Raw genomic sequence first — 110993 nt, forward strand, 5'->3', positions numbered from 1 at the left:
GACCCCCACCCCGGGCGCCGGGGGTTTGTTGGTTTACTTCCCGCCCGGGGGGGGGGCACTCTGGGGCTCTTTTTTGCCCCCCCCGGGGGGGGGCGGGGGGGGGGGGGGCGCCCCCCGGCCCCCACCGCGGCGGCCACGCCGCCGCCACCGTGCGTCGCGTCGCGGGCAAGCTCGGCAGCCTTGCGCTGACGCTCTTCCTCGCGTCGCTGCTCGTGTTCTTCTCGCGGTTCCTCGTGCCGGGCGACCCGGTGAGCTTCCTGCTTCGCGGCCGCAAGCCGAGCCCCGAGGCGATCGCCCAGGTCACGGCGCAGTACGGCCTCGACCTGCCGCCGTGGCAGCAGTACCTGAACTGGCTGTTCGGCGCCCTGCAGGGCGACTGGGGGCGTTCGCTGCAGTACCGCCAGGACGTCTCCACCGTGATCGGGGAGCGCCTGCCCGTGACGCTCATGCTCGTCGTCATGGCGGGCATCCTCATCGCGATCGTGGGCCTCAGCGCCGGCATCGTCGCGTCGCTCAACAAGGGCAGGGTGCTCGACCGGGCGACGCTCATCGGCCTGACCGTGCTCAGCGCGATCCCCTCGTTCGTCGGTTCGATCGTGCTCATCGCGGTGTTCGCCGTGCAGCTCGGATGGTTCCCCACGTTCGGATCGGGCGAGGGGTTCGCCGACACCGTGTACCACCTCGTGCTGCCCTCGATCGCACTCGCGATCGTCTTCGTCGTGCTCGTCGGCAAGGTCACCCGTTCGTCGATGATCGAGCAGCTCGGCCGCGAGCACGTCGAGGTCGCCACGAGCCGCGGGCTCAAGCGCGGAACCGTCATCCGCCGGCACGTCTTCCGCAACTCGCTCGGACCGATCCTCACCGTGAGCGGCATCCTCGTCGCCGGCCTGATCGTGGCCTCGACGATCGTCGAGGCGGCGTTCGGCATCGCCGGCATCGGTTCCCTGCTCGTGGCCTCGGTCGACCGCCTCGACTTCCCGGTAGTGCAGGCGATCGTGATGCTCGTCGTGACCACCTTCGTCGTCGTGAACGCGATCATCGACATCGCCGAACCCCTCATCGACCCGCGATCCGCGGCAGGAGCCAGTGCCAGATGACCGTCTCGAACAACACCCTCGCCGTCGAGGTGATGCGGGCCCCGAAGCTGAAGCCCGCGAACGCGACCTTCGGCATCGCCATCGGCGTCATCTCGGTGATGACCCTCGCCGCGATCTTCGCGCCGTTCATCGCGCCGTACCCGCCCGACCAGCTCGACTTCGCCGCGGTCAACGCGCCGCCGAGCCCCGAGCACTGGCTCGGCACCGACGGCCTCGGCCGTGACCTCCTGAGCCGGCTCATCTTCGGCGCTCGCACCGCGCTGCTCGGCCCGCTGCTCGTCGTCATCGGGTCGACCGTCGTCGGCATGCTGCTCGGCCTCATCGCCGGATGGCGCGGCGGTTGGATCGACGCGGTGCTCGGCCGCATCTTCGACGTGCTCTTCGCCTTCCCGTCGCTGCTGCTCGCGATCATGGCGGTGGCGCTCTTCGGCAAGGGCCTCGTCGCCCCGGTCATCGCGATGAGCATCGCGTATGCACCGTTCGTCGCCCGGCTCACGCGTGCGCTCATCAAGGCCGAGCGCACCCGACCCTACGTCGCGGCCTACCGCGTGCAGGGCTTCAGCGGCCCCTGGATCGCGCTGCGCCGCGTGCTGCCGAACGTGACCCCGATCGTGGGCGCGCAGTCGACCCTGAACTTCGGGTACGTGCTCGCCGAGCTCGCCGGCCTGTCGTTCCTCGGCCTCGGCGTGCAACCGCCGACACCCGACTGGGGCGCCATGATCAACGAGGCCCAGGCGGGCATCGTCGGCGGCCACTTCCTGCCCGCGCTCGAGCCGGCCGTCTGCGTCGTGCTCGTCGTCGTGGCGTTCAACATCATCGGAGAAGAGCTCTCCGACCGCATCGGAGGCGAGATCCCCGCATGAGCCTGCTCGACATCTCCGACCTGACGCTCGACCTGCCGAACGGCACCAGGCTGCTCGACGGGATCTCGCTCGGCGTCGAAGCCGGTGAGACCGTCGGCCTCGTGGGCGAGTCGGGCTCGGGCAAGTCGCTCACGGCGCGCACCGTGCTCGGCCTGACCCCCGACGGGTCGGCCCTCGGCGGGCGCGTGCTCGTCGACGGCCGCGACCTCGTGGCCGCCGGCAGGCGCGACGTGCTCGACGTGCGCCGCCACGCGGCTGCGATGATCTTCCAGGACCCCCGCGCCGGCATCAACCCGATGCGCACCATCGGCGACCACATGACCGAGACGCTTCGCCTGTGCGAGGGCAAGTCCGAGTCGGAGGCGAGGGCGCGCGCGATCGAGCTGCTCACCGCCGTGCGACTGCCTCGCCCCGAGGACCACCTCAAGCAGTACCCGCACGAGTTCTCGGGCGGCATGCTGCAGCGCGTCATGATCGCCGGTGCGCTCACGAGCTCGCCGAAGCTGCTCGTGTGCGACGAGCCGACCACCGCCCTCGACGTGACCACGCAGGCCGAGATCATCCGCGTGCTCGTCGAGCAGCGTGCGAGCCGGGGCATGGGCATGCTCTTCATCACCCACGACCTGAACCTCGCGGCGTCGATCTGCGATCGCGTCGTCGTCATGAACAAGGGCCGCGTCGAGGAGACGGGTGACGCGCGCCGGGTGTTCAGCGCACCGCAGGCGGACTACACGAAGCGGCTCGTCGCCGCGACCCCCACGGTCACCGGGTCCGCCGGGCCGGTCATCGAGATCCGGGATGCCTCGGCGCCCGCGACCTCGCCCGTCGACGCCCCCGGGGGTGACGCGGCAGGTCCGGTTCCCGAGCCGGTCGCGGCTCCGACGCCGCTCGAGCGCCCGGACGAGGCATCCGCCATCACCGTGGCCGCGGCGCCAGCGGACGACGAGCCGATGCTCGCCGTGGCGGGGGTCTCGAAGACGTACCACCTGCGGGGCAAGCCGCCGGTGCACGCGGTCGCGTCGACCGACCTGCGACTCGCCCGCGGGCGAGCGCTCGCGGTCGTCGGCGAGTCGGGCTCGGGCAAGTCGACGCTCGCGCGCATGATCGTCGGCCTCGAAGAGCCCGACACCGGTGAGATCAGGGTCGCCGGTCGCGACCGCACGATCGTGCCGAAGTCGCGGCAGGAGCGCATCGCGCACGCGCGCAGCGTGCAGATGGTGTTCCAGGACCCGTACCTCTCGTTGGATCCGCGGATCACGGCGGGCCGCGCCATCGAAGACGCGCTGCGGCTGCACACCGAGCTGTCGACGACCGGCGCCCGTGCCCGGGTGGTCGAACTGCTGGAGCAGGTGGGCCTCGGGGCGAAGCACGCGCAGGCGCGTCCGCGCACGCTCTCGGGCGGCCAGCGCCAGCGCGTGGCGATCGCGCGCGCGCTCGCGATCGAGCCCGACGTGCTCGTCATGGACGAGGCGACGAGCGCGCTCGACGTGTCGGTGCAGGCGCAGGTGCTCGACCTCGTCGCACGCATCCGCGAGGAGCGCGGCCTCACGCTGCTCTTCATCAGCCACGACCTCGCCGTCGTACGCCGAGTCTGCGAGGAGACCGTCGTCATGCGCTACGGAGAGATCGTCGAGCGCGGCAGCACCGTCGAACTCCTCGCCGCACCGCAGCACCCCTACACGCAGCTGCTCATCGACTCGGTGCCGAAGCCCGAATGGGCGCCGGAGCCGCGACGCGCCGAGGCATCCGCCTGATCTCTTGCGGTCGGTCACCGTGGTGACCCGCCCCCGTCATGCGAAACGGCCCCGCACGAGCGGGGCCGTTTCGTCGTGCGGTGCCGGGCTCAGCCCTGGCTCGTGGGACCGCTCGGCTCGTCGTCGGCGACCCAGAGCTCGTCGTCGGCGCGGAAGGTCTGCCAGACGGCATAGGCGACGCCCGCGGCGGCCACCACGCCGGCGCCGATCGCGAGCCAGGTGCCGACGCCAGGGCCCTTCTTCTGCTCGACCACGACGGCCGCCCGCGGCGAGACGCGCTCGAGGGCGCGTCGCACGCGAGCGTCGTTGGCGATGTCGCCGATCGACAGGACCGAGCCCAGGGCGGTGCCGAGCCCGCGCTCGACCGAGTCGCCGGCCGACCTGGCGTAGCGGCCCGCCTGCTGCACTCCGGGTCGGACGTAGCTCTCGTACCCGGTGCGCACCCGCGGAACGACCTCTTCGCGGGTCAGGTGCCCGAGCTGTCGGCTGGCCTCGCGAGCGACGGCATTGGCGTGCTCGAGCACGTGCTGCTGGTTCCCCCAGAGTTCCTCCGCACTGCTGCGCAGCCGCTTGAGTTCCTTCCGGCGCTTGCGTGACAGGCTCATCTCGACCTCCATCGTCAGTACAGCGAACGTTTCCATCTTGCCACCGAACCGGCTGGAAACGGGGTGGGAGTCGCAATACGGCATGCCGCTTGACGAACCTGCGCATGACAGAATATGAGGATGCCGATTCACACCGCCGTCGCGACGATCAACACCAACCACGGCCCCATCAAGGTCGACCTCTACGGAGACCACGCCCCGAAGACCGTCAAGAACTTCGTCGGCCTCGCCACGGGTGAGATCGAGTGGACGCATCCGGCCACCGGCCAGAAGACGACCGACCCGCTCTACGACGGGGTCATCTTCCACCGCATCATCCCCGGCTTCATGATCCAGGGCGGCGACCCGCTCGGTCAGGGCGTCGGCGGCCCCGGCTACCAGTTCGACGACGAGATCAACCCCGAGCTCGACTTCACCGAGCCCTACGTGCTCGCCATGGCGAACGCCGGCCGCGACCGCATCACGGGCGGCGGCACCAACGGCTCGCAGTTCTTCATCACCGTCGGCCCGACCACCTGGCTGCAGGGCAAGCACACCATCTTCGGCAAGGTGACCGACGCGGCCAGCCAGGCCGTCGTCGACAAGCTCGCCTCGGTCGCCACCGACGGCCGCGACAAGCCCCTCGACGACGTCGTCATCGAGAACATCACCGTCGAACAGGTCTGATCCAGCGGTGAGCACCGTGCCTTCGGCCGGCTCCGGGGCGGCCGATCGGTCGAACTTCTGCTATCGGCACCCCGATCGGCAGAGCTACGTGCTGTGCCAGCGCTGCGGTCGCACCATCTGCCCCGAATGCATGACGCAGGGCGCCGTCGGCGTCATCTGCCCCGAGTGCATGCGCGAGCAGCGCGCGAGCGCGCCCCGCACCAAGCCGGCCGTGCTCACGCGCGCCCGTGCTGCGGCGGGCCGCGGAGCGCCCATCGTGACGTATGCCCTCATCGGCATCACGCTCGCCGTCTACGTGCTGCAGCTCATTCCGGGGCTCGCCGTCACTGAGCGGCTGCTCTACGCCGGCGTGTACTCGATACCCGGCAACCTCGAGCCCTGGCGCATGCTGACCTCGGTCTTCGTGCACTCGACCGGGCTCATCTTCCACGTGCTGCTGAACATGTACACGTTGTGGATCTTCGGCCAGTTGCTCGAGGGGTTGCTCGGCCGCTGGCGGTTCCTCGCCCTCTACCTGATCGCCGGGCTCGGCGGCTCGGTCGGCGTGCTCTGGCTCTCCGACCCGCGCGTCGGCGTCGTCGGCGCCTCCGGCGCCATCTTCGGGCTCATGGGCGCGTTCCTGGTCATCCAGCGCCGGCTCGGCGGGCAGACGACGCAGCTGTTCATCCTGCTCGGCATCAACCTCGTGATCGGGTTCGTGCCCGGATTCAACGTCGCCTGGCAGGCCCACCTCGGCGGACTCGTGACCGGCGCCCTCGTCGGCCTCATCTACGTGGAGACGCGCAAGCGGTCGCAGCAGACGCTGCAGGTGTGGCTGCTGATCGCGCTCGTCGTCGTGCTGCTCGTGCTCAGCCTGCGTTACGTCTTCTTCCCGGTCTTCTGACTCGACGCCGCGGTCTTCGTGCCGCGCTCGCGTTGAACCCCCTCGCGGTTATCCACAATTCTCTCCACAGCTGTTGAGAGTTACACGTGTGTAATTGTCCGCCCTTCAGTGGACGGGCGGACTTCGGAGATCTCCACATCTGTGGATAACCGTGGGAAACCTGTGGACAGTGCTGAGGATGAGCGGTGGACGGCATGTGGGAAACGGCCCACCACGCGGAGTCGCTCCTGACTGGCGCCGCAGCGCCCCGGGGCCGCACCGACATGCGGAAAGGGCGGATGCCGAAGCATCCGCCCTTTCCGGTCGAAGCGAGCCGGCGTCAGCGCCAGCGGGTGGTCATGAGGAAGCCGACGAAGGCGATGCCGAAGCCGATGAGGATGTTCCACGAGCCGAGATCGGCGATGGGGAAGCGGCCCTGGCTGACGTAGAACACGATGATCCAGGCGAGCCCGAGCAGCATGAAGCCGAACATGACGGGCTTGAACCACACCGGGTTCGGTGCCTCCTCGCCGTTCGCCGCGGCCTCGGCGCGCGCCGGCTTCGTTGATTTCGTACGTGCCATGGGCTGATTCTAGCCGAGGCGCATGCATGCTCGCAGCGAGCTCACGTCCTGGCGGAATAGAATCGCCGTTATGTCTGAGTCGCAGCCCGACGGCCGGCGTGCCGCGCGACGCGCGACGCGCGATCGGCACCGCGTCAGCGTGGTCGGCGTGCTCGGCGAGCTGCTGCTCACGGCGGGCGTGCTGATCCTGCTGTTCCTCGGCTGGCAGCTGTGGTGGAACGACGCGATCATGAACACCCAGCAGTCGCAGGCGGCCGGTGAGCAGAGCGCCGAATGGGCCGAAGCGTCGAAGGCCGAGCGCGGAGGAACGCCGCCCCCGGCGACGCCCGACCCCGGCGAGCCCGTCGTCGACACCACGGAGTACGGCAACGGCGAGGCGTTCGCGGTCATGTACGTGCCGCGCTTCGACAGCGAGGGCACGCACGACTCGGTGCGCAACATCGCGGAGGGCTACGGGCTCGACGTGCTCAACAGCTTCGACCTCGGCATCGGCCACTACCCCGGCACCCAGATGCCCGGCGAGGTCGGCAACTTCGCGATCGCGTCGCACCGCAGCGCGTACGGGGGCGGCATGCACGAGATCGAGCAGCTGCAGCTCGGCGACGCGATCTACATCCAGACGAAGGACGGCTGGTACACGTACCGGTTCCGCGACTTCGAGTACGTCACGCCGGCCACCACCGGGGTGCTGGCCGCAGTGCCGCACCATCCCGAGCTTCAGCCGACCGACCGCATCATCACGCTCACGAGCTGCAACCCGCTCTACTCGACGGCCGAGCGCATCATCGCGTACGGCGTGCTCGAGTCGTGGCAGCCGGGCGCCGACAACCCGCCCGCCGAGATCGCCTCGGTCATCGCCGAATGGGGGAACTGAGCATGTACGGCGCGCTCTGGCGCATCCTTCCCGGACCGGCGTGGCTGCGCGTCATCCTGCTGCTGGTCCTCGCCGCAGCGGTCGTCTACGCGCTCTTCACGTGGGTGTTCCCCTGGGTCGACTCGATCCTCAACCCGATCAACGTCACGGTGGAAGAATGACCCGCATCCTCGTCATCGACAACTACGACAGCTTCGTCTACACGCTCAACGGCTACCTGCGCGAGCTCGGCGCGGAGACCGAGGTCGTGCGCAACGACGACTTCGGCGCCGCCGAGGTGCCCGCTCGCATCGCCGACTACGACGGCGTGCTCGTCTCGCCCGGCCCGGGCAAGCCGTCCGACGCGGGCGTGTCGATCGCGGTCGTCGAAGCCGCGCTCGCGGGCGGTCGGCCGCTGCTGGGCGTCTGCCTCGGCCATCAGGCGATCGCCGAGGCGTTCGGCGGTGTCGTCACCAACGCCGAAGAGCTCATGCACGGCAAGACCTCGCGGATCGAGCACGACGGCAGCCCGTTCTACGAGGGCGTGCCGCAGCCGTTCACGGCGACGCGCTATCACTCGCTCGCCGTGGTCGACGGCACGCTTCCGCCGTCGCTCGTCGTCACGAGTCGCACGCAGGGCGGCGTGATCATGGGGCTCCGCCACGTCGAGGCGCCCATCTTCGGTGTGCAGTTCCACCCCGAGTCGGTGCTCACCGAGGGTGGGTACCGCATGCTCGGCAACTGGCTCGCGGTCGCGGGCCTGCCCGAGGCGCGAGCTCGCGCCGAGCACCTGAGCCCGCTGGTGCGCGCGAGCGCCTGACGGCGAGGCGCGCCCGGGCCGGCACCCACCACGCTCCGGCAGGTGAGTTCGCCGAAGGCTCGCTGCTACCGCTCAGCCGAGGCTCAGCCCGCGCAGTAGGTCAGCTCGACCTCCGAGCCCTGCGGCACCTCGCCCGGCGCGAGCGACTGATGCGTGATGGGGGAGCCGGGCTCGGTGGGGCACGACGTGTCCTGGACCGGGGTGACGTTCAGTTGGCGGTCGTCGGCGGTGAGCAGGCCGACCGCGGCGTCGAGGGAGACGCCGATCACGTCGACCATCTCGACCTTGCCGTTCGACAGCGTGAACTCGACGGTCGAACCCTGCTCGACCGCCTTTCCGGCCTCGGGAATCGTGGAGAGCACGACGTCGGCCGCGACGGTCGCCGAGTTGACGCGCGTCTCCTTGCCGGGCTTCAGCCCGGCCGCTTCGAGCGCCTTCTTCGCCTCCTCGAGCGACATGTTGACGGTGTCGGGCACCTTCACGGCTTCGCGTCCCGTCGAGACGTAGACGGTGATCGCCTGCCCCGCGTTGACGATCTCGCCCTCAGCGGGCTCGGTGCCGATCACCTGGTCGGCCGGGACGGTCTCGTCCGTCTGGTCGACCTCGGTCGCGGGCAGCCCGAGCTTCTGCAGCTCCTCGACCGCCTGCTCGTAGGTCATGCCCGCGACGGCAGGCACCTTGCGCGCGCTCGAGGGTATCTCCTCGGTCGGCTGCAGATTGAACGCCCAGTACATCACCGCGATGACGATGACGATGACGCCGATGATGCCCGACCAGATCCAGATCGCCGGAGGGCGACGCTGGGTGCGCGACATGGTCTCGTCCTCGGTGAGCTGCCGCAGGGCGAGCTCCGAGCTCGAGAGCGACGCGGTCGGCGCGCCGAACAGCATCGTTGCCTGGTCGGGCTCACGATGCACCGGCACCCGACCGGATGCCGCGGTGTCGACGTCCGCGCGGAACTCCACCGCCGTCTGGTAGCGCTGGTCGCGGTTCTTCGCAAGGGCTCGCATGACGACCGCGTCGAGCGCCGGCGAGACCTTCGGGTTGATCACGCTCGGCTTGACCGGCCGCTCGCTCACGTGCTGGTAGGCGACCGCGACGGGCGTGTCACCGCGGAACGGCGGCCGCCCGGTGAGCAGCTCGAAGAGCACGACGCCGGTCGAGTAGAGGTCGGTGCGGGCATCGACCGTCTCGCCCTTCGCCTGCTCGGGTGAGAAGTACGACGCCGTTCCGAGGATCGCCGTCGTCTGGGCGACCGTCGTCGACGAGTCCGAGACCGCCCGGGCGATGCCGAAGTCCATGACCTTGACCTGGCCGGTCGTCGTGATCATGATGTTGCCCGGCTTGATGTCGCGGTGCACGACGCCTGCCCGGTGCGAGTACTCGAGCGCCGTGAGCACGCCGTCGATGACCCTGACGGCCGCGGCCGGCTCGAGCGGGCCGTCGTGGATGATGTCCTTGAGCAGGCGCCCCTCGACGAACTCCATGACGATGAACGGCAGCTGCACCTCGTGGCCGGAGGCGTCGACCACCGTCTCTTCGCCGGCGTCGAACACCCGCACGATCGTGGGGTGCGCCATGCGAGCGGCCGACTGCGCCTCCTGGCGGAACCGCATGCGGAACGCCGGGTCGGTCGCGAGCTGGGGCTTCAGCAGCTTGACGGCGACCTGGCGGCCGAGCCGGGTGTCGGTGCCGACGTGCACGTCGGACATGCCGCCGCGCCCGATGAGCGCGCCCACGCGGTAACGCCCGGCGAGGACGCGTCCTTCATCGTTCACGGTGTGCGGCTCCCTTCAGGCGGCTCGGCCGTTCGTCTCTACTGTCTACTGGTTGCGGATGCCTCGGCGCGGCGTCAGCCGCCGGTGCCGAGCTCGGTCGTGTCGGGGCCCTGGACGTCGGCCGGGACGACCTGCGTCGAGCCGGCCGGCGAGGTCGGCGAGCTCACCTGACCGCAGAAGTAGACGTAGGTGACCTTGATCGTCGAGTTCTCCGCGGCGTCCTTGTTGACGAGCATCTTGGCTTCGTTGGTGTTCGAGTCGAACTGCAGCTGATTCGCCGTCGCCGGACCATCGATCGTCAGCGAGTAGCCCGAGAGCGTCTGCCCTGCCGGGCACTGGGCGCGACTCCACGAGACCGTGAACTCCTCTTCGGGATTGACCGTCTCGGGGAGGGTGGGTGCCGGCGGTTCTGCCGGTTGCTCGACCGCGGCGTAGTACGTGATCGTGATCTCGCTGTTGAGCGGCACCGGACCCGTCGGGTTGACGTCGTAGACGGTGCCGACCAGATCGGGGTCGGTCGCCGCGTTGCCCTCGACCGCGTTCGCGACCATCTTCAGTTCGGACAGCTTCGCGCGCGCCTCGTCGACCGTGAGGCCGATGAAGTCGTCGGCGTTGATCTGCGCCGTCGTCGGGGCCTCGCTGGTGGGCGGGGGTGTGTCGGTCGGCGTCTGCGACTGCGTGGTCGCCGGCGTCTTCGTCGACGAGGTCTTCACCGGGTCCTTCTGGCCCGAGTTCAGAGCGAGCGCGATGATCGTGCCGATCAGCACGATCGCGAGCAGCGCGATGAGCACGATGAGCGGCCACGTCCACGGGCTGCGCTTCTTCTTCTCGCCCTCTTCTTCGCCCTCGGGCTCGCCGTCGGGGGCAGCTGTGGGCAGCACCGTCGTCGCGGCGGTCGCACCGGCCTGCGGCAGGAGCATCGTCGCCGCCGTGAGGCCGGCCGCGCCGAGCACGGCGGGCACCGCCGCCGCCGCGCCCTGCACGTCGCCGCGACGCAGGGCGGTCGCCGCCCGCGCGAGGTGCGCGGCCGACTGCGGACGGTCGGCCGGGTTCTTCGCGATGCACGAGTAGACGAGATTGCGCACCGGCTCGGACACCGTGACGGGGAGGTCGGGCGGCGTCTCGTTGATCTGCGCCATCGCGATCGCGACCTGCGACTCACCGGTGAACGGACGGCGACCCGCGAGCGCCTCGTACGCGACGATGCCGAGCGAGTAGATGTCGGTCGTCGGCGACGCCGGGTGACCCGAGGCCTGCTCGGGCGAGAGGTACTGCACCGTGCCCATGACCTGGCCGGTCGCGGTGAGCGGCACCTGGTCGGCGATGCGCGCGATGCCGAAGTCGGTGATCTTCACGCGTCCGTCGGGCGTGATGAGCAGGTTGCCGGGCTTGATGTCGCGGTGCACGAGGCCCGCCGCGTGCGCGGCCTGCAACGCCGCCGCGGTCTGCGCCACGATGTCGAGGACCTTGTCGGTCGAGAGCACGTGCTCGCGCTCGAGGATCGTCGACAGCGCCTCGCCGGGCACGAGCTCCATGACGAGGTAGGCGCTGCCCTCTTCCTCGCCGTAGTCGAAGACGTTCGCGATGCCCTCGTGGTTGACGAGCGCGGCGTGACGGGCCTCGGCGCGGAAGCGCTCGAGGAACCCGGGGTCGCCGAGGTACTCGTCCTTGAGGATCTTGATGGCGACCTGTCGGCCGATCACGAGGTCGGTGGCCTGCCACACCTCGCCCATCCCGCCGATCGCGATGCGGGATTGCAGTTCGTAGCGCCCCCCGAAGGTGAGCCCTGCGCTCGGTCTCATTTGTTCAGCACCGCCTCTAGTACCTGCTTTGCAATAGGTGCGGCAATCAGGTTGCCGTACCCCTCCTGGCCCATTCCTCCGCCGTCTTCCACGAGTACCGTGATCGCGTACTGAGGGTCGTCGGCGGGGGCGAATCCGGTGAACCACAAGGTATACGGGTCATCCTCGCCGTTCTCCGCAGTTCCGGTCTTACCGGCCACGCTGACGCCGTCTATTCTTGCATTACTCGCGGCCCCGTTCTCGACGCCGTTGACCATCATCTGCACCATTGTGCGCGCCGTCTCCTCGCTGATCGCGCGGCCGAACTCCGTCGCCTGGAACTCCTGCAGCGGGCGGAAGTCGGGGGCCGTGATCTGGTCGACGAGATTCGGGTTCATCACGATGCCGCCGTTCGCGATCGCGGCCGACACCATCGCCATCTGCATGGGCGTCGCGCGGACGCTGCCCTGGCCGAACGCGCTGAGCGCCGTCTGCGCGTCATCGAGGCCCTTCGGGTAGACGCTCGGCTCGGTCTCCGTCGGGATCGCGAACTCGTGGTCGAAGCCGAACTTCTCGGCCTGGTCGCGGATCGCGTTGTCGCCGAGCTCCACGCCGAGCTCCGCGAACGGGATGTTGCACGAGAGCCGGAGCGCGTCGGCGAGCGTGACCGTGGCACCCGGACCGCACGTGCCGCCGCTCGAGTTGCGCACGACCGACGACGAGCCGGGCAGGGTGTATTCGCCCGGGTTCGGGAAGGTCGACTCGGGCGTGTACTTGCCCGACTCGAGCGCCGCCGCCGTCACGACGAGCTTGAACACCGAGCCGGGCGGGTTCATGTCGCCGCCGGTGGCGCGGTTGTAGAGCGGATCGCTGGGGTCCTCGACGAGCGCGTTGTACGTCTCGAGCACCTGCTCGCCGTCGTGCACCGCGAGGGCGTTCGGGTCGTAGGTCGGCTTCGTGACCATCGCGAGGATGCGTCCGGTCGAGGGTTCGGTGACGATGACGGCGCCCGTGTAGTCGCCGAGCGCGTCCCACGCGGCCTGCTGCGCGACCGCGTCGATCGCGACCTCGACCGAGGCGCCCATCGGGTCCTGTCCGGAGATGAGGCGGTTGAGCTGGTCGAAGAACTGGCTCGACGACTGCCCGCTGAGGTAGTCGTTGAGCGAGCGCTCGAGGCCGGTCGCCTCGCCGTTGACCGGGATGTACCCCGTCACCGGGGCGTACAGCGGCCCGTTCGAGTAGACCCGCTGGAACCGGTAGAAGTCGTTCGACGGTTCCGAGAAGGCGATCGGGTCGCCCTTCACGAGGATGGGCCCTCGCTCGACCGAATAGCTCTCGTACAGTGTGCGCGAGTTGCGCGGGTCGGCGGCGAGCGAGTCGGCCTGGACGAACTGGATGATCGTCGACGACACCAGCAGCGTCAGGAACATGGCGAGTGCGAGCACCGAGACCCGCTTGAGTTCGCGGTTCATCCGTCGATCACCAGCCTCGGATGGTTGCGGACCGTATCGGACAGGCGCAGCAGCAGGGCCACGATCATCCAGTTGGCGACGAGCGACGAGCCGCCGGCCGCGAGGAACGGCGTCGTGAGGCCGGTCAGCGGGATGACGCGGGTGACGCCGCCCACGACGATGAAGACCTGCAGTGCGACGACGAACGCGAGGCCGACGCCGAGCAGCTTGCCGAAGTCGTCCTGCCCGGCGAACCCGATGCGGAAGCCGCGGGCCACGAAGAGCAGGTAGAGCGAGAGGATCGCGAAGATGCCGGCCAGCCCGAGCTCCTCGCCGAGCGAGGCCATGATGTAGTCGCTCTGCGCGACCGGGGTGATGTCGGGCCTGCCCTGGCCCCAGCCCGTGCCGATGAGTCCGCCGTTCGCGAGCCCGAACAGGCCCTGCACGAGCTGGTAGCTGCCGCCGATCTCGGCGCTGAACCGGTCGTCGGCGAACGGGTCGAGCCAGTTCGCGAAGCGGTTGCCCACGTAGCCGAGCGTCTGGCTCGCGATGATCGCGCCGGCGAAGAAGAGCGAGAGGCCGAGCACGACCCACGAGATGCGGCTCGTCGCGACGTAGAGCATGACGAGGAAGAGCCCGAAGTAGAGCAGGGCGGTGCCGAGGTCGCGCTGGAACACGATGACCGCCATCGAGAGCGCCCAGACGACGAGCAGCGGGCCGAGGTCGCGGGCCCGGGGGAACTTCATGCCGAGGAACTTCGTGCCCACCATCGACAGGGAGTCGCGGTTGCGCACGAGGTAGCCGGCGAAGAACACCGCGAGGGCGATCTTCGCGATCTCACCGGGCTGGAAGGTGGCGATGTCGCCGATGCCGATCCACACCCGTGCGCCGTACACCTCGCGGCCGAGACCCGGGATGAGCGGAAGGAGCAGCAGCACGATGGCCGCGAGCCCTGAGACGTACATGTACTTGAACAGGACCCGGTGGTTGCGGATCACCATGATCACCACGATCGCGGCGATGATCGCGATCGCGCTCCACGCGATCTGGCGCACCGCAGCGCTCTCCCAGCCCGCCTCGTTGTTCGCGATGTCGATGCGGTAGATCATCGCGATGCCGAGGCCGTTGAGCACGGTCGCGATCGGCAGCAGGAACGGGTCGGCGTCGCGTGCGACGAACCGCATCGCGAAGTGCAGGCCGAACACGAGCAGCGAGAGCCCGGCGCCGAGCAGTACGAGCTGGGTGTCGACGCGGCCGAGCGCCCCGAGCTGCACGAGCACGATCGCGGACGCGTTGATGACGCAGGCCACGGCGAGCAGCCAGAACTCGAGGTTGCGCAGCTTCTGCGGCATCCGGATTCTGCGGACCCCGCTGGGCGGGGTCGTCGGCTTGGCGGGCGTGCCGCCGTCGCCGGCGGTCACGACGCCCTGCGTGGGCAGGTCGGAGCGGTCAGTCAAGGGACGCCTCCAATCGCTCCACGATCTGGGATGCCTCGGCGAGCGAGCCCGCGCTGATGGTCTGCTCGACGCGCTGCTGGTCGTACGTGCGCAGCTCGGACACGTCGATCTCGGTCTCGCGGTGCAGCTCGTGCAACGAGATGGGGCCGAGATTCTGCTGGATGCCCTGGTAGATGGCCACCCGGCCGTTCGACTCGCCGACGTAGTAGCGCGTCTGCGTCCACTGGTAGCCGAGCACGACGGCCGCGACGATCGCGGCGACGAAGAGCGTGATCCACACGCCCCACACGATGCGGCGGCGGCGCCGCCGGCGCTCGTCCTCCTCGATCAGCTCGTCGAAGTAGTCGGCCGAGTCGGGCTCGAAGTGCGTCTCCTGCACCGGGTGCGGCCGGAACGGCGTCAGGCGGATGCCCCGGGGCTTCACGGGCTCGGCGGCGGCGCCGAACGCGAGCGGGGCGGCGGCGGAGCCGACGATGAGCGGCGGCGTCGCCGGGGCGGCGGGCTCGCCGATGTCGACCACGACCACCGTGACGTTGTCGGGTGCGCCGCCGTCGAGCGCAGCCTTGACGAGTCGGTCGGCGACCGGCTTGGCGCCCGCCTCGGAGGACATGAGCTCGTGGATGTCGTCGAACGCGACGACGCCCGAGAGTCCGTCGGAGCAGAGCATCCAACGGTCGCCCTCGCGGGTGTCGAGCACCATCTGGTCGATCTCGGGCGACGCCTCGACATCGCCGAGCACGCGCATGAGCACCGAACGACGGGGGTGCACCATCGCCTCTTCGGCCGTGATGCGGCCGGCGTCGACGAGCCGCTGCACGAAGGTGTGGTCGGTCGAGATCTGGCTGAGCTCGCCCGAACGGAGCAGGTAGATGCGCGAGTCGCCGATGTGCGAGATCACGATGCGGTCGCCCAGGTGCAGCATGGCGCTCACGGTCGTGCCCATGCCGGTGAGCTCGGAGTGCTCGGCGACGGTCTCGGCGAGTCGGCGGTTCGCCGCGATCAGGGCGCCCTCGAGCGCGGCGGCGGCCTCGGGGGCGCTGTCGTAGTCGAGGTCGGCGTCGGCGATGCGCCGCGTCGCGATCGCGCTCGCGACATCGCCGCCCGCGTGACCGCCCATGCCGTCGGCGACGAGGAACAACCGGCGTCCGGCGTAGCCGGAGTCCTGGTTGTTCGAGCGGATGCGCCCGACATGCGAGACCGCTGCGCTCGCCTTGACCGCCGGCATCGGTTACCGCCGCAGCTCGAACGTCGTCGCGCCGACCTTGACGGTGGCTCCGAGCGGGATGGGCGTGGGCACGGTCACTCGGGAGCCGTTGAGGAAGGTGCCGTTCGTCGAGTCGAGGTCCTGGATCATCCACCGGCCGTTCCACAGCATGAGCCGGGCATGGTGGGTCGAGGTGTAGTCGTCGCGGATGATGATCGCCGAGTCGCTCGACCGGCCGATCGTGATCTCGTCGGTGCCGAGCGGGAACTCGGTGCCCGACTTCGCGCCGTTCGTGATGATCAGGCGCCGCGCGTTGTCGCTCGAGGCGAGCTCGCCGTTGCCGCCGGACGGCGGCGTCGTGACCGCCTCAGTCGGCGCGGCCGCCGCGGCCGGCGCGGATGCGACCGGCGAGCTCGGGAACGAACTCGCCGTCGGTGCGGACGCGGCCGCCGCGTCGGGCTGGAGCTTGCGCACGCGCTGGCCGAACAGGTCGCTGCGCAGCGCGTACACGATCGCGAAGATGAACACCCACAGGAGCAGCAGGAACGCGAGCTGGAGGACGAGGAGGGTCAGTTCGCTCATACGGTCGGCCCCCAGAATCCGCCCATGTCGTGACGACGGGTGGCCGACGGCGGCTCGCCGCCGCCGGCGGCCTGGGCGAGCACGCGGAACACGATGCGCGATCGCCCGATCGTGATGACGGAGTCGGGTGGCAGGATGGCCTCCTTCACGGGGGCGCCGTCGAGCTGGGTGCCGTTGGTCGAGCCGAGGTCGCGCACGCGGGCGCGCGATCCGTCCCACTGGACCTCGGCGTGGCGGCGCGAAGCGCCCGAGTCGTCGAGGGTGACGTCGGCCTCCGAGCCGCGGCCGATGACCGTGCGGCCCTTGATGATCGGGTAGCGCTTGCCGTTGACGTCGAGCACCGGGGTCCAGGCCACCTGGCCCTTCACGTTCTGCGAGTCCACCTGCACCATGCCGACGCTGAGGCCCTCGTCGGACCGGAGCGCGATCGTGATGCCGCCGGCGAACTGGAAGTGCTGGCTCGCCGCGTGCTTCTGCACGAGGTCGACCAGCTCGTCGATGAGTGCGGGACCGAGCCCCGACATGTGCTCGTGGTCGGTCGGCGACATGCGCACGACGAAGTTGTTCGGCACGAGCACGCGGTCGCGCGAGACCACGGCCGCCTTCGTGTCGATCTCGCGCTTGAGCGCCGAGGTGATCTCGACCGGTTGCAGCCCCGAACGGAAGGTCTTCGCGAACGCGCCGTTCACGGCGCGCTCGAGACCTTTCTCGAAGTTGTCCAGTAGGCCCACAGGTCTCCCGATTCCGGTGTCTGACTTCGCGTCATGTTAGCGCGAGCGGCTGGAAACACCCCGGATCAGTCGATCGGGATGACGGTTTCGATGTCGTCGGCGTCGAGCGACAGGGTCGGGATGGACGCCGTGAGCAGGGTACCGTCGGCCCGGCGCGTGCCCGCGACATCCTGCATCGTCGGCGAGCCGTAGAGCCGCGGCCCCTGGCCGTCGAGCGGCACCGACACCGGCGCGTCCGCCGTCACCGTCACCTCGACGCCGCGCACCGAGAGCGTCGCGGCGGTGCCGGCTTCGACCGTGAACGCGATCTGCTCGGGGGTCAGCTCGACGCGGACGCGGGTGCCGAGCACGGTGACCCTGAAGGTGAGCCCCGTCCAGCCGTCGGGCAGGCGCGGGTCGAACGTGAACCGGCCGCCGTGGTCGCGGAATCCGCCGAAGCCCGAGACGAGCGCCGACCACACGCCGCCCGTCGAGGCGACGTGCACGCCGTCGGCCGCGTTGTGGTGCAGGTCGGCGAGGTCGACGAACAGGGCCGATCGGAAGTACCGCATCGCGAGCTCGTGGTAGCCGACCTCGGCCGCGACGATCGACTGCACGACCGCCGACAGCGTCGAGTCGCCCGTCGTCAGCGGGTCGTAGTACTCGAAGTTCGCGCGCTTCGCCTCGGCCGTGAATCGGTCGCCCTGCAGGTAGAGGGCGAGCACCACGTCGGCCTGCTTGAGCACCTGGAAGCGGTAGATGACGAGAGGGTGGTAGTGCAGCAGCAGCGGACGCCGGTCGTCGGGCGTGTTCTCGAGGTCCCACAGCTCCTTCTGCAGGAACGCCGAATCCTGCGGGTGGATGCCGAGCTGCTCGTCGTAGGGGATGTGCATGTGCGCCGCCGCGCGCCGCCAGCTCGCGACCTCGGCCGGCGTGACGCCGAGTCGATCGACGAGCCGGTGGTAGGCCGCCGCATCGTTCACCTGCAGGTTGTCGACCGCGCCCGCCGCGGCCGCGAGGTTCGCGCGCGCCATGACGTTCGTGTAGAGGTTGTCGTTCACGACGGTCGTGTACTCGTCGGGACCGGTGACGCCGTGGATGTGGAACACGTCGTCGGCGTTCGACCGCCAGAAGCCGAGGTCCTCCCACATGCGGGCGGTCTCGACGAGGACGTCGATCGCGCCCCGGCCGAGGAAGTCGTCGTCGCCGGTCGCGGCGACGTACTGGCACAGGGCGAAGGCGATGTCGGCGTCGATGTGGTACTGCGCCGTGCCCGCCGCGTAGTACGCGCTCGACTCGAGGCCGTTGATCGTGCGCCACGGGAAGAGTGCTCCGCGCTGGTTGAGCTCGAGCGCCCGGGCGCGCGCGGCGTCGAGCATGCGCTGCCGGAAGCGCAGCACGTTGCGGGCGACGATCGGCGCCGTGTACGTGAGGAACGGCAGGACGTAGATCTCCGAGTCCCAGAAGTAGTGCCCGCCGTAGCCGGAGCCCGACACGCCCTTGGCCGCGACCCCGCCGCCGTCGGTGCGCGCCGTGGCCTGCGCGAGCTGGAACAGGTTCCAGCGCGTCGCCTGCTGCAGCATCGGCCGGCCCGCGATCTCGACGTCGGAGCGGGCCCAGAAGTCGTCGAGCCACGACCGCTGCTGCGCGAACAGCTCGCCCGTGCCGATCTCGGCGGCCCGGTCGAGCGTGCGATCGCAGCGGTCGGCGAGCTCGCGCGCGGGCACCTTGCGCGCCGTGTGGTAGCTGATCGTCTTCGTGATGCGGATCGGCATGCCCTGCTTCGCCTGCACCCGGTACACGTGCTTCGCGAGGTCGTCGCCGATCGTGCCGCTCTCGGTGAACGGGTTGTCGGTCGTGATCGCGTGCTCGGCGCCCACGGCGAGGGTCATGCTCGAGTTCGTGCACTGGTAGCCGAGCATGTAGCGGCCGCCCTCGGTGCGCTTGACGCGCGGCTGCAGCACCCGGTCGTTGAACTGCTCGGCCTTGCGCGGATCGAAGGCGCCGGGGGTCTGCGCCTCCTGCTGGACGCCAGAGCGGTACTCGTCGCGGCCGTCCTGGCGGTTGAGGATCTGGCTCGAGATCGTCACGGCGGCGTCGGCGTCGAGCAGTTCGACCTCGTAGTCGACGACCGCGAGGTGCCGGTCGGTGAAGCTCGTCATGCGACGGCTCGTGATGAGCACGCGCTTTCCGGCCGGCGTGCGCCACTCGATCGACCGGCTCAGCGCGCCGAGGCGGAAATCGAGTCGCCGCTCGTACGAGAGCAGCTCGGCCTCGGTGAGCACGAGCGGCTCGTCGTCGACGTAGAGCCGGATGATCTTCGCGTCGGGCGCGTTCACGATCGTCTGCCCGACCCGCGCGAAGCCGAACGCCTCCTCCGCGTGGCGGATCGGCCACGTCTCGTGGAAGCCGTTCACGAACGTGCCGTGCATGTGGCCGTCGCGGCCCTCTTCGACGTTGCCGCGGAGGCCCAGGTAGCCGTTGCCCACGGCGAAGAGGGTCTCGGTGCGGCCCATGTCGGACTCGCCGAACTCGGTCTCGACGAGCGCCCACTCGTCGACCGGGAACCTGCTGCGGTTCAGGGGGTCGTCGTCGGCGAACCTCATGTGGTGTCCTTCCGGTTCGGATCGAGATCGGGGATCAGCTCGTCGAGCTCGTCGACCACGACATCGGCGCCGAGACGCTCGAGCACGTCGCGACCGACCCCGCGGTCGACGCCGACGACGAGCCCGAAGTCGCCCGCCGCGCCCGACTTCACGCCCGACTCGGCGTCTTCGACGACGGCGCACGCGGTGGTCGGCAGGCCGAGCAGCTCGGCGGCGCGCTCGTACGTGTCGGGGGCGGGCTTGCCGGGCAGTCCCTCGCGGGCCGCGACGGCACCGTCGACGACGACCTCGAAGCGGTCGGCGATGCCCGCCGCCTCGAGCACGGACGGCGCGTTCTTCGAGCTGGAGACGACGGCCACGAGGCATCCGGCCGCCTGCACCGCGTCGAGGAAGGCGACGCTCGCCGGATACGGCGCGACGCCCTCGTCGGCCAGCGTCTCGTTGAAGGCGGCGTTCTTGCGGTTGCCGAGCCCGCACACGGTGTCGGCCTCGGGGGGATCGGCGGGTGTGCCCTCGGGCACGTGGATGCCTCGGCTCTCGAGCAGGCTCCGCACCCCGTCGTAGCGCGGCTTTCCGTCGATGTACGCGAAGTAGTCGGCGTCGGTGTACGGCGCGGCGCCGTGCGCCTCGAGGTAGGGGGTGAAGAGGCGCGACCACGCGTGCATGTGCACGATCGCGGTCGGGGTGAGCACGCCGTCGAGGTCGAAGAGCCAGCCGCGGATGTCGCGGGGCCGGGTCGCGCGTTCGGATCGCTCGTCGGGGGTGGAGGTGGGGAGATGGGTCACGGGGCGCTCCTTTCGTCGCATCGGTCGGTGGGCGCCGGTACCCGGGGTTCCGATGCTATTCCCGGCCGGCCGACGGGCGCGAGGCCGGTGCGCGACTCGGAGCGGATGCCAAGGGTTCTGCTCCGGGCGGGTCGAAGGGGTGCGGAGGCGTCTCGAATGGAGTTGTCGGCCGCGAGGTGTTAGGCTCTCGTGGCTGGACGCACTACGGTGCGACCGCACATGCGCGAGTGGCGGAATTGGCAGACGCGCTGGCTTCAGGTGCCAGTACTCGCAAGGGTGTGGGGGTTCAAGTCCCCCCTCGCGCACGAACAGAAGAGCCCCCGCGGTCGCGGGGGCTCTTCGTCGTTCGAGGATGGTTCCCTCGGCCGGGTCTACTTCGCGAGGAAGGCGAGCAGCGCCTCGGTGACCTCGTCGCCGTGCGTCCAGAGCAGCCCGTGCGGCGCGCCCTCGATCTCGACGTAGTCGGCAGCGGGGAGTCGCTTCACGAACTCGCGGGCGGTCGAGTCGATCGGGAGGATGCGGTCGGCGGTGCCGTGCAGGATGAGGCTCGGCACCTCGACCTTCGCGATGTCGTCGCGGAAGTCGGTGAGCCAGGACTGCACGACCGCCGACGAGGCGTACCAGGAGGCGCCCGCCGCGGTGTTCCAGCTCGCGCGGACGGCCGCATCGCTGATGCGGCTGCCGAGCGTCTCGTCGAGGTTGTAGAAGTTCTGGAAGAACTCGTCGAACCAGGCGTAGCGGTCGGCCTTCGCCGCCTGCTCGATGCCGGCGAAGACCTCGGCGGGAACGCCGGCCGGGTTGTCGTCGGTCTGCAGCAGGAACGGCTCGAGCGAGGCGAGGAAGGCGGCCTTCGCGATGCGCTCGCCGCCGTACGCACCGAGGTAACGGCCGAGCTCGCCCGTGCCCATCGAGAAGCCGACGAGCACGACGTCGCGCAGGTCGAGCGTCTCGAGCACCGCCTTCAGGTCGTGGGCGAACGTGTCGTAGTCGTAGCCGGTGGTGGGCTGGCTGGACTTGCCGAAGCCTCGCCGATCGTAGGTGATCACGCGGTAGCCGGCCTCGAGCAGCGCGGCCGACTGCTTCTCCCACGATGCGCCGCTGAGCGGGTAGCCGTGGATCAGCACGACCGGCTGCCCGGACCCGTGGTCCTCGTAGTACAGGTCGATGTTCTGCGAGTTCTCGGTTCCGACGGTGATGTACGACATGGGGTCCTCCTGGGTTCCTTCCGGTATAACTGGATTGCAGTTTCAATCCGGTTAGTTCTGGTGTGGATGCAACGCTATAACCCCATCGCTATTCCATGCAAGTTAGAATTGGGGAACACCGGATGAACCCCGAGGAGCCGTCATGACCGAGCCCGTCGCCACCGCAGGGCTGCTGCTCGACCTCGTCAACTCGCGACTCGTCTACGACGATCGGGTCGACGACGAACTCGACGACGAGCGGGGGGCGGCTTGGCTGCGTGCCCACGGAGTCCCCGCCGAGGCATCCGACCTCGACGACGCCCGAGCGGTGCGCGATGTGCTCGTCGCGGTGCTGCGCGGCACCCGCTCGCCGGATGCGCTCGAGCCCTGGCTCGTGGCGATGACCCGCCGGCCCGAGCTCGCCGCCGAGGGAGGGCTCGTCTGGCGCGACCGCGACGAGGCGGGCCGCCGCATCGGCGGTTCCGCCATCCGTGAATGGGCGGCGCTGCAGTCCCCGTCGGGGTCGCGCATCCGGCCGTGCGCCGCGCCCGACTGCCAGCACTTCTTCATCGACACGAGTCGCGGCAACGCGCGGCGGTGGCACTCGATGGAGAGCTGCGGCAACCGTGAGAAGGCACGTCGCCACTACGCGAAGGCGGCTCTCTGAGCTGAGATCCCGTCCGGGGTCATCGGCACCTGCGCGCGCCCGCCGGGTCGTGGATCGGAATCGTCCGGGGCGCATCCGCCCTCGAACGGTCTCCGCGGGTGGCGTTCTGCCTGCGATGCTTCCAATCGGTCGACGGGATGATTGGATGGATCCCTGCCGATTCCCGCAGACCATTCACATCGAGGTGAAATGACCAGTTTGGAAACCACTCCGGCCGAGGCGACGGAGCCCGGTGGTGAGGCGAGCGACGCGCTGCCGCTCGTCGAGGATCGGGCGGGAGAGGCGCGCGATGAGGCGCCCGCTCCGCCGCTGCGGCGATCGCGCGGGATGCTCGTCGCGATCTGGCTGCTCGCGATCGCACTGTCGGCGGCGATCGCGGGCGGCGTCTGGTACTACCTGCAGCTCCAGGACGCGCAGGATCGGCTGATCGAGCAGCAGCAGCGACTCGAGGAGCAGCGCGATCTCATCGAGAAGAAGGAGACGTTCGGCGCGGCGATGGACGGGCTCGTCGAGTCGGCGGCGAAATTCGACGGCGTGCTCATGGCGTCCGCCGTGCCGTGGGAGGACTACCGCCGGCTCGCGGTGCAGTCATGGGTGCATCGCTGGGATGCGTCCGAGCTCGCCGACGACACCCGCGCCGTGGAGCGCGCGACGGCCGAACTCGAGTCGCGCTGGGGTGCTGCGCAGACCCAGGCCGCCACGAACGCCACCGGATCGACCTACGAGTCCGTCATCGACCGCCTGTCCGGTGGATTCGTGGAGTCCGTCATCGATGGCACCGATCAGCTCTGCGATGTCGACGTCGGCGACCGCGATGTGCTCGGGTGCGTCATCAGCGACGATCCCTATCTCGTCCACTTCGACGCCAGCGCCAACGCACTGCCGTACATGACCGACGAACTGCGCACCGGAATCGCCTACCACGAGTTCGCACATGTGCTGCAGTTCACCAATCCCGTCGCCACCGCTGACGCGCTCGACGCGTTCGACGGCGACGGCGAGGTCATGGCCGACTGCTTCGCCCTCACGTTCCTCGACGGCTGGACACTCGACCACCGCATCTGGACGAGTGACTACGAGTACTGGGACGTCAACATCGGCTATGGGAAGGCGTGCACCGGCCCGCAGCAGCAGGCTGTCCGCGACTGGTACGGGCGACTCGGCGTCGAGCTGAAGCCGATCTCGAGCGGCGCGCTCACCTGACGCCGACGGGCGTCGGCCACGGAGCACCCGCCCTCGAACGGATGCGGGCACCGCTGCCCATTGCGCCACTGGGCGCAGGCCGCCATTCTTGAGCAGGGCCACCCGAGGCCCCCGACCCGAACCCGCCCGAGAGGACCCAATGCTCGAGTTCTTCGCCGCCGCCCCGATCATCGGCATCGTCATCCTTGCCGTCATCGTCGTGATCGCCCTGTGGATCTGGGCGAAGGTGCTGTACCGCAACGTCTCGCCCGACGAGGCCATCGTCGTCACCGGCAAGCGCTCGCGTCGCCGCGTCGTCGACGGCGTCGACACCGAGGAGTCGGGGCAGCGCGTCGTGCACGGCCAGGGCGTGTGGATCATGCCCTTCTTCCAGAAGGCGCACAAGATCTCGCTGCGCTCGCGCGCGATCGAGATCCGCGCCGAGGCGCAGACGAACAACGGCATCACCGTGCACGTCGACGCCGTCGCGATCGTGAAGGTCGGTGACTCGGCCGCGTCGATCCGTGCCGCCGCGCAGCGGTTCCTCGGGCAGGACAAGAACATCGACATGTTCGCCCAGGAGGTGCTCTCGGGTTCGCTGCGCGCCTCGATCGGTGCGACCGACGTGCTCACGATCATCAACCGCCGCGACGAGCTCTCTGCCGCGGTGCTCGGCGTCGCCCGCGAATCGCTCGTCAACCAGGGCCTCGATGTCGACTCGTTCGAGATCAAGGGCATCTCCGACACCAACGGCTACATCGACGACCTCGGCCGTGCCGAGCAGGCGAAGGTGCGCAAGCAGGCAGAGATCGCCGAGGCCGTCGCACAGCGCGAGGCGCGCGAAGCCGTGATCGCCGCCGAGCAGACCGTCGCCGAGCGCGAGGCCGAGCTCGCCCAGCGCAAGGCGGCGCTGCAGCGCGAGACCGACAAGGCGATGGCCGAGGCCGCCGCCGCCCGCCCGCTGGCCGAGGCGCTCTCGCAGCAGGAGGTCGTCGCCCAGCAGGAGATCACCGCGCAGAAGAAGGCCGCACTGCGCGCCGCGGAGCTCGACTCCGAGGTCAAGGCCGTCGCCGACGCGCAGGCCTACAAGGTGAAGGTCGAGGCCGAGGCCGCAGCCGAGGCCGTGCGCATCGCCGCCGACGCCGATCGCATCGCCCGCACGGCCTCGGCCGAGGCGCTCAAGGCCGAGGGCCTCGCCGAGGCCGACGCGATCCAGGCGAAGGGTGCCGCAGAGGCCGCCGCGACGAAGGCCGCGGCCGAGGCCGTCGCCCAGCAGTCCGAGGCGCTGCTGCAGATGCGCGTCATCGACGCCCTGCCGCTCATCGCCCGCGAGCTCGCCGCACCGATGTCGAACATCGACCAGCTCACCGTCGTCTCGACCGACGGCGCCTCGCAGCTCGCGAAGAACGCCGTCTCGGGCATCACCGAGGTCGACGCGATGCTGAGCTCGACCATGGGCGTGGGGCTCAAGGAGCTGCTCGGCTCGATCATCGGCGGCGCGGCCGCAGGCGGTGCGGCTGCTCGCGCCGCCGACCACGACGGTGCGGCCGTCGGTGCCGCGGTCGCATCGGCCGGCGCCAAGCTCGCTGCGGCCGTCGGCCCGGTCGCCGAGCGCCTCGACGCGCTCGAGCCGCTCGTCGACGACGTGGCCGACGATGCGGGTGCCGGCACGGCACGCTGACGCGACTTCGTCGACTCGGGGCCGGGTGATCCTTGCGGATCCCCGGCCTCGATCGCGTCACGCCGTCGAGTCGCGGCCGTCGCCAGGCCGCCGTCGCACCGCTTCGGCTCAGCCCGGAAGCTCGCACCACATCGTCGCGACGCGGCCTCCGCCGATCGGGGCAGTGAAGGCGCCGACCTCGCGGAAGCCCGCTCGCTCGTAGCGCCGGTTGTTCGCGGGGTTCGTCGACTCGAGGTAGGCCGGCAGCCCCTGCGCGGCGAACGCGCGCAGGTTCTCGGCGAGCATCTGCTGGGCGAGGCCCTCGCCGCGTCGCGACGGGTGCGTCGCGAGCAGGCTGAGGTACATGTGCGGGGGTTCGGCCGGGTGGTGGTGCTCGAACGCCTCCCAGATCTCCGCGAACGCGCGGCGCTGTTCGTCGTCGAGGCGCTCGTCGACGAAGGCCTGCACGTCGGCGAGCTGCTCGCGCGTCATCTCGTCGCCGCCCGACGGCAGCCACACCGCCACGGCGGCACCGTCGTCGACGACCCACACGGTCTCGTACCGGAGCGCGCCGCGCACGAACGGCGCCCAGAACCGCTCGAGCGCGGTCGCGTCGCCGTCGGCGAGTCGCAGGATCGGGCCCCACGCGGGATCGTCCGCGAAGGCGAGGGAGAGGGTCTCGGAGATGGCGGGCACGTCGGCGTCGACGGCGAGTCTGAGCTGCACGAGTCCATGGTGGCACGGATGCCCCGGCTCTGAGGTGTTCGCCGATTCGACGGCATCGTCGCGGGCTGCCCTAATTGGTATACCATCATGGGCGCGCGGAGGATCGCGCGGACGCGACCGGCCGAGGGGATTCGGAGGGCGCTGCGATTCGGAGACGTTCGGTTCCCGGGTTGCAGCAGCGTCGCGTGATCGCGCATTCTCCGCGTGATCGCTACGCTCGCGAGGCAGAGCCCGCGAGGGGCGGGTTGCCAGGCAGAGGAGACGAACGGATGACCCGACGAGACCCCCGACCGCCCACCACGGCCGACGTGGCGCACCTGCGACGCTGCGTCGACCTCGCACGCGAGGCGCTCGACTCCGGCGACGAGCCGTTCGGCTCGCTCATCGTCGACGCTGAGGGCCGCGTGCTGTTCGAGGACCGCAACCGCGTCGCGGGCGGCGACCAGACGAGGCATCCCGAGTTCGAGATCGCGCGCTGGGCCGCCGAGCACCTGACGCCCGCCGAGCGCGCGGCGAGCACCGTCTACACGTCGGGGGAGCACTGCCCCATGTGCTCGGCCGCGCACGCGTGGGTCGGTCTCGGCCGCATCGTCTACGCGGGCAGCACCGAGCAGCTCGTCGCGTGGCGACGGTCGTGGGGGCTGCCCGACGGGCCCGTTGCCGCGCTGCCGATCGGCGAGATCGCACCGGGCATCGACGTCGCCGGCCCCGCGCCCGAGTTCGCCGACGAGCTGCGTGCGCTGCACGCCCGCTGGGCCGGAGTCGACGATCGCGTCTGACGGCGCATCACGCCCCCGTCGTGCCGCGGCACGAGCGGACGCGGATGGAACAATGGTGCGCATGAGTGCGCCCGACGTGTTCGAACCGGAGTCCGTGCGGGTCACCCGGCGGATCCGCGACGAGATCCTCGACGGCGTGCGACTGCCCGGATCGAAGCTCGTCGAGCGCGACCTCGCCGAGGAGCTCGGCGTCAGCCGGGTCCCCGTGCGGGAGGCGCTGAAGACGCTCGTCGCCGAGGGGCTCGTGACCCCGCGCCCGCGCACCTGGGCGGTCGTGCGGGAGTTCACCCCTGCCGATGTCGCCGACCTCAACGAGGTGCGCTCGGCGCTCGAGGTGCTGGCCTTCCGGCTCGCGGCCAACCGGCGCACGCGCGAGGGCCTCGAGCGGCTGCGCGCGGCACTCGAGACCGAGCTCGACGCGGCGCGCGCCGGCGACGCGGCGCGTGCCCGCCGCGCTGCGGCCGACTTCCACGAGACCGTGACGGCGATCGCGGGCAACGACCTGCTGTTCGAGATCGACGGGCTGCTGCGCAGCCGGATCCGGTGGTTGCTCGTGCAGCACGAGGACCTCGACCGGGTCGCGGCAGAGCACCAGGCGCTCTACGACGCGATCGCGCAGCGAGACGTGACCCGCGTGAGCACGCTGATCCTCGCGCACATGGGCAACATCAGGTACCTCGACGACCCGACCTGGCGCGAGGACGATCCGCTGCTCGGGGCGGCGCCGGTCGAGTAGGCACGGGCCCGTGGTCGAGCGGCGACGCAGGAGCGCAGCGAGATCGGATCTGGGTCTCGACAGGCGGGCTCCTTCGTGGCTCGCTGCTCGCCTGGCGAGGTCGCTCAGACCTCGGAGGACAGCGGGTCGATGAGCGTGGGGTCGCCGGGGTCGATCGCGCGGTGGTTGTTCACGCGCGGGTCGACCTCGTACTCGGTGATCGTCGGCGCGACGCGGTCGGACGCCTCGATCAGGAAGTCGACCATCGCCTGCATTCCGCCCGCGTCGAGCTTCACCGGGTCGAGGTACCGCTCGATCTCGTCGAGCGGCAGGTACACCGGCATGCGGTCGTGGATCTCGCCCGAGGCGTCGCGCGCCTCTCTCGTGATGATCGAGGTCGACACCTGCCACTCGCCGTCGGGCAGCTTGCGCGCGGTCGAGATGCCGGCCGCCGCGAGCACGTCGCCCTCACCGTGCAGGTAGTGGGCGCGCTTCTTGCCGGGCTCGCCCGTCCACTCGAAGTAGCCGCGCATCGGCACGATGCATCGGCCCTGGGCGAACGCGCCCTTCCACAACCCGTTGGTGGCGACCGTCTCGATGCGGGTGTTGAACTGCGGGCGCTTCGCATCTTTCATGAACGACGGGTGGAAGTTCCAGACGGCCGGCTCGAGCCGCCGCACGAACTCGCCCGTCTCGCGATCGGCGCGTTCGCGGACGATTGGCACCGTATCGGTCGGCGCGAGGCTGAAGCTCGGCTGCCAGTCGTCGAAGTCGTTCTCGGCGTCGAACACCGCCGTGAGGTCGTCGACCTTCTGCGAGACCACGAATCTGCCGCACATGGATGCCTCCTGGTCGATGCCGCCCGGGTTCACCACCAGCCTGCCACCGAGCACCGACATGCGCGACGGCCTTGCGGAGAAAGAGTTTTGTTGCAAAACTATCTGCACGCTCCCGACGAGACCGCACCCCTGCGACCGCGGCGCGCCCATGACAAGGAGGCCATGTTGAAGATCGTCATCGCCGGGGCCGGCATCGGCGGGCTCGCCGCTGCCCTGAGCCTGCACCGCGCGGGCTTCCGCGACATCACCGTCTACGAGCGCGTGCGCGAGCTCAAGCCGCTCGGCGTCGGCATCAACCTGCTGCCGCACGCGGTGCGCGAGCTCACCGAGCTCGGCCTCGCCGACGAGGTCGCCTCGATCGGCGTGCCGCCGAGCCGCCTCTCGTACTACAACCGCTTCGGGCAGCCCATCTGGTCGGAGCCCCGCGGCCTCGACGCCGGCTACCGCTGGCCGCAGCTCTCGGTGCACCGCGGCGAGTTCCAGCTGCTGCTCGCCCGCGAGGTGGAGCGCCGCCTCGGGCCCGACACGATCCGCCTCGGCTGCCGGCTCGTCGGCGTCGAGCACCTCGAGACCGACTCGCCCGTCGCCCGGGTGGCCGGCCACGCCGAGTTCGCCAAGTTCGTGCGCGAGGGCGGCGACGGCCGGCCCGAGGAGTTCGAGGTCGCCGCCGACGTCGTCATCGGCGCCGACGGCATCCACTCGGCGATGCGCGCCCAGGCCTACCCCGATGAGGGCGGCCCCGTGTGGAACGGCCTCATCCTCTGGCGGGGCACCGCGACCGTGCCGACCTACCTCGACGGCCGCACCATGATCATGGCGGGCGACGGCGAGCAGAAGTTCGTCTCGTACCCCCTCGTCGCCCCCGGCGCCGACGCGGGCGCCACCCGCCTCAACTTCATCGCCGAGCGCCGAGCGCCCGAGGGCGTCGACGAGACCGCCGACTGGAACCACGCCGTCGACGCGGGCCCCATCGAACGGCTCTTCGCCGACTGGAGCTTCGACTGGCTCGACGTGCCCGCGGTCATCGCTGCCGCCGACGAGATCCTCGAGTACCCGATGGTCGACCGGAACGCGCTGCCGCAGTGGACCTTCGGCGGCTCGACGCTCATCGGCGACGCCGCGCATGCGATGTACCCGAACGGGTCGAACGGCGCTTCGCAGGCGATCATCGACGGGCGCACGCTCGCCTTCCACCTCGCGAACGAGGCATCCGGTCCGGAGGTCTCGACCGACGCCGAGGCGCGTGCCGGTGCCGTGCGCCGCGCCCTCGCGGCCTACGAGGCCGACCGCCGTCCCACGACCGCGCGGCTGCTCGAGATGACCCGGCAGCTCGGGCCCGAGAAGGTCATGCAGCTCGCCTACGACCGCGCGCCCGAGGGGTTCGCCGACATCCACGACGTCATCCCCGCCGAGGAACTGCAGGAGATCGCCGACGGGTACAAGCGCACCGCCGGCTTCCACCCCGCCGCGCTCAACGAGCGAGCGTCGCTCACGCCCGAGTCGGCGCCGCCGATGGCAGACTGAACTGATGACCGAGGGACAGCCGGCACAGGAGCTCGCGCGGCTGGGCTCGATCGTGTCGCCGCTGCGGCGCGGCCTGCTCAAGGCCGCCCGCACGGCCGCGCACCTGCCCGACCTGCCCGACGCGCACATCGAGGTGCTGCGCGCGCTGCCGCGCGGCGTCATGCGATCGCCGGGGGAGCTCGCCACCGAGCTCGGCCTCAGCCGGCCGACCGTGAGCAACCTGCTGAAGGCGATGGAGTCGGCGGGGCTCGTGACCCGCGAAGTGCCCGAGACCGACCGGCGCCGCGTCGAGGTGCGGGCCTCGACGCGGGCGCTCTCGCTCTTCGACCGGTTCGACCGGGCGAGCGAGGCGATCCTCGTCGCATCGCTCGCCCGGCTCGACGACGCCGACCGTGCGGCGCTCGCCGTCGCACTGCCCGCGCTCGAGCGCCTGCGCGACGTCGTGCAGGAGGCGGCGCGAGGCTGAGCGCCTCGCGCGGAAGTGGCCCCGCCGACGACGCTCGGCGGACGCGCTCGGTCGGCGACAGGTTCAGACGGTGCCGAACGGGTTGTCGATCACGTACCGCCAGCCGTGCTGCTCGTCGTACCGGGCGACGTCGGCCGTGATGCCCCAGAGCGACACCTCCGAGCCGTCGGGACCGGCACCCGCGATCGCCCACTCGGCCATCACGAGGCCGGTCCCGCCCGTGACGAACGCGTGCTTGGTGCGCATCGAGATCGGCAGCCGCAACGCGAGGAACTGCTCGAGTGCCGGGCGCACGGCATCGCCCTCGACCGGCTGGCCCGGGGCCGGCACGAACACCGCGCCGGGCTCGTTGAGGTCGAGCAGGCCTTCGAGGTCCTGGGCGTTGAAGCGCTCGGCGAAGGCGAGGGGCAGGGCGCCGAGGTCGGTGACGGGAATAGACATGGAGGCTCCGATCTTCGAGTAGGTGACCCGGAGGACGGGTCATCGAGAAAGACGTCGACGAGCGAGAGATGTGACAGATGCCCTCATCCGCCCCTCAGGAGAGCACGTTGCTCGAACTCATCGCCGATGAGCCCCAGAGGCTCCGTCGTCGCGCGCTCAGTCTCGGAATCCATCCCGACGACGCCGACGACCTCGCGCAGACCGTGCTGCTGCGCGCCTGGAAGGCGATCGACGGCGTGCGCGACCCCGGCGCGGGCACGGTGTGCGCGTGGGTCGACGCGATCGCGCGCAACACCGCCGTCGACCACCTCCGCGGGCGGCGCTTCGACGACCGGCTCGACGCCGAGTCGCACGTCGACGCACCGTCGGTCGACGAGCGCATCGAAGCACGCGTCGACCTTCGCGCGACCCTCAGCGCGATCGGCGACCTGCCCGAGCCGCTACGGACCCCACTCGTGCTCTCGGCGCTCGAGGATCGATCGGGCAATGAGATCGCCGAGTTGCTCGGCATCAGCCCGGCGCTCGTGCGCCAGCGGATCAGACGGGCGCGCCAGCGCTTGGCCGCCGCGCTCTCGTCGCGCGCGGTCGAGCCCGACCCGGGCTGAGCGGGGGGTTGCGGGGACGCTCGCCGCGCTCGCTCCTCAACCCGCGAGCGGGAGCGCGATCGGCAGCACCTCGGCGCCGGGCAGGCCGGCGAGGTACGCGCCCGACACGAGCAGCTTCGCGTCGCGGTTGCCGCCGCCGACGATGAGGCGTTCGTGCGCGGCGACCGACTCGTCGACGAGGATCGGCCAGCCCTCGGGCAGGCCGAGGGGTGTGATGCCGCCGACCTGCATGCCGGTGAGCTCGACCGCGAGGTCCATGGGCGCGAACGACAGCTTGCGGGCGTCGAGGCGCCGTCGCACCGCGCCGTTCACATCGAGCCGGTCGGCGCCGCGCACGAGGCACGCGGCGTACCAGGTGCGGTCGCCGCGGCGGGCCTGCACGACGACGCAGTTCGCGCCGTCGCCGGGCGAGACCTCGTAGTGCTCGCAGAACGCGGCGGTGTCGGCGAGCGACGCGTCGATCGACGCGACGAGCACGTCGCGATCGGGCGCGGCGGCCAGTGCGGCGGCGGTCGGCGGGGCGAGCAGCTCGGGCGAATCGACGGCGGGCGAGAAGTCGAGGGTTCCGAAGCGCATGGTCGCAGCGTAGCGGCGACCGGTGGAGCGGGACTCGAACTTCCGATCGATGCCGGGCCCCGAGGCATCCGCGTACCCTCGGAGGGGAGGGAACACCATGGATCTCGAGCCGATGCTCTTGAAGCTCGACCGCATCGCCGGCGGCCGCGCCGCGGGCGTGAAGGTCGCGGACGAACTCGTCGGCCACCCGCGCACCCGCCGCGCGTTCACGTGGATCACCTGGCTGCTCGCGCTCGAGGTGCTCATCGGGCTCGCGGCGTTCGTCGTCGCGGCCGTGCTGTTCTTCAACGGCACGGTGCTCGCGTTCCCGGTGTGGATGCGCATCCTCGTCGTGCTCGGCATGACCGTCACGCTCTTCTACTTCGCCTGGCGGGCGCAGAAGGGCTACCGCTGGGCGTACTCGCGGCTGCGGCTGTTCAGCAAGATCTTCCCGGTCGTGACGCTCGTGATGGCCGCGATCCCGGGGCTCTTCCCGTTCTGGATGGTGACCGAGCAGATCGTGTTCAGCCTCATCCTGATCGGCATCGCCGACTTCCTCGACAGCGACCACATGCGGCAGGTGTTCCGGAAGCCGGACGAGCAGACCGGGCACGCGGTCTCGTAACGGCGCTCAGAACCGGCGGGCGAGCAACCGGGATGCCTCGTGCGTGAGCCCCGCGATCACGTCGGCGACCGGGCGTGACGTGCGCAGCAGCCCGACCCCCTGACCGGCGTCGAAGGGCACGAGGTCGTGCTCGCCGGCGGAGTTGGCGCGTGCGAACTCGGCCTTGAACGCGTCGAGACCGTCGCCGTGGCTCTCGCCGCGCAGCTCGGGCAAGCGGTGCTCCCATTCGTCGACGAAGTCGTTGCGGATGACCCGCTCGGGGAAGCGGTCGGGCCACGGCAGCCCGAGTGCGGCATCGGCCGCGCTCGTGTTGACCGTGTCGTCGCCCGTCGCGGCGAAGATCACCGGCTTCGCCGACTCGGGCGTGAGCGCCTCGGGGCTCGCGATGAACGCGGTGCCGATCCAAGCGGCGTCGGCACCGGCCGCGAGCACCGCCGCGAGGCTGCGACCCGAGCCGATCCCGCCGGCGGCGAGCACCGCGGGTGACCCCGAGCGACCGGTCGACTCGTGCGCGCCGGTCGCCCCGGCGGCGGCCCGGCGGTCGTCGAGCGCGTCGAGCACCGCGTCGAGCAGGGCGAGCGTTCCCATGCGCGGGTCGCCGTGCCCGCCGCCCTCCGCGCCGCGGGCCACGATGACGTCGACCCCGGCATCGGCCGCGACGACCGCCTCGGCCGCGGTGTAGACCTGCGTCGCCGCGAGGCATCCGGCCCCGTGCACGCGGTCGACCCAGTCGAAGCGGGTTGCGAAGCCGACCGAGACGAGCGCCGGGCGGGCCTCGAGCGCGACGTCGAACATCGCCGGGTCGCGTTCGAGCCCCCAGTGCACCATGCCGATGCCGAACGGGCGCCGGCCTCCTGCCGCCTCGAACTCGGCGCGCTGCGCCGTGAGCTTCGCCGCCGAGCCCGCGCTGCCCATGCCGACCATGCCGAGCGCGCCCGCACGGGACACCGCGTCGGCGAAGCGTCCGCCGGCGACGCCGCCCATCGGCGCGCTGACGATCGGCGTGGCGAGGCCGAGCGAACGCGACCACGCCGTCGAGAGCACCGGGGTGGCGTCGCTCACGACTGCACCTCCTGTTCGGCCGCCCAGCTCACGAACGCCGGATCGGCCGAGACGATCCGCGACACCTCCTCGCCGCCGTCGCACCGGCACAGGCTCACGATCGCGCCGTCGTCGGTCAGCTCGCGCAGGGCCCAAGTTCCGCCGAAGCTCTCCCAGCGCTCGAGCTCCTCGAGCGGGGTACGGGCGACGCGGGATGCCTCGGGCTGCGCCCGCCCCGAGACATCCGGAAGCGAAGCGGCAGTGGGCGACTTGCGCGTCCATCCGACCTGCTCGCCGCGGTCGAAGAAGTGGCGGAAGCTGTAGATGAGCGGGTGCCACGCGTGCGGGTCGACGTGCTGGGTGCCGGGCACGTTGAGCTCGGGCAGGGCGTGCACGCGCACCACCTCGACCTCGACCATGAAGTACCCGGCGTCGACGCCGGGGGTCATGCGGCGCACCCGGCCCTCGAACTGCAGCGGCGCCTCGCGCACGCGCGGTGGTGAGACCAGGTCGGACGGCTGCGCGCTGAACCCCGCTAGCTCGAACTTGCGCGGCTCGAACCGGTACTGGTCGGCCTTCGCGTCGGGCACCGGGTCGCGACCGGTGACGGCCGAGAGCCGCTCGACCTCGCGCCACTGCTTCGCCGCGGGGAAGTTGACCGTCAGCTGCGGACGTTCGAGCAGGTTCTGCGCCGACTGGCCGTCGGCCTCGAGTCCGAGCACGAGCATGCGCCCGAGCGCCCAATGGCTCGACGCGGGCGCGAGGTTCGCCGTGCCGTCGGCGTTCTCGGTGACGACGAGGTAGACGGGCGTGCCCACGTAGAGCACGGTCGGCTCGATGACGAGGTGCTCGTCGTTCACGGCGGGGTCGGGCGCATCGGCTCGCGGCATTGTTCGCCTCCCGGCGGTCGGTTCGCGGATGCCTCAACGCTACGCCCGCACGCTGCCCGCGCCGCCGTATGTGACGACGCGGGCACCGCGGATCGGGGGTCAGGCAGCGCCGGACTCCGCCCCGAGATGGCCCCGGCGTTCGGGCCCGAACCCGCCTGGGTGCGGATGAGCCGGAGCACCTCGAGCACCCGCAGCGAGAGGGCCCGTGGCATCCGCCATGAATCAGGTACGACGCGCTGAGGTGGGTTCGAACCGACCTCAGCGCGCCGAACCCACCTCAGCGCGGAACGGCCCCGCGTCGAGCAGCTCGCGCGCGCTCAGCGCATCGAGTCGAGGATCGCGACCAGCTGCTCGAACGTCGTCATCGGGTTGATGATCGCGAACCGGGTGTTCGGCCGCCCGGCGTGCGAGCTCGGCGTGACGAACGCGCGCTGCTCGTCGAGCAGCTTCGCCGACCAGCGCTCGTAGTCGTCCATCGTCCAGCCCTCGCGCTCGAAGACCACGATCGACAGCTGGGGGTCGCGCACGAGCTTCAGCTCGGGTCGGGTGCGGATCTCGTCGGCGATGCGCTGGGCGAGCTCGAGCGAGTTCGTGATCGCGGCGCGGTAGGCGGCGGCGCCGTAGGTCGCGAGCGAGAACCAGAACGGCAGGCCGCGCGGGCGGCGGGTCAGCTGCACCGCGAAGTCCGACGGGCTCCACTCGGGCTTGCCCGTGAGGGTGTCGAGGTACTCGGCGTGCTGCGTGTGGGCGCGGCGGCCGATCTCGGGGTCGCGGTAGATGAGCGCGCACGCGTCGAAGGGGGCGAACAGCCACTTGTGCGGGTCGACGATCACCGAGTCGGCCCGCTCGACGCCGGCGTAACGGGCACGGGCGACCGGCGAGAGCATGCCGGTGAGGCCGTAGGCGCCGTCGATGTGCAGCCAGAAGTCGTACTCGTCCTTGAGCGCGGCGATCGAGGCGACGTCGTCGACGATGCCGAAGTTCGTCGAGCCGGTCGTCGCGATCACCGCGAACACGTCGTCGCCGTGCTCTTCGAGCGCCGCGCGCACGGCGTCGCCGCGAAGCATGCCGTCGTCGCCGGCCGGAACGAGCACGACGTCGACGTCCATGACCTTCGCGGCCGACTTGTTCGACGAGTGCGCCTCGGTCGAGCAGACGAGCTTCCAGCGGGCGGGCATCGGCGCGCCGGTGGCGGCGCGCTTCTCGCGGGCGAGTTCGCGCGCGGCGACGAGCGCCGAGAGGTTGCCGATCGTGCCGCCCTGCACGAACACGCCGCCGGCACCCGTCGGCAGGCCGAACTCGTTCGCGAGCCAGGCGAGCACCTCGTTCTCGGCGTGCACGGCGCCGGAACCCTCCATCCAGCTGCCGCCGTAGAGGCTCGACGCCGAGACGACGAGGTCGAACGCCATCGCGGCCTTCGTCGGTGCCGCGGGGATGAACGAGAGGTACTGCGGGTGGTCGATCGTGATGCACGCGGGCGCGAGCACGTGCTCGAAGATCGAGAGCGCACGGCTCGCGCCGATGCCGCGCTCGTCGATGGTGCGGCCGGCCAGGCGCTGCAGCTCGGCCTCGGTCTCGGGCTTGTCGAGCGGAGTGTCGGTCGAGAGCAGGCGCCGACGCGAGTAGTCGAGCACCAGGTCGACGATCGATTCGGTTTCTCCGGTGACGGCGTGCATGCGGGTCGCGTCGATCGACGAGGAGGCCGCGGCGGCGCCCCGCTCGGAAGCGGCGGTGGTCGCGCGGGCGGGGGATTCTGGTGCGGTGCCCATGTCTGTCCTCTCGAATGGCAGAGCAAGTCTCACCCCTGATGGGGTTTCACGCAACTTCCTCGCACAGATCGCGATCGAAGCGCAACGATCCATTGTCCGATGCGATTCTGTGCAAGCTCCGTGCGTCGGCCTGCACACGGTGCTCCGGCCTCGCGGCGGGCGCGTCGGCGGGATGGCGCACACTGGAGAGGTGACCGCAGACGCCGAGCTCGACTGGCGCGCGCCGCACCCGACCGACCTGCACCAGACCGTCGGCGCGCTGCGCCGCGGCCCCCGCGACCCGAGCTTCGCCACCGCGCCCGACCGCTCGGTCTGGCGCACGACGCGGATGCCCTCGGGCATCGCGACGATGCGGCTCTCGCAGCGCGGCACCGACGAGTTCCGCTGCGAGGCCTGGGGGCCGGGCGCGGCGGAGGCCGCGGCATCCGCCCCCGAGCTGGTGGGAGCGCGCGACGCGACCGATGCGTTCGAGCCGTTGCTGCCGCGGCTCGCCGACGCGCATCGGCGCAATCCGGGCATGCGGGTCGCGCGCAGCGGTCGCGTCTTCGAGACGCTCGTGCCCGCTGTGCTCGAGCAGAAGGTGATCACGCTGCAGGCCCACGACTCCTGGCGCGCGCTGCTGCAGCGGTTCGGCGAACCGGCGCCGGGGCCCGTGCCGCGCACGATGCGGGTGGCGCCGTCGGCCGACGGCTGGCGACGCATCCCGAGCTGGGAGTGGCACCGGGCCGGCGTCGACCCGAAGCGCTCGCGCACGATCGTCGCGCTCGCCCCGTACGCCGCGCGCATCGACGAGGCCGCGTCGATGACACCCGCCGACGCGTTCGCCCGGCTTACCCACTTCACGGGCGTCGGGGCGTGGACGGCCGCCGAGGTCGCCCAGCGCGCGCTCGGCGACGCCGACGCCGTCTCGGTCGGCGACTACCACCTCGCGAACTTCGTCGGGCACGCGCTCGAGGGCCGTGACATGACCGACGACGAGATGCTCGCCGCGCTCGAGCCGTGGGCGGGCCAGCGCTACCGGGTCATCCGGCTGCTCGGGTACTCGGGTGCTCGCGGCAAGCCGCGCCGCGGCCCGCGCATGGAGTTCGTCGACCATCGCGGCCGCTAGTTCGTCGACGCGGGTCGATCGATAGGCGCGCAGCGCCGGATCGAGACCACTGCCCGTGGTCTCGACACGCTCCTTCGTCGCTCCTCGACGGCCTACCCGCCCAGCACGGCGTCGAGCGCAGGGTGCAGGTGGCGGGTCGTCAGCACGGATGCCGCGTGCCGGGCGCCCGCCGCGAGTGCCTCGGGCAGCTCGGCTCCGTCGAGGGTGGCGTCGAGCACTCCCGACATGAATGCGTCGCCTGCGCCGTTCGTGTCGAGCACGTCGACGGGCGCCGCGTCGACCCGGTGTTCGCGACCGGCGGCGTCGAGCGCGACCGCGCCCTCGGCGCCGAGCGTGCACACCGCGATCGAGGCGCCGCCGTCGATGAGGGTGCGCAGGAACGGCACCGGATCGCCGATGCCGTCGGCGTTCATGAACACGGCGTCGGCGGCCTCGATGAACGGGCGGTGGAACGCCGCCCGTCCGTCGTAGTCGTGGATGTCGGTCCAGATCGGACGGCCGGTCGCGCGAGCGGCGGGAATGAGCCGGCCGGCCTCGGGCGCGAGGTCGAGCACGATGGCCGCGGCATCCGCCATCGCCTGGCTCACGGATGCCTCGGTCGCCTGCCGCGACTCGGCCGACGCCTCGCCCGGGGAGGAGAGGTAGAGCGACACGCGCTCGCCGGCGGGGGTCATGAGGTTGAGGTGCCGCTCGGTCGCGCCGGTCGGCCCGACGATGAGTTCGACCCCGGCCGCCTGCAACGCCGCCGATACGCGAGCGCCGTCGGCGTCGGCCCCGATGAGCGTGTAGAACGCGGGGCGGCGGCCGAGGCCGGCGAGGCCGAGCGCCTTGCCCGCCGAGGTGCCGCCGACGGTCTCGTGTTCGGAGAGTGCGAACTGCATGTGCGGCACCGGCTCGGGCAGCCGGTCGAGCAGGACGATGCGGTTCCAGGACGCCGGGCCGGCGATGAAAACGTTTGCAGTCACGAGCTCCATCCTGTCGGACGCGGACGCCTCGCGCGATGTCGGTCTCGGCGGGCTCGCATTCGTCGAACGGATGGCTCAGAGCGATTCTGCGCCCGTGACTCGCGTGGCCCGGTCGTCGGCGCGCTGCCATTCGACGAGGGGCTGCAGCAGTTCCATGAGTCGGAGTGCGCGGGTGCTCGGCGTGTAGTGGATCGTGACGGGGGTCGTCGGGCGCACGTGCCGCTCGATCAGCCCGTCGGCCTCGAGCTCTCGCAGTCGTGCGGTGAGCACCCGGTCGGAGATGCCGTGCACGGTGTCGCGGTACTCGCTGAAGCGCCGCGCGCCGCGCACTCCCGCGAGCAGGATCGCGGCGTTCCACTTGCGGCCCGCGAACTCGATCGCGCCGGTGAACCGGCGGCACGCCTCGTCGTCGATGTGCCCGAGCTCGCGCAGGCGCGCCGAGCGGCGCGCGCCGAGCTCGTCGGCCGAACGCCCGGCCGAGCCGCCCTCGGCCTCGCGGGAATACTCCATGTGCGCCGCTCCTTCACTTACTTCGAGTAAGCAGCTTACCTGCTGTGTGCGCGGGTCGCGGCATCCCGGAATGATGGAAACCCGACCCCCGCTGGAACGGAGCACCATGCACTACGGACGCGAACTGCAGTTCGGCACCTTCGTCACGCCCGTCAACGACCCGCCGCAGCAGGCGGTGCGGCTCGCCGAGCTCAGCGAGACGCTCGGGTACGACCTCGTGACCTTCCAGGACCACCCGTACCAGCCGGCGTTCCACGACACGTGGACGCTCATGAGCTGGGTCGCGGCGCGCACGAGCCGCATCCACGTCGCGGGCAACGTGCTCAACGTGCCGCTCCAGCGCGAGCCCGCCGTGCTCGCCCGCGCCTCGGCGAGCCTCGACCTGCTGAGCGGCGGCCGCTTCGAGCTCGCCCTCGGCGCGGGCGGCTTCTGGGACGCGATCGCCGCGATCGGCGGTCGCCGACTGACGCCCGGCCAGGCGGTCGAGGCACTCGACGAGGCGATCCGCATCATCCGCGGCACCTGGGATGCCGGCAACCGCGACCGCTTCACCGTGCCGGGCGAGTACTACCACGTCGACGGCGCGAAGCGCGGGCCGGCGCCGGCGCACGACATCCCCATCTGGATCGGCGCGCTCAAGCCCCGCATGCTGCGCCTCATCGGCCGCGCGGGCGACGGCTGGCTGCCCTCGCTCGCGTACCTGCAGCCCGGTGACTACGCCGACGGCGCCGCACGCATCGACGAGGCCGCGCTGAAGGCCGGGCGCAACCCGGCCGAGATCCGCCGGCTCATCAACGTCGCCGGGCGGTTCACGAACGGCGCGGGAGGTGGGGGCGACGTACGGCGCCGCGGCGGCGCGATCGAGGGCGCGCCCGCCGACTGGGTCGAGCAGCTGCTGCCGTTCGTCGTCGACGACGGGGCCGACACGTTCATCCTCGCGGGCGACGACCCGACTAGCATGCAGCGCTTCATCGAGGAGGTCGCGCCCGCCCTGCGCGAGGCGGTCGAGCGGGAGCTCGGGCCGGATGCCTCGGCCGCCGTGATCCGCTCGACCGCGTCGCTCGCGAAGCGCCGCGACGGGATCGACTACGACGCCGTGCCCGCCTCGCTCGCGGCATCCGCGATCGAACCGGGCGACGCGAGGTTCGCGCGCGTGCGCTCGACCTACCTGCGCGGCGGCGACCCCGGACTCGTGCTGCAGCCGACCACGACCGCCGAGGTCGTCGACGCGGTCGCGTTCGCACGCGCGAACCCCGACGTGCCGCTCGGCATCCGCAGTGCCGGGCACGGCATCAGCGGCCGCTCGACGAACGACGGCGGCATCGTCATCGACCTCTCGCGCATGCGCGCGATCGACGTGCTCGACGAGGCATCCCGGCTGGTGCGCATCGAACCGGGCGCCCGCTGGAAGGACGTCGCCGCCGCCCTCGAACCGCACGGCTGGGCGCTGAGTTCGGGCGACTACGGCGGGGTCGGCGTCGGCGGACTCGCGACGGCCGGCGGCATCGGCTGGCTCGTACGCGAGCACGGCCTCACGATCGACCACCTGCGCGCGGTCGAACTCGTGCTCGCCGACGGCAGCGTCGTGCGCGCGAGCGCCGACGAACGGCCCGACCTGTTCTGGGCCGTGCGCGGCGCGGGTGCGAACATCGGCATCGCGACGGCCTTCGAGTTCGAGGTCGACGAGGTCGGCACGGTCGCGTTCGCGCAGCTCACCTTCGACGCGAGCGACACGGAGGCATTCCTCCTCGCGTGGAGCGACTGGGTCGTCGATGCGCCGCGCGACCTGACGAGCTTCCTGCTCGTGCAGCCCGCGGGCGGCGGCAGGCCGCCGATCGCGCACGTGATGGCGGTCGTCGACTCCGACGACGCCGACACCGTGCTCGCCCGGCTGCAGCCGATCGCCGACGCCGCCCCGCTCGTCGGGCAGGACGTGCGCCTCACGAGCTACCGCGGCATCATCTCGAACTCGAGCGACGGCGGCCACAGCGCCGAGGGCGAGCCGCTCTCGCGCACGGGCCTCATCGGGCGCTTCACGCCCGAGTTCGCCCGCGACGTCGCGCGGTTCCTCGAGACGGGGGCGAGCTACTTCTTCCAGGTGCGGGCCGCCGGCGGTGCGGTGCACGACGTGCCGGCGGATGCCACGGCCTACACCCACCGCGACGCCGAGTTCTCGGTCGTCGCGATGGGGACCCGCGCTCGCCGGACTTCGGAGACCTGGGACGAGTTGCTCGCCCCGCACATGTCGGGCGCCTACCTGAGCTTCGAGACCGAGGTCGGGCCGGCGCAGCTCGCCGCCGCCTTCCCGCCCGCGACGCTCGAGCGGCTGCGCCGCATCAAGGCCGAGGTCGACCCGGGCAACCTGTTCAGGGACAACGCGAGCGTCGCGACCGAGGTCGGGGTGTAGGCCTACTCGTCCTTGCTGCCGAACCTCGGCGGATTGTCGACGGCCGGCCGCTCGGCGACGACCGGGAACGCCCCCGTGTGCCCCTCGCGCTCGAGCGCCGCCTCGGCGATGCGCTTGCGGAAGGCGAACCAGCCGATGACCAGCAGCGGGATGAGCGCGAGGCTGCAGATCAGCACCCATCGCCCGGTCGGCGAGAACGCCATCGTGACGAGCACGAACGCGAGGAACGCGAGCGTGAGGTACCCGGTCCAGGGGGCGCCCCACAGCCGGAACGACGGCCGCTCGAGACGCCCCTCCTTCGCCCACTTCGCGAGCTTCATCTGGCAGAGGATGATCGTCGCCCAACCGCCGATGATGCCGACCGCCGCGACCTCGAGCACGATCTCGAACGCCTCCGACGGCACGAGCGCGTTGAGCCCGACGCCGAACAGCGTGATGACCGCGGTGAGCAGGATGCCGCCGTAGGGCACGCCGCTCTTGCTCATGCGCTCCGTGAAACGGGGCGCCGAGCCGTTGACCGCCATCGACCGCAGGATGCGCCCGGTCGAGTACAGGCCGGCGTTGAGCGACGACAGCGCCGCGGTGAGCACGACGAAGTTCATCACCGACGCAGAGACCGCGCCCGCCTCCGGCGATCCGATGTGCGAGAAGAACGTCACGAACGGCGACTCGTCGGCCTGGTACACGGTGTACGGCAGCAGCAGCGAGAGCAGCAGGATCGAGCCGAGGTAGAACACCGCGATGCGGAGCACGACCGTGTTGACCGCCTTCGGCATGATCTTGCGCGGCTCGGCGGTCTCACCGGCGGCGGTGCCGACGAGCTCGATCGCCGCGTAGGCGAACACGACGCCCGAGATCGCGAGGATCGGCGGGATGATGCCCGTCGGGAACCACCCGCCGTTGTCGGCGATCACGCTGAACCCGGTCGGGCCGACGTCGGTCTGCCCGATGAAGACGATGAAGATGACGCCGATGACGAGGAACGCGATGAGCGCGGCGACCTTGATGAGCGCGAACCAGAACTCCATCTCGCCGAACATCTTCACCGAGACGAGGTTGAGCGACAGCACCACGATGAGCGCGACGAGGGCGATCACCCACTGCGGGATCGCCTCGAGCGCCGGGAAGTACTGGCCCCAGAACTTCACGTAGAGGGCTGCGGCCGTGACATCCACGATCGAGGTGAACGCCCAGTTCAGGAAGTAGAGCCAGCCCGCGGTGTACGCCATCTTCTCGCCGTAGAACTCGCGCGCGTACGAGACGAACGAGCCCGACGAGGGTCGGTGCAGCACGAGCTCGCCGAGCGCGCGCAGGATCAGGAAGGCGAAGAACCCGCAGATCGCGTAGACGATCAGGAGCGACGGGCCCGAGCTGTTGAGCCGCCCGCCGGCGCCCATGAAGAGGCCCGTGCCGATCGCGCCGCCGATCGCGATCATCTGGATCTGCCGGGGTTTGAGGCTCTTGTGGTAGCCGTGCTCCTCGTTCGAGAAGTCCTGCACGGCGAGCATCTCGTCGCCGATGCGCTCCCGCGTGTTCTCGAGGTCGTCGACCGGATCGTGATCCGGGATGTGATCGTGCTGGGTCGTCATCGCGGTTCCCCCTCCGCCGAGACGGTCGCGATCGATGCCGGGACGGCATCGTCACGGTCGGCTGGGTCACACGATACGCGCGGCCCGGGCGGGTGCGCGAGCGTTTCGGGGGTGCGGCAGGCGCACGAGGGCGGATGCCTCGCCGCCGCGGTCGGGCGTCAGGCGGCGTGGCGCGCGCGCGGGGCGGACGCTGCGGCGAAGGTGAAGCGCGACCGGTGCTGCCCGTGCCGACGCGCCCGCACGCGCTGGGCGCGCGGCGGTACGGTGGCGGCGGCCGCCGCAGCCACCAGTCGGCCGTCGAACTCGTCGGCGATGCGCGACTCGGAGTTCGGGCGCAGGTGGTTGGCGCCCCGCGGGCAGGAGCAGGCCAGGCGGGTCTCCTCGCCGAGCGGTCCGAACACGAACTCGAGGTGGTGGGCCATGGCGCTTCCCCTTCCTGACGGCAGAACTGATGGCTCTACCCGAAGAGATGCACCGCGACGCCGATCATGACGCGGGTTCGCGCCAACGTTCCCGCAGCCATGCCAGTCACGGCGCTGTGTGTTGACGGCGGTCGCACGCAGCGGTAGACAGGCCGCAGGCTCTGCCGGGCGTCCGCTTCGGCGGGGAGGGAGGGGCGGAGATGACCGACGACGACGAGCGCCCGCCGATGCGGGAGATGCGGTCGGCCGAGTGCTGGGAGCGGATCGAGCAGGCGCCGTACGGCCGGGTCGGCACGTACGCCGGCGGCGAGATGGACCTGTTCCCCGTGAACCACGGCGTGGATCGGCACAGCATCGTGTTCCGCACCGCACCCGGCACGAAGCTGCTCGCGATGACCGTGGAGCGGGACGTCCTGTTCGAGGTGGACGGCGTCGACGGCGGCGAGGCGTTCAGCGTGGTCGTGAAGGGGCGCGCTGCACGACTCGAACAGGAACGTGAGATCGACGCCGCCGAGCGCCTCGGCATCACGACGTGGGCGCCAGGCCGGAAGGATCGCTGGGTGCGGATCAGCCCCCGCGACATCCAGGGCCGGGCGTTCGAACTGCCGCCCGGGGCGGCCGCCGATCGCTGAACCGCGCAGGCGGTCGGGGCGAGGGTCAGCCTTCGACGCCCCGGATCTCGAGGCTGATCTGCTCGGCGTCGAGTCCTTCGAGCGCGGCGTTGAGCGCGGCGGCACTGAAGCGACCCTCGTCGCGCGCGTCGAGCAGGGCGTCGCGCTCGGCCTCGATCATGCGCACGCGCAGGCGGCGCACCTGCTCGGGGTCGACCCTGGGGGCCGTCCGGCCGGGCTCGGCGCCGCTCGCGGCCGCGGTCGCGATCATGGCCGTGTCGAGTTCACGCCGGTCGCCGGTCGAGGGCGCGCGAGCCTCGACGGCGTCCGTCGCGTCCGCGCCGTCGGGCTCGTCGGTGCCCGCGTCCATCGACAGCTGCCAGGCCGCGCGCATCTTCTCGGCGACCGCGCGCAGTTCGGGGTCGTCGGAGTCCGCGAGTTCGCTCATCGCCGCTCGGCGCAGCACCCCGCGCAGTTCGCGCCGCTCGGCCGCGTCGGCACTCGTGTCGCGTGGGGGCACGAGCCAGCGCACGAGCCACGGCAGCGTGCCGCCCTGCACGAGCAGCGAACCGACCGCGACGAGGAAGGCGATGAACACGAGCAGCGACCGACTCGGGGTGTCGGACGGCAGCGTCTGCGCGGCGGCCAGCGTGACGACGCCGCGCATGCCCGCCCACACGACGATGGTGCCCTCGCGCCATCCGAGCCGCTCGTCGAGGTAGTAGTCGATGTCGGCGACCCGGCGGCGGAAGATCGCACGGAACCGTTCGGCCTGCGCGGGCGTCGGCTCGGGGTCGCCGCGGCGTGGGCGCTTCGCGCGCCGCGCCTCGTATTCGGCTCGCCGCCGCTCGAGCTCGGGCGTCGTCGACGGGATGCCCCTGGCCCGGTCGTCGAGCACCGACTTGATGGTCGCCGCACGCTTCGCGCGCCTCGCGAGCCCGCCGAACAGCGAGGCGACGTAGGCCGCCCTGATCAGCACCGTCGCCACGAGCGCGATGGCCGCGAGCCCCGCCGCGTGCCAGGCACCGGCATGGGATGCCTCGACGTCGTCGACGATCGCGGTCAGCTCGAGTCCCATGACGAGGAACACCGCTCCCTCGAGCACGAGCTCGACCGTTCGCCAGTTCTGCACGTCGGAGAGGCGGTGCTGCGGGCTCAGGAACTTCGCGGCCCCGCGTCCCGTCACGATGCCGGCGACCACGGCGGCCACGAGTCCCGAGGCACCCAGGCGCTCGGCCGGCAGCGACGCGATGAACGGCATCGTGAAGGAGATCACCGTGTTCACCGTCGGGTTCGAGACGCGGGCGCGGACGCGCAGGTTGAGCCAGCCGACCGCCCCGCCGATGATGACGGCCACGACGACGGCGTAGACGAACGAGCCGGCGACCGACCACAGCGACACCGAGGCGGCGATGCCCGCGATCGACGCGCGCAGCAGCACGAGCGCCGAGGCGTCGTTGAGCAGGCTCTCGCCCTCGAGCAGGGCGACGACGCGCGGCGAGACGCCGAGGCGTTTCACGATCGAGGTCGCGACCGCGTCGGTCGGGCTCACGATCGCGCCGAGCGCGATGCCGCCGGCGATGCCGAGGTCGGGGATGAGCCACGCGAACAGCAGGCCGAGCAGCACCGAGGTGACGACGACGAGCACGACCGACAGCCCGCCGATCGTCGAGAAGTCGCGGCGGAACTCCATCGTCGGCATCGACACGGCGGACGAGTAGAGCAGCGGCGGCAGCACGCCTGCGAGGATCCACTCGGGGTCGATCTCGAAGGCGGGCACGACCGGCAGCAGGCCGATGCCGAGGCCGAGGAGCGTGAGCAGCAGCGGGGCCGCCACCCCGAGCTTCGGCCCGAACGCGGTGGCGGCGGCGATGGCGAGCAGGGCGAGCACTCCGGCCAGCAGCAGGTCCATCCGCCCATTCTGGCCCCGCAGAGGGTCGAGGGGCAGCGAACCGACGTCCGGTCCTCGTCGGCGGCGATATCCGTCGCGCGGGGGATCCGTCGGCGCCGAGGCATCCGGCAGCCTTGAGCCGATGGACCTCGATCTCCTGAGCGCCGCCGCCCTCACCGGCCCCGCGCTGCTCGGCGCACTCGCGCTGCTCGCGCTCGTCGACTCGACGAGCTTCGGCACCCTCCTCATCCCGACCTGGCTGCTCCTCGCCCCCGGCCGGCTCCGACCCGGCCGCATCCTCGCGTACCTCGCGACCGTCGCCGGCTTCTACCTGCTGGTCGGGGTCGTGCTGCTCACGGTCGCCGGGGCGGCGCTGCCGCAGCTCGCGGCGATCACGACGACGCCGGCGTTCCTCTGGGGGCAGCTCGTCGTCGGTGCCGGCCTGCTCGTCGGCTCGTTCTTCATCGGCGGCAAGCGCAAGCGCAGCGGCCCCGGCAGGTTCTCGCGCTGGCGCGAGCGGGCCGTGACGGACGTGTCGGGCGACGAGGGCGGCCTGCTGCCGCTCATGGGGCTCGCGATCGCGGCCGCGGCGGTCGAGGTCGCCTCGATGCTGCCCTACCTGATCGGCATCGGCCTGCTCTCGACCTCCGACTTCGACGCGGGCGCGCGCCTGCTCGTGCTCGCCGGGTACTGCCTCGTCATGGTGCTGCCTGCGCTCGTGCTGCTCGTGCTGCGCATCGTGGCGGCGCGAGCGATCGAGCGTCCGCTCGAACGCTTCGGCGCCTGGATGGAACGCAGTGCCGCCGACCTGACCGGGTGGATCGTCGGCATCATCGGCTTCCTGCTCGCCCGCGAGTCCGTCGTGGCGCTCGGCCTGTTCGGCGGCACGGTCGGGTACTGAGCCCCATCGCGCGCCGGCCGCGCGTCGCCGGCACGCTGTCGGACGGTCGTGGTCGACTCGTGGCATGGGTTTCGACGCGACGTTCCTGGGGGTGGCGGCGCCGATGCCGCGGGTGGCCGGGCCGGGCGCCCCCGAGTGCGTCGAACTCGACTACGTGCACTTCGCGGTCGTGCTCGACCCGGCGCGGCGGCTCGCACGGGTCACGGGCGTCAACGTCGACGGTGCGGCGCTCGTCGACCTCGACCGAGGCGGTGACGAGTGGCGACTCGACGACCGGGTGCCCGCCGACTGGCAGGCGGGCCCCGTGGTCTACGCCGACAACGACTTCGATCGCGGTCATCTCGTGCGGCGTCGCGACCCGGTGTGGGGCGAGCGCGCCGTCGCCGCGAGGGCGAACGCCGACACCTTCCACTACACGAACGCGGCGCCGCAGGCGTCGGGCTTCAACCAGTCGAAGGAGCTCTGGCTCGGCCTCGAAGACCACGTGCTCGCCTACGCAGAGGCGACCGCGCAGCGGCTGAGCGTGTTCACGGCGCCCGTGCTCGCCGCCGGCGACCCCGAGTACCGAGGCATCCGGGTGCCGCTCCGGTTCTGGAAGGTCGTCGCCTGGAACGCCCGTGGCGCGCTCGCCGCGACCGCGTTCATCGTCGACCAGGCGCCGCTCGTCGACACGAGCGAGGCCCGGCCGGTCGTCGGCGGGGCGCCGCCGCTCGGCCCGTTCCGCACATTCCAGGTTCCCGTGGCGGATGTCGCGGAGCTGACCGGCCTCGAGATGCCCGAGCTCATTGCCGCCGACGTGCTTCCGCCGACCGCGATCGCCGCCGGCTGGCGGCGCATCGAGTCGTTCGACGAGGTGCTGCTGCACGCATCGTCGGTCGAGTAGGCGCGAAGCGCCGAACCGAGGCCACGGGCGGGGTCTCGATACGCGTGCTCCTTCGTCGTGTGCTACTCGGCCGGCGGGGGGTGGTGCCACGATGGAGGCATGGAAGCGGCGAGCGGCTCCATCACGACCGACGTGCTCATCGTGGGCGCGGGCCCGAGCGGCCTCATGCTCGCGGTCAGCCTCGCGAAGCTCGGCGTGGACGCGCTCATCGTCGATGGCAAGAGCGGCCCCACCCGCGAGTCGCGTGCGCTCGGCGTGCAGGCCCGTTCGATGGAGCTCTACGACCAGCTCGGCCTCGTCGACCGCGTGCTCGCCGAGCGCGCGCCCGCCGCCGCGATCGCGCCGGGGGCGGGCCGTCGGGCGTTCGGCACGGTCGAGTTCCGCGGACTCGGCGACGGCATCACGCCCTACCCCGACATCACCGTCTTCGAGCAGAGCCGCAACGAGCGGCTGCTCGTCGACGCGCTCGCCGAGGCCGGCCGCGAGGTGCTCTGGGGGCATCGCCTCGAGCGCCTCGAGGTCGAGCAGGGCGCGGGCGCCGAGGCATCCACCGTCGTCGCCGAGCTCACCGCGCCGGGCGGTGACCGCCGCACGGTTCGCGCGCGGTACTGCGTGGGTGCCGACGGCGCGCACTCGAGGGTGCGTGAGTCGCTCGGCATCGCGTTCGAGGGCGTCACGAACGAGTACACGTACTACATCGCCGACGCGCTCGGCGTGTCCGGCCTCGTCGGCGACGCGATCAACCTGCGCTTCACGACCGAGCACTTCATTCTGGCGTTCCCGATGGGCGGCACGCGCATGCGGCTGCTCGGCATCGTGCGCGACGCCGACCTCGACGCCGACGGGAACCTGCACGAGGAGCGCGTGCGCGAGCTCGTCGGCCGCGAGTTCGGCGTGGAGTACTCCGAGAGCGCCTGGTTCACGACCTACCGGGTGCACCACCGGCTCGCCGCACGGTTCCGCGAGGGGCCGTGCTTCGTCGTCGGCGACGCGGCGCACATCCACTCGCCGGTCGGCGCTCAGGGCATGAACACGGGCCTGCAGGAGGCGCACAACCTCGCGTGCGCGCTGGCCGACGTCATCGTCGGCGGCATGCCCGACGCCCGGCTCGACCGGTACGAGGCCGAGCGCCGCCCGGTCGGCGAGACCCTCGTCGCGACGACGGACCGGCTCTTCGGCGAGGTCACGTCCGAGTCGCGGTTCGCGCGCTTCGTGCGCGGGCGCGCGCTGCCCGCGCTCGGTCCGATCGGGGTCCGGTTGCTGCCGTTCGTGGCGGGTCGCCGCGTGTTCGGCTATCTCTCGCAGACGCGCATCAGGTACGAGGTGCCGGATGCCTCGGCCGCGGGCCGATCGCGGCGGGAACGTCGTCGCGGGGCGGTGGTCGGAGTGCGGCTGCCGTGGACGGGCGGCAACTACGAGGTGCTGCGATCGATGCAGTGGCAGCTGCACGGCTACGGCGTGCCCGAGCGGGTGGTGCTGCGCATCGCGCGCGAGCTCGGCGTCGAGCCGCACGTGTTCCCGAGCGACCGCGGGGTGCGGGGGCGTCCACGGCTGCGCCACGACCGGGTGTATCTCGTGCGTCGCGACGGGTTCGTCATGGCCGAGGTGCGTGCACCGGGGCTCGGCACCGACCTCGATGCGGCGCGCGCCGCGATGTTCGCCGACGCCCGCTGAGCGCGCCGAGTGTGCGCAAACGCACACCGCGTGTGCGGGATCGGGGCTTGCCGCTCGCATCGATGCACGGTGAGAATCGCCTGCATCGCGACCCCCGATCGCGGGCCACACTACAAGGAGGTAGTCCCTATGGCTGTCGACGCTTCGACGCCCCGCACGTCCCCGAATCCCCCCGGCTCGTCCGTCCCCACCGGACTGCGAAAGGTCGTCGCCGCCTCGATGGCCGGCACCATCGTCGAGTGGTACGAGTTCTTCCTCTACGCCACCGCCGCGACCCTCGTCTTCAACGTCATCTTCTTCCCGCCGAGTGACAACCCGCTCGACAACATCATCAAGGCGTTCCTCACCTACGCCGTCGGCTTCGTCGCCCGCCCGCTCGGCGGCATCGTGTTCGGCCACTTCGGCGACAAGTACGGGCGCAAGAAGCTGCTGCAGCTCGCGATCATCCTGGTCGGCGTCACGACGTTCCTCATGGGCTGCCTGCCGACGTTCGACCAGGTCGGCTATGCGGCGCCCATCATGCTCATCATCCTGCGCTTCTTCCAGGGCTTCGCGGTCGGCGGCGAGTGGGGCGGCGCCGTGCTGCTCGTCGCAGAGCACTCGCCCGACAAGCAGCGCGGCTTCTGGGCGAGCTGGCCGCAGGCCGCGGTGCCCGCGGGCAACCTGCTCGCCACCGTGGTGCTGCTGATCCTCTCGCGCACGCTCACCGAGGCGCAGTTCCTCAGCTGGGGCTGGCGCGTCGGCTTCTGGCTGTCGGTCGTCATCGTCGCCGTCGGCTACTACATCCGCACGAAGGTCACCGATGCGCCGATCTTCATCGAGGCCCAGAAGGAGGTCGAAGCCGCGAAGAAGACGAACTACGGCGTCATCGAGGTGCTCAAGCGCTACCCGCGCGGCGTCTTCACCGCGATGGGCCTGCGCTTCGGCGAGAACATCATGTACTACCTCGTGGTGACCTTCTCGATCACGTACATGTCGGCGCACCTGCAGATGGACACGTCGACGATCCTCACGCTCATCCTGTTCGCGCACGTCGTGCACTTCTGCATCATCCCGGTGGTCGGCCGCTTCAGCGACAAGCTGGGCCGCAAGCCGGTGTACGCGGCCGGCGCGATCCTCGGTGCGGTGTGGGGCTTCGTCGCCTTCCCGCTCTTCGACACGAAGAACGACTGGCTGATCGTCGGCATCCTGATCGTCGGCCTCATCATCCACGCCCTCATGTACGCGAGCCAGCCGGCGATCATGGCGGAGATGTTCCCGACCCGCATGCGCTACTCGGGCGTCTCGCTCGGCTACCAGGTCACGTCGATCATCGCCGGATCGGTCGCCCCGATCATCGCGACGATGCTGCTGTCGAGCTTCGGCTCGTGGGTGCCGGTCGCGATCTACCTCGCGCTCGCCGCCGGTGTCACGCTCATCGCGGTCGTCGCGATGCGCGAGACGAACGGCATCTCGCTGCGATCGATCGACGACGCCGACCGCGCACGGGTCGCGGAGGAGGCGGCGGTGAGGACCACCGCGTAGGACGGCCGGGCCCCGCCCGACGCAGTCGGCGAGTCCTTGGTGCACGACCGCTGTTCCGATCCGAGCTCTGCCGGTTCCACCTCATCGATGAGGCGGAACCGGCAGAGCCGTCGTTCGCGGGCTGCCGCGCGGGGCACGAATGGAGTCGCCCCCGATGAAGTCCGCCCCGGCTGCGCCGGGTGCGCGCGATCTGCGCCGTGGAGCGGCGGAGCGAGAGCCGCGGCGGGCGCCGCCGCCGGGTCGTGGCCGCTCAGCTCGCGGCGACGGCCCGCCAATCCGGCCGGTGCTCGACGAGCGCGCGGAAGGCCGCCGCCACCGCCGGGTTGCGCAGGCTCTCCTCGCGGGTGACCGCCCAGTACGCGATCGGGTGGTCGTACTCGTCGGCGAGCACGCGCACGAGGCTCGGCTCGCGCGCCGCGAGGAAGTCGGGCATGAGCCCGACGCCCGCACCGGCGACGGTCGCCGCGAGGTGCGCGAACACCCCGGTCGAGCGCATGCTCGGCAGCGTCGGCGGCAGTTCGTCGACGGCCAGGTCGAGTTCGTCGATCTGCAGCGCCGACTCGATGTAGTAATTGAGGCGGTGCCCCGACATCTCGGCGATCGTGCGCGGCTCACCGTGCTCCGCGAGGTACGCCTCGCTCGCGAAGAGCGCGAGCGAGTACTCGAGCACGGGTGTCGCGAGCGCCTTGCGGACGTCGGGCCGGCCCACGGCGACCTCGATGTCGACGCCCGAGCGGTTCTGCCGCACGCGCTGCGTCGCGCTCAGCAGCTCGAACGACAGCCCGGGGTTCGCGGCCTGCAGCGGCGCGAGCGCGGGCACGGCGTAGAGCGCGGTGAAGGCGTCGGGCGCCGCGATGCGCACGAGCCCCGCGAGCCCCGGCTGGTCGACCTCGACGAGCGAGCGCATCTCGAGCTCGATGCGCTCGGCGACCGCCATCGCGCGCTGGCCCAGCGGCGTCGTCGCCCACCCGCCCGCGGCCCGGATGAGCACGTGCCCGCCCATCGCCGACTCGAGCGCGGCGATGCGCCGCGACACCGTCGAGTGGTTGACCCCCAGCACTTGGGCGGCCGCGGTGTACCGGCCGAGCCGGGCGACGGCCAGAAAGGTCATGAGCCACTCGGGGTTGGGGTCGTGCGTCGTCATCGTCACCCACACATCGTGCATGAATGCACAGCGCGAGTGCAATATTCGCGGTTCTCGCCCGTTGAATGTGCATTCATCGCGACCATATGGTGATTCAGCGCGGCGCCTTGGGGGAGGCGCCGCCGCACACGCCGAAGTCGAGGAGGACACGATGGCGACGATCGCATGGATCGGACTGGGCAACATGGGCGGTCCGATGACCGGCCGGCTCATCGAAGCGGGGCACGAGGTCGTCGGCTTCGACCTCGACGAGCGGGCGAGCCGGGCGGCCGCCGAGCGCGGCGCGCGCGTCGCGAGCTCCGTCGCCGAAGCGGTGGCGGACGCCGACGCCGTCTTCACGATGCTGCCGAAGGGCGACCACGTGCGCGCCGTGTACGAGGGCGACGGCGGGGTCTGGGCCAACGCGCCGCGGACCGCCCTGCTGCTCGACAGCTCGACCGTCGACATCGAGACCTCGCGCTGGTGCCACGACGGCTCCGCCGAGCGCGGGTTCCGATTCGTCGACGCACCGGTCTCGGGCGGCATCTCGGGTGCCGCGGCCGGCACCCTCACGTTCATGCTGGGCGGCGGCGAGGCGGATGTCGCGGACGCCGCCGACTTCGTCCGGCCCATGGCCGCCAACGTCTTCGCCGTCGGCGGCCCGACCCAGGGCATCGCCGCGAAGCTCGCGAACAACATGATGCTCTTCATCTCGCTCGTCGCCGCGGCCGAGGGCTCGCAGCTCGCGTCGAGCCTCGGCATCGACCCCCGTACGTTCTGGGACATCGCCCGGGTCTCGTCGGCCGACTCGTGGGCGCTGCGCACCTGGTACCCGGTGCCGGGGATCGTCGACTCGGCCGCCGCGAACCGCAACTTCGACGCGACCTTCGCGACGACCCTCGCCCTCAAGGACGTCTCGCTCGCGCTCGGCGCCGGGGAGGCCGCGGGCCTGAACCTTCCCGCCGCGCGGCTCGCGCGCGAGCAGTTCGAGGAGCTCATCGCCGACGGCCTCGGCGGCAAGGACTGCAGCCTCATCGCCAAGCTCGTGCGCGCCGACGGCGCCGTCGCGGGCTACACCGCCTGAAAGGAACGCCCATGACCGACACCCTCACCGCCGTGCGGACCATCCCGCACGTCATCGCGGGCGGCCGCATCGACGACGACGCCCGTCGCAGCCCCGTCTTCAACCCGGCGACCGGCGAGCAGACCGCCGAGGTCGTGCTCGCCGACGACGCCCGCGTCGCCGAGGCGGTGGCCACGGCATCCCTCGCCCAGAAGACGTGGCGCGCGACCGGACTCGCCAAGCGCTCGCACGTCATGTTCAAGCTGCGCGAGATCATCGAGGCGCGCAGCGGCGAGCTCGCGCGCATCATCACCGCCGAGCACGGCAAGACCGTCGACGACGCCCTCGGCGAGGTCGCGCGCGGGCTCGAGAACGTCGAGTTCTGCGCCGGCCTCATGCACCACCTCAAGGGCGACTACGCCGAGCAGGTCGCGCGCGGCGTCGACGTGCACCAGGTGCGCCAGCCGCTCGGCGTCGTGGCCTGCATCACGCCGTTCAACTTCCCGGCGATGGTGCCGCTGTGGATGGTCACCACCGCGATCGCGGCGGGCAACGCCGTCATCCTGAAGCCGAGCGAGCGCGACCCCTCGGCGGCGGTCTGGCTCGCCGAGGCGTTCCGCGAGGCGGGGCTGCCCGACGGCGTGCTCAACGTCGTGCACGGCGACAAGGTCGCGGTCGACGCGCTGCTCGACCACCCCGACGTGAAGGCGATCTCGTTCGTCGGCTCGACCCCGATCGCCAAGTACATCTACACGCGCGCCGCCGAGCAGGGCAAGCGGGTGCAGGCCCTCGGCGGAGCGAAGAACCACATGGTCGTCATGCCCGACGCCGACCTCGACGCGGCCGCCGACGCGGCGATCTCGGCCGCGTACGGCTCGGCGGGCGAGCGGTGCATGGCCGTCTCGGTGCTCGTCGTGGTCGGGCAGGTCGCCGACCCGCTGATCGAGAAGATCACCCAGCGGATGTCCCGGCTCGTCGTCGGCGACGGCACCGATCCCGCCTCGGAGATGGGTCCCCTGATCACGCGCGAGGCGCGCGACCGCGTCGCCGGCTTCGTCGAGGGCGCCGCGGCCGAGGGCGCGAACGTCGTGGTCGACGGCCGCGACCACCGCTTCGAGGGCGACGGCTTCTTCATCGGCGCCTCGCTCGTCGACCGGGTCGAGCCCGGCATGCGCGTCTACGACGAGGAGATCTTCGGGCCGGTGCTCTCGGTCGTGCGGGTCGACGACTACGACGCGGCGGTCGCGCTCATCAACGCGAGCCGCTTCGCCAACGGCGTCGCCGTGTTCACCCGCGACGGCAAGACCGCGCGCAGCTTCGAGTTCGACATCGAGGTCGGGATGGTGGGCGTCAACGTGCCCATTCCGGTGCCCGTCGGCGCGTTCTCGTTCGGCGGTTGGAAGGACTCGCTCTTCGGCGACACCCACATGTACGGCCCGGAGAGCTTCAACTTCTACACGCGACGCAAGGTCGTGACGACGCGCTGGCCCGAGCCGAGCGAGTCGCAGATCGACCTCGGCTTCCCGACGCACTGACGGGGCCGCGGCGATGTCGATCCGCATCCGCGGGGCCGTGCTCGAGGAGCTCGGGCGTTCCCGGCCCTTCGCCGAGTCGCGGCCGATCACGATCGGCGAGCTCGAGCTCGAACGCCCCGGTCCCGACGAGCTGCTCGTGCGCATCGAGGCGGCGGGCATCTGCCACTCGGATCTCTCGGTCGTCGACGGCAATCGCCCGCGCCCGGTGCCGATGCTGCTCGGCCACGAGGCCGCCGGCATCGTCGAGGAGCTCGGCGCCGAGGCATCCGCGGCCGGCTTCTCGGTGGGTGACCGGGTGGTGATGGCCTTCCTGCCTCGCTGCGGTGAGTGCGAGGGATGCCTCGCCGGCGGCGCCCTGCCGTGCACTCCGGGCACCGCCGCGAACACGGCGGGCACGCTCTTCGACGGCGACGTGCGCCTCCACCGCGACGGCGAGCCCGTGCGCCACCATCTCGGGGTCTCGGGGTTCGCGACGCACGCGGTCGTCGACCGGCGCTCGGCGGTGGTCGTCGGGCACGATGTGCCGCCCGAGGTCGCGGCCGTGCTCGGGTGCGCCGTGCTCACCGGGGGCGGAGCCGTGCTCAACGCGGGTGCCGCGCGCGAGGGCGACGACATCGTCGTGGTCGGGCTCGGCGGCGTCGGCATGGCCGCGCTCATCACGGCGGCGTCGCTCGGCTACGGCCGGGTCATCGGCGTCGACGGCGTCGACGACAAGCTCGAGCGGGCGCTCGAGCTCGGCGCCGACGCGGCGTACACGCCCGACGAGGCGGTGGCCGCAGGGCTGCGGGCTCCGCTCGTCGTGGAGGCGGCGGGCCATCCGCGCGCATTCGAGACGGCGTTCGCGCTGACCGCACCCGGCGGACGAACGGTCACCGTGGGGCTGCCGCCCGCATCGGCCGTCTCGCAGATCGCGCCGCTGACCGTGACGGCCGAGGCGCGCACGATCATCGGGTCGTACCTGGGGTCGGCGATCCCGTCGCGGGACATCCCGCGCTATGCCGAACTCTGGCGGCAGGGCCGGCTGCCCGTCGAGGCGCTCATCTCGTCGACCGTCGAGCTCGACGACGTGAACGCGGCGATGGACACCCTCGCGGAGGGGCGGGCGATCCGGCAGGTCATCCGGTTCTGAGCGTCTCCCCGGTCGCGGGGGCGCGCGGCGGCGTCTCGAGACCGGCGCGATCGACCGACTCGCGACGCTCCTCCGTCGCTCCGCAACGCGCGCGGCCTCGGCGTATCGTGGGGACGGAGAGCGCTTCACGTCGACGAGGTCGGGAGGGCAGGCCCATGGCGAACATCGCCTGGATCGGACTGGGACACATGGGTGGACCCATGTCGGCGAATCTCGTCGCGGCGGGTCACGCCGTGCGCGGCGTCGACCCGATGTCGGAGGCGCGGGAGGCCGCGGCGTCGCGGGGGGTCGCAGTGGTCGACTCGGTCGCCGAGGCGGTCGCGGGCGCCGACGCGGTCTTCACGAGCCTGCCGCGCAGTGAACACGTGCGCGAGGTCTACGCGGGCGACGGCGGGGTGTGGGCGACGGCACCCGCCGGGGTGCTGCTGCTCGACACGTCGACGGTCGACGTCGAGACGTCGCGCTGGTGCCACGAGGAGTCGGCACGGCGCGGGTTCCGTTTCGTCGATTCGCCGGTCTCGGGCGGAATCGCGGGGGCCGCCGCGGGCAGCCTCACGTTCATGCTCGGCGGTGACGCGGATGCCACCGCCGACGCCCGCGAGCTCGTCGAGCCGATGGCGGGCCATGTCTTCGAACTCGGCGGGCCGACGCTCGGCATCGCTGCGAAGCTCGCCAACAACCTGATGCTGTTCGTGTCGTTGCTCGGCGTCGCCGAGGGGGCGGCGCTCGCCGACTCGCTCGGGCTCGACCCGAAGAGGTTCTTCGAGGTCGCGTCGGTCTCGTCGGGGGAGTCGTGGCCGCTACGGCTCTGGTACCCGGCACCCGGCGTGGTCGAGACGAGTCCGGCGAATCGCAACTACGACGCGACGTTCACGACCGCGCTCGCCGAGAAGGACCTGTCGTTCGCGGTCGACGCCGGCACGACGGCCGGCCTGCCGATGCCTGCCTCGCGGGTTGCGCTCGAGCAGTTCGAGCGCCTCATCGCCGAGGGCTTCGGCGGCAAGGACTGCAGCCTCATCGCGAAGTTCGCGACCGCCGACGGCGGCGTGCCGGGGTTCACCCCGCCGGCTGCCTGACGCCTGCGCCGCGTCAGCCTCGCTGCACCGCCGCGATCACCTCGGTGAGCCGGTCGCGCAGCGCGCCGAGCTCGTCGAGGCTCATGCCGAGCCGGTCGACGACCTGGGGCGGGATCGACAGCGCCCGCTCGCGCAGTGCGCGCCCGCTCTCGGTGAGGGCGACGTCGAGGGCGCGCTCGTCGTGCGGGTTGCGTGCTCGGGTGAGGTAGCCCTGCGCCTCGAGGCGCTTCAGCAGGGGCGACAGTGTCGCCGGCTCGAGCTGGAGCGCCTCGCCGAGGTCGCGCACCGTGCGCGGATTGCGCTGCCAGAGCGCGAGCATCACGAGGTACTGCGGGTGGGTGAGCCCGAGCGGCTCGAGGATCGACCGGTACACGCCGATCACACCGCGCGCGGCGACCGCGAGGGCGAAGCACACCTGGTTCTCGAGGGCGAGCAGGTCGACTGCGCCGTCGCCGTCTGCGGGGGTGGATGTCTCGGCGATCGCCGTTCGTGCGGCTGCGGTCTGCTCGGTCATCAGGCTTCCAGTATGACGTGGGGACAAATAGTTAGTACACTAATGATTGTGACACGAAGAAAGCGACCGGTCGAGCCAGGAGTGCAGCGCGGCTACGCCGGATTCATCGACCGCCTCAACGCGAAGCTGCTGCCGTACATCGGCCCGCCGCCGCTCGGTCCGTACGACGAGGAACCGAAGCCGGCGGCTCCGCCGGCCTGCCCGCTCTGCGGTGCCGCGATGTCGGCGCACGAGATCGACCGCTCGGGCGAGCGCACGCAGCTGCACTGCCCGGTGCCTGCGGCGTAGCCGCGCACCCGCCTCAACCTCGAAGGCCGCGGTCCTCGCGGGAGAGGTTGAGCCAGCGATCCGCGAGGAGGAGCTTCGAGCCTGCGCGATCGGGGTTCAACCACCTGAGATCGTCGACCGTGACGCCGAATCTGGCGGTCACTCCGATCGACGTGTCGCCGGCCGCGATGCGGTAGCGGAGCGGCGTGCCGTCGTCGTCGAGGACCGCCTCTCCGGTCGCGCCCTCTGCAGCCCCGTGGTCGACCACCCGCAGGCCGGGGTTCAAGTCGGGAAGGTTCCAGGTGAGCGGGGCGGTCGCGACGACCTCGTCGAATCCTCGCTCCGCTCCGGCCGCCGGTGCCCAGAGCACCGCCGTGCGCAGGTAGCTCGGGTCGTTCGTCACGAACCCGCCCGTGCCCGGGGTCGGTACGCGGAAGGCCTGGTCGGCCGTCGTCGCGAGCGGGTCGTAGCGGTAGTAGCTGAAGCCCTCCTTCAGCACCTCCCGGGTGGCGGTCGACGGCTCGGAGTTCAACTCCAGCGTCATGCCGGCGGTCGGCGCCGGCGAGATGCCGGTGAGCACGACCTCGAACCCGCTGGGTGTGCCGTTCGCCCGGAGCTCGATCGCGCCGCTCGTACCGCGGTCGTGGAACTCTCCGGTCGCGAGGACGGTGCCCGGCGCCAGGCCAGCGATGCTCGGCGGCGCGGCTTCGGCGTCGGGTTCATGCTCGGCGTCGCCGAACGCCGCGGCCGAATCGGTCGGTGGAGCCGAGGTGACGGGTCGTGCGTCTCCGGCGGCGGGGATGCAGCCGGTCAGCATGAACGCGAGCGCCGCAGCCGTCGCCGCCGAACGCAGCGCTCGGCGCACCGTCACTCGATCCATCGTCGAAGACTAGCGACGTGAGCCCGCCCGTGGGGCCGAATGCGCGGGTTGTGGAGAAGTCGCCGCCGGTCTGCTCAGTCGAGCCGCGGCCGGGCGAGATGCCGACTCACCCAGCGGTCGTACTGCGCCCAGGGGTCGTCGACACCGACGGCGAGCCCGGCGATGTGCTCGAGCAGCGCGTCGTGCACGTCGAACCACTCGGTGCCGGCACCGCGGTACCGCGCGAACTGCTCGTGCCGACGCCGTTCGAGTCGCCGGCCGCCGCGTTCGAACGCGAGCACCTCGTCGTGCGGCAGGCTCGCGACGCGCTGCCGCGGGTTCGCCGAGGTGCCGATCTTCACCCGGTCGCGATAGCGCAGGTAGTAGACGACCTCGACGGGGTCGTCGCCGAGCGCTCGATCGGGCAGCTCGCCGTAGCGCCATTCGCAGTCGGCGCAGATCCAACCGGAGGGGTAGTGCACTCCGACCCGGGCCCCGCACGCCGGGCACGGCCCCGGCAGCAGGTCGAGCTCGCCGACCTCACGCGCGACCCAGTCGTAGGCGACGAGCAGGTGCCCCGCGCAGAGCGCGATCGGCGTGCCGGCAGCGACGGGCCGCGAGCAGTGCACGCCGTCGGCCTCGACGATCGAGCAGCGCGCGGCCGAGGCATCCCTCTCAACCATGCGGCAACGGTACGACCGGCCGCCGACACGACCGCCCGTCACCCGCCCGCGATAGGCTCGTTCTCCGACGTCGAGTGGCGTCGGACATCGGTGTTCGAGGGGCGTGAAGCATGGCGTTCTGGCGCAGGAGGCGAGCGAAGCGGTTCAAGCCGTTCGACCGCAGCGCCCTGCCCGAGGTGGTTCCTCCCACGTTCGACGAGATGCTCGCCGAGGGCCTGCTCGTCGCCGAGGCCGCAGGTCGGATGGCCCTGCGCAACCGCTTCGTGATGCACGCCCTGCGCGGCGACGAGCCCTTCGACAACGACCGCGCTGCGGCCGCCGCCCGCGAGGTGCTCTACGAGCTCGTGCAGGAGGCCGACGAGGTCGCCGAGCGCACCGCCGACGACCGCAGCGTCGCCGCCAAGCGCGAGGGTCGCGCGTCGAACGAGCACGATTACCGCCGCGCCGACGCCGCGAACCTCCGACGCCGCGAACAGGTCTACGCGGCGATCGCGAAAGAGCTGTGGACGCGACGGGGTGATCCCGAGTACCTCGCGTCCTTCGCCGAACGCGCTCGCAACGAGGCCTGGGACGACGTCGCCGGGGCGATCGACGCGCGGCTCGCCCGGGAGTGGGGCAGCGGCTGGCCCGAGATCGAGGTCGACGAGACCTACGAGGCCGAGCGCGACGACCGCCTCCGCGACCTGCTGGGCGATCTCGAGCGCGACCTGCGCGAGGCCGAGTCCGAGCGCGAGCGCCGCGGCGAGGAGGCCGATCCCTTCCGGGGGTACGTCGGCTGATGGGCGAGGCATCCGCATGAGCGCGACACTGAGCGACGATCGCCGGGCGGTGCTCCATCGGCGCATCCGCTGGATCGTCGCGATCACCATCGGGTACAACCTCGTCGAGGCGGCGGTCTCGATCGCGGCCGGTGCCGCGTCATCCTCGGTGGCCCTGCTCGGATTCGGGCTCGACTCGCTCGTCGAGGTGCTCTCGGCGGCGGCGGTCGCCTGGCAGTTCACGCGCCGCGAACCCGAGAAGTACGAGCAGCCCACCCTGCGGGTGATCGCGTTCGCCTTCTTCGCGCTCGCCGCCTACGTCGGGGTGAACGCGGTGCTCAGCCTCGTCGGGGTGCTGCCCGAGGCCGAGCATTCGGCGCTCGGAATCGCGATCACCGCGCTGAGCGTGGTCGTCATGCCGTTCCTGTCGCTCGCCGAGCGCCGCACCGGGCGCGAACTCGGCTCGGCGACCGCCGTCGCCGACAGCAAGCAGACGCTCATCTGCACCTATCTCTCGGCCGCCACGCTGCTCGGCCTGCTGCTCAACTCGCTGTTCGGCTGGGCGTGGGCCGACTCGGTGGCGGCGCTCGTGATCGTCGTCTTCGCGGTGCGCGAGGGCCTCGAGGCATGGCGTGGCGACACGTGCGCGACGCCGGTCGGCATGCTGCTCGAGGGGGCCGACGAACACGACGCGTGAGGCATAGACTCTTGTCTATGAGTCCAGCCCACCAGCTCTCGGCCACGGTCTCCGACCCGACCCGTGCTGGGATGCTGCAGCTCATCCTCGATCAGCCCGATGGGCGCGAGACCGTGACGCGGATGGCCGAACGGCTCGGCCTGAGACAGCCCACGATCACCCATCACGCGAAGGTGCTGACGGAGGCGGGCGTGCTCGAGCGCCGTCCCGAGGGCCGCCGGGTCTGGTACTCGATCGCGCCGGAGCACCTCGATCGCGTGCTCGAGCTGCTCGGGTCGGAATCCGGCGCCGAGCCCGATGATCCCGTCTTCGCGCGGATCGTCGACGACCTGTCCGTCCGGTTCGCCGGAACGTTCAACCGGGACACCGTCGAACGCTTCGTCGACGAGAGCCGCCTGCTGCTCGCCCGGGTGGGTGGCGGTGCGCGGTTGGCATCGCGCACGGCCGAGTTCTCGGAGCAGCGGCTGGCCGCGGTCGCGGCGCGAGACCGGGACCCCGGCGGAGCGCCGGCCGTGCTGTTCGTGTGCGTGCAGAACGCGGGGCGTTCGCAGATGGCGGCGGCACTGCTTCGCCGGCTCGCCGGCGACCGCGTGCAGGTGCGAACGGCAGGTTCCGAGCCTGCGGCGACCGTGGCGCCGACGATCGCCGCAGCGTTGGAGGAGATCGGGGTGCCGCTCGGCGGCGAGTTCCCGAAGCCGCTGACCGACGAGGTGGTGCGTGCGGCCGACGTGGTGATCACCATGGGCTGCGGCGACGCCTGCCCCGTCTACCCCGGCACCCGGTATCTCGACTGGGAGCTCGACGATCCGGTTGGGCGACCACTCGCCGAGGTGCGCGCGATTCGCGACGACATCGATCGGCGCGTGCGCGAGCTCATCGCGTCCCTGGGGCGGTCTGCCGCGTGAACAACGGCTGAATTGGCGGGCACGGCGTCCCGTTATCCATAGATGATGGTCTATGGTTGAAGTGCTCGAGCCCGAGGAGAGGATCTGCGATGTCCGAGAAGCCCACCGTCCTGTTCGTCTGCGTGCACAACGCGGGCCGGTCGCAGATGGCCGCCGGGTATCTGCGCGAACTGGGCGGCGACCGCGTCGAGGTGCTTTCCGCGGGATCGGAGCCGAAGGACCGGATCAATCCGGTCGCGGTCGAGGCGATGGCCGAACAGGGCATCGACATCGCGAGCAACGTGCCGAAGGTGCTGACCACCGAGGCGGTCCGCGATTCGGACGTGATGATCACGATGGGGTGCGGCGACGCCTGCCCGATCTTCCCGGGCAAGCGCTATGAGGACTGGAAGCTCGACGACCCGGCCGGCCAGGGCATCGACGCGGTCCGCCCGATCCGCGACGAGATCCGCGGCCGCGTCGAGGCGCTGCTCGCCGAGCTGCTGCCGCAGCGTGCCGACGCGCGACCGGCGAACTCGGACTGAACCACCCGCACGACGTGCTGCGCGCATCGGAGCGTCAGCCGACCCCGTTCCGGGTCGAGCGGCGCTCGATGAGGACGGTGTCGCGCCAGTGCCCGGCGTGCGGGCCGAGCGTCGAGCGAGCGATGCGCTCACGTCGACCGACGACGCGGAATCCCGCCTGCTCATGTAGCCGGAGGCTCGCGATGTTCTCAGGGAAGATGCTCGACTGAATCGTCCAGAACCCGGACTCGTCGGCCGCGGAGACGAACGCGGCGAGGAGTGCGCGGCCGATGCCTCTGCCGCGCGCATCCTCGTGCACGTAGACCGAGTGCTCGATGACGCCGCGGTAGACCGGGCGGCCCGACACCGGCGACGCGGCCGCCCACCCGAGCACGAGGCCGTCGACTTCGGCGACCAGGCGCGGCGAGGCGATCTTGCCGGCGTCGAACGCCTCCCAGCTCGGCGCCGTCGTTTCGAACGTCGCCTCACCGCCGCGGATGCCCTGGTCGAAGATCTCCCCGACCATGGGCCAGTCCGCGGCGCGCATCGGGCGGATCAGCACGTCGGGCCCGAGCAGCAGCTCGACGAGCCGCCGAGGTCGGTCGAGCACACGCCCGTCGCCGGCAGCACGAGTTCGACGTTGGACGCCGAGGCGAGGTCGCCCGCGAGCCACGCCGTGACCGACCGCACCTGCTCGTAGCCGGTGGCCAGCAGGAAGGTGGGGGCGCGCCCGTACGACTTCATGCCGACGATGAAGAACCCGTGCTCGGGGTGGGTGAGCTCGGCGAAGCCGTGCGGCTCGACCGTGCCGCACGAGTGGACGTTCGGGTCGATGAGCGGCGCGAGGCGCTTGGGGGCCTCGACGATCTCGTCGAGCTCGAGGCGGATCTCGCGCAGCAGGTCGAGGTTCGGCCGGAAGCCGGTCGCGTTCACCACCACGTCGGTCGCGTGCACGGCGAGCTCGCCGCCGTGCTGTCCGACGAGCTCGGCGCCGTCGCCGGCGCGACGGGCGCGGAGGATCTCGAATCCGTCGACGAGCCGGATGTCTCCGCGGCGGACCGCGGCATCGACGCGGCCGCCGAGCTTGGCGCGGTCGGCGAGCTCGTCATCGGCCGACGACGAGACGCGCACGGCCTTGGCGTTGCGGATCAGCCAGCTCACCTCGGTGCCCGGCACCTCGCGTGCGAGCTGAACGAGCGCGAGGAGCGTGTTGGCCGCCGAGTGCCCGGCGCCGACGACGGTGGTGTGCCGCCCCGCGAACGCGTCGCGGTCGCGGCCGAGCACGTCGGGCAGGGCCGGCTGCACGCGATCGGCGATCTCGTCGAAGCCGAGCAGGTCGAGCCCGCTCGAGTTCAACGAGTTCGGCGAACGATACGTGCCCGAGGCGTCGATGACCGCGCGGGCGGTCAGTTCCTCCACCCCGGTGACCGTGCGGAGTCGGACGAGGAACGGCGTGGCCGACCGGTTCGCGGTGCGCGTGCGGTCCATTCCCTCGCGGCTGACCGCGAGTACCTCGGCACCGGTGCGGATGCGCGACGCGATCGGTTCGAGGCGGCTCAGCGGCAGGAGGTACGCGTCGACGAGCTCTCTGCCCGCAGGCGCGCGCTCGAGGGCCGGCAGCGCCCAGCCCTCGGCCTCGAGGAGGCGGCGCGACGCCGGGTCGACCAGGTGCTTCCACGGCGAGAACAGCCGCGTGTGACCCCAGGCGCGCACGCTGTCGGCGATGTCGTCACCCGCCTCGAGCACGACGAAGTCGATACCGCGCTCCACCAGGTTCGCCGCAGCGGCGAGGCCGATCGGGCCGGCACCGATGATCACGACGGGCAGCGTGGACAGCCGGTCGTTCGTCACGGGTCGGGTGGTCAAGTCGAGCAGCGTCACTGCATCCTCCTGATATCGATGAACTTCGATATCAGGATGCCGCGATATATCGATGGTTGTCAATATCGAGTAGTATCGATGCATGGTCACGATGCTCGAGGTCCGCGATGTCAGTACCGAGGCATGCTGCGCGCCGCTCGTGCGCGAGACGATCACCGCCGACGAGGCCGAGCGGTTCGCACGCCGGCTGAAGGCGCTCGCTGACCCGGTGCGGCTGCGGCTCGTCTCGATCGTCGCCGCCTCGGCGGGGCAGGAGGCGTGCGTCTGCGACCTCATCGAACCCGTCGGACTGAGCCAGCCGACGGTCTCGCACCACCTCAAGATCCTCACCGAGGCCGGGTTCCTCTCCCGCTCGAAGCGCGGCACGTGGGCGTACTACCGGCTCGTGCCGGGAGCGCTCGAGGCCGCCGCTGCGCCACTGCTCGACGCCTGATCGCTCGGCCGGGGCGGCCGGGCCCCGGCCGCACGTCGCCCGGGACACGGGGCACGGGTAGCGTGGGCGCATGATCGGGCGAACGGTGACGTGGAGCGAGGGGCACTGGACGAGGGAGCCGGCGTCGACTCGCGTCGAAGACGGCGCGCTCGTCGCGCAGGCGCTCGAAGGCAGCGACTACTGGCGGACGACCCACTACGGGTTCGTGCACGACGACGGTCACGGACTGCTCGCCGAGTGGCCCGCCGACACCGCCGTGGAGGTCGACTTCGACACGTCGTCGCTCACGGGGCTCTACGACCAGGCCGGGCTGCTGCTCTTCGCCAACGAGGCCCAGTGGGTGAAGGCGGGCATCGAAGTGAGCGACGGAGTGCTGCACCTCGGGGCGGTCGTCACGAACGGGGTGTCCGACTGGTCGCTCGCGCCCGTGCCCGAATGGGCGGGACGCCTCGTGACCATCCGCGCGAGCCGTGGCGGCGAAACCGGTGACGCCGTCACGCTTCGGGCGCGAGCCGACGGCGGGCCCTGGCGCACGTTGCGGGTCGCGCCGTTCACCGCCGGCGACGCGCAGGCTGGGCCGATGCTGTGCGCGCCGCTGCGGGCCGGTCTCGAAGTGCGCTTCCCGCGCTGGGCGTTGGCGCCGGCGGATGTCGAGTTGCACGCCGATCCGCCGGGGGAGTGATCGGAGTCGGGCTCGGATGCGGACGATCCACGGACTTTGTCTGTCATGTTGTGAATATGTCAGAACCTAGTACCCTTGACCGCGGAGACAGCGCAGGTGCGTCTCCGCGGTTGAGAGGAACCTCGGTTGATCCGAACAGCGAACGCCCCCGTCAGCTACGGCGTCTTCGAACTGTCCATTCCCGATCTCGTTCCGCTGCCCGACGGTGAGCAACTCGCCGGCTGGGTCGCCGAGGCGGGGTACGACGGCATCGATCTCGGCCCCGTCGGCCTCTTCGGCGACCGCGAGACGCTGCCCGCCCTGCTCGGCCGACACGGCCTGGCCCTCGCAGGCGGATGGGTCGACCTGCCCTTCGCCGCCGATGACGACGAGTTCGAGGCATCCTTCGCGGGGCTCGCGCACGTGCTCGACCTGTTCGCCGCCGCCGCTGCCGCAGCGCCCGCCGGCGCGCTCGCGCCGAAGCCCACGATCGCCGACTCCGGCTCCGCCGAGCGCAAGGCCCGCCCGGGCGGCGCCCCCGAGCTCGAGCTCGACGACGACCGGTGGGCCCGGTTCGCCGCCCGCGTGCAGCGCGCCGCCGATGCGACCCGCGCCGCCGGCCTCGAACCGACGTTCCACCACCACGCGTGCACGTACGTCGAGACTCCGCACGAGATCGAACGGTTGCTCGCCGACACCGACATCGACCTGACCTTCGACACCGGCCACCTGCTCATCGGCGGCGGCGACCCCGTCGCCGACTTCTCGCGCTGGGCGGACCGCATCAACCACGTGCACCTCAAGGACGCCGATCGCTCGGTGCTCGCCTCGGCCGCCGGCTCCCACGACCCGATGCGCGACGTCTGGCAGCGCCGGGTGTTCGTGGCCCTCGGCGACGGCGACCTCGAGGTCGACCGCATCGTCGACCAGATCGTCGACTCGGGCTACGCCGGCTGGCTCGTCGTCGAGCAGGACGTCATCCTGCAGAGCGCGGCCGACGTCGACCGCGCCCGAACGGATCAAGCGGCCAACCGCGAGCGCCTGCGGCGGTGGTTCGCATGACCGGCTTCGACGCCCCCGACCGCACGAGCGAGCAGGCGGATGCCGCGACCCACGAGCGCGTGAACCTCGCCGTCATCGGCCTCGGCGCCATCAGCCAGAGCGTGCACCTCCCGCTCATCCGGCGCAACGCCGACCGCATCGCCCTCACCGCCGTCGTCGATCTCTCACCGTCGCGCGCGCGGGGCATGGCCGAGGCATCCGGCACGGGTGTCGCCGCGTTCGACTCGATCGACGCGCTCATCGACGCCGTCGTCGCGGGCGACGTCGCCGTCGACGGCGCCGTGCTCGCGACCTCCGGCTCGCACGCGCCCGACGTCGCGAAGCTCGTCGGCGCCGGCATCCGCGTGCTCGCGGAGAAGCCCCTCGCGTTCTCGCTCGCCGAGGTCGAGTCGCTCCGCGCCCTCGCCGCCGAGCGCGGCGTCGACCTCGCCGACTGGGTGCGGGTCGGCTACATGAAGGAGCACGACCCGGCCTCGGCCGAGGTGAAGGCCCTGCTGCAGAGCGTCGAGCTGCGCGCGGTCACGGTCGAGGTGCTGCATCCGGCCGACGGGGCCCAGCTCGCGTTCGCGAACCTGCAGGCTCCGCCCGCCGACGTGCCCGCCGACCTGCTCGCGGCCCTCACAGCCGCGACGGATGCCTCGGTCGGGACCGCGATCGGCGAGGCGGCGGGCGACCTGCCGAAGCTCTACACGAACGTCGTGCTCGGCTCAATCGTGCACGACATCGGCCTGCTGCGGTACCTCGTGGGCGGCATCGGGGCGGTCGACCGGGCCCGTCACACGGGCGGGTTCCCGGGATCGCTGAGCCTGGGCGGCACCCTCGCCGAGCACGCCGACGTGCCCTGGTCGGTCGACTGGCACTTCATCCCGCGCTACCCCGAGTACCGCGAGACGGTCACGTTCCACCACGAGGAGGGCAGCATCTCGCTCGTCTTCGCGGTGCCGTACGTGCTCAACGTGCCCACCGTGCTCACCGTCGTCGAGAACGCCGACCGCCTCGGCGCCCGGCGCTCCGAGACGCGGTGGATGCAGGAGGAGGCGTTCGAGCACGAGCTCCGCGCCTTCGCGGCGCTCGTCGCAGGTCGTCCGGCACCGGGCCCCTCGGTCGACGAGGGCGCCGCCGACATCGTCGTGGGCCAGCGGATGCTCCGCGCCCTCGCCGATTCCGCCGGCACGCCGATCGGCGCCGGCACCGAGGCATCCGCCTCGTAACCCCGAGCCTCGCGCTCGGGACATGCAAGACCCGAACCCGCAGCACCACCCGCGCGCCGGTCACCCTGCCGGCCGCGAACCAGAGAGAGGTCGAAGATGATCCACCACGCAAGGCGCAAGACCGTCGCGGCGATCGCACTCGCCGCAGCCGGCGCACTCGTGTTCACCGGATGCTCCGGTGACTCGAACGATGACGAGAACGGTCCCGTCACCCTCACGATCACGGCGAACGCCATCACCGGCGGCAAGAACGCTGCCGAGGCCGACTGGGTCACCGACTGGGTGATCCCCCAGTTCGAGGACGCCATGAAGGAGGAGGGCAAGGACGTCACCGTCGAGTTCGAGCCCCAGGGCGTCGACGACGAGAACTACAAGACCAAGATCGCGCTCGACCTGCAGTCGGGCGAGGGCGCCGACATCATCGGCATGGACGGCATCTGGGTCGGCGAGTTCGCCGAGGCCGGCTACATCAAGCCGCTCAGCGACGTCGGCGGCGACGCCGTCGACGGCTGGGAGGGCTGGGACCAGATCCCCGAGGCCGTGCAGAACGCCGTCTCGTTCGACGGCGACCGCTACGGCGTGCCGCAGGGCGCCGACGGCCGCGTGCTCTACTACAACAAGGACCTGTTCGAGCAGGCGGGCCTGCCGGCGGACTGGCAGCCCGAGAGCTGGGACGACGTGATCGAGGCCGGCAAGGCGCTCAAGAAGCTCGACGGCGTGACCCCGATCCAGCTCAACGCCGGCACGGCGATGGGCGAGGCGACGACCATGCAGGGCATGCTGCCGATGCTCGTCGGCACCGGCGAGCAGGTCTACGAGGACGACAAGTGGGTCGGCGACACCGACGGCATGCGCGACGTGCTCGACCTCTACAAGACGATCTACGTCGACGAGGGCCTCGGCGACGCCGTGCTGCAGCAGGAGGCGTCCGGCCGCGACACCTCGTTCCAGATGTTCGCCGCGAACCAGATCGGCATCCTGCTCGAGGGCGACTACTTCTGGCGCAGCGTCATCAATCCCGAAGAGGGCGTCGGCACCGCGCCGATGGCGAACCGCGACGACGTCGTCGGCTACACCAAGATCCCCGCGATGGAGCCCGGTTCGGGCATCGACGACCAGGACTTCGTGTCGATGTCGGGCGGCACGGGTCGTGTGCTCAACCCCAACAGCGACCACCCCGAGCTCGCGTGGGACCTGCTCGCCTTCATGAACTCGAAGGAGGCCTACGAGGCCCGCAACGAGGGCACGATCTCGATCACGCCGCGCACCGACGTCAATGACGAGATCCTCTCCGAAGACCCGATGCTGACCTACGTGAGCGAAGAGGTGCTGCCGATCACCGCGTACCGGCCGCCACTCGCGGCGTACCCGCAGGTCTCGACCGCGATGCAGCAGGCAAGCCTCGACGTGGTGTCGGGCACGAGCGTCGACGACGCCCTGGCGACCTACGTCGACTCGCTCAAGGACATCGTCGGCGACGACGCGGTCTCGGGTGACTGATGACGGCGAGCACCACCACCCCGGCGGGGAGCCTCACGGCTCCCCGCCGTCGGCGGGCCGACGACGTCGCGGGCCTCGGCACGGCCCGCGCCGGCATCTTCGTCGCCCCCGCCCTCATCCTCATCGGGCTGTTCCTGCTGTTCCCGGCGGTCTGGACCATCTGGCTCGGCATGACCGACTACCGGCTGACCGGCCTGCAGGCCGCGTCGCCCGAGTTCGTCGGCCTCGACAACTACGTCGAGGCGCTCACCGATCCGTCGTTCTGGAACTCGCTGTGGCTGACCCTCGTCTTCGTGGTCGCCTCGGGCATCGTGGGCCAGACCCTCATCGGCTTCGCGCTCGCATGGTCGGTCCGCAACATCCACGGCTGGGTGAAGGCCCTCATCGAGGGCCTCGTGCTCGCCGCCTGGGTGATCCCGGCCTCCGTCGCCTCGTTCCTCTGGCTCGTGCTCATGGACCGGCGCTCGGGCACCCTCAACGGACTCCTCGGCACCGACGGCTACGCGTGGCTGATCGAGCATCCGATGGAGGCGATCATCCTCTTCAACATCTGGGTGGGCACCGCCTTCTCGATGCAGCTGTTCTCGTCGGCGCTGAGCGCCGTGCCACCGTCGCAGATCGAGAGCGCGAAGATGGTCGGCGCCTCGGGATGGCAGCAGCTGCGCGACGTGATCATCCCGAACATCAAGGGTCACATCCTCACGAACACGCTGCTCATCACGCTGTGGACGTTCAACACCTTCACGCCCTACCTCGTCACGGCGGGCGGCCCGAACGGCAAGACCGAGATCCTCTCGGTGTACATCTACGAGACGGCGATCCCCGGCGGCCAGCTCGGCCTCGGCGCCGCGATCTCGCTCATCATGCTGCTCATCAACCTCGTCATCGCGCTCGCCTACATCCGCGTGTCGAGAGGAAGGAAGAAGGGATGACCGGCAGCACCGAAACCGTGCGCAAGGTCGCGTCGAACACGACCGTGCGGCACTACCTCGCCCGCGTCGCCTTCGGCCTCGTGCTGACGATCGTCGGCCTGCTGTTCGCGCTGCCGCTCGTGTGGCTCGTGCTCGCGCCGTTCGACGCGACCCCGACGCTCTCGCTCGAGTGGCCCGACTGGACGCTCGACAACTTCGCGCGCCTCTTCCAGAACCCGTACGCCATGCGTTCGATCGGCAACTCGCTGCTGCTCGGCGTGGGCACGATGATCATCGTCGTCGTGCTCGGCGCGCTCGCCGCCTACGCGATGAGTCGCATCCGCATCCCGGGGCGCGACGGCATCCTCTACGGGCTGCTGCTGCTCTCGTCGATCGTGACCGGCACGGCCGCGATGGTGCCGACGTTCCAGATCATCACCTCGCTGGGGCTCATCAACACCTACACGGGCGTGCTGCTCGTGCTGGCCGGCGGCATCCTGCCCACCGTCATCTTCATCCTCAAGGACTTCATGGATTCGATCCCGAAGTCGTACGAGGAGTCGGCCCGGCTCTACGGCGCAGGTCCCTTCCGCATCCTCCGCGACGTCGTCGTGCCGATCGCGCGGCCGGGCCTCGCGTTCATCGCGATCTGGACGATCGTGCAGGTGTGGGGCAACTTCCTGGTGCCGTTCATCCTGCTGCGCAGCCCCGACCTGCAGCCGGCCGCCGTGCTCATGTACACCTTCTACACCGAGAGCGGACAGGCCGACCTCCGGCTCATCTCGGCCTTCGCCCTGCTGTTCTCCGCTCCCGTCCTCATCATCTACTTCGTCGTGAACCGTCGCTACGGTTTCCGCTTCCATGGAGGTATCAAGTCCTGATGGCCGGCATCAACGCCACCCGACTCGTCAAGGAGTACCCCGGCGGGGTGCGCGGCGTCGACGAGGTCGACGTCGAGATCAACGACGGCGAGTTCTTCGCCCTGCTCGGCCCCTCGGGCTGCGGCAAGACCACCCTGCTGCGCTCGATCGCGGGCCTCGAGGCGATCTCGTCGGGGCAGCTCGTGATCGGCGACCGCGACGTGACCGACGCCGAGCCCGGCGCCCGCGGCGTCGCGATGGTCTTCCAGGACTACGCCCTGTTCCCGCACATGGATGTCGCGGACAACATCGCCTACCCGCTGCGCATCAAGCGCGTGAAGCGCGACGACCGCCGTGCGACGGCGGAGAAGGTCGCCGACGGCCTGAGCCTGCAGGGCCTCATCGAGCGCCGGCCCGGACAGCTCTCTGGCGGCCAGCAGCAGCGCGTGGCCCTCGCCCGGGCGGTCGCCACCCGGCCCGACGTGCTGCTGCTCGACGAGCCGCTGTCGAACCTCGATGCGCGGCTGCGGCTCGAGGCGCGCACCTTCCTCAAGGAGCTGCAGCGCGACCTCGGCGTGACCACGGTGTTCGTGACCCACGACCAGGCCGAGGCGCTCGCGCTCGCCGACCGCATCGCGGTGATGAAGGCGGGCAAGCTGCAGCAGATCGGCTCGCCGCGCGAGGTCTTCCAGCGGCCGAACAACACGTTCGTGGCGGGCTTCATCGGATCGAACCCGATGAACCTCGTGCCGGCCACCGTCTCGGCCGGGGCGATCGCGATCGGCGACGCCGTGTCGACGACCCTGCCCCCGGGCACGGAGGACCATGTGCGCGAGGGCCAGTCGGTCGTGTGGGGCGTGCGACCCGAGTACCTGCGTTGGACCACGGCCGACGAGCCGGGCGCGATCGCGGCCGAGGTGAGCGTCGTCGAGAACCTCGGCGCGAGCGTGCTCATCGCGGTGCACGTCGACGGCCACAAGCTGCAGGTCGTCGTGCCCGAAGACCACGAGCCCGCCCCGGGCGACCGCGGCTACCTCGTGCCGACCGGTTCGAAGACCCTGCTCTTCGATGCCGAGTCGACCGAGCGCATCGGGTGACGCGGTGACGACGATCCGTCGCACCGTCGCCGTCACGGTCGACGTGCAGAACGCCGATCGGTACCTGAACGTGCCGTTCGAGGTGCCCGCGGGCACCGACTCGCTCGAGGTCGTCATCCGCTTCGACCCGAGCGAGTCCGGCATCGACCTCGGCTGCGCCGGTGCCGGCGGCTGGCGCGGCTGGTCGGGCGGCGCGCGCACCGAGTACGTCATCACGGCGACGGATGCCACGCCCGGGTACCTTCCGGGCGAACTCGAGCCGGGGGAGTGGAACGTCGTGCTCGGTCTCCACCGCGTGCCGCTCCAGGGCGTCGAGGTCGAAGTCGAGATCACGATGCCCTCGTCGCGACCGGTGCCACCGGTGCCCGAGGCCGCACCGGTCGCCCGCGCGGTGCGCGGCAGCGATCGCGGGCTCCCGGCCGAGGCGGGACTGACCTGGTTCGCCGGCGACTTCCACGGGCACACGATCCACTCCGACGGCCGACTCCCGATCGGCGGGCTCGCGGCACTCGGCGTGGCATCCGGCCTCGACTTCATGGCGGTGACCGACCACAACACCGTGAGCCACCACGCCCACCTGCCCGGCGAGGGTGCGAAGCACGGCATCACGCTGCTGCCGGGCCAGGAGGTCACGACCCATCGCGGCCACGCGAACGCGTTCGGCGAGATCGGCTGGATCGACTTCCGCGAACCTGCGCAGCATTGGGTCGACGAGGTCGACCGGCGCGGAGGCATCCTGAGCATCAACCACCCGATCTCGGGCGACTGCTCGTGGCTGCACCGTCTCGAACGCCGCCCCGCGGCGGTCGAGCTGTGGCACGCGACGTGGTTCCTCGAGCTCATCTCGACGGCGCCGTTCGCCTGGTTCCGCACCTGGCCCGCCGGCGCGACCCTGCTCGGCGGCAGCGACGTGCACATGCTCGAGGAGCCGCAACGACCCGGCACCCCCACCACGTGGGTCGCCGCCGAGGATGCCTCGGCCGAGGCCATCCTCGAGGGGGTGCGCGCCGGTCGCACCGCCATCACGGGCAGCGGTCGCTTCGACGGCACGGTGCTCATGCCCGAGCTCATGCGCGCACCCGCCCTCGTGCGTCTCGGCGACGAGGTCGTCGCGGTCGACGCCGAGGGGCTCGTGCTCGTCGACGGTTTCGGCCGACGGCGATCGGTGCGTGCCGCGCGGGAGTCGTTCGCGGCCGACCCGGCTGACGGACCCCACTACCTGGTGCTCGCCGACCGCCGCATCATGGCGCTCTGCGCCTGAGCCCAACTCCTTCTCCTTCACCTCCGCCCCTTCCTTCTTCACCCCGGAGCCGCCCATGGACACCCCCGACGAACTCGTGATCGTGCCGCACACCCACTGGGACCGCGAGTGGTACGAGCCGCACGACGTCTTCCGGCTGCGCCTCGTGCACATGGTCGACCGGCTGCTCGACACGCTCGAGCAGAACCCCGGCTACCGGTTCACGCTCGACGGGCAGGCCGCGGCCGTCGACGACTACCTCGAGATGCGGCCCGAGCAGCGCGAGCGCATCGTCGCTGCGGTCGAGCGGGGGCAGCTCGCGGTGGGGCCGTTCCTCATCCTGCTCGACGAGTTCCTGTGCGACGGCGAGACGATCGTGCGCAACCTCGAGCTCGGGCTGCGCTCGAGCCGCCGGCTCGGGACCGAGATGCGGCTCGGGTACCTGCCCGACATGTTCGGCCACTCGGCGCAGATGCCGCAGCTCCTGCGCGGTTTCGGCCTGCGCGACGCGATGCTGTGGCGCGGAGTGCCCGCCCGGGTCGACTCGCACGCCTTCGCGTGGACCGCGCCCGACGGCTCGACCGTGCGCACCGAGTACCTGATGGACGGCTACGGCAACGCGCTCGACCTGTTCGCCCTGCCGGGGCAGCTCGACCGACTCGTGCGCGAGTATCGCGACCAGGTCGCGGGCCGCTACGGCTCTGAGCCGATCCTCGGCATGCTCGGCACCGACCACAGCGCGCCGCCGGCCGATCTCATGCAGGTCGTCGAGGCGGCGAACGGCGAGGTCGAGCTCACCGTCGACACCGCCGAGGGCTACGTGCGCCGGGTCGCACCCGGGTGGGCGGCCGGCGACGACGGCGCGCTCGCGGGCCTGCCCGTCGTCGCGGGCGAGCTGCGCTCGCACGCGCGGGGCAACCTGCTGCCCGGCGTCTTCTCGATCCGCACGAACCTCAAGCAGGCGATGGCCGACGCCGAGCGTCGCCTGGGCGTCGCCGAGCGGCTCGACGCCGCGTTCGGTTCCGACGACCACCGCGCGTTCTTCGACACCGCCTGGTACCGGCTCGTCGAGTCGACCGCGCACGACTCGGTGACCGGTTGCGGCGTCGACGCCACCGCGAGCGAGGTCGAGGGCCGGCTCGCCACCGCCGCGCACGTCGCCCGCGGCGTCGTGCTGCGCACGATGGAGCGCATCGCCGCCTCGGTGACGCCCGACCGGCACGTCGTCGCGAACCCGACCGGCTTCGCGCGGCGGGCGCACGTCGAGATCCGACTGCACGACCCCGAGCGGCTCGAGCTCGGAAGCGGCGTGCAGCTGCTCGACGCGCTGCCCGAAGTGCTCGGCGACGAGACCATGGCGACCCGCGAACTGCGCAAGCTGCTCGCCCGTATCCACGGCCGCGAGCTGTTCGGCCAGCTCATCAACGACTGGACCTTCACCGACCACGGCGTCCGGTTCCAGGTGGCCGAGGCGCCCGTCGGCGACTTCGATCTCGCCGCGTTCACGGAGGAGCTCGAGCGGCGCATCGCCTCCGACCCGACCGGCGAGCGCACCTGGCGGGTCGAGATCATGGCCGACCCCCGCCGCGTCGCACTCGTCGGCGTCGACGTCGGCGGCATCGCGCTCGCCGAGCTCGACCCCGCCACCGCGACGGTGTCCGACGACCCGGTGACGGCCAGCGGCCGCACCCTTGCGAACCGGCGGCTCACCGCCACCGTCGACGAGCGCGGCAACGTCACGATCGAGGCCGCCGACGGCACCGTGCTCCGCGACGCGCTGCGGCTGGTCGACGAGGGCGACCGCGGCGACTCCTACAACTACGGCCCGGTGTCCGCGGCGACGGCCGTGACCGACCCCGACGAGGTCGAGGTCGCGGTGCTCGAAGCGGGCCCGCTGCGCGGGCGGCTGCGCGTGCGGCGCCGGTACGCCGTGCCCGCACGGCTCGACGCCCGCGACCACGACGCCCGCGCCGAGGCATCCGTGCCGCTCGTCGTCGACACCGTGCTCGAACTGCGCGAGGGCGAGCCGATGCTGCGGGTCGAGGTCGACTTCGTGAACCCCGCAGCCGACCACCGCCTGCGCGTGCTCGTACCCACGGCCGAGCGGGCGCTTGCCCGTTCGTCGGCCGCCGGGCAGTACGTCGTCACCGAGCGCGGCCGCGAGGGCGAGGGAGGTTGGGGCGAGTTCCCGCTGCCGACCTACCCGGCCGCCCGGTTCGTGCACGCGGGGCGGGCGAGCCTCATCGTGACGAAGCACTCGGAATACGAGGTCGTCGCCGACGAGCGCTCGGGCGACGATGCGATCGCGCTCACCCTCGTGCGCGCCGTCGGCATGATGAGCGTCAACGTGCACCCGCTGCGCGACGAGCCGGCCGGCGGCCAGTTCGAGGTTCCGGGTGCGCAGTACCTCGGCACCCGCGTGCGCACCTCGTTCGCCGTGCTGCCCTCGGCCGCGGGCTGGGCCGAGTCGGGAGCGGCCCGCTGGTCGGAGCTCGTGCGCACCGAACCCGAGGTCGTGCGCGGCACTCGCGGCGGCCCCGAGGTCGTGGGCGGCGTCGCGGGCGCGGGCGGAGCCGCCGGCGCGGCCGACGACCTGCCCGCCGGACCGGTGCTCGAGGTCGGCGGCGATGTCGTGCTCGAGTCGCTGCGTACGGTGACGGATGCCTCGGGCGCGCCCGTGCTCGAGGCGCGATTCGTGAACTACCGGGGTGCGGCGCAGCCGCTCGCCGCCCGTGCCGACGGCGTCTGGGACCGCACCGACCTCACCGGCGCCGCGCTCGAGACCGACGTCGACCTCGCGTCGTTCGAGATCGGGGCGGCGCGCATCGAGACGTTCCGGCGGCGATCCGCGTGACCCTCGGTCACGGGTGAACCGCGAGACCCGCCGACCGTCTACTGTCAGAACATCCGAACAACTGGAGAAACGATGGCCCAGCTCCCCGAGCAGCGACTTCCCGTCGAGCTGTTCCTCGACCTCGACCGCTCGGGGCCGGTGCCGCTGTACTACCAGATCTCCAGCCGGCTCGAGCAGGCGATCCGCGACGAGACGCTGCCCGCGGGGTCGCGTCTCGAGAACGAGGTGGCGCTCGCGGCCCGCCTCGGGCTGTCGCGACCGACGATCCGCCGTGCCATTCAGGAGCTCGTCGACCAGGGGCTGCTCGTGCGCCGGCGCGGCATCGGCACGCAGGTCGTGCACGGAAAGGTCACGCGCAACGTCGAGCTGACGAGCCTCTACGAAGACCTCGAGCGATCGGGCCAGAAGCCCGAGACCGCGGTGCTCGCGGTCGAGCAGGGCGCCGCCGACGAGCGGGTCGCCGAGGCGCTCGGCGTCGAGCTCGGAAGCCCCGTGCTGCACATCCGGCGCCTCCGCAGTGCCGACGGGGTGCCGCTCGCGATCCTCGACAACGTGCTGCCCGAGCCGTTCATCGACCTCGACCGCGAGGCGCTGGAGAAGCACGGGCTCTACCAGCTGCTGCGTGCCCGCGGCGTGACCATGCGCGTCGCCAAGCAGCGCATCGGCGCCCGGGCCGCGACCGCCGGCGAGGCCGAACTGCTCGACCTCTCGCGCGGCGCGCCCGTGCTCACGATGTCGCGCACGGCGTTCGACAACTCGGGCGTCGCGGTCGAGTTCGGCCAGCACTGCTACCGACCCGACCGGTACTCGTTCGAGGTGACGCTCGTCGATCGGTGAGCGGCGGGGTGCGGCGGCGCGCTCATCGGTGATCGTGAGGAAGCTTTCGCTGGTCGATGCGGGGCGCGAGGGGTGATCGCGAACTCGGGGGCCATCATCGCGGCGGAGTATCCGCCGGCGATTCCCGAACTGGAAGACCGCGTGCCGGCGCGGGGCGCGACCGTGAAGGCGGGGGACCCGCTGTCGGTCGCTGTGATCGTCGAACGCGGAGAAGCACCGGGTCACGCCGAAGGGATCCGCGTCGTGTACGAGGTCGCGGGCGTCGAGTCCGCCGCGATCGGTGGCATGCAGTACGACCTCGTCGACCGCTGCTCCTGAACCGTCCTCCGAGCCGCGCCGATGCGCTCACTAGGCTGGCCCGCATGACCCCGCGCCGACGGCCGCCGAACGCTGCTCGCGCGATCGCCGGAGCGCGCATCGGTGCGGCGGCGGTGTGCATCGCGGTGCTCGGATACGCCTACGCACTCCGTGTCTCCGTCGGCGACGGCAGCGCCTTCGACTTCTTCGGCTACTTCACGAACCAGACGAGCCTGCTCACGAGCGTCGTGCTGGTGGGCACCGGCGCGATCGCGCTCCGAGGTCGCCGCGTGCCCGACTGGCTCTCGACGGCGCGCGGCATCGCCGTCGCGTGCCTCGTCGTCGTCGCACTCGTCTACAACCTGCTCGTGCCGGGCACGGGGTCGGCGCCCCCCTGGGTGAGCGCCCTGCTCCACCTCGTCTTCCCGGTCGCGGTCGTGCTCGACTGGATGCTCGTCGCCGACCGACCGGCGCTGCCGTGGCGGCGACTCTGGCTCGTCCTGCCGTACCCGATCGCCTGGCTCGTCGTCGTGCTCGCACGCGGCGTCACCGACGGCTGGGTTCCCTACGGATTCCTCTTGCTCGAGCGGGGGCTGCCGTCGCTCGTCGCCCACGTCGTCGGCTTGCTCGCCGCGCTGCTCGCGGCGGGTGCACTCGTGTGGGCGGCCAGTCGACTGCGGGTGTTCACGATCGCCGATGCGGGCCCGCCCACGGCAGTGCCGTCTGCGCCCCCAGCACCATCGTCGGCGCGGATGCCTCGGGGTTGAACACCTCGTCGGAGGTGACGACCGCACCGACGATGTGAGCGGCCGTGCGGTGGCGGTGCCGCGCGCGCACGAGCCAGGGCAACGCGACGAGGCAGAGCACGAACGGCGTGACGAAGATGCTCGCGAGTGCGAGTGCCGGCCAGGTCTCGCCGGTGACGCCCATGGCCGTAGGGTACGCCCGCACGCCGTCGGCGTCGACAGCGCGGGCCGCCATGGGCGGTCAGCCTAATCGGTCGGTTCGTCGGCCGGGTCGGGGAGGTACGCCGTGAAGTCGATCGGCACAGTCGGCGGCTGGGTCGAGTCGGGCGGCCCGAGTGGGAGCATCGTCGGTTCCTTTCTCACGCCGGGCGCGAAGCTGGTGCGGCGGCCGGTGCAGACGGCCGCCGCACTAGAGATATGTCCGGCACCGGCCGAAAGGTTCCACCATCTCCGAAATCAGTGACGTGCCACGGCCTCGACGAACCGTTCGACGGTCATGTCGTCGGGAAGCGCCACCACGAGATGATCGCCGGTCATCGGCTCGACCACCGCCACCTCGATGGCCCCGTGCGCCGTGGTCGCCGCACCCGCAACGCCGACCGAAGCGCATCCGGTCGGAAGCAGCACCGACAGGCCGACTCCGCAGACCGCACCGACCCCGCGGGCCCTATCGACGAAAGCACCCACTGACGGCCTCCCCATCGAGTCCCACCGGTGCGTGGTTGCGCCCGGGGTCCTCACGCCATCGGTGCCCGGGCGGCCCGTACAGGTGTCGGCGCCGGAGAACGCTCGACGGGCTCAGCCGACCAGCGGGCGCTGCGCCTTGCGTGCCTCGTCGTACCCGGCGCGAGCCTCCTGGATGCTCGGCGTCGACGAGACCTCCGACATGGGCACGTCCCACCAGCCGCCGCCGTCGGGCCCGCCGAGCAGCGGGTCGCTCTCGACGTGGATGAGCGTCGTGGTGTCCGAGGCCTTCGCAGTCGCCATCGCCCGGCCGAGCTCGGCGATCACGTCGGGACCGGGCGCGATCTCGATCACGTCGACTCCGTAGCTGCGCGCGTTCGCGGCGAGGTCGACGGGCAGCACCGCACCGGCCTGGAAGTTGCGCGCCACCTCGTCGTACTCCCGGTAGCGGGTGCCGAAGCGCTGCGAGCCGACCGACTCCGAGAGGTTGCCGATCGAGGCGAAGCCCTGGTTCTGCACGAGCACGACGATGAGCTTCTGCCCCTCGGCGACGGCGGTCACGAGCTCGGTGTGCAGCATCAGGTACGAGCCGTCGCCCACCATGACGATGACGTCGCGGTCGGGCGCCGCACGCCGCACGCCCAGGCCGCCCGCGATCTCGTAGCCCATGCACGAGAACGCGTACTCGACGTGGTAGCCGAGCGGGTCGCGCACCCGCCACATGCGGTGCAGGTCGCCCGGCAGCGAGCCCGCGGCCTGCACGACCACGTCGCGCGGGTCGCTCGCCGCCTGCACCGCGCCGATGATCTCGGCCTGACTCGGCCGATCGCGGCCCGACGGCTCGAACGCGGCGTCGACCGAGGCATCCCACTCGGCCTTCTCGCGCGCCATGCGCTCACGCAGGTCGTCGCCCACGCGGTAGCCCTCGAGTGCTCGCGCGAGGGCCTCGAGGCCCTCACGCGCGTCGGCGATGAGCGGCAGCTGCGTGCCGTGCTTGTACGCGTCGAACGACGCGACGTTGAGATTCACGAACTGCACGTCGGGGTGCTGGAACGCCGTGCGGCTCGCCGTCGTGAAGTCGCTGTACCGGGTGCCGACGCCGATCACGAGGTCGGCCTCGGCGGCGAGCCGGTTCGCGGCCGTCGTGCCGGTCGCGCCGACGCCGCCGAGGTAGGCCGGGTGATCCCACGGCAGGGCGCCGCCGCCCGCCTGGGTCGTGCCGACGGGGATGCCGGTCGCCTCGACGAGGCGACGGAGCACGTCCTCGGCGCCCGAGTACAGCACGCCGCCGCCCGCGACGATGAACGGCCGCTTCGCGGCCCGGATCGCCGCGACCGCGCGCTCGAGCGGGCCCGCCTCGGGCACCGGCCGGCGGACGTGCCACTCGCGGTCGGCGAGGAAGGCGAGCGGCACGTCGATCGCCTCGGCCTGCACGTCCTCGGGCAGCGCGATCGTCACGGCGCCCGTCTCGACCGGGTCGGTCAGCACGCGCATCGCGGCGAGGGCGATCGAGAAGAGCTGCTCGGGCCGCTCGACCCGGTCGAAGTACCGCGACAGCGGCCGGAACGCGTCGGTCACCTGCACGCTCGTGTCGTGCGGCAGCTCGAGCTGCTGCAGCACGGGGTCGGCGACCCGGGTCGCGAACGTGTCGCTCGGCAGCAGCAGTGCGGGCAGCCGGTTGCTCGTCGCGAGCGCCGCCCCCGTGAGCATGTTCGCGGCGCCCGGCCCGACCGACGCAGCGCTCGCGAACGTCGCCCGCCGGCGGCGCATGCGCGCGTAGCCGACCGACTGGTGCACCATCGCCTGCTCGTTGCGCGCCTGGTAGTACGGCATCTGCTCGGGGTCTGCGGCGTTCGACTCCATGAGCGCCTGGCCGAGCCCGGCGACGTTGCCGTGGCCGAAGATGCCGATCACGCCCGGGATCGTGCGCTCCCGCACGTCGCCGTCGACGGTCCACTGGTGGGCCAGGAACTCGACGAGTGCCTGGCCGACGGTCATGCGCTTGGTGGTCACTGCGGGGTTCCTTCGTTCGGCGCGGTCGCGGTGGCCGCGGTCGGGTGCGAGGCCGGAGCCGACGCCGGGTACGGCAGCCGCGGGTCGACGATCTCGTCGTCCCACGTGTCGCGCACCCAGGCGTGGGCGGGCTCGTCGGTGATGCGCCAGACGCGCTCGCCGGGGCCGGCCATCACGTTGAGGTAGTAGAGGTCGTAGCCCGGCGCCGCGGCGGCCGGCCCGTGGTAGCCGCCGGGCAGCAGCGCGACGTCGCCGGTCGTGACCCGCTCGTCGATCGCGATCTCGGTCACCGACGAGGATGACGCGGAGAACAGCGCGAACGGCTCGGCGGTGCCGTGCGGCGCCGGCCGCGAGGCATCCCCGCGCGTGACGGCCGCCTCGAAGTAGTAGATCTCCTCGAGCTGCGACTCGACGCCGGGCACCTCCTCGTCGTGCTTGTGCGGCGGGTACGACGACCAGTTGCCGGCGGGCGTGATGACCTCGCACACGATGAGCCGATCGGCCGCCATGACGGCGGGCGTGCCGAGGTCGTGCACCTGCCTGCTCGCCTGCCCGCGGCCGCGCAGTTCGACGGGCGCCTCGTCGCGACCGATGAGCCGAAGCGGATGCCTCGTGGTCGCGGGCGCCTCGGCCACCGCGAGCCTGGCGGGGCCGGTGACGACGGCGCTCGCCCCGACGGGAAGGTAGAGCGTGTCGGTCGGCCCGTCGAACACGGAGCCGCGGCCGTCGAGGTCGAACGCGTGAGCGGTGCCGTCGGCGTCGACGACCTCGACGTGCACGCCGCCGCCCCCGAGCGGCACGAGCTGGCGCTCGATCTCACCCGCGGGCAGCTCGAGACCCGCATCGCCGCGGTCGCCGAGCTCGGCGACCCGCAGGCCCGTGTGCCGCCAGCCGGGCAGCGAATCGTCGACGACGATGCTCCAGCCGTCGCGGGCGAGCGAGCCGTGCGGGTGGAACCAGGCGGCGTCGGTGCTCATCTCTCGTCTCCCAGATCTCGCGTCAGGCGTCGTGCACGAGCGCGGCGGCGGTGTCGACGGCGTGCTGCACGTCGTGATCGGGCGGATACAGGAGCGTACGTCCGACGACGAGGCCGCGCACGCCGGGCAGCGCGAGCGCGTCGCGCCAGTTCGCGTAGGCCGCTTCGGGGTCGGCGGTGCGCTCGCCGCCGAGCAGCAGCGTCGGCATCGTGGTCGCAGCCATCACCCGCGCCATGTCGTCGACGACGGGCAGCTTCATCCACGTGCAGGCCGAGCTCGACCCGAGACCCGCCGCGATCGCCACCGATGTGATGACCGCCTCGGTGCTGAGCTCGTTCACGACGCGGCCGTCTCTCCGCGTGCTCATGAACGGCTCGAGCATGATGGGCAGGCTCGCCGCCGAGGCATCCGTCACGGCTCGGGCGGTCGCCTCGATCGTCGCGGCCGTGGCGGGATCGTCGAGGTCGATGCGCAGCAGCGTCTTCGCGAAGTCGAGCCGGTCGCGCACGATGCCGTCGATGTCGTAGGCCGTGAACCGGTCGTCGAGCTCGAAGCTCGCGCCGCGGAGGCCGCCGCGGTTCATCGAGCCGACGACGACCTTGTCGTCGAGGAGGCCGAGCAGCGCGAGGTCGTCGACGATGTCGGGGGTTCCCAGCACGCCGTCGACGCCCGGGCGCGAGAGCGCGAGCGCCAGCCGGTCGAGCAGCTCGTAGCGGTCGGCCATCGCCATCGGCTCGTCGCCGACTCCGAGCGCGCCGCGCGCGGGGTGATCGGCGGCGAGGATGAAGAGGCGCCCGTCTTCGCCCAGCAGCGGGCGGCGGGTGCGGCCGGCGTGGGCGTCGGCGATCGCACCGGGCCCGGCCGCGCGCAGTTCGCGCAGCCGGTCGAATCGGGCCTCTTCGAGGTATCGATCACCGTGCGACATCGGACGCTCCTTCCGGCAGACGGCTCGCGGGGCCGGTTTCGCCCGCGGCGCGCCCGGGACCGGTACTGCGCCGGGCCTCGACCTCGGCGGTCGTCGGCATCGCCGTCGAGCACTCACGACGCGAGGCGACGATCGCTCCGGCGACGTTGGCGAAGGCGATCGTGCGATCGAGGGGCCAGCCCGAGAGCAGCCCGTGGCACAGCGCGCCGCCGAAGCCGTCGCCCGCACCGAGCCCGTTGACGACGTCGACCGGGAAGCTCGGGGCCTCGACCGTCTCGTCGCGAGTCTTCGCGAGCACGCCGTCGGGACCGCGCTTGACGACCGCGAGCTCGACGCCTCGGGCGAGCAGCGCATCGGCGGCGCGGTGCGGGTCGCGCTCGCCGACGGCGATCTCGCACTCCTCCTGATTGCCGACGGCGACGGTGACGTGGTCGAGCGCGCGGCTCACCTCACGGCGGGCCTCGTCGGGCGACGACCAGAACATGGGTCGGTAGTCGAGGTCGAGGATCGTGAGCGGCCGCCGCTCGCGGGCGGCCCACGCGGCGTGGTGCGCGGCTCGGCTCGGCTCTGCGCTGAGGCCCGTGACCGTCGCCCAGAACACACCGGCGTCACGGATCGCGTCGAGCGGCAGGCTCTCGGCCGTGATCTCGAGGTCGGGCGCCTTCGGGCTGCGGTAGAACACCAGCGGGAAGTGGTCGGGCGGGAAGATCTCGCAGAACGTGATGGGCGTCTGCAGTGCGTCGACGGTGCCGACGAACGCGGTGTCGACGCCGAAGCCGCCGAGCTCGCGACGGATGTAGCGGCCGAAGGCGTCGTCGCCCGTGCGCGTGATGACGGCGCTCGACCGGCCGTGCCGGGCCGCCGCGATGGCGACGTTCGTCGCACTGCCGCCGACGGACTTCGAGAACGTGTCGACGTCTTCGAGATGCACGCCGTCCTGCAGCGGATAGAGATCGACGCCGACCCGCCCCATCGTGATGATCTCGAACCGGCTCGTTGCGGTGGTGCTGGTCATACTGCGCCGTACAACTTTCTCTCGGGGCCGCGAGCGCTTCCCCGGCGCTCGCGGTGCGATCAGTCTACACAGAATGTCCTAACAAAGTTTGACAGATATGACGGCCGAGGACGGTTCGGGCCGGGCACGACGAAACCCGGGCCGCGGCGGGTGCCGCGACCCGGGTGCGTCACGAGGTCGCTCAGCCCGCCGGTGCGATGTTGTGATTGCGCCGGAACGCGTTGCCCGGGTCGACCTCGGCCTTGATGCGGCGGAGTCGCTCGAGCGTCGCCGGCGGGTACATCGATGCCGTGATCTCGTCGCTGCGGTTCGCCTCGAAGCCGCCGTACGAACCGGTCGTGAACGCGATCGCCGCATCACTGCCCGCCTTCACCGCGGTGACGAGCTCGGGAGCGGCATCGGCCGGCAGCACGCCGTTGACGACGACGAGCGCCTCGGCGTCGCGATGGGCGATCGCCGTGTCATCGGCAGCGACCCTCGAGAACGCGCCGCCGAGCCAGCGCAGCAGCGCCATCGTCGGCACGTCGCGCGCGTACGCCGCGGCGACCGCCTCGAGCAGTTCGTCGGAGACCTCGGGCGCGAAGCCGTTGCCGCCCACGAACTGGAACGGCGGTCGCCCGGGCGGGGCGTCTTCGAGCAAGTCGCCGTACGCGAGCGGTGCGAGGTCGACCTTCGTGACCGACGGCAGCGCGAGCAGCGGTGCGGCGAGCTCGCGCAGTTCGGCCTCGGTTCCGCGGAGGGCGATGCCGACCTGCGGGCCGCCGGGCATCTCGGGACCCATCGGGGGCATGAGCATGATCGACGAGTTCAGGTCGTCGGAGCCTGCGCGCATGACCTCGCGCCAGGCCCGCAGCACGGTCGGCACGTCGGAGCGGTCGAAGTGGATCGAACCGCCGACGAGTCCGTCGACGGAGCTCGCCTGCACGGTGAAGCGCGTGACGACGCCGAAGTTGCCGCCGCCGCCGCGCAGCGCCCAGAACAGGTCGGGGTGCGACTCGGCGTTCACGATGAGCACCTCGCCCGCTGCGGTCACGAGTTCGACCTCGCGGAGCGCGTCGATCGTGAGGCCGTAGGTGCGCACGAGCCAGCCGATGCCGCCGCCGAGCAGAAGCCCGCCGACGCCCACCTGGCGGGTGTCGCCGGAGCTGATGCCGAGACCGCGGGGCGCGAGCGCCGCCGCGACGTCGCCCCAGTGGGCGGCCGGGCCGAGGGTGACGAGGCCGGCGTCGTCGACCTCGATCGTGTCGAACTCGCCCATGTCGACGACGAGCCCGTCGTCGACCGGGAGGAGGCCGTGCCCGCCGCTGCGGACGGCGATGGAACGGCCGGCCGACGATGCCGCGGCCACCGCGGTCGCGATCTCGTCGACCGTGTGCGGCCGCACGACGGCCTCGGGGTCGCCGGCGCCCGCGAAGACGGTGCGGCCGGTGTCGTATTCGGATGCGCCGGGACCGAAGGCCCGGCCTGGGAGTTGCTCGCTCAGATCGGTGAGAAGAGACATTTCGTCAGTCTGGCAGCGGCCGCCGACACGCGGAAGCGTGCTCGCTCACCGCTGAATGGATGCGCGCGCATGGGACCGCGTCGGGGTCGTAGCGGGTGTCGGCGCCACGGCGTATGGTGCTCGGCATGACGTTCGACGACGGCCTGGTCACGGCCAACATCACGGTTTCACTCGACGGCTTCGTCGCCGGCCCGAACCAGTCGCTCGAAGATCCGCTCGGCGAGGGCGGCGAGTCGCTGCACCGCTGGATGTTCGAGCAGCCCGACGAGGCGCAGCCCATCGTCGACCAGATCCTCGCGCCGCGCGCGTACATCATGGGCCGCAACATGTTCGGCCCCGTACGAGGCGAGTGGCCCGATGACTCGTGGAAGGGCTGGTGGGGCGACGACCCGCCGTACCACGGCCCCGTCTTCGTGCTCACCCATCACCCGCGCGAGCCCGTCGAGATGGAGGGCGGCACGACGTTCCACTTCGTGACGACCGGCATCCACGACGCGCTCGACCGGGCGAGGGCCTCCGTGGGCGGCGGCGGCCGCATCTCGATCGCCGGCGGCGCGAGCACCGTGCAGCAGTACCTGAGGGCCGGGCTCATCGACCGCATCATCGTGAGCGTCGCGCCGATCACGCTCGGCTCGGGCGCACGCCTGTTCGAGGGCCTCGACCTCGAGTTCACGCCCGTCGACGTGCTGCAGACCGACCTCGTGACGCACATCACCTACGACGTGCAGCGGTGAACGATCACGTCACTCGCCGCTCGGGTGCGCTCCCGCCGCGTCGATGACCCACGCGTACGCGAAGGCGCGCTCGCGCCAGGCCGCGTAACGGCCCGACACCCCGCCGTGCCCGGCGGCCATCTCGATCTTCAGCAGCGGGTCGGCGCCCGCGTCGCGCAGCTTCGCCACCCACTTCGCCGGCTCGACGTAGAGCACCCGCGTGTCGTTGAGCGAGGTCACCGCGAGGATCGGCGGGTAGTGGTTGACGTGCACGTTCTCGATGGGGGAGTACGACTTGATGTACGAGTAGACCTCCTCGTCGTCGAGGGGGTTGCCCCACTCGTCCCACTCGATGACGGTCAGCGGCAGCGACGGATCGAGGATCGACGTGAGCGGGTCGACGAACGGCACCTCGGCGAGGAATCCCGAGAAGTACTTCGGCGCGAGGTTCGCGACTGCGCCGATGAGGAGGCCGCCGGCGCTGCCGCCCTGGGCGACGAGCCGGTCGGGGGCGGTGATGTCGTTGTCGACGAGGTGCCTGGCGGCCGCGATGAAGTCGGTGAAGGTGTTGCGCTTCTCGAGCTTCTTGCCGTGCTCGTACCAGAGCCGCCCCATCTCGCCGCCGCCGCGCACGTGCGCGACCGCGAAGACCATGCCGCGGTCGAGCAGCGACAGCCGGGGGATGCCGAAGCCGGGGTCGATCGAGTGCTCGTACGACCCGTAACCGTACAAGAGGGTCGGCGCCGGCTCGCCGAGCGTGACGAGGTCGTGCCGGTACACGAGCGAGATCGGAATGCGCGTGCCGTCGGTCGCCGTCGCCCACTCGCGGCGCTGCGCGTAGCGGGTGGCGTCGTAGTCGCCGAGCACGGCCTGCCGCTTGCGCAGCCGACGCTCGCCCGTCGCGACGACGAGGTCGAGCACGGTCGACGGGGTCGTGAAGCTCGTGTAGCCGAGGCGCAGCGTCGGCTGGTCCCACGCGGGGTTGCCGGCGAGCCCGACCGAGAAGAGCTCCTCGTCGAAGGCGAGCTCGTGGAGGGTGTCGTCGGGCGTCGCATCGGCGGGGAGCCCGCCGGCCGGCACCTTCGCGACCGCGACCCGGGGCAGCCCCTCGCGCCGGTACTCGAGGGCGACGAAGTCGCGGAACGCGTCGACGCCCTCGATGCGCACGTCGGCGCTGTGCGGCAGCAGCATGCGGCGCGGACCCTGCGGGTCGTCGGCCGCGACCGAGACGAGCTCGAAGTTCACCGCGCCGTCGTTGTGGGTGATGAGCAGCCGGTCGCGTCCGCCCGCGACGACGTGCTCGACGTCGTACTCGACGCCCTCCTTGCGCGGCCACACGACCGAGAACTCACCCGTCGGATCCGAGGCATCCAGCAGCCGGGTCTCGCTCGTCACGTTCGACCCCGCCTCGAGGACGAGGAAGCGGCGGCTGCGGGTCAGCCCGACGCCGAGCCAGAAGCGCTCGTCGGGTTCCGAGAACACGACCACGTCGCCGGATGCCTCGGCGCCGACCTCGTGGCGGTGGATCGTGTCGGGCCGCCAGGACTCGTCGACGGTCGCGTAGAACACGAAGCGTCCGCTCGGGTCGAACACCGCGCCGGCCGCGGTGCCCTCGATCTCGTCGGCGAACTCGCGCGCCGAGTCATCCAGCGCCCGGAGCCGGATCGTGTACCGCTCGTCGCCCTCGACGTCGACGCCGTAGAGCAGCAGGGCGCCGTCGGTGGACACGTCGAAGCTGCCGAGCGCGAAGAACTCGTGGCCCTCGGCCTCGACGTTCTCGTCGAGCAGCACCTGCTCGCCCGGAAGCGCCGCGCCCGAGCCGTCCATGACCGGCGGCTCCCAGTCGTCGGGGCCTGCCGCCGCGACGCGGCAGTGGATCGGGTACTCGAGCCCCTCCACGGTCCGGCTGTAGTACCACCAGTCGCCCTCGCGCACCGGGACCGAGAGGTCGGTCTCCTTCGTGCGGGTGCGGATCTCCTCGAAGACCTGCTCCTGCAGGATCGTGAGGTGCTCGGTCTTCGCGTTCGTGTAGGCGTTCTCCTCGTGGAGGTGCGCGATGACCTCGGGGTCGTCCTTGTCGCGCAGCCACTCGTAGTCGTCGACGACGACGTCGCCGTGGTGCACGCGTTCGATCGGTCGCTTCGGAGTCTTGGGCGGAGTCAGCACGAGGTCCACGCTACTCCGGGGGTCGTTGGGGGGTCACGGCCGCCGGCCGCTCGAACTCCATGGGTAAGGAAACTGAAGTTTGCTCCGCTGTCGACTTAGGTTAGCCTTAGCTCAGCCCTTCAACGGCTCAGCCCCCACATCGTTCATCCCTGGAGACGCGCGTGCTCGCCAACTACCTGATCGGCCTTCGCGAAGGCCTCGAGGCCGGTCTCATCGTCGGCATCCTGCTGGCGTACCTCTCGAAGATCGGGCACCGCGAGCTGCGCGGCCGGCTCTGGATCGGCATCGGCATCGCCGTTGCGGTCTCGCTCGGGGTCGGCGCCCTGCTCACCTGGGGCCCGTACGCGATGACGTTCCAGGCGCAGGAGATCCTCGGCGGCGTGCTGTCGCTCGTCGCCGTCGCGATGGTCACCTGGATGATCTTCTGGATGGGCACCCACGGCCGCACGCTCTCGAGCGAACTGCGCGGGCGGGTGGATGCCGCGGTCGAGCGCTCGACGTGGGCGCTCGTGCTGCTCGGCGCCCTGTCGGTCGGGCGCGAGGGCATCGAGACCGCGCTCTTCGTGTGGGCGAACGTCTCCGGTGGCAGCGACCCGGTGCTCGGCACGCTCGGCGCCCTCGCGGGCATCGCCACGGCCGTCGTCATCTCGTGGGGCATCTCGAAGGGCCTCGTGCGATTCAACCTCGGCACGTTCTTCACGTGGACCGGGCTCTTCCTCATCCTCGTCGCCGCCGGCGTGCTCTCGTACGGCATCGGCGACCTGCAGGAGGCCTCGGTCATCCCCGGCTGGGGCACCGCGGCCTACGACCTCACCGCGGTCGTGCCCGCGGGCGGCTGGCTCGACTCGCTGCTCGGCGGCATCTTCAACTTCACCCCGCAGCCGACGTGGGCGCAGGTCATCGGCTGGGTCGTCTACGTCGCCGTGACGGTGACGCTCTATCTCGTGATGCTGGGGCGCCGCCATGCTCCCAAGCCCGCCCCGGCGGCGGCCTCGGCCGTCGTCGCGGCCCACTGATTCTTCCCTCATCACCCTCGAACCAGGAGCCACCTATGACCCGTCGTGCCCTCGCGGCCTCCGTCGCCGTGACCGCACTCACCGCGCTCACCCTCACCGGGTGCGTGGCGAAGGCCGATCTCGCACAGGCGATCGGCGTCGACATCACCGACGACGGCTGCGCCGTCGCCGTCGACACCGCCCCCGCCGGCGCGGTCACCTTCGCGCTCGAGAACAACGGCACCGAGGTCAACGAGTTCGAGATCCTTGCCGACGACAAGCTGCGCATCGTGGGCGAGAAGGAGAACGTCACCCCTGGCCAGCAGGTCGACTTCACGGCGCAGCTCGAACCGGGCACCTACTACACGGCGTGCAAGTTCCAGCAGGTCGGGGCGCCCGTCGGGCTCGCCGAGTTCACGGTCACCGGCGAGGCCTCCACCGTGTCCTCCGGAGAGCAGGAGCTCAGCGACCAGGCCGTCACCGAGTACCTCGCGTACGTGCGCTCGCAGACGAGCGAGCTGCTGCCGCTCGTGCAGGAGTTCGCCGACGCGTACAAGGCGGGCGACGACGAGACGGCGCGCTCGCTGTTCGCGGCGGCGCGCGTGCCCTACGAGCGCATCGAGCCGACCGCCGAGGCGTTCGGCGACCTCGACCCGAAGATCGACTTCCGCGAGGTCGACGCCGTCGCCGACGGCCTCGAGTGGACGGGGTTCCACCGCATCGAGAAGGACCTCTGGGCGCCGCAGCCCGGCGACCTCAACTCCGACGGCCAGGACGCCCTGAAGGGCTGGGCGCCGTCGACGCCCGAGGAGCGCACGGCGTACGCCGAGGGCCTCGTCGCCGACGTCACCGAGCTGCACGAGCTCGTCACCGACGAGTCGTTCTCGGTCGGTCTCGCCGACATCTCGAACGGCGCGATCGCGCTGCTCGACGAGGTGGCCTCGGGCAAGATCACCGGTGAGGAGGACTGGTGGAGCGGCACCGACCTCTCGGACTTCGCGGCGAACGTGCAGGGCGCCGGCGTGGCGTTCGGCGCGGTGCGCCCGCTCGCCGAGTCGAAGGGCGACGAGGGCACCGAGCTCGCGGCCGAGATCGACGAGCAGTTCGCCGCACTCGAGGCCGAGCTCGCGAAGTACGGCTCGCTCGAGGAGGGCTTCGTGAACTACAGCGAGCTCACCGACGCCGACAAGAAGGCGCTGAGCGACCAGGTCAACGCGCTCGCCGAGCCGCTCTCGCAGCTCACGGCCACGGTGCTCGGGGTCTGACATGTCTGACACGGAGCCCACGTCGGCACCCCAGGAGGAGACGCCGAGCGTCTCGCGCCGGGGCCTGCTCGGCCTCTTCGGTGCGGGCGCCGCGGGCGCAGCGGTCGGCTTCGCCGGCGGGGCCGCCGCGGTGGGCGCCGCGATGTCGTCGGCGTCGGCCTCCGTGAGCGGCGCCGGCTCTGCGGCATCCTCGTATGCCTTCTACGGAATGCACCAGGCGGGCATCACGACGCCCGCGCAGGATCGCCTGCACTTCGCCGCGTTCGACGTGGATGCGTCGCTCGATCGCGAGGGCCTCATCGAGCTGCTCACCGACTGGACGAACGCGGCCGCACGGCTGTCGCAGGGCCTCGACGTCGAGGAGGGCGGCGCCGTGGGCGGTTCCGACTACGCGCCGCCCGCCGACACCGGCGAGGCGCAGGGGCTCCCGGCCGCGGGCCTGACCCTCACCTTCGGCTTCGGGCCCGGCATCTTCGAGGACGCCTCGGGCGCCGACCGCTTCGGCCTCGCGAGCCGCCGACCGCCGGAGCTCGCGCCGCTGCCGCGCTTCCAGGGCGACGCCCTCGAACCGGCACGCACGGGTGGCGACCTCTGCATCCAGGCGTGCGCCGACGACCCGCAGGTCGCGGTGCACGCGATCCGCAACCTCAGCCGCATCGCGTTCGGGCGGGCGACGCTGCGCTGGTCGCAGCTCGGCTTCGGCCGCACCTCGTCGACCTCGACCGCACAGGCGACGCCTCGCAACCTGTTCGGCTTCAAGGACGGCACCGCGAACGTCAAGGCCGAGGAGACGGACGTCGTCGACGAGCAGGTCTGGGTCGCGGAGTCCGACGGGCCTGCGTGGATGGCGGGCGGCTCGTACCTCGTCGCGCGGCGGATCCGCATGATCATCGAGAACTGGGACCGCGTGCAGCTCGGCGAGCAGGAGATGCTCGTCGGCCGGTCGAAGGGCGAGGGCGCACCGCTCTCGGGCGGCACGGAGTTCACGGAGCCCGACTTCGAGGCCGAGGGAGCGACCGGGGCACCGCTCATCGACACCAACGCCCACGTTCGCCTCGCGCACTCGTCGAACAACAACGGCGCGCGCATGCTGCGTCGCGGTTACAACTTCGTCGACGGCAACGACGAGCTCGGCCGCCTCGACGCGGGCCTGTTCTTCCTGTCGTTCCAGCGGTCGCCGAAGCAGTTCATCGACATCCAGACGTCGCTCGCGACCGACGGGCTCAACGAGTACCTGAAGCACGTCGGCTCGGCGATCTTCGCCGTGCCCGGCGGCGTCTCCGAAGGCGAGTTCGTGGGGCAGAAGCTGTTCGCCTGAGCCGCTGACGGCCGAGGCGGTCAGAACTCGACGACCTCCCACCGGTCGCCCGAGACGTGGCGCAGCCGGCCCCGCTCGCCGTGCTGTCCGTCGAGCACGCCGACGAAGTCGAGCACGGGCTGCGATCCCGACCGCTCCTCACCGGCCGTGACCTCGGCGTCGGTGTAGCCGAGCTCCGCGAGTGCGACCCGCTGCGCCTCGGCATCCCAGGCCTGCGACATCCCCCAGGTCATGAGCCCCCCGGCGACGAGCCCGCCGATCGCCGCGAACACGCCGAGCTCGATCATCCGCGAGCCCCTGCGCCGGACGCCGATGGCGACCACGACGGTGCCGCCGAACACGATGAGCAGCGGGATCACGAGCGGCCACGGGTTCCATGCCGCGATGGTGACGACCTCGGTCATTCGGGCCTCCTCGCCTCACCTGATGACCCGACGATACCGGGCGCCTGCGCGGGCATCCATCCCTGCTGCCGGCGCCGGCGCCGAGGCATCCCGTTCAGTCGTCTTCTTCGACCTCGGTGACCTGCCACTGGTCGCCGCCCGTGCTCTTGAGGAACCCTCGCACCCGTTCGCCGTCGCGCTCGGCCTGGAACGCGATGACGGCCGGTTCGCCCGGGCCGGTGATCTGCTCGGCCGAGAACGTCGGCGACTCGTAGCCGAGCCCGACGAGCGCGTCGGCGCGCGCACCCTGATCCCACGAGCCGGGCATGAAGCCGAACATCGCGAGCGCCCCGAGTGCGGCGAGGAAGAAGATCGCGCTGCCGAGCTCGCGCACCGGCTTCGAGTGCCGGCGCGTGCCGATGCTCGACACGACGATGCCGCCGATCGCGATCACGATGGGGATCGCGAGCGGCCAGGGATGCCACGGCGTGACGGTGACGATCTCGTTCACAGCTGGCCTCCGCTCTGTTCGTACTGCGTGGTCTCCTACTGCGTGCACGGGCGGTTCGCGGGCCGATCGCGGCGGTGCGGTCGAGCGTCGAGGCGACAGCGAGGTCGCGGCAGTCCGCGTCGTCGATCACGATACTCGCCGCCGACCTCAGGGCCCACCCCGGCGGGCAGGCCCCGGTCCGATTCGGTGCGCGCGCTGATGACGCGACCCGGAGACCCCCGAATGCTCTCCTGACGGAATGGAGACCCACTCATGCTCATGCTCATGCTCACCCTCGGAATGCTCGCCGTCTCGGCGATCGTCGCCGCCGTCGTCGAGGTCCGCCTCGACGGGCTCGGCAGGCCTCGGCAGACCCTTCCGGCGCCGGGCTCGCGATCGTCTTAAGCCGGTCTCCGGCGGCTGCGGCGCCGAAATAGGGCGATCGTCCGATGGGCCCGAGGCGCCTTAGCGAGGAGTCTGAGGTCATCCGATCGCAACGGTCGGAGTCCGACACAGGAGGAAACCATGCAGTACTCGGCAGATCTCGTCGCGATCCGCACGCATGAGGCGAACGTGCTCCTGGCGGAGCGCCGGCTCGCGCAGCGGCTCGCCGTCGACGAGCAGGCGGTCGAGGCGGACGCCGCGGGCACGGCCTCGGCCGGTCACGTCCGGCGCCGGCGGCACGTCGGCCGCCGCGCTCCGCAGCTCGCCCTGCGGTGAGCGGTTCGGCCGCGGTCGTGAGCATCTTCCCGGTCGTGCGATCGATCGCGGATGCCTCGGCCGAACGCACCGCGCGTGTCACCGGCGCATGGGACGATGTGTTGGTGACCACCGCCGCGTCCAGCGCCACGATGATCGGGCGCGATGCCGAGCTCGCATGGCTCGGCGGCCTCCTCGACGAGGCTGCCGCCGGGGTGCCCCGCACGATCGTGATCGGCGGCGAGGCCGGCATCGGCAAGAGTCGCCTCATCCGCGAGTTCCGGCAGCGCGCCGAGCGCACCGCGCGAGTCGTGTTCGGCCAGTGCGTCGACCTCGGCGCGGTCGCGGCGCCCTACGCGCCCGTCAAGGCGGCGCTCCGCGCCCTGGTCGCGGAGGTCGGCGGCGAGCGGGCGCTCGAGATCGTCGGCCCGGGCCGCGCCGCATTCGTCGCCCTCCTGCCCGAGCTGGGGGCGATCGGCGAGCCCGTCGACACCGTGGCGATCGCCGGTGGGTCGGGTGCGAGCGGGCAGCTGCACGAGGCGATCGCGGTGCTGCTCGAGACGCTCTCGCACGAGCGGCCCATCGTGCTCATCGTCGAAGACCTCCACTGGATCGACCCCGCGAGCCTCGCACTGCTGCGCTTCCTCACCCGCATGCTCGCGTCGAGCCGGGTGCTCATCGTGCTGAGCTACCGCAGCGAAGACGTCACCCGTGGCCATCTCCTGCGGCCCTTCCTCTCCGAGCTCGAGCGCGACCGCTGGGTCGAGCGGCGCGAGCTCGCGCGCCTCTCGCGCGACGAGGTGCGCGAGCTCGTGGCATCCATCGCCGACGAGTGGCCGACCGACGGTGTGCTCGACGTCCTCTTCCGCCGCAGCGACGGCGTGCCGTTCTTCGTCGAAGAGGTCGTGGGCCTCGACGGCTGCCGCGACGAGTCCGACCTTCCCGACACCCTGCGCGAGCTGCTGCTCGCACGCTACGAGCGCCTCTCCGACGAGGCGCAGCAACTGCTCCGGCTGATCGCGACCGGCGGCGTGCGCGTGAACCACTCGATGCTCACCGCGGTCTTCCGCGGCGGTGACGCCGATCCCTCGACCGGCGCGGGCCAGCGCCTCGATGAGGCAGCGCGCGAGGCGATCCTCGGCGGCGTGCTCGTCGTCGACGGCGACGAGTACGGCTTCCGCCACGCGCTCGTGCGCGAGGCGATCGCGGCCGACATCCTTCCCGGCGAACGGGCGCGGTACCACGCCCGGTACGCCGAGGCCTACGAGTCGCTGGCCGCCGCCGGCACGCGCCGTCTCGCGGCTGAGATCTCGTACCACTGGCTGGGTGCGAACAATGCGGCCAAGGCGTTCCCCGCCACCGTGCAGGCGATGCACGAGGCCCGCCGCTCGACGGCGTTCGCGTCGGCCGCGCAGCTCGGCGAGCGGGCGCTGGGCCTGTGGGACGTGGTCGACGATGCCGAGCAGATCGCCGGCATGAGCCGCATGGAGTTCATGGGCCGCACCGCTTCGCATCTGCGCAACGCGGGCGAGAACGAGCGCAGCCTCACCCTGCTGAAGTCCGCCCTCGCCGAGTGCCCGCCCGACGACCCCGACTTCCCCCGCCTCCTCCGAGACGAGGCGCTCACCCTCGCCGGGGCGGGGCGGCCGGGCTCGATCCCGCTGCTCGAGCAGGCGCTCGAGGTGCTCGGCGACCGGTCATCGCTCATGCGGGCGACGGTGCTCTCGGCGCTCGCCGGCCGGCAGATGATCGAGGGCCGACTGCGGCAGGCGATCGAGACGGCCGAGAGCGCACTCGCACTCGCACTGCGCGAGGGCTCGGCGCGCACGGCCTCGGTGTCGCTCAACGTCGCTGCCGTGTGCCGGGTGAACCTGGGCGAGGTCGAACGCGGCCTCGCCGACCTCGAGCGCAGTCGGGAGCTCGCGGAGGGCGACGGGCCCGCACTGCTGCGGTACTGGGTCAACGCCTCCGACGTGCACTACCTGATCGGCGAGTACGCGCGGGCCGTCGAGCTCGCCGAGGCGGGCCTCGCCCGCGCGCGACAACTCGGCCTCGAGCGCAGTTCGGGCGTGATCCTCGCCTCGAACGCCGTCGACCCGCACTACGCGCTCGGCCAGTGGGAGCAGGCGCTGCCGCTCATCGAGCGTGCGCTCGCGCTCGACCCGCCGATGCAGTTCAAGGTGTACCTGCTTCGGGCGAAGGTCTGGGCGAGGCTGTGGCAGGGCGACGCGGAGGGCGCCGATCGCGAGTTCCGCGCGATCCGCCCGATCACCGTCAATCCCGTCAACATCGAGATGCAGACCCGGCTCTCGGTGGGCCGGCTCGCGACCGAGCTCGCGCTCGCGCGCGGCGACGTCGCCAGGGCCTGGCGCGAGACGCAGGGGCTCTTCGATCCACGAGAGCGCCCGGCGGTGGCGCTCGGCTTCCCGTACGCCTGGGCGGCGGCCCGCGTCGTGGCCGCGGCGAAGGCCGGAGCGGGCGCCGCCGATGCCGAGGGGGCGGCGATCGTCGCCGAGGCCGCCGCAGCCGAGCCAGCACTGCGCGAGCTCATCGACGAATTCGACGAGTGGCCGCTGCAGCCGCTCTGGTCCGCCCTCATCGACGCGGAGCTCGCCGCGCCGACCGACGACCCTTCGGGCACCGGCGTCACCGGCGCCGCCGGAGCGTCCGCCGTGGGCGCAGACGCGGCCGCCTGGCGGGCCGCGGTCGCCGCGACCTCCGACCCGACGGCCGAGGCGTTCCTCCGGCCGTACGCGCTGCTCAGGCTCGGCCAGGCCGAGCTCGCGGCGGGTGATCGGGCCGCCGCACGCGCGACCCTGCAGGCCGCGCACGACGAGGCCGAGGCGGTCGGCGTGGGCGCGGTGCTCGCGTCGGTCATGCGAGTCGCCGGTGCGGCCGGGCTGGCGCTCGAGGCCGACCAGCGCGTCGGCGCCGAGGTGATCGGCATCACCGACGGCGTCGCCGCCTCGACCGGTGCCGCCGCCGAGCTGACCGCCCGCGAGCGACAGGTGCTCGAGCTCATCGCCGAAGGCCTCAGCAACAAGCAGATCGGGGAGCGCCTCTTCATCAGCGGGAAGACGGCGAGCGTGCACGTGTCGTCGATCCTTCGCAAGCTGGGTGCGGCGACCCGCACCGAGGCGGCGTACCGCGCCGGCGCGCTGCACTGAAGCGCTGCCCCGCGCTGGAGGGCAACGCAGGGGAGCACTCCCCATGCGCTCGGTGCGACCCGGTCCGATAGCGTCGAGCGCATGACGCGTCGAATGACCTGGGCCGGGCTGCCGAACACGTGGGACCTCGGCGGGCTCGACGGTGCACTCGGTACCACTCGGCACGGGCGGGTCTACCGGTCGGCGATGCTCGACGGCCTCGACGAGGCCGGGCGTTCCGAGCTGTACGACAACGGCGTGCGCACGATCATCGACCTGCGCAACGACGACGAGGTCGGCAGGGCGATCGAGGAGCCGTTCACGCGTCACCACCGTCCGGTGGAGGACCAGTCGAACACCGAGTTCATGGCGAGATGGGAGACGCTCGACTCGCCCGGCTACTACGCCGAGGTGCTCGAGCGCTGGCCCGAGCTCATCGTCGCGGTGTTCGACGCGCTCGCCGGCTCAGGCGGTCCGCGCGACTCCCGGCCGGGCGCGCTGCTCCTCCACTGCGCCCACGGTCGCGACCGGACCGGCATGATCACGTCGATGCTGCTGCAGTTGTGCGAGGTCGACCGCACCGAGATCGTCGCCGACTACCTCGGCGCGGTGCACGCGATCGATGCGCACGAACGGCTCGCGGGCGACGCGAGCGCCGGCGGCCGTACGGTGTCGCCGGCCGAGTTCGAGGTGCTCAACGAGCGTCGGGTGCGCGAACTCGATGAGTTCCTCGACGGCCTCGACGTCGCCGGCTACCTCGTCGCGAACGGATTCGAGGCAGACGGCATCGACCGCGTGCGGGCGCGGCTCCTCGCCTGATCGGGCGGTGGCATCGCACGCCGTCGTGCAGCACCTCGTCGCGTCGCGCCGCGATCGATACGCTCGAGTGATGGCGAGCTCCGCGGCATCCCCGGTCATCAGAGACGCCCGGTCGGGCGATGCGCCGTTCATCGCGCGCATGCACTGGGAGAGCCACCAGTCGACCTACATCGCGTCGGGCGCCGTCGCACGGGAACGCATCGAGGCGTGGACGCTCGACCGGCGCAGCGAGGCGTGGGAGCGCATCGTCGACGAATCGGTGCGCGGCGAGCGCACCGTCGTCGTCGCCGTCGACGGCGAACGCATCGTCGGCTTCGCCGACGTGAGACCGGCCGATCGCACGGAGGAGCCCGACGCGCCGCGCGACCTCGAACTGAAGGGGCTGTACCTGCTCGATGCGTACCAGGGCTCGGGCCTCGGCCAGGCGCTGCTCGACGCCGCGATCGGTTCCCGGCCGGCGTTCCTCTGGGCGATGGCGGGTGAGACGAGGGCCCGCGCGTTCTACCGGCGCAACGGGTTCGAACCCGACGGGGTCGAGCTGCCGTTCGAGCCCTGGGACATCTCCACGGTGCGACTGGTGCGCTGAAGGCTGCCGCGCGCCCGGTAGCGTTGAGGGTCGACCCCGAGGAGCACCACCGCACATGAGACCCGGCCCCAGGCGCAGCGTCAGCCAGTCCGACATCGTCGACGCCGCGTTCGAGATCCTCGAGGAGAAGGGCGTCGCCGCCGTCTCGGTGCGCGGCGTCGCCGCGGCGCTCGGCCTCACGCCGACCGCGATGTACACGTACTTCGCCTCGAAGAACGCGCTGCTGCAGGCGATGGTCGAACAGCTGCTCTCGGGCGTCGCGAAGCATCCGCAGTCGATCGGAGATGCCTCGGCGCCGGCGTGGCGCGAGCGGGTCGTGGCGATCGCGCTCGCCCTCCGGGCGCGCCTCGCGGAGCATGCCGGCTCGATCGTGCTCGTGACGAGCGGGCCGCTCGACGGACCGAACGCCCTCGCCTTGGCCGAGACGCTCATCGAGGCGTTCGTCGAGTCGGGACTCGACGCCCCCGACGCCGCACGCGCGGGCCACGCCGTGCGCGCGTTCACGCTCGGGCAGGCGGCGCTCGAGGCGGCCCGTCGCGCGGCTCCGGGCGAGGCATCCGGATCTGAAACGCTGTGGTCGGACTCGCGCCACCCGCTCGTGGAACAGACGGCGCATCTCGACCTCGACGGCGAAGGCGACGCCGAGTTCTCCGCCGCGATCGAGCGGCTCATCGCCGGCGTCACCGCGTCGGTGGTCGAGTAGCGAGCAGCGTCGCGTCGCGCGCCACGTCCTGACTCGGCTCGGCCCGCCCGCACGATGGTCGGCTCGCTCCCGTCCGCCTGACGCATGCGGCGAGGCGCCGACCCCCGGAGGGGCCGACGCCTCGTCGGTGTTGCGAAGGTGCGGTGGTCAGTCGACCGTCGGGGGCACGACGCGGATGAGCGCCGCGGTGTTGCCCTTGAAGGCCTTCTTGACCTGGACGACGGTGCCGTAGCCCACGCCGTCGTCGGCCGGGTTGCCCGAGCCGAACGGGCCGAGGCCCACGTCGAGGCCGTCGTAGTCGGGCAGGCGGTTGCCCTCGAGGTCGTACAGCGGGGTGCTGTACTGCGCGTTGCCCACCGACGGCACGACGGTCGACGCGTCGCGGTCGCGGTAGAACAGCGCGCCGTCCGACTCGCGGAGGGCGAAGCCCGGCACCCAGCCGTGGTCGTCGGTGAAGGTGCTCACCGGGTCGAGCGCGGGGATGTCGGTGCAGTACTCGTTGAAGTCGGCGTCGGCGATGCACTCGGTGAACGGGTGCGTCTTCTCGAGGCCGAAGGCCGCGTTGGACGACTGCGCACGCGAGGCCATCACGTTGAGCGTCGACGGGTCGACGTCGGCGGCCTCACCCGTGCGCTGCAGCGGGTTGAAGTGGCTGTCGACGATGAGCAGGCCGCCCTTGGCGCCGTAGCTCGGCAGGGCCGCTTCGTTCGCCGCCGGCATGTTCGAGTTGCCGTACGTCGTGTCGCGGTACCAGACGAGGGCACCCGGGGCGTTGTAGGCGAGCTTCGCGACCTTCCATGCGCCGTCCTGGTAGATGCTGTTGTAGCCGTACTTCAGGCCCTCGTCGAAGCCGTCGAAGTTGCGCCACTCGACCAGGTAGTACTGCGCCTTGACCGACGTGCCGGTGTCCTTGCGCCAGCCGGGGCCGGTGGTCGTCGTGAAGGAGGCGACCTCCTTCGTCCAGCCGTTGTCGTCGGCACCCTCGACGTCGTCGCTCCAGACGGCCGTGTCGCCGCTCGTGACCGAGAAGTCGTCGCTGAACCAGCCGCGGTCCTGGTAGGCCGCGTCGGTCGCGAGGCGCAGGCGAACCTGCACGGTCTGACCCGCGTAGGCGGTGAGGTCGACGTAGTCGTGACGCCAGCCGTCGCTCGAGCCGGTGAGGCCGTAGACCTTCGGTGCGCCCTCTGCCGCGCCGAAGTCCTTCATGCGCCCGTTGGGGTCGGAGTAGCCGTCGTCGGTCGAGACCAGGTTGCCGGCCGCGTCGTAGACCTTCTGCTCGGCCCACGTCGTGCCGCCGTCGGTCGAGACCTCGACGTAGCCGAAGTCCCAGTCCTCTTCGATGACGAAGTTGTTCCACATCCAGAACTTCGGAGCGGTGGCGGGAACCTCGACGGTGCGGCCCAGGCGCAGGTCGGCCCAGTCCTGGTCGGCGCCCGAGTACCACATGTTCTCACCGCTGTGCGGTTCGGCGAGCGTGATCACCTTGTCGGGAAGGTCGATCTTGATGCCGTCTTCGGTGCCCTTCGCGGGGCGCGAGGACTGGCCCACCTTGATGGTGGTCTCGTCGTCACCGGGCGACACGACCTCGGGGTCGGCCCAGCCGAGCACCCACTTGTCCCAGAGGCCCATGTGGGTGGGCATCGACTGGAAGATCGGGCCCGAGTGCGAACCCGAGCTCATGAGGTCCCAGAAGTCGACGTCGCTCGACGCGACGTTCGAGGTGTCGTAGAGGTCGGGCAGGCCGAGGTCGTGGCCGTACTCGTGCGCGAACACGCCGACGCCCGAGTCCTCGGGCTGCACGATGTAGTTCGACAGCTTGAGGTCGGTGCCGGGGATGTCGGCGCCGCCTGCGACGGCGGAGGAGTGGGCCCAGAGGGCGTAGGTGCCCTCGGCGCCGCCGCCGCCCGACTTGTCTTCACCGGCGTGCACGAGCACGACGTGGTCGATCACGCCGTCGGGCTCGAGCACGTTGCCGTCGCCGTCACGGTCGCCCTGGTCTTCGATGTCGTAGTCGGCCCACGGGAAGTCGGGCTGTGCCGCCGCGAGCGCTGCGACCGCGTCGATCGGCAGCTGGCCCGGGCCGAGCGGGTTGTCGGGGTGACCCTGCATGTCCTGCATGGGGCCGGCCTCGTAGACGCCCTCGTCGTTGAGGTGGCAGACCGTGGCGCCGTAGTACGCCTCGGAGTGCGGCACCTTGATCCACGGGGTCGCCTCGCCGTGCACCGTGTAGGCGCCGCGCGACATCTCCTCGTACATGTTCTTCATGGTGAAGCCCGAGATGTCGAAGCCGGGCTGGCCGTCGGGACCCGTCAGGTCGGTGCGGACGCGCTCGGTGATGCCTTCATCGGTGAAGAGCATCTTGTTGAAGTGCTCGCTCGAGAAGTCGGGCACCCACATCGAGTTGTTGTCCTCGAGCTCGTACGTGGCGGGGTCGGGGATGTTGTTGTGCAGCGGGCCGGACTGGACGGCACCGGGCTTGCAGTCGGTCGCTCCGAACGACGTCGGCACCTGCAGGTTGCTGAAGTCCTCGGTTCCGTCGAACTCGACGAGGATCGTGAGCAGCTTCGCCTCTTGCGTGCCCTTGGCCTTCTTGAGCGCCTTCGGGCTCTTGCCCGTCTTCTGCGCCTTGGCCTCGGTCTTCGCCAGCTGATGCGCGGCCTTGGGGTTGCCCTGCGCGTACTTCTGGTCGACGGACTTGGCGAGCTCGAGCGCCGTCTCGGCGCTCGGGGCGCCGGACTTCTTGCCGTTGACGTCGACGACCGCTTCATCGTCGCCCGTCAGTTCGGCTTCGGCGCGAGGCGCGACGTAGTTCATGTAGTACTCGTCGTCGCCGATCACCGGCGCGGAGATGTGCGATGGCGTCGCGTTCGCGGGCACTGCGCCGAAGGTCGCCAGACCGGCGGCCGCGAGCGCAAGCACGGAAGTCGTCGCCACCACGCGCCTGCGCGCGCGAGTGGAGTTTCCAGACATGCTTCTCCCTTCGAGTGCCGCGGCGGGGGTGACCGCCGGCAACACGCATGGCGCCCGTCGGTGGACGGACGTAATCGGAATCCTGCCCTTAACGGGCGGGCCTATGGAAGACCTGAGATTCAAACTGTGGAGAACTCGGCCCATCCGTCATGCAGACGGCGGCGATCGGGTCACGATGTCCGAGAACGCTTCCGCGAGGCGAGGGAGTCGAATAGACTCCGACCTTCCGGTCGGTCGGCGGCACGATCCCCGGTGGGAGTGCGAAGGGGCTCGAACGTCGCCTCGCTACCCGACGAGCAGGCCGCGCAGCTGGTCGGTCGAATGCACGATCGCCATGGCGTCGTCGGCCTCGGCGGGCGAGCCGTACCCCCACTCGACGAGGATGGTCGGAACGCCGTTCGCGAGCGCGCCGATCGTGTCGTGGCTGCGGTCGCCCACCATCACCGACTGCGACGTGTCGACGCCCTCCGCCTGCAGGCGGCGGAGCGCCTCGGCGACGACGGCCGTCTTCGTGGCGCGGGTGCCGTCGGTGGTGGCCCCGGTGATCACGGTGAAGTACTCGCTGAGCCCGGCGTTGTCGAGCACCGCGCGTGCGGTGTGCTCGGGCTTCGACGTGGCCAGCGCAACGGGCACGCCCGCGGCGTGCAGCCTCTCGAGGAGGCCCCGCACGCCGGGGAACACCGGCGACGACAGCACGTGGTCGGCGTAGTGCGCGCGATACGTCGCGACGGCCTCCTCGGCCAGCGCGTCCTCGAGGCCGTGGCCGGCGCCGAACACCTCCGTCAGCGGCGGGCCCACGTACGAGCGCAGCGTCGCGTCGTCGGGAACGGGCAGCCCGAGCGCGGAGAACGTGTGCGCGAGCGAGGCGGTGATGTCGGCGGCCGAGTCGATGATGGTGCCGTCGAGGTCGAAGAGCACCGCCGACCAGGTGCGGGTGAGCATGGGTGCGGGGGAGGTCACCGTGACATCCTAGGGTCATCGAATGCGAGCATTGCTCGCATCGCCGCGGGATCACAGAGAACCGGCAGCCCGCGCTCAGGAAACTGGGTCAAGCGTCCCAGTCCAGCCGGGGCCGGCGCAGTCCGTCGTCAGAACAGCCGAGCATGCCCGTCGTCGACGCCGCGCATGGCGTCGTAGTCGAGCACGAGGCAGCGGATGCCGCGGTCCTCGGCGAGCGTGCGCGCCTGCGGCTTGATCTCCTGCGCGGCGAACACGCCAGACACCGGCGCGAGCAGCGGGTCGCGGTTCATGAGCTCGAGATAGCGGGTGAGCTGCTCGACGCCGTCGATGTCGCCGCGTCGCTTCAGCTCGACCGCGACGCTCGCGCCCGAGGCATCCGTCGCCAGGATGTCGACCGGGCCGATCGCCGTCATGTACTCGCGGCGCACCAGCCGGTGTCCCTCGCCGAGCAGTTCGATCTGCTCGGCGAGCAGCTTCTGCAGGTGCGCCTCGACGCCGTCCTTCTGGAGGCCGGGGTCGATGCCGAGCTCGTGCGAGGTGTCGTGCAGCACCTCGTGGATCGAGACGATGAGGCGGTCGGCGGTCTTCTTGTGCGTGACCGTCCAGAGTTCGGCGATGCCGGCCTCGCGCTGCTCGTCGTCGGGCTCGGCCGTCTCGAGCGTGCACGGCGGGCTCATCCAGTTGAGCGGCTTGTAGCTGCCGCCGTCGGAATGCACCAGCAGGCTGCCGTCGCCCTTCACCATCAGCAGCCGGGTGGCCAGCGGGAGGTGGGCTTGCAGCCGCCCCGCGTAATCGACGGAGCAGCGGGCGATGACGAGACGCACCCGACGAGTTTACCGGCGGGTGCGCGCGGGCGCGCAGGTCACGGTCAGGCCTGCGAGCCGGATGCCGCGGGCCGCGTCTGCTCGCGGGCGGCCGGCGCCGCCAGCGCCGAGAGCACGAGCAGCACGAGGATCACGAGGAGCGCGTTGAGGATGCCGAAGTGCTGCCCGATGAAGCCGAGCAGCGGCGGCCCGGCAAGGAAGGCGCAGTAGCCGATGATCGCGACGGCGCTCACGCGCGCCGCCGAGTCGGTCGGGTGGTCGGCCGCGGCCGACATGCCGACCGGGAACCCGAGCGACGAGCCGAGGCCCCACAGCACGGTGCCCACGACGAGCATCCACGTCTCGGTGCCGAAGATGAAGAGCGAGAGCCCGGCGATGCCGATGATCGCGAGCGTGCGCAGCACGGGCACGCGCCCGAACCGGTCGAGGATCGGACCGCCGACGACCCGGCCGGCCGTGATCGAGACCGTGAAAACGCCGAACATGAGCGCGCCGGTGGTGGCGTCGAAGCCGTGGCCGTCGACGACGGCGAGGGCGAGCCAGTCGTTGGCCGAGCCCTCGGCGAACGACATGCCGAGCATGATGACGCCGATGAGCAGCAGCCGCACGTCGCCCCACACGGCGAGGTTCGCCTTGAGCCGCTCGGTCCACGGCGGCCGGGGTCCGCCGGCGTGCGTGTCGTCGCCGACCTCGGCGCGCAGCGGCACGTAGCGCACGGCCACGAGGATGCTGGCGGCGATGAGCAGTGCCATCACGCCGAGGTGCATCGACACCGGTACGTCGATCGCCGACGCGGCGGCGGCGACCGCGGCACCCGCGACCGTGCCGAACGAGAAGAACGCGTGCATGAGCGGCATCACCGTGCGGCCGATCTCGCGCTCGGCCTCGGCGCCCTCGACGTTCATCATCACGTCGACCGCGCCGTTGCCGAGGCCGAAGAGCACGAGCCCGATGACGACGAGGGGCACGGCGGGCAGCAGGGAGCCGCCGACGCCGACGAACACGAGCCCGACCGAGACGGTCACGAGTGCGGCGATCATGCCGAGGCGGGCGCCCAGGCGCGCGAGCAGCCAGGGGGCCGCGACGAGACCGAGGATCGAGCCGATCGAGCCGCCGAGGATGACGAGCCCGACGCCCTGGGTGCTGAGCCCGGTGTCGTCGCGGATCGCGGGGATGCGCGCGACCCAGCTCGCCATGCTGAGCCCCGAGAGGAAGAAGATCGCGAAGATCGCGTTGCGCCAGGCGACGAGCTCGCGAGCGGGGCGCGTCGTCGGCGCGGCGTTGCCGGAGGTCTCGGTCATGGTCGGTGCTGCTTCTCAGGTCGGCGGTGGGGTTCCGCTGGGGTGATCGAACGAGTCGAATCGATTCGACTCGTCGAGAACCCTAGCCGCCCGCGGGATCGCCCGCAAGCCGCGGCCGAGCCGATCGTCCGCAATCGGCGGCTCGCGCTTGCGTCGGCCTCCGGCCTCCCCTACAGTCACGTGTTAATCGTTTAGCTAAACGATTAACACTCGCGGGCTCCGCACCCGCACCCTTCACCAGAGAGACAGATCCAAAGGAGGATCGGATGCTTCGACGTGCAATCACCCGCCGCGGTGCCGCCGCGCTGGCCGTGGCCGCGACCGCGGCGCTCGCGATGAGCGCCTGCAGCGGCTCGGGTTCGAACGGAGGCGACGGCGAGGACGTCACCATCACGTACGGGATCTGGGACGAGAACCAGCAGCCCGCGATGGAGGAGATCGCCGCGGCGTTCACCGAGGAGCACCCGAACGTGACGGTCGACATCCAGCTCACGCCGTACAAGGAGTACTTCACGAAGCTCCAGACCTCGGTGTCGGGCGGATCGGCGCCCGACGTGTTCTGGATGAACGGTCCGAACTTCCAGCTCTACGCGTCGAACGGCGTGCTCGCGCCCCTCGACGACCAGGGGATCGACGCCGCCGACTACCCGCAGGGCCTCATCGACCTGTACACCTACGACGGCGCGCTCTACGGTGCGCCCAAGGACTTCGACACCGTCGCGCTCTGGTACAACAAGGAGCTCTTCGACGCGGCGGGCGTCGCCTACCCCGAGGCCGGCTGGACCTGGGACGACCTGAAGGCCGCCGCCGCGAAGCTGACCGACCCGGCGAAGGGCCAGTACGGCATCGCCGCGAGCCAGTACGGCCAGGAGAACTTCTACAACTCGATCGCCCAGGCGGGCGGCGAGGTCATCGACGCCGACGGTACCGAGTCGGGCTACGGGTCGCCCGAGGCCCTCGCCGGCATCGAGCTCTGGACCGACCTCATCGAGGCCGGCTCCTCACCGACGGCCCAGCAGATGACCGACACGAACCCCGAGGACTTCTTCCTCTCGGGCAAGGTCGCCATGTTCCAGAACGGCTCATGGGCCGCGGTCGCGTACGCCGACAACGCCGACATCGCCGACAAGGTCGACGTCGCGCCGCTCGCCGAGGGCGCCACCGGCAACCAGAGCGTGATCCACGGCATCGGCAACGTCGCCAACGCCAAGAGCGAGCACGTCGACGTCGCGAAGCAGTTCGCCGCCTTCGCGAGCTCGGAGCAGGCCGCCGAGATCCAGGCGGAGACCGGCACGGTCATCCCGGCCTTCAACGGCACCCAGCAGGCGTGGGTCGACGCGCTCCCGCAGTACGACCTGCAGGTTTACATCGACGCGCTCGACACGGCCGTCGCCTACCCCGTCTCGAAGAACACCTCGGCGTGGACGTCGATCGAGAGCGAGGTCCTCGCGCAGGTCTGGGCCGGCACGGTCTCGCCGGAGGAGGGCCTCCAGCAGCTCGCCGAGCAGATGCAGGCCGCACTGGACGCGGAGTCGGAGTAATCCCATGTCCGACCTGATCGCGCAGCGCACGAGCGCGCCGATCTCCGAACTCGACCGGGAGCGGCCCGAGGCCGCTCCCGGCCGGGGGCGGCGACGCGGCCGGGGTCCCGGGCAGTCGCCGTGGTGGGCGCTGCTCTTCATCGGTCCGACTGCCGCAGGCCTCCTCGCCTTCTACCTGTGGCCGACCGTGCGCACCTTCCTGATGTCGTTCACGGAGTCGGGCCCGTTCGGCGGCTCCCAGTTCGTCGGCCTCGACAACTACGTCCGCCTCTTCCAGGACCCGGAGCTCATCGGGGCGCTCCGCAACACCGCGGTCTACACCGTGATCGCGCTCGTCGGCATCCCGATCGCCATCGCCATCGCCGCGCTGCTCAACACCACCGGGCTCCGCGGGCGCGGCGTGTACCGCACCCTCTACTTCATCCCCGTCGTGACGATGCCCGCGGCGATCGCGCTCGTCTGGCGCATGATCTACAACGGCGACTACGGCGTGCTCAACGCGGCGCTCGCGGTGTTCGGCATCGACGGCAAGAGCTGGCTCACCGACCCGAACACCGCCCTGGTCGCCATCGCGGTCGTCGGCATCTGGGCCGGCCTCGGCACCAACATCGTCATCTTCCTCGCGGGCCTGCAGAGCATCCCCGACACGGTGATGGAGGCCGCCGACCTCGACGGCGCCGGTCCGATGCGCAAGTTCTTCTCGATCACGATCCCGCTGCTGAGCCCCAGCATCTTCTTCGTGAGCGTCATCAGCGTGATCGGCGCGCTGCAGGTCTTCGACCTCATCTACATGATGCTCGGCCGGTCGAACCCCGCGATGCCGAGCACCCGCACGATCGTCTACCTCTTCTACGAGGCGGGCTTCCTCGACAACCAGCAGGGGTACGCGGCCGCGATCGCGTTCCTGCTGCTCATCATCATCCTCATCCTGACGGTCGTGCAGTTCCGTCTGCAGAAGAAGTGGGTGCACTATGAGTGACCTCGCCGTCGACACCCGTGCCATGACGGGCGCCCCGCCCGAGGCATCCGCCCCTCGCCCCGCCCGCACCCGCGGCGGCCGCAACCGCGGCCACTGGGTCGTGCACCTGCTGCTCGCCGGCGGCGCGGTGCTCATGGTCTTCCCGTTCGTGTGGCAGACGCTGACCGCGTTCAAGACGTTCCAGGACTCGGTGCAGGTGCCGCCCGTGGTGTTCCCCGATCCGTGGGTGTGGACGAACTTCGCCGAGGTCTTCGAGTCGATGCCGTTCGGCCAGATGTTCCTCAACTCGGTGCTGCTCACCGTCGGCCGCACCGTCGGCCAGGTGGTGCTGTGCACGATGGCGGGCTACGCCTTCGCGCGCATCCCCTTCAGGGGCCGCAACGTCGTCTTCGTGCTGTTCCTCTCGGTGCTCATGGTGCCCTCGCAGCTCTACCTGCTGCCGCAGTACGAGATCATCCAGAACCTGGGCTGGCTCAACACCCTGCAGGCGCTCATCGTGCCGGGCATCTTCAGCGCCTTCGGCACCTTCCTCATGCGGCAGTTCTTCATGTCGATGCCGGCCGAGCTCGAGGAGGCGGCCCGCATCGACGGTGCGAACCCCTGGCAGACGTTCTGGCGCGTGATGGTGCCGCTCGCCAAGCCCGGCATCGTCGCCCTCACGGTGTTCACGGTGCTGTGGTCGTGGAACGACCTGCTGTGGCCCCTCGTGGTCACGACCGACCCCGAGAAGATGCCGCTCTCGGTGGGCCTGTCGCAGCTCGTCGGCCTGCACGGCACTGACTACCCTGTGCTGATGGCGGGCGCACTGCTGGCGACGCTGCCCATGCTGGTCACCTTCATGATCCTGCAGAAGCAGTTCATCCAGGGCATCGCGTTCTCGGGAACGAAGGGGTGACGTGATGGTGCGGGCGAATGCGGGAGGCTCGACGGCGCACGGAAGCTCCGGCCCGGCAGGGGGCACGAACGTGCGCCGCCGCCCCACGCTGCGGATGGTCGCCGAGCTCGCCGGCGTCTCGACGGCGACGGTGTCGTACGTGTTCTCGGGCCGCTCCGGCGGCGGCTCGGGCGTCGCCGAGGCGACGGCCAAGCGCGTGCTCGAGGCCGCCGAGCAGCTGAACTACCGGCCCAACCGCGCCGCCCGCACGATTCGCACCGGCCGCAGCGACACCGTGCAGCTCTCGCTGCACATGCTGAGCGACCCGTGGTCGCTCGCCGTCGCGGCCGCGGTCAACGACGAGGCGAACCGGCACGGCCTCACGACGCTGATCCTGGCCGACGGCGACTGGTACGCCGCGCTCGAACGGGTCGAGAGCGACGTCGCCTACCTCGACGCCGCGGTCGGCAGCGACGAGGTCAGGCGCCACCTGCAGGCGCTCGCCGAACGCGGCCAGCGGCTCGTCGTCTTCAGCGAGACGCTCGAGCCCGACGGCTACGACGTGATCCGCTCCGACGCGATCCCCGGCTGCTACCTCGCGATGGACCACTTGCTCGAACGGCACACCGCGATCGGATGCCTCGTGGCCGAGGACGCCGTGCGTGCACCCGAGCACTCGCGGTACACCCCGTACCTCGCTCGCATGCGCGAGCGCGGGCTGCCCGTGGTGCCCGAGCACACCGCGACCTACGCGAACACGCAGGCGAGCGCGTTCGCCGCGGCGGTCGCCCTGCTCTCGCGCGACGACCGCCCCACGGCGATCTACGCGACGACCGACTTCGCCGCGATCGCGGCGATCAACGCGGCGCACATGCTGGGCCTCAGGGTGCCGCACGACGTCGCCGTGATCGGCGTCGGCAACACCCCCGACGCGCAGTCGATCGCCCCGACCCTCACCACCGTCGGCCCGACGGACTTCTATCGCAGGCAGGCCGAGATCATCGTCGCGCGAGCCCTCGACTCGGGCGCGACCGAGCCCCGCCTGCACGAATTCCCGTGGTCGCTCGTCCCGGGCGGCTCGACCGATCTGGACGCACCGCCGCGCGCGGTGCGCACGCTGTGACCCCCTGCGACGCGAACTCGCGCAGGAAGACTCGAAGGAGCACCACCCCGTGGATCTGAACATCGGCATCGTCGGCTTCGGCGCGCGCGCGACCCTCGTGCACGAGGCGCACCGGCCCGGACGGGGCTCCCGCGTGACGGGCGTCTGCGACCTGTCCGAGCGCTCGCGCGCGGAGGCGCGTGCGGCGCTGCCCGAGGCGACCGTCACCGACTCGCTCGACGAGCTGCTCGCGAGCGGCGTCGACGCGGTGATGGTGCTGACCCCCGACCACCAGCACGCGTCCGTCGCGATCGCGGCGCTCGAGGCGGGGGTGCCCGTCTTCTGCGAGAAGCCGCTCGCCGTGACCGTCGAGGACGCCGACGCGATCCTCGAGACCGCCCGCCGCACCGGCACCCGGCTCTACGTCGGCCACAACATGCGCCACATGTCGGTCGTGCTCCTCATGCGCCGGCTGATCCTCGAGGGCCGCATCGGCGAGGTCAAGGCGATCTGGTGCCGCCACTTCGTCGGCAACGGCGGCGACTTCTACTTCAAGGACTGGCACGCCGAGCGCGAGAAGACCACGGGCCTGCTGCTGCAGAAGGGCGCGCACGACCTCGACGTCATCCACTGGCTCGCGGGCGCCTACACGACCGAGGTGCAGGCCATGGGCTCGCTCAGCGTCTACGGCGACATCGACGACCGGCGCGACCGCGCGGGCGAGCGGATGCGCGACTGGTTCAGCCTCGACAACTGGCCGCCGACCGCGCAGACCGGGCTGAACCCGGTGATCGACGTCGAGGACATCTCGATGGTCAACATGCGGCTCGGCAACGGCGTGCTCGCGAGCTACCAGCAGTGCCACTTCACGCCCGACTACTGGCGCAACTACACCGTCATCGGCACCGAGGGCCGCATCGAGAACTTCGGCGACGTCTCGGGCTCCGAGGTCGGCCTCTGGAACCGCCGCCACCAGGGCGCGGCGCCTGCCGACGAGACCTTCATCGTGCCCGAGTCGCCCGAGGACGTGGGGCACGACGGCGCCGACGCGCTGCTCGTCGCCGAGTTCCTCCGCTTCGTGCGCGACGGCGGCCTCACCGAGACCTCGCCGGTCGCAGCCCGCGAGGCGGTCGCCGTCGGCATCCGGGCGACGGAGTCGCTGCGCAGCGACGGCGGCACGCTCGAGGTGCCGCCGCTCGACCCCGCACTCGTCGCGTACTTCGAGGCCGGGCAGGTCGAGCCGGCCGCGACGCCGGCCTGAGGCGTCCCGCCGCCGGCCCCGACCTCGCGCCGGTACGATGGCTGAGTCATCCGGCGCACCCACCGGACCACTCGCATGAGCCGCCGCACCCAGCGGTTCGTGCGCCGAACAACGGAGTTTTCGAAGCGATGAAGGCCCTCTACAAAGCCGCCCCGGGCGCCGGTTTCGAGTTCGTCGAACGGCCCGAGCCCGAGCCCGGTCCCGCCGACGTGAAGATCCGGGTGCTGCGCACCGGAATCTGCGGCACCGACCTGCACATCGAGAAGTGGGACGACTGGGCCGCGTCCGAGATCCGCACTCCGCTGATCCCCGGTCACGAGTTCTACGGCGAGGTCGTCGAGGTCGGCGAGCTCGTGCACGACGTCGCCGTCGGCGACCGCGTGTCGGGCGAGGGGCACGTCGTCTGCGGGATGTGCCGCAACTGCCGTGCCGGCCGCCGTCAGATGTGCATCCGCACGCAGGGCGTGGGCCTCCACCGCGACGGCGCGTTCGCCGAGTACGTGGTGATCCCGGGCGAGAACGTGTGGGTGCACCACTCGCCCGTCGACCCCGAGGTCGGCGCGATCTTCGACCCGTTCGGCAATGCCGTGCACACCGCCCTCGCCTTCTCGGTCGTCGGCGAAGACGTGCTCGTCACGGGTTGCGGCCCGATCGGCCTCATGTCGATCGCGGTCGCCCGCCACGTCGGCGCGCGGTTCATCGTCGCCTCGGATGTCTCGCCGTCGCGGCTCTCGCTGGCGATGGAGATGGGCGCCGACGCGGTCGTGGACGTCTCGAAGGAGAGGGTGCGCGAGGTGCAGTCGCGGCTCGGCATGCGCGAGGGCTTCGACGTCGGCTTCGAGATGAGCGGGTCGCCGAAGGCGCTGCCCGAGATGATCGAGAACATGAACCACGGCGGCCGCATCGCGATGCTCGGCCTGCCCTCCGAGCCCTATGCGATCGACTGGGGCAAGGTCGTGACCCACATGCTGACCCTCAAGGGCATCTACGGCCGTGAGATGTTCGAGACCTGGAACTCGATGTCGGCGATGCTGCAGACGTCGAGCGAGCTGCGCTCGCGCGTGGCGTCGATCATCAGCGACCGCTTCGCCGCACGCGACTGGCGGCAGGCGTTCGACGTGGCCGCCTCTGGCGGCGTCGGCAAGGTCATCCTCGACTGGACGGAGGTCTGAGATGTACGGAGACGTGAAGGCGCAGCTGCGCGCGGAACTCGACGAGATCGAGGCCGCGGGCCTCACCAAGCGCGAACGCGGCATCCGGGGCCCGCAGTCCTCCGAGATCGAGGTCGCCGGCCGCGAGGTGCTCAACTTCTGCGCCAACAACTACCTCGGCCTCGCCGACGACCCCCGCATCGTCGCCGCCGCGCACCGCGGCCTCGACGAGTGGGGCTACGGCATGGCGAGCGTGCGGTTCATCTGCGGCACGCAGGAGCAGCACCTCGAGCTCGAGCGGCGGGTGTCCGAGTTCCTCG

At 71.3% G+C, this 110993-nt stretch carries 105 protein-coding genes and 1 tRNA gene (1 of these 106 running past the window's edge); 63 read left to right on the forward strand and 43 right to left on the reverse strand.

The genetic code is table 11. The features are described 5' to 3' along the window. The first annotated feature begins 149 nt into the window (after window positions 1–149). Genes ACWGPE_RS00005 through ACWGPE_RS00015 form a run of 3 tightly spaced genes read left to right on the forward strand, consistent with a single transcriptional unit; the run spans window position 150 to window position 3714 of the window. Window positions 150–1097 carry an ABC transporter permease gene (locus ACWGPE_RS00005; protein ID WP_452047854.1) on the forward strand — a complete coding sequence of 316 codons (948 nt, stop codon included), beginning with the start codon at window positions 150–152 and terminating at the stop codon, window positions 1095–1097. Further along, window positions 1094–1960 carry an ABC transporter permease gene (locus ACWGPE_RS00010; protein ID WP_231429230.1) on the forward strand — a complete coding sequence of 289 codons (867 nt, stop codon included), beginning with the start codon at window positions 1094–1096 and terminating at the stop codon, window positions 1958–1960. Before ACWGPE_RS00005 ends, ACWGPE_RS00010 begins: the two co-directional genes overlap by 4 nt. Continuing rightward, entirely contained in the window at window positions 1957–3714 is a 1758-nt protein-coding gene (locus ACWGPE_RS00015; protein ID WP_452047855.1) for a dipeptide ABC transporter ATP-binding protein, read from the forward strand. Before ACWGPE_RS00010 ends, ACWGPE_RS00015 begins: the two co-directional genes overlap by 4 nt. An 89-nt stretch (window positions 3715–3803) precedes the next feature. On the opposite strand, the gene ACWGPE_RS00020 is transcribed toward ACWGPE_RS00015, so the two are convergent. Next, complete coding sequence (locus ACWGPE_RS00020; protein ID WP_231429228.1) at window positions 3804–4319, reverse strand: hypothetical protein; 516 nt, start codon at window positions 4317–4319, stop codon at window positions 3804–3806. A 120-nt stretch (window positions 4320–4439) separates the two neighbouring features. Between ACWGPE_RS00020 and ACWGPE_RS00025 the strand changes: the two genes are divergently transcribed. Together ACWGPE_RS00025 and ACWGPE_RS00030 are read left to right on the forward strand one after the other, a co-directional pair. Continuing rightward, on the forward strand, window positions 4440–4985 hold the full coding sequence (locus tag ACWGPE_RS00025) for a peptidylprolyl isomerase (protein WP_231429227.1): 546 nt from the start codon (window positions 4440–4442) through the stop codon (window positions 4983–4985). Between the two features lie 7 nt (window positions 4986–4992). Further along, complete coding sequence (locus ACWGPE_RS00030) at window positions 4993–5868, forward strand: rhomboid family intramembrane serine protease (protein WP_231429226.1); 876 nt, start codon at window positions 4993–4995, stop codon at window positions 5866–5868. Window positions 5869–6187: 319 nt separating this feature from the next. Here the strand turns inward: ACWGPE_RS00030 and ACWGPE_RS00035 are convergent, their stop codons facing one another. Continuing rightward, window positions 6188–6430 (reverse strand): cell division protein CrgA, encoded by a 243-nt coding sequence (locus ACWGPE_RS00035; RefSeq protein WP_231429225.1) that lies wholly within the window; start codon window positions 6428–6430, stop codon window positions 6188–6190. Window positions 6431–6500: 70 nt separating this feature from the next. On the opposite strand from ACWGPE_RS00035, the gene ACWGPE_RS00040 reads away from it, so the two are divergent. Genes ACWGPE_RS00040 through ACWGPE_RS00050 form a run of 3 tightly spaced genes read left to right on the forward strand, consistent with a single transcriptional unit; the run spans window position 6501 to window position 8103 of the window. Beyond that, complete coding sequence (locus ACWGPE_RS00040) at window positions 6501–7304, forward strand: class E sortase (RefSeq protein WP_452047856.1); 804 nt, start codon at window positions 6501–6503, stop codon at window positions 7302–7304. A 2-nt stretch (window positions 7305–7306) separates the two neighbouring features. After that, window positions 7307–7465, forward strand: a complete 159-nt coding sequence (locus ACWGPE_RS00045) for a hypothetical protein (protein ID WP_231429223.1) — start codon at window positions 7307–7309, stop codon at window positions 7463–7465. Beyond that, window positions 7462–8103 carry an anthranilate synthase component II gene (locus ACWGPE_RS00050; RefSeq protein ID WP_231429222.1) on the forward strand — a complete coding sequence of 214 codons (642 nt, stop codon included), beginning with the start codon at window positions 7462–7464 and terminating at the stop codon, window positions 8101–8103. The genes ACWGPE_RS00045 and ACWGPE_RS00050 overlap by 4 nt, the downstream gene beginning before the upstream one ends. 83 nt (window positions 8104–8186) lie before the next feature. On the opposite strand, the gene pknB is transcribed toward ACWGPE_RS00050, so the two are convergent. From pknB to ACWGPE_RS00095, 9 genes are all read right to left on the reverse strand, one after another. Beyond that, window positions 8187–9881, reverse strand: coding sequence for a Stk1 family PASTA domain-containing Ser/Thr kinase (pknB, locus tag ACWGPE_RS00055; RefSeq protein WP_275506978.1), 1695 nt, complete (start codon window positions 9879–9881; stop codon window positions 8187–8189). 74 nt (window positions 9882–9955) lie between these two features. Next, entirely contained in the window at window positions 9956–11683 is a 1728-nt protein-coding gene (locus ACWGPE_RS00060; RefSeq protein ID WP_452047857.1) for a protein kinase domain-containing protein, read from the reverse strand. Next, window positions 11680–13134, reverse strand: a complete 1455-nt coding sequence (locus ACWGPE_RS00065) for a peptidoglycan D,D-transpeptidase FtsI family protein (RefSeq protein ID WP_452047858.1) — start codon at window positions 13132–13134, stop codon at window positions 11680–11682. The genes ACWGPE_RS00060 and ACWGPE_RS00065 overlap by 4 nt, the downstream gene beginning before the upstream one ends. Continuing rightward, entirely contained in the window at window positions 13131–14465 is a 1335-nt protein-coding gene (locus tag ACWGPE_RS00070; protein WP_231432217.1) for an FtsW/RodA/SpoVE family cell cycle protein, read from the reverse strand. Before ACWGPE_RS00070 ends, ACWGPE_RS00065 begins: the two co-directional genes overlap by 4 nt. 97 nt (window positions 14466–14562) lie before the next feature. Further along, complete coding sequence (locus tag ACWGPE_RS00075) at window positions 14563–15795, reverse strand: PP2C family protein-serine/threonine phosphatase (RefSeq protein ID WP_231429218.1); 1233 nt, start codon at window positions 15793–15795, stop codon at window positions 14563–14565. Window positions 15796–15798: 3 nt separating this feature from the next. Then, complete coding sequence (locus ACWGPE_RS00080) at window positions 15799–16356, reverse strand: FHA domain-containing protein FhaB/FipA (RefSeq protein WP_231429217.1); 558 nt, start codon at window positions 16354–16356, stop codon at window positions 15799–15801. Further along, window positions 16353–17087, reverse strand: coding sequence for an FhaA domain-containing protein (locus ACWGPE_RS00085; protein WP_231429216.1), 735 nt, complete (start codon window positions 17085–17087; stop codon window positions 16353–16355). Before ACWGPE_RS00085 ends, ACWGPE_RS00080 begins: the two co-directional genes overlap by 4 nt. Window positions 17088–17152: 65 nt before the next feature. Further along, a complete protein-coding gene (locus ACWGPE_RS00090; protein ID WP_275506976.1) occupies window positions 17153–19672 on the reverse strand; it encodes a glycoside hydrolase family 65 protein in 2520 nt (839 codons plus the stop codon). Then, window positions 19669–20457 (reverse strand): HAD family hydrolase, encoded by a 789-nt coding sequence (locus ACWGPE_RS00095; RefSeq protein ID WP_374201069.1) that lies wholly within the window; start codon window positions 20455–20457, stop codon window positions 19669–19671. The genes ACWGPE_RS00090 and ACWGPE_RS00095 overlap by 4 nt, the downstream gene beginning before the upstream one ends. Before the next feature lie 221 nt (window positions 20458–20678). Between ACWGPE_RS00095 and ACWGPE_RS00100 the strand changes: the two genes are divergently transcribed. Then, window positions 20679–20762, forward strand: a tRNA-Leu gene (locus ACWGPE_RS00100). A 66-nt stretch (window positions 20763–20828) separates the two neighbouring features. Here the strand turns inward: ACWGPE_RS00100 and ACWGPE_RS00105 are convergent. Then, complete coding sequence (locus ACWGPE_RS00105) at window positions 20829–21662, reverse strand: alpha/beta fold hydrolase (protein ID WP_231429214.1); 834 nt, start codon at window positions 21660–21662, stop codon at window positions 20829–20831. Between the two features lie 142 nt (window positions 21663–21804). Here ACWGPE_RS00105 and ACWGPE_RS00110 point away from each other — a divergent pair, with 142 nt between their 5' ends. The 3 genes from ACWGPE_RS00110 (at window position 21805) to ACWGPE_RS00120 (ending at window position 25171) form a co-directional block, all read left to right on the forward strand. Beyond that, the gene (locus ACWGPE_RS00110) at window positions 21805–22308 is read left to right on the forward strand and encodes a CGNR zinc finger domain-containing protein (protein ID WP_452047859.1); all 504 of its coding nucleotides are present in this window, start codon (window positions 21805–21807) and stop codon (window positions 22306–22308) included. 189 nt (window positions 22309–22497) lie between these two features. Continuing rightward, on the forward strand, window positions 22498–23511 hold the full coding sequence (locus ACWGPE_RS00115) for a hypothetical protein (protein ID WP_452047860.1): 1014 nt from the start codon (window positions 22498–22500) through the stop codon (window positions 23509–23511). A 139-nt stretch (window positions 23512–23650) separates the two neighbouring features. Further along, complete coding sequence (locus ACWGPE_RS00120; protein ID WP_231429212.1) at window positions 23651–25171, forward strand: SPFH domain-containing protein; 1521 nt, start codon at window positions 23651–23653, stop codon at window positions 25169–25171. A 108-nt stretch (window positions 25172–25279) separates the two neighbouring features. On the opposite strand, the gene ACWGPE_RS00125 is transcribed toward ACWGPE_RS00120, so the two are convergent. Next, on the reverse strand, window positions 25280–25876 hold the full coding sequence (locus ACWGPE_RS00125; protein WP_231429211.1) for a GNAT family N-acetyltransferase: 597 nt from the start codon (window positions 25874–25876) through the stop codon (window positions 25280–25282). Between the two features lie 269 nt (window positions 25877–26145). Here ACWGPE_RS00125 and ACWGPE_RS00130 point away from each other — a divergent pair, with 269 nt between their 5' ends. Further along, window positions 26146–26655 (forward strand): nucleoside deaminase, encoded by a 510-nt coding sequence (locus ACWGPE_RS00130; protein WP_231429210.1) that lies wholly within the window; start codon window positions 26146–26148, stop codon window positions 26653–26655. A 61-nt stretch (window positions 26656–26716) separates the two neighbouring features. Beyond that, window positions 26717–27391 carry a GntR family transcriptional regulator gene (locus ACWGPE_RS00135; RefSeq protein ID WP_231429209.1) on the forward strand — a complete coding sequence of 225 codons (675 nt, stop codon included), beginning with the start codon at window positions 26717–26719 and terminating at the stop codon, window positions 27389–27391. Between the two features lie 104 nt (window positions 27392–27495). Here ACWGPE_RS00135 and ACWGPE_RS00140 read toward each other — a convergent pair whose 3' ends face one another. After that, on the reverse strand, window positions 27496–28269 hold the full coding sequence (locus ACWGPE_RS00140) for an SOS response-associated peptidase (protein ID WP_376929989.1): 774 nt from the start codon (window positions 28267–28269) through the stop codon (window positions 27496–27498). Between the two features lie 105 nt (window positions 28270–28374). Here ACWGPE_RS00140 and ACWGPE_RS00145 point away from each other — a divergent pair, with 105 nt between their 5' ends. Continuing rightward, on the forward strand, window positions 28375–29733 hold the full coding sequence (locus ACWGPE_RS00145; RefSeq protein ID WP_231429207.1) for a flavin-dependent oxidoreductase: 1359 nt from the start codon (window positions 28375–28377) through the stop codon (window positions 29731–29733). Between the two features lie 4 nt (window positions 29734–29737). Then, complete coding sequence (locus ACWGPE_RS00150) at window positions 29738–30199, forward strand: MarR family winged helix-turn-helix transcriptional regulator (RefSeq protein ID WP_231429206.1); 462 nt, start codon at window positions 29738–29740, stop codon at window positions 30197–30199. A gap of 63 nt (window positions 30200–30262) precedes the next feature. On the opposite strand, the gene ACWGPE_RS00155 is transcribed toward ACWGPE_RS00150, so the two are convergent. Then, entirely contained in the window at window positions 30263–30640 is a 378-nt protein-coding gene (locus ACWGPE_RS00155; RefSeq protein WP_231429205.1) for a YybH family protein, read from the reverse strand. 107 nt (window positions 30641–30747) lie between these two features. Between ACWGPE_RS00155 and ACWGPE_RS00160 the strand changes: the two genes are divergently transcribed. Beyond that, complete coding sequence (locus ACWGPE_RS00160; RefSeq protein WP_231429204.1) at window positions 30748–31245, forward strand: RNA polymerase sigma factor; 498 nt, start codon at window positions 30748–30750, stop codon at window positions 31243–31245. A 36-nt stretch (window positions 31246–31281) separates the two neighbouring features. Here ACWGPE_RS00160 and ACWGPE_RS00165 read toward each other — a convergent pair whose 3' ends face one another. After that, window positions 31282–31821 (reverse strand): YbaK/EbsC family protein, encoded by a 540-nt coding sequence (locus ACWGPE_RS00165; RefSeq protein ID WP_452047861.1) that lies wholly within the window; start codon window positions 31819–31821, stop codon window positions 31282–31284. Between the two features lie 97 nt (window positions 31822–31918). Here ACWGPE_RS00165 and ACWGPE_RS00170 point away from each other — a divergent pair, with 97 nt between their 5' ends. Next, window positions 31919–32425 carry a hypothetical protein gene (locus tag ACWGPE_RS00170; RefSeq protein WP_231429202.1) on the forward strand — a complete coding sequence of 169 codons (507 nt, stop codon included), beginning with the start codon at window positions 31919–31921 and terminating at the stop codon, window positions 32423–32425. A gap of 6 nt (window positions 32426–32431) precedes the next feature. Here ACWGPE_RS00170 and ACWGPE_RS00175 read toward each other — a convergent pair whose 3' ends face one another. From ACWGPE_RS00175 to ACWGPE_RS00185, 3 genes are all read right to left on the reverse strand, one after another. Beyond that, on the reverse strand, window positions 32432–33487 hold the full coding sequence (locus ACWGPE_RS00175; protein ID WP_452047862.1) for an NAD(P)H-dependent flavin oxidoreductase: 1056 nt from the start codon (window positions 33485–33487) through the stop codon (window positions 32432–32434). Continuing rightward, window positions 33484–34356, reverse strand: coding sequence for a flavin reductase family protein (locus tag ACWGPE_RS00180; protein WP_452047863.1), 873 nt, complete (start codon window positions 34354–34356; stop codon window positions 33484–33486). Before ACWGPE_RS00180 ends, ACWGPE_RS00175 begins: the two co-directional genes overlap by 4 nt. A 317-nt stretch (window positions 34357–34673) precedes the next feature. Next, a complete protein-coding gene (locus tag ACWGPE_RS00185; RefSeq protein WP_452047933.1) occupies window positions 34674–36032 on the reverse strand; it encodes a pyridoxal phosphate-dependent decarboxylase family protein in 1359 nt (452 codons plus the stop codon). Between the two features lie 283 nt (window positions 36033–36315). Between ACWGPE_RS00185 and ACWGPE_RS00190 the strand changes: the two genes are divergently transcribed. Next, window positions 36316–37233, forward strand: a complete 918-nt coding sequence (locus ACWGPE_RS00190) for a DNA-3-methyladenine glycosylase family protein (RefSeq protein ID WP_275505927.1) — start codon at window positions 36316–36318, stop codon at window positions 37231–37233. A 92-nt stretch (window positions 37234–37325) separates the two neighbouring features. Here ACWGPE_RS00190 and ACWGPE_RS00195 read toward each other — a convergent pair whose 3' ends face one another. Continuing rightward, window positions 37326–38198: a carbohydrate kinase family protein gene (locus tag ACWGPE_RS00195; protein WP_231429198.1), complete on the reverse strand. Its 873-nt coding sequence runs from the start codon at window positions 38196–38198 to the stop codon at window positions 37326–37328. A gap of 75 nt (window positions 38199–38273) precedes the next feature. After that, window positions 38274–38708 carry a winged helix-turn-helix transcriptional regulator gene (locus ACWGPE_RS00200; RefSeq protein WP_452047864.1) on the reverse strand — a complete coding sequence of 145 codons (435 nt, stop codon included), beginning with the start codon at window positions 38706–38708 and terminating at the stop codon, window positions 38274–38276. A 106-nt stretch (window positions 38709–38814) separates the two neighbouring features. Between ACWGPE_RS00200 and ACWGPE_RS00205 the strand changes: the two genes are divergently transcribed. Then, entirely contained in the window at window positions 38815–41115 is a 2301-nt protein-coding gene (locus ACWGPE_RS00205; RefSeq protein WP_452047865.1) for an LLM class flavin-dependent oxidoreductase, read from the forward strand. A gap of 2 nt (window positions 41116–41117) precedes the next feature. Here ACWGPE_RS00205 and ACWGPE_RS00210 read toward each other — a convergent pair whose 3' ends face one another. Continuing rightward, entirely contained in the window at window positions 41118–42623 is a 1506-nt protein-coding gene (locus ACWGPE_RS00210) for an amino acid permease (RefSeq protein WP_231432213.1), read from the reverse strand. A 239-nt stretch (window positions 42624–42862) separates the two neighbouring features. Then, entirely contained in the window at window positions 42863–43126 is a 264-nt protein-coding gene (locus ACWGPE_RS00215) for a hypothetical protein (protein WP_231429195.1), read from the reverse strand. Window positions 43127–43326: 200 nt separating this feature from the next. Between ACWGPE_RS00215 and ACWGPE_RS00220 the strand changes: the two genes are divergently transcribed. Next, a complete protein-coding gene (locus ACWGPE_RS00220; RefSeq protein WP_231429194.1) occupies window positions 43327–43758 on the forward strand; it encodes a pyridoxamine 5'-phosphate oxidase family protein in 432 nt (143 codons plus the stop codon). 25 nt (window positions 43759–43783) lie between these two features. On the opposite strand, the gene ACWGPE_RS00225 is transcribed toward ACWGPE_RS00220, so the two are convergent. After that, window positions 43784–45649, reverse strand: coding sequence for a cation:proton antiporter (locus ACWGPE_RS00225; RefSeq protein ID WP_452047866.1), 1866 nt, complete (start codon window positions 45647–45649; stop codon window positions 43784–43786). 121 nt (window positions 45650–45770) lie between these two features. On the opposite strand from ACWGPE_RS00225, the gene ACWGPE_RS00230 reads away from it, so the two are divergent. From ACWGPE_RS00230 to ACWGPE_RS00245, 4 genes are all read left to right on the forward strand, one after another. After that, window positions 45771–46529, forward strand: a complete 759-nt coding sequence (locus tag ACWGPE_RS00230; RefSeq protein ID WP_231429192.1) for a GAP family protein — start codon at window positions 45771–45773, stop codon at window positions 46527–46529. A gap of 64 nt (window positions 46530–46593) precedes the next feature. After that, window positions 46594–47412 (forward strand): DNA/RNA non-specific endonuclease, encoded by an 819-nt coding sequence (locus ACWGPE_RS00235; protein ID WP_231429191.1) that lies wholly within the window; start codon window positions 46594–46596, stop codon window positions 47410–47412. Between the two features lie 99 nt (window positions 47413–47511). Next, window positions 47512–49086: an FAD-dependent monooxygenase gene (locus ACWGPE_RS00240; protein ID WP_231429190.1), complete on the forward strand. Its 1575-nt coding sequence runs from the start codon at window positions 47512–47514 to the stop codon at window positions 49084–49086. Window positions 49087–49215: 129 nt separating this feature from the next. Next, window positions 49216–50610 carry an MFS transporter gene (locus ACWGPE_RS00245; RefSeq protein WP_231429189.1) on the forward strand — a complete coding sequence of 465 codons (1395 nt, stop codon included), beginning with the start codon at window positions 49216–49218 and terminating at the stop codon, window positions 50608–50610. Window positions 50611–50860: 250 nt separating this feature from the next. Here the strand turns inward: ACWGPE_RS00245 and ACWGPE_RS00250 are convergent, their stop codons facing one another. Further along, entirely contained in the window at window positions 50861–51754 is an 894-nt protein-coding gene (locus ACWGPE_RS00250; protein WP_275506771.1) for a LysR family transcriptional regulator, read from the reverse strand. Window positions 51755–51905: 151 nt separating this feature from the next. Here ACWGPE_RS00250 and ACWGPE_RS00255 point away from each other — a divergent pair, with 151 nt between their 5' ends. The 4 genes from ACWGPE_RS00255 (at window position 51906) to ACWGPE_RS00270 (ending at window position 56536) form a co-directional block, all read left to right on the forward strand. After that, entirely contained in the window at window positions 51906–52817 is a 912-nt protein-coding gene (locus tag ACWGPE_RS00255) for an NAD(P)-dependent oxidoreductase (protein ID WP_231429188.1), read from the forward strand. 11 nt (window positions 52818–52828) lie between these two features. Next, window positions 52829–54331, forward strand: a complete 1503-nt coding sequence (locus tag ACWGPE_RS00260; RefSeq protein WP_452047867.1) for a CoA-acylating methylmalonate-semialdehyde dehydrogenase — start codon at window positions 52829–52831, stop codon at window positions 54329–54331. Between the two features lie 19 nt (window positions 54332–54350). Continuing rightward, window positions 54351–55460, forward strand: a complete 1110-nt coding sequence (locus ACWGPE_RS00265) for an alcohol dehydrogenase catalytic domain-containing protein (RefSeq protein ID WP_231432210.1) — start codon at window positions 54351–54353, stop codon at window positions 55458–55460. A 200-nt stretch (window positions 55461–55660) separates the two neighbouring features. After that, window positions 55661–56536, forward strand: coding sequence for an NAD(P)-binding domain-containing protein (locus ACWGPE_RS00270; RefSeq protein WP_308191607.1), 876 nt, complete (start codon window positions 55661–55663; stop codon window positions 56534–56536). Window positions 56537–56549: 13 nt separating this feature from the next. Here the strand turns inward: ACWGPE_RS00270 and ACWGPE_RS00275 are convergent, their stop codons facing one another. After that, window positions 56550–57050 carry a MarR family winged helix-turn-helix transcriptional regulator gene (locus tag ACWGPE_RS00275; RefSeq protein ID WP_452047868.1) on the reverse strand — a complete coding sequence of 167 codons (501 nt, stop codon included), beginning with the start codon at window positions 57048–57050 and terminating at the stop codon, window positions 56550–56552. 48 nt (window positions 57051–57098) lie between these two features. Here ACWGPE_RS00275 and ACWGPE_RS00280 point away from each other — a divergent pair, with 48 nt between their 5' ends. Beyond that, a complete protein-coding gene (locus tag ACWGPE_RS00280) occupies window positions 57099–57338 on the forward strand; it encodes a hypothetical protein (RefSeq protein WP_231429184.1) in 240 nt (79 codons plus the stop codon). Between the two features lie 13 nt (window positions 57339–57351). Here ACWGPE_RS00280 and ACWGPE_RS00285 read toward each other — a convergent pair whose 3' ends face one another. Continuing rightward, complete coding sequence (locus ACWGPE_RS00285; RefSeq protein ID WP_231429183.1) at window positions 57352–58197, reverse strand: LysM peptidoglycan-binding domain-containing protein; 846 nt, start codon at window positions 58195–58197, stop codon at window positions 57352–57354. 74 nt (window positions 58198–58271) lie between these two features. Then, window positions 58272–58859 (reverse strand): GIY-YIG nuclease family protein, encoded by a 588-nt coding sequence (locus ACWGPE_RS00290; RefSeq protein WP_376929967.1) that lies wholly within the window; start codon window positions 58857–58859, stop codon window positions 58272–58274. A 110-nt stretch (window positions 58860–58969) separates the two neighbouring features. Between ACWGPE_RS00290 and ACWGPE_RS00295 the strand changes: the two genes are divergently transcribed. The 4 genes from ACWGPE_RS00295 to ACWGPE_RS00310 all read left to right on the forward strand — a co-directional run bounded on the left by ACWGPE_RS00295 (window position 58970) and on the right by ACWGPE_RS00310 (window position 61743). Continuing rightward, window positions 58970–59638, forward strand: coding sequence for a hypothetical protein (locus tag ACWGPE_RS00295; protein WP_231429181.1), 669 nt, complete (start codon window positions 58970–58972; stop codon window positions 59636–59638). A 16-nt stretch (window positions 59639–59654) separates the two neighbouring features. Then, window positions 59655–60314 (forward strand): cation transporter, encoded by a 660-nt coding sequence (locus tag ACWGPE_RS00300; RefSeq protein ID WP_231429180.1) that lies wholly within the window; start codon window positions 59655–59657, stop codon window positions 60312–60314. Window positions 60315–60331: 17 nt separating this feature from the next. After that, window positions 60332–61219, forward strand: a complete 888-nt coding sequence (locus ACWGPE_RS00305) for a metalloregulator ArsR/SmtB family transcription factor (protein WP_376929965.1) — start codon at window positions 60332–60334, stop codon at window positions 61217–61219. An 89-nt stretch (window positions 61220–61308) separates the two neighbouring features. Continuing rightward, window positions 61309–61743 carry an arsenate reductase ArsC gene (locus tag ACWGPE_RS00310; protein ID WP_452047869.1) on the forward strand — a complete coding sequence of 145 codons (435 nt, stop codon included), beginning with the start codon at window positions 61309–61311 and terminating at the stop codon, window positions 61741–61743. A 34-nt stretch (window positions 61744–61777) separates the two neighbouring features. Here the strand turns inward: ACWGPE_RS00310 and ACWGPE_RS00315 are convergent, their stop codons facing one another. Together ACWGPE_RS00315 and ACWGPE_RS00320 are read right to left on the reverse strand one after the other, a co-directional pair. Continuing rightward, entirely contained in the window at window positions 61778–62269 is a 492-nt protein-coding gene (locus ACWGPE_RS00315) for a GNAT family N-acetyltransferase (protein WP_376930422.1), read from the reverse strand. 8 nt (window positions 62270–62277) lie between these two features. Then, complete coding sequence (locus tag ACWGPE_RS00320; RefSeq protein WP_275505938.1) at window positions 62278–63588, reverse strand: FAD-dependent oxidoreductase; 1311 nt, start codon at window positions 63586–63588, stop codon at window positions 62278–62280. 97 nt (window positions 63589–63685) lie between these two features. On the opposite strand from ACWGPE_RS00320, the gene ACWGPE_RS00325 reads away from it, so the two are divergent. The 13 genes from ACWGPE_RS00325 (at window position 63686) to ACWGPE_RS00385 (ending at window position 77333) form a co-directional block, all read left to right on the forward strand. Further along, the gene (locus tag ACWGPE_RS00325; protein ID WP_231429176.1) at window positions 63686–64036 is read left to right on the forward strand and encodes an ArsR/SmtB family transcription factor; all 351 of its coding nucleotides are present in this window, start codon (window positions 63686–63688) and stop codon (window positions 64034–64036) included. A gap of 70 nt (window positions 64037–64106) precedes the next feature. Beyond that, window positions 64107–64718: a DUF1349 domain-containing protein gene (locus ACWGPE_RS00330; RefSeq protein ID WP_231429175.1), complete on the forward strand. Its 612-nt coding sequence runs from the start codon at window positions 64107–64109 to the stop codon at window positions 64716–64718. Window positions 64719–64844: 126 nt separating this feature from the next. Next, entirely contained in the window at window positions 64845–65759 is a 915-nt protein-coding gene (locus ACWGPE_RS00335; RefSeq protein WP_452047870.1) for a TIM barrel protein, read from the forward strand. Beyond that, on the forward strand, window positions 65756–66970 hold the full coding sequence (locus ACWGPE_RS00340; RefSeq protein WP_452047871.1) for a Gfo/Idh/MocA family protein: 1215 nt from the start codon (window positions 65756–65758) through the stop codon (window positions 66968–66970). Before ACWGPE_RS00335 ends, ACWGPE_RS00340 begins: the two co-directional genes overlap by 4 nt. A gap of 96 nt (window positions 66971–67066) precedes the next feature. Beyond that, window positions 67067–68470 carry an extracellular solute-binding protein gene (locus tag ACWGPE_RS00345; protein ID WP_275505941.1) on the forward strand — a complete coding sequence of 468 codons (1404 nt, stop codon included), beginning with the start codon at window positions 67067–67069 and terminating at the stop codon, window positions 68468–68470. Beyond that, on the forward strand, window positions 68470–69402 hold the full coding sequence (locus tag ACWGPE_RS00350) for a carbohydrate ABC transporter permease (protein WP_275505942.1): 933 nt from the start codon (window positions 68470–68472) through the stop codon (window positions 69400–69402). Before ACWGPE_RS00345 ends, ACWGPE_RS00350 begins: the two co-directional genes overlap by 1 nt. After that, a complete protein-coding gene (locus tag ACWGPE_RS00355; RefSeq protein WP_231429170.1) occupies window positions 69399–70262 on the forward strand; it encodes a carbohydrate ABC transporter permease in 864 nt (287 codons plus the stop codon). Before ACWGPE_RS00350 ends, ACWGPE_RS00355 begins: the two co-directional genes overlap by 4 nt. Beyond that, window positions 70262–71338 (forward strand): ABC transporter ATP-binding protein, encoded by a 1077-nt coding sequence (locus tag ACWGPE_RS00360; RefSeq protein WP_231429169.1) that lies wholly within the window; start codon window positions 70262–70264, stop codon window positions 71336–71338. Before ACWGPE_RS00355 ends, ACWGPE_RS00360 begins: the two co-directional genes overlap by 1 nt. A 4-nt stretch (window positions 71339–71342) precedes the next feature. Next, window positions 71343–72599, forward strand: coding sequence for a CehA/McbA family metallohydrolase (locus tag ACWGPE_RS00365; protein WP_452047872.1), 1257 nt, complete (start codon window positions 71343–71345; stop codon window positions 72597–72599). 55 nt (window positions 72600–72654) lie between these two features. Next, a complete protein-coding gene (locus tag ACWGPE_RS00370) occupies window positions 72655–75432 on the forward strand; it encodes a glycoside hydrolase family 38 N-terminal domain-containing protein (protein WP_452047873.1) in 2778 nt (925 codons plus the stop codon). A gap of 72 nt (window positions 75433–75504) precedes the next feature. Further along, window positions 75505–76269, forward strand: coding sequence for a GntR family transcriptional regulator (locus ACWGPE_RS00375; protein WP_231429166.1), 765 nt, complete (start codon window positions 75505–75507; stop codon window positions 76267–76269). A 72-nt stretch (window positions 76270–76341) separates the two neighbouring features. Beyond that, window positions 76342–76587, forward strand: a complete 246-nt coding sequence (locus tag ACWGPE_RS00380) for a hypothetical protein (protein ID WP_231429165.1) — start codon at window positions 76342–76344, stop codon at window positions 76585–76587. 44 nt (window positions 76588–76631) lie between these two features. Further along, window positions 76632–77333 (forward strand): Pr6Pr family membrane protein, encoded by a 702-nt coding sequence (locus tag ACWGPE_RS00385; protein ID WP_231429164.1) that lies wholly within the window; start codon window positions 76632–76634, stop codon window positions 77331–77333. Here the strand turns inward: ACWGPE_RS00385 and ACWGPE_RS00390 are convergent. From ACWGPE_RS00390 to ACWGPE_RS00415, 6 genes are all read right to left on the reverse strand, one after another. Next, window positions 77251–77547 (reverse strand): hypothetical protein, encoded by a 297-nt coding sequence (locus ACWGPE_RS00390; RefSeq protein ID WP_231429163.1) that lies wholly within the window; start codon window positions 77545–77547, stop codon window positions 77251–77253. The genes ACWGPE_RS00385 and ACWGPE_RS00390 overlap by 83 nt on opposite strands. A gap of 563 nt (window positions 77548–78110) precedes the next feature. Continuing rightward, window positions 78111–79994 carry a 3D-(3,5/4)-trihydroxycyclohexane-1,2-dione acylhydrolase (decyclizing) gene (gene iolD / locus ACWGPE_RS00395; protein WP_452047934.1) on the reverse strand — a complete coding sequence of 628 codons (1884 nt, stop codon included), beginning with the start codon at window positions 79992–79994 and terminating at the stop codon, window positions 78111–78113. An 11-nt stretch (window positions 79995–80005) separates the two neighbouring features. Beyond that, the gene (gene iolB / locus ACWGPE_RS00400; RefSeq protein WP_452047874.1) at window positions 80006–80986 is read right to left on the reverse strand and encodes a 5-deoxy-glucuronate isomerase; all 981 of its coding nucleotides are present in this window, start codon (window positions 80984–80986) and stop codon (window positions 80006–80008) included. Window positions 80987–81008: 22 nt separating this feature from the next. Then, window positions 81009–81911 (reverse strand): class I fructose-bisphosphate aldolase, encoded by a 903-nt coding sequence (locus ACWGPE_RS00405; protein ID WP_452047875.1) that lies wholly within the window; start codon window positions 81909–81911, stop codon window positions 81009–81011. Continuing rightward, entirely contained in the window at window positions 81898–82926 is a 1029-nt protein-coding gene (gene iolC / locus ACWGPE_RS00410; RefSeq protein ID WP_452047876.1) for a 5-dehydro-2-deoxygluconokinase, read from the reverse strand. Before iolC ends, ACWGPE_RS00405 begins: the two co-directional genes overlap by 14 nt. A 181-nt stretch (window positions 82927–83107) precedes the next feature. Next, window positions 83108–84427 (reverse strand): FAD-binding oxidoreductase, encoded by a 1320-nt coding sequence (locus ACWGPE_RS00415; RefSeq protein WP_231429159.1) that lies wholly within the window; start codon window positions 84425–84427, stop codon window positions 83108–83110. 125 nt (window positions 84428–84552) lie between these two features. Here ACWGPE_RS00415 and ACWGPE_RS00420 point away from each other — a divergent pair, with 125 nt between their 5' ends. Beyond that, window positions 84553–85161, forward strand: a complete 609-nt coding sequence (locus ACWGPE_RS00420) for a dihydrofolate reductase family protein (RefSeq protein WP_231429158.1) — start codon at window positions 84553–84555, stop codon at window positions 85159–85161. Window positions 85162–85170: 9 nt separating this feature from the next. Here the strand turns inward: ACWGPE_RS00420 and ACWGPE_RS00425 are convergent, their stop codons facing one another. After that, window positions 85171–87306, reverse strand: coding sequence for a S9 family peptidase (locus ACWGPE_RS00425; RefSeq protein WP_452047877.1), 2136 nt, complete (start codon window positions 87304–87306; stop codon window positions 85171–85173). Window positions 87307–87467: 161 nt separating this feature from the next. On the opposite strand from ACWGPE_RS00425, the gene efeU reads away from it, so the two are divergent. Genes efeU through efeB form a run of 3 tightly spaced genes read left to right on the forward strand, consistent with a single transcriptional unit; the run spans window position 87468 to window position 90884 of the window. Further along, window positions 87468–88322 carry an iron uptake transporter permease EfeU gene (gene efeU, locus ACWGPE_RS00430; RefSeq protein ID WP_231429156.1) on the forward strand — a complete coding sequence of 285 codons (855 nt, stop codon included), beginning with the start codon at window positions 87468–87470 and terminating at the stop codon, window positions 88320–88322. Window positions 88323–88357: 35 nt separating this feature from the next. Continuing rightward, window positions 88358–89566, forward strand: a complete 1209-nt coding sequence (gene efeO / locus ACWGPE_RS00435) for an iron uptake system protein EfeO (RefSeq protein ID WP_231429155.1) — start codon at window positions 88358–88360, stop codon at window positions 89564–89566. 1 nt (window position 89567) lies between these two features. Continuing rightward, entirely contained in the window at window positions 89568–90884 is a 1317-nt protein-coding gene (efeB, locus tag ACWGPE_RS00440; RefSeq protein ID WP_275505952.1) for an iron uptake transporter deferrochelatase/peroxidase subunit, read from the forward strand. Window positions 90885–90904: 20 nt separating this feature from the next. On the opposite strand, the gene ACWGPE_RS00445 is transcribed toward efeB, so the two are convergent. Beyond that, entirely contained in the window at window positions 90905–91288 is a 384-nt protein-coding gene (locus tag ACWGPE_RS00445; protein WP_231429153.1) for a hypothetical protein, read from the reverse strand. Between the two features lie 94 nt (window positions 91289–91382). After that, a complete protein-coding gene (locus ACWGPE_RS00450) occupies window positions 91383–91778 on the reverse strand; it encodes a hypothetical protein (RefSeq protein WP_231429152.1) in 396 nt (131 codons plus the stop codon). A gap of 504 nt (window positions 91779–92282) precedes the next feature. Here ACWGPE_RS00450 and ACWGPE_RS00455 point away from each other — a divergent pair. The 5 genes from ACWGPE_RS00455 (at window position 92283) to ACWGPE_RS00475 (ending at window position 97710) form a co-directional block, all read left to right on the forward strand. Continuing rightward, the gene (locus ACWGPE_RS00455; RefSeq protein ID WP_231429151.1) at window positions 92283–92477 is read left to right on the forward strand and encodes a hypothetical protein; all 195 of its coding nucleotides are present in this window, start codon (window positions 92283–92285) and stop codon (window positions 92475–92477) included. A gap of 104 nt (window positions 92478–92581) precedes the next feature. Further along, complete coding sequence (locus ACWGPE_RS00460; protein WP_452047878.1) at window positions 92582–95623, forward strand: helix-turn-helix transcriptional regulator; 3042 nt, start codon at window positions 92582–92584, stop codon at window positions 95621–95623. 81 nt (window positions 95624–95704) lie between these two features. After that, on the forward strand, window positions 95705–96421 hold the full coding sequence (locus ACWGPE_RS00465; RefSeq protein ID WP_452047879.1) for a tyrosine-protein phosphatase: 717 nt from the start codon (window positions 95705–95707) through the stop codon (window positions 96419–96421). Window positions 96422–96491: 70 nt separating this feature from the next. Further along, window positions 96492–97007, forward strand: a complete 516-nt coding sequence (locus ACWGPE_RS00470) for an N-acetyltransferase family protein (protein ID WP_452047880.1) — start codon at window positions 96492–96494, stop codon at window positions 97005–97007. A 55-nt stretch (window positions 97008–97062) separates the two neighbouring features. Continuing rightward, the gene (locus ACWGPE_RS00475) at window positions 97063–97710 is read left to right on the forward strand and encodes a TetR/AcrR family transcriptional regulator (RefSeq protein ID WP_231429147.1); all 648 of its coding nucleotides are present in this window, start codon (window positions 97063–97065) and stop codon (window positions 97708–97710) included. A gap of 147 nt (window positions 97711–97857) precedes the next feature. On the opposite strand, the gene ACWGPE_RS00480 is transcribed toward ACWGPE_RS00475, so the two are convergent. From ACWGPE_RS00480 to ACWGPE_RS00495, 4 genes are all read right to left on the reverse strand, one after another. Continuing rightward, on the reverse strand, window positions 97858–100644 hold the full coding sequence (locus ACWGPE_RS00480; protein ID WP_231429146.1) for an immune inhibitor A domain-containing protein: 2787 nt from the start codon (window positions 100642–100644) through the stop codon (window positions 97858–97860). Between the two features lie 321 nt (window positions 100645–100965). Next, window positions 100966–101640: an HAD hydrolase-like protein gene (locus tag ACWGPE_RS00485; protein ID WP_452047881.1), complete on the reverse strand. Its 675-nt coding sequence runs from the start codon at window positions 101638–101640 to the stop codon at window positions 100966–100968. Window positions 101641–101768: 128 nt separating this feature from the next. Then, window positions 101769–102464, reverse strand: coding sequence for an endonuclease NucS (gene nucS, locus ACWGPE_RS00490; RefSeq protein ID WP_231429144.1), 696 nt, complete (start codon window positions 102462–102464; stop codon window positions 101769–101771). A 44-nt stretch (window positions 102465–102508) separates the two neighbouring features. Beyond that, entirely contained in the window at window positions 102509–103765 is a 1257-nt protein-coding gene (locus ACWGPE_RS00495) for an MFS transporter (protein ID WP_452047882.1), read from the reverse strand. 266 nt (window positions 103766–104031) lie between these two features. Here ACWGPE_RS00495 and ACWGPE_RS00500 point away from each other — a divergent pair, with 266 nt between their 5' ends. The 7 genes from ACWGPE_RS00500 to ACWGPE_RS00530 form a co-directional block, all read left to right on the forward strand. Continuing rightward, window positions 104032–105306 carry an ABC transporter substrate-binding protein gene (locus tag ACWGPE_RS00500; RefSeq protein ID WP_231429142.1) on the forward strand — a complete coding sequence of 425 codons (1275 nt, stop codon included), beginning with the start codon at window positions 104032–104034 and terminating at the stop codon, window positions 105304–105306. 4 nt (window positions 105307–105310) lie between these two features. Continuing rightward, on the forward strand, window positions 105311–106285 hold the full coding sequence (locus tag ACWGPE_RS00505) for a carbohydrate ABC transporter permease (RefSeq protein ID WP_452047883.1): 975 nt from the start codon (window positions 105311–105313) through the stop codon (window positions 106283–106285). After that, window positions 106278–107180: a carbohydrate ABC transporter permease gene (locus tag ACWGPE_RS00510; protein WP_275505963.1), complete on the forward strand. Its 903-nt coding sequence runs from the start codon at window positions 106278–106280 to the stop codon at window positions 107178–107180. The genes ACWGPE_RS00505 and ACWGPE_RS00510 overlap by 8 nt, the downstream gene beginning before the upstream one ends. A 70-nt stretch (window positions 107181–107250) precedes the next feature. Then, window positions 107251–108282 carry a LacI family DNA-binding transcriptional regulator gene (locus tag ACWGPE_RS00515; protein WP_231429139.1) on the forward strand — a complete coding sequence of 344 codons (1032 nt, stop codon included), beginning with the start codon at window positions 107251–107253 and terminating at the stop codon, window positions 108280–108282. Window positions 108283–108331: 49 nt separating this feature from the next. Then, complete coding sequence (locus ACWGPE_RS00520; RefSeq protein ID WP_231429138.1) at window positions 108332–109522, forward strand: Gfo/Idh/MocA family protein; 1191 nt, start codon at window positions 108332–108334, stop codon at window positions 109520–109522. Between the two features lie 128 nt (window positions 109523–109650). Then, window positions 109651–110694, forward strand: coding sequence for an L-threonine 3-dehydrogenase (gene tdh / locus ACWGPE_RS00525; protein WP_231429137.1), 1044 nt, complete (start codon window positions 109651–109653; stop codon window positions 110692–110694). 1 nt (window position 110695) lies between these two features. After that, on the forward strand, window positions 110696–110993 hold the 5' end (the start) of the coding sequence (locus tag ACWGPE_RS00530) for a glycine C-acetyltransferase (RefSeq protein WP_231429136.1). 887 nt of this gene lie beyond the right edge of the window; 298 of the gene's 1185 nt are visible here — the first part of the coding sequence; it begins with the start codon at window positions 110696–110698; the stop codon falls past the right edge of the window.

It is taken from the genome of Agromyces sp. NPDC055658 (assembly GCF_053618155.1).

What these genes read in the sequence shown, in the direction of transcription:
- ACWGPE_RS00010 (WP_231429230.1), top strand. Translation starts at nt 1,094, where the DNA reads ATGACCGTCTCGAACAACACCCTCGCCGTCGAGGTGATGCGGGCCCCG.
- ACWGPE_RS00015 (WP_452047855.1), top strand. Translation starts at nt 1,957, where the DNA reads ATGAGCCTGCTCGACATCTCCGACCTGACGCTCGACCTGCCGAACGGC.
- ACWGPE_RS00020 (WP_231429228.1), bottom strand. Translation starts at nt 4,319, where the DNA reads ATGAGCCTGTCACGCAAGCGCCGGAAGGAACTCAAGCGGCTGCGCAGC.
- ACWGPE_RS00025 (WP_231429227.1), top strand. Translation starts at nt 4,440, where the DNA reads ATGCCGATTCACACCGCCGTCGCGACGATCAACACCAACCACGGCCCC.
- ACWGPE_RS00035 (WP_231429225.1), bottom strand. Translation starts at nt 6,430, where the DNA reads ATGGCACGTACGAAATCAACGAAGCCGGCGCGCGCCGAGGCCGCGGCG.
- ACWGPE_RS00040 (WP_452047856.1), top strand. Translation starts at nt 6,501, where the DNA reads ATGTCTGAGTCGCAGCCCGACGGCCGGCGTGCCGCGCGACGCGCGACG.
- ACWGPE_RS00045 (WP_231429223.1), top strand. Translation starts at nt 7,307, where the DNA reads ATGTACGGCGCGCTCTGGCGCATCCTTCCCGGACCGGCGTGGCTGCGC.
- ACWGPE_RS00050 (WP_231429222.1), top strand. Translation starts at nt 7,462, where the DNA reads ATGACCCGCATCCTCGTCATCGACAACTACGACAGCTTCGTCTACACG.
- ACWGPE_RS00060 (WP_452047857.1), bottom strand. Translation starts at nt 11,683, where the DNA reads ATGAGACCGAGCGCAGGGCTCACCTTCGGGGGGCGCTACGAACTGCAA.
- ACWGPE_RS00065 (WP_452047858.1), bottom strand. Translation starts at nt 13,134, where the DNA reads ATGAACCGCGAACTCAAGCGGGTCTCGGTGCTCGCACTCGCCATGTTC.
- ACWGPE_RS00070 (WP_231432217.1), bottom strand. Translation starts at nt 14,465, where the DNA reads ATGCCGCAGAAGCTGCGCAACCTCGAGTTCTGGCTGCTCGCCGTGGCC.
- ACWGPE_RS00075 (WP_231429218.1), bottom strand. Translation starts at nt 15,795, where the DNA reads ATGCCGGCGGTCAAGGCGAGCGCAGCGGTCTCGCATGTCGGGCGCATC.
- ACWGPE_RS00080 (WP_231429217.1), bottom strand. Translation starts at nt 16,356, where the DNA reads ATGAGCGAACTGACCCTCCTCGTCCTCCAGCTCGCGTTCCTGCTGCTC.
- ACWGPE_RS00090 (WP_275506976.1), bottom strand. Translation starts at nt 19,672, where the DNA reads ATGAGGTTCGCCGACGACGACCCCCTGAACCGCAGCAGGTTCCCGGTC.
- ACWGPE_RS00105 (WP_231429214.1), bottom strand. Translation starts at nt 21,662, where the DNA reads ATGTCGTACATCACCGTCGGAACCGAGAACTCGCAGAACATCGACCTG.
- ACWGPE_RS00110 (WP_452047859.1), top strand. Translation starts at nt 21,805, where the DNA reads ATGACCGAGCCCGTCGCCACCGCAGGGCTGCTGCTCGACCTCGTCAAC.
- ACWGPE_RS00115 (WP_452047860.1), top strand. Translation starts at nt 22,498, where the DNA reads ATGACCAGTTTGGAAACCACTCCGGCCGAGGCGACGGAGCCCGGTGGT.
- ACWGPE_RS00120 (WP_231429212.1), top strand. Translation starts at nt 23,651, where the DNA reads ATGCTCGAGTTCTTCGCCGCCGCCCCGATCATCGGCATCGTCATCCTT.
- ACWGPE_RS00130 (WP_231429210.1), top strand. Translation starts at nt 26,146, where the DNA reads ATGACCCGACGAGACCCCCGACCGCCCACCACGGCCGACGTGGCGCAC.
- ACWGPE_RS00135 (WP_231429209.1), top strand. Translation starts at nt 26,717, where the DNA reads ATGAGTGCGCCCGACGTGTTCGAACCGGAGTCCGTGCGGGTCACCCGG.
- ACWGPE_RS00140 (WP_376929989.1), bottom strand. Translation starts at nt 28,269, where the DNA reads ATGTCGGTGCTCGGTGGCAGGCTGGTGGTGAACCCGGGCGGCATCGAC.
- ACWGPE_RS00150 (WP_231429206.1), top strand. Translation starts at nt 29,738, where the DNA reads ATGACCGAGGGACAGCCGGCACAGGAGCTCGCGCGGCTGGGCTCGATC.
- ACWGPE_RS00155 (WP_231429205.1), bottom strand. Translation starts at nt 30,640, where the DNA reads ATGTCTATTCCCGTCACCGACCTCGGCGCCCTGCCCCTCGCCTTCGCC.
- ACWGPE_RS00165 (WP_452047861.1), bottom strand. Translation starts at nt 31,821, where the DNA reads ATGCGCTTCGGAACCCTCGACTTCTCGCCCGCCGTCGATTCGCCCGAG.
- ACWGPE_RS00170 (WP_231429202.1), top strand. Translation starts at nt 31,919, where the DNA reads ATGGATCTCGAGCCGATGCTCTTGAAGCTCGACCGCATCGCCGGCGGC.
- ACWGPE_RS00180 (WP_452047863.1), bottom strand. Translation starts at nt 34,356, where the DNA reads ATGCCGCGAGCCGATGCGCCCGACCCCGCCGTGAACGACGAGCACCTC.
- ACWGPE_RS00185 (WP_452047933.1), bottom strand. Translation starts at nt 36,032, where the DNA reads ATGCACGCCGTCACCGGAGAAACCGAATCGATCGTCGACCTGGTGCTC.
- ACWGPE_RS00200 (WP_452047864.1), bottom strand. Translation starts at nt 38,708, where the DNA reads ATGGAGTATTCCCGCGAGGCCGAGGGCGGCTCGGCCGGGCGTTCGGCC.
- ACWGPE_RS00205 (WP_452047865.1), top strand. Translation starts at nt 38,815, where the DNA reads ATGCACTACGGACGCGAACTGCAGTTCGGCACCTTCGTCACGCCCGTC.
- ACWGPE_RS00210 (WP_231432213.1), bottom strand. Translation starts at nt 42,623, where the DNA reads ATGCTCGCCGTGCAGGACTTCTCGAACGAGGAGCACGGCTACCACAAG.
- ACWGPE_RS00215 (WP_231429195.1), bottom strand. Translation starts at nt 43,126, where the DNA reads ATGGCCCACCACCTCGAGTTCGTGTTCGGACCGCTCGGCGAGGAGACC.
- ACWGPE_RS00220 (WP_231429194.1), top strand. Translation starts at nt 43,327, where the DNA reads ATGACCGACGACGACGAGCGCCCGCCGATGCGGGAGATGCGGTCGGCC.
- ACWGPE_RS00225 (WP_452047866.1), bottom strand. Translation starts at nt 45,649, where the DNA reads ATGGACCTGCTGCTGGCCGGAGTGCTCGCCCTGCTCGCCATCGCCGCC.
- ACWGPE_RS00230 (WP_231429192.1), top strand. Translation starts at nt 45,771, where the DNA reads ATGGACCTCGATCTCCTGAGCGCCGCCGCCCTCACCGGCCCCGCGCTG.
- ACWGPE_RS00235 (WP_231429191.1), top strand. Translation starts at nt 46,594, where the DNA reads ATGGGTTTCGACGCGACGTTCCTGGGGGTGGCGGCGCCGATGCCGCGG.
- ACWGPE_RS00240 (WP_231429190.1), top strand. Translation starts at nt 47,512, where the DNA reads ATGGAAGCGGCGAGCGGCTCCATCACGACCGACGTGCTCATCGTGGGC.
- ACWGPE_RS00245 (WP_231429189.1), top strand. Translation starts at nt 49,216, where the DNA reads ATGGCTGTCGACGCTTCGACGCCCCGCACGTCCCCGAATCCCCCCGGC.
- ACWGPE_RS00250 (WP_275506771.1), bottom strand. Translation starts at nt 51,754, where the DNA reads ATGACGACGCACGACCCCAACCCCGAGTGGCTCATGACCTTTCTGGCC.
- ACWGPE_RS00255 (WP_231429188.1), top strand. Translation starts at nt 51,906, where the DNA reads ATGGCGACGATCGCATGGATCGGACTGGGCAACATGGGCGGTCCGATG.
- ACWGPE_RS00260 (WP_452047867.1), top strand. Translation starts at nt 52,829, where the DNA reads ATGACCGACACCCTCACCGCCGTGCGGACCATCCCGCACGTCATCGCG.
- ACWGPE_RS00270 (WP_308191607.1), top strand. Translation starts at nt 55,661, where the DNA reads ATGTCGGCGAATCTCGTCGCGGCGGGTCACGCCGTGCGCGGCGTCGAC.
- ACWGPE_RS00275 (WP_452047868.1), bottom strand. Translation starts at nt 57,050, where the DNA reads ATGACCGAGCAGACCGCAGCCGCACGAACGGCGATCGCCGAGACATCC.
- ACWGPE_RS00285 (WP_231429183.1), bottom strand. Translation starts at nt 58,197, where the DNA reads ATGGATCGAGTGACGGTGCGCCGAGCGCTGCGTTCGGCGGCGACGGCT.
- ACWGPE_RS00290 (WP_376929967.1), bottom strand. Translation starts at nt 58,859, where the DNA reads ATGGTTGAGAGGGATGCCTCGGCCGCGCGCTGCTCGATCGTCGAGGCC.
- ACWGPE_RS00295 (WP_231429181.1), top strand. Translation starts at nt 58,970, where the DNA reads ATGGCGTTCTGGCGCAGGAGGCGAGCGAAGCGGTTCAAGCCGTTCGAC.
- ACWGPE_RS00300 (WP_231429180.1), top strand. Translation starts at nt 59,655, where the DNA reads ATGAGCGCGACACTGAGCGACGATCGCCGGGCGGTGCTCCATCGGCGC.
- ACWGPE_RS00305 (WP_376929965.1), top strand. Translation starts at nt 60,332, where the DNA reads ATGAGTCCAGCCCACCAGCTCTCGGCCACGGTCTCCGACCCGACCCGT.
- ACWGPE_RS00310 (WP_452047869.1), top strand. Translation starts at nt 61,309, where the DNA reads ATGTCCGAGAAGCCCACCGTCCTGTTCGTCTGCGTGCACAACGCGGGC.
- ACWGPE_RS00315 (WP_376930422.1), bottom strand. Translation starts at nt 62,269, where the DNA reads ATGCGCGCCGCGGACTGGCCCATGGTCGGGGAGATCTTCGACCAGGGC.
- ACWGPE_RS00325 (WP_231429176.1), top strand. Translation starts at nt 63,686, where the DNA reads ATGGTCACGATGCTCGAGGTCCGCGATGTCAGTACCGAGGCATGCTGC.
- ACWGPE_RS00330 (WP_231429175.1), top strand. Translation starts at nt 64,107, where the DNA reads ATGATCGGGCGAACGGTGACGTGGAGCGAGGGGCACTGGACGAGGGAG.
- ACWGPE_RS00340 (WP_452047871.1), top strand. Translation starts at nt 65,756, where the DNA reads ATGACCGGCTTCGACGCCCCCGACCGCACGAGCGAGCAGGCGGATGCC.
- ACWGPE_RS00345 (WP_275505941.1), top strand. Translation starts at nt 67,067, where the DNA reads ATGATCCACCACGCAAGGCGCAAGACCGTCGCGGCGATCGCACTCGCC.
- ACWGPE_RS00350 (WP_275505942.1), top strand. Translation starts at nt 68,470, where the DNA reads ATGACGGCGAGCACCACCACCCCGGCGGGGAGCCTCACGGCTCCCCGC.
- ACWGPE_RS00355 (WP_231429170.1), top strand. Translation starts at nt 69,399, where the DNA reads ATGACCGGCAGCACCGAAACCGTGCGCAAGGTCGCGTCGAACACGACC.
- ACWGPE_RS00360 (WP_231429169.1), top strand. Translation starts at nt 70,262, where the DNA reads ATGGCCGGCATCAACGCCACCCGACTCGTCAAGGAGTACCCCGGCGGG.
- ACWGPE_RS00370 (WP_452047873.1), top strand. Translation starts at nt 72,655, where the DNA reads ATGGACACCCCCGACGAACTCGTGATCGTGCCGCACACCCACTGGGAC.
- ACWGPE_RS00375 (WP_231429166.1), top strand. Translation starts at nt 75,505, where the DNA reads ATGGCCCAGCTCCCCGAGCAGCGACTTCCCGTCGAGCTGTTCCTCGAC.
- ACWGPE_RS00385 (WP_231429164.1), top strand. Translation starts at nt 76,632, where the DNA reads ATGACCCCGCGCCGACGGCCGCCGAACGCTGCTCGCGCGATCGCCGGA.
- ACWGPE_RS00390 (WP_231429163.1), bottom strand. Translation starts at nt 77,547, where the DNA reads ATGGCGGCCCGCGCTGTCGACGCCGACGGCGTGCGGGCGTACCCTACG.
- iolD (WP_452047934.1), bottom strand. Translation starts at nt 79,994, where the DNA reads ATGACCGTCGGCCAGGCACTCGTCGAGTTCCTGGCCCACCAGTGGACC.
- iolB (WP_452047874.1), bottom strand. Translation starts at nt 80,986, where the DNA reads ATGAGCACCGACGCCGCCTGGTTCCACCCGCACGGCTCGCTCGCCCGC.
- ACWGPE_RS00405 (WP_452047875.1), bottom strand. Translation starts at nt 81,911, where the DNA reads ATGTCGCACGGTGATCGATACCTCGAAGAGGCCCGATTCGACCGGCTG.
- iolC (WP_452047876.1), bottom strand. Translation starts at nt 82,926, where the DNA reads ATGACCAGCACCACCGCAACGAGCCGGTTCGAGATCATCACGATGGGG.
- ACWGPE_RS00415 (WP_231429159.1), bottom strand. Translation starts at nt 84,427, where the DNA reads ATGTCTCTTCTCACCGATCTGAGCGAGCAACTCCCAGGCCGGGCCTTC.
- ACWGPE_RS00420 (WP_231429158.1), top strand. Translation starts at nt 84,553, where the DNA reads ATGACGTTCGACGACGGCCTGGTCACGGCCAACATCACGGTTTCACTC.
- efeO (WP_231429155.1), top strand. Translation starts at nt 88,358, where the DNA reads ATGACCCGTCGTGCCCTCGCGGCCTCCGTCGCCGTGACCGCACTCACC.
- efeB (WP_275505952.1), top strand. Translation starts at nt 89,568, where the DNA reads ATGTCTGACACGGAGCCCACGTCGGCACCCCAGGAGGAGACGCCGAGC.
- ACWGPE_RS00445 (WP_231429153.1), bottom strand. Translation starts at nt 91,288, where the DNA reads ATGACCGAGGTCGTCACCATCGCGGCATGGAACCCGTGGCCGCTCGTG.
- ACWGPE_RS00455 (WP_231429151.1), top strand. Translation starts at nt 92,283, where the DNA reads ATGCAGTACTCGGCAGATCTCGTCGCGATCCGCACGCATGAGGCGAAC.
- ACWGPE_RS00465 (WP_452047879.1), top strand. Translation starts at nt 95,705, where the DNA reads ATGACGCGTCGAATGACCTGGGCCGGGCTGCCGAACACGTGGGACCTC.
- ACWGPE_RS00470 (WP_452047880.1), top strand. Translation starts at nt 96,492, where the DNA reads ATGGCGAGCTCCGCGGCATCCCCGGTCATCAGAGACGCCCGGTCGGGC.
- ACWGPE_RS00475 (WP_231429147.1), top strand. Translation starts at nt 97,063, where the DNA reads ATGAGACCCGGCCCCAGGCGCAGCGTCAGCCAGTCCGACATCGTCGAC.
- ACWGPE_RS00495 (WP_452047882.1), bottom strand. Translation starts at nt 103,765, where the DNA reads ATGACCGAGACCTCCGGCAACGCCGCGCCGACGACGCGCCCCGCTCGC.
- ACWGPE_RS00500 (WP_231429142.1), top strand. Translation starts at nt 104,032, where the DNA reads ATGCTTCGACGTGCAATCACCCGCCGCGGTGCCGCCGCGCTGGCCGTG.
- ACWGPE_RS00505 (WP_452047883.1), top strand. Translation starts at nt 105,311, where the DNA reads ATGTCCGACCTGATCGCGCAGCGCACGAGCGCGCCGATCTCCGAACTC.
- ACWGPE_RS00510 (WP_275505963.1), top strand. Translation starts at nt 106,278, where the DNA reads ATGAGTGACCTCGCCGTCGACACCCGTGCCATGACGGGCGCCCCGCCC.
- tdh (WP_231429137.1), top strand. Translation starts at nt 109,651, where the DNA reads ATGAAGGCCCTCTACAAAGCCGCCCCGGGCGCCGGTTTCGAGTTCGTC.